We start from the raw sequence: 115,343 nt of genomic DNA, 5'->3' as shown, positions 1-115,343 counted from the left end.
GTGCTCGAAGGCATCTACCAGACTTCGGTGCAGCTGTTGCTCGCGCGTTTTCGCGAGATGCAGCAGGTCGCCGGGAGCCCGCAGGAGTGGTTGCGGGCGATGGTCGGGCGCTTCTTCGACTATCACCTGGCGGTCGGGCCGATCATTCGCCTGATGCAGGAGGAAGCCTTGCGTGCGCAGTCACCGCTGGCGGTCCATCGCCAGCGAGCGCACCAGGAGATGCTGCGACTGCTGGTCGAGCGTCTGGAGCCCGAGCTCGCACCGCGCGATCCGCTGGTTTACCAGGCGCTGATCTGGGCGCTCGAGGCGGCCTCCCTCGACCTGCTCGGGCGCAACGCCAGCCGCGTGGAGATCGAGCAGGCCAAGACCGTCCTGGGGGATCTGCTGATCGCGTCGCTGTGCCCATGCTGAGCGGGAACAGTCCCAAGGTTGGGCACTAACGCAGCGCGACTCATGCTCTGATGCACGTTACCTACAACAAGATCGAGGTACCGTGCATGACCGCCAACAGCCTGTCCCTGCAACCGCCGCTCGCTGCCGGTTTCGCCCGCCTGGGCTTCGGCGCCTTGCCCCTGGAACGCCTCAAGGAGCGTTACGGCAATGCGCAGCAGGGCTCACGCTACATCGAACTCGACGGCTTCAACATCCATTACCGGGACGAGGGCAGTCGTGGCAAACCGGCGCTGGTGATGATCCATGGCGTGGTCGCCTCGCTGCATACCTGGGATGCCTGGGTGCAGGCATTCGCGCCCGACTACCGCATCATCCGCTTCGACGTGCCGGGCTTCGGCCTGACCGGCCCCGCGCGTGATGGCCGCTACTCGGCCGAGCGCATGATCCACGTGCTGGGCCTGTTGCTCGATTACCTGCAGGTGGAGAAGGCCGATATCGCCGGCAACTCCCTGGGCGGCTACATCGCCTGGAACTTCGCCCTGGCCCAGCCGCAGCGTGTGGGCAAGCTGGTGCTCATCGATCCGGCCGGCTACCCCATGCGCAAGGTGCCCTGGATGATTGCCGCCGCGGCGTTGCCTGGCGCCACCCTGGCCATGCCGATGTGGATGCCGCGCGCGCTGATCGCCCAGGGCATCAAGGAGGTCTATGGCGAGCCGGGGCGTATCAAGCCCGGTGTGGTCGATCGCTACTACGACCTGTCACGCAGGCCGGGCAATCGCCGCGGCATGATGGATATCTTCCGTGTGCTGCTGAAGGTCAACAAGGAGGAGTTGCACGCGACGCCCGAGCGGGTCGCGCAGATCCAGGCCCCGACCTTGCTGATGTGGGGCGAACGCGACCGCTGGATTTCGCCCCGTCACGTGCCGCTGTGGCAGCGTGATCTGCCGGGGATCGAGGTCAAGGTCTATGCCGGCGTCGGGCATATCCCCATGGAGGAAATCCCCGAGCAGAGCGCCGCCGATGCCATGAGGTTCCTCAAGGGCTGAGCGCGCACTGGGCATGAAAAAGCCCGGCCAGAGCCGGGCTTTTTCATGCTTCGCCTGGCTGCGGCAGCGCCTCAGGCGGCGCTGGCCTGGACCTGCGGGCTGCCGTCGAACTCTTCGCGGGTGGCGTGCAGTAGGTTGAGATTGTCATGCTCCCAGGGGTGGAAACCGTCCTTGAAGAAGTCCAGATAGGTGCCGATCAACGGGCGGAAAACACCTTCCTTGCCCCACATCCAGCGGATGCCGTCGCGCCATACGCGCCAGTTCCACAGCAGGCCGTCGACCTTGAGCATGTGCGCCAGGCCACGGGTGGTATCGAGCACGAAGAAGAAGGTGCCCATGAGCATTGCCCGGCGCAGCAGCTTGCGACTGCCACACACCTGGTTGTAGACGTCGAAGGCGACTGCCTTGTGCTCGGTCTCCTCCAGCGCATGCCAGCGCCAGAGGCGGGCCAGGGTCGGATGCGCGTCGGCCATCTGCACGTCGTTTCTCAGCAGGCCGTCGGCCATGATCGCGGTGATGTGTTCCAGTGCGGCGGTCGCCGCCAGTTGCCGCTGCGGCGAGAACTTCTTCTGCGTATAGCGGATGCGCGCGCGGGCACGCTTCTCGATGCGCTCGACGTTGTAACCCAGGTCACGCAGGCGCTGGCTGTACTCGAGATGCTCGCGGCTGTGATGGCCTTCCTGGCCGATGAAGCCGCGAATCTGCTCCTTGAGCACCGGGTCGTCGATGCGGTCGCGGAAGTGGCGCACCGAATCGATGAAGAAGCGTTCGCCGTCGGGAAACAACACCGACATGGCATCGAACAGGTGGGTCTTGAAGGCGTCGCCGCCGTTCCAGTGGCGCGGCAGCGGGTTGGGCAGATCGAAGTCCATGTGTCTGGGGCGAATCTGCAATCCTTCCGGTGTGGTGCTGGCCATGAGGGCTCCATTGCGCTGTTTGACTGGCGTCCACTATGAGCGCCATGCGCGGCTCGTCACAGGTTCGTAACAGCCAAGGTGACAGTCATATCTGGCCAGCTCGTTTTTCCAGCAGAAAGTTAGGGGGGCAGTGCGACCGCGAACAGCGATGTGCTGGGTTAAGGTCTGCGTTCAGGACGGTCATTTACGGCCAGTCGCCGGAACAACCCCTCAATGAAGCACGCCCTCAACCTCACCGCCGAACTGGTGCCCGTGGCCTACGCCGAGGCATTGCTGGCGCTGGCCGAAGAACTGGGCCAGGCACGCGGCGAGCTGTTCGCCGCCGCACGGGTCCGCCCCGAAGTACTGGGCAGCCCCAATGGCCGCCTGTCCTTCCTCGATTTCCACCTGCTCACCCAGGCCGCACTGGAGCGCTGTGGAGAACCGGCGCTCGGCCTGGTGCTGGGGCAGCGGCTCAACGTTTCCACCCATGGCATCCTCGGCTATGCCGTGCTGTCCAGCGCGGATCTGGGCAAGGCGCTGCAGTTCGCCTTGAAGTATTACCGCGTGCTGGGCCTGGCCTTCGACCTGGAACTGGTGGAGCAGGGCGATGCCATGGAGCTGCGTGCGGTCGAGTCGTTCCCCATGGGGCCGCAGTCGCGTTTCGCCGCCGAGGGGCTGCTGACCAGCATCCACACCATCGCGCGTTTTCTCCTGGGCGAAGCGCTGCAGGGCCTCGCGGTCGGCTTCGCCCATGCCGCGCCGGACTATGCCGGGCGTTATGCCGAGGTGTTCGGCGTCGCTGCGCAGTTCGAGCAGCCCTGCCACTGGCTGCGTCTGCCGCGGCACTACCTGCAGCGCCCGATGGCGCTGGCCAACCCGGCCACGGTGCAGATGTGCGAGCAGCAGTGCGAGGCGCTGCTGGCCAGCCTCGATGTGCAGGATGGCCTGCTCACGCGCGTGCGCCGGTTGTTGCTCGCCCGCCCTGGCGACTTTCCCGATCTGGACAGCGCGGCAAGCGCCCTGCACACCAGCGGTCGCAGCCTGCGCCGGCACCTGGCACAGATGGGCACCAGTTATCAGCAGGTGCTGGATGATGTGCGCCGGCGCCTGGCTGTGCAGTACCTGACCACCACGCACCTGCCGCTGTATGAAATCGCGCAGCTGCTGGGCTTCAGCGACCCGTCCAACTTCCGTCGTGCATTCCGCAAGTGGACCGGTAAACTGCCCGTCGACTACCGCAACGAGGCCCCCTGATGAGCACCGCCGAACGCCCAGCCCTGATCCGCGAAACCTTTCCCGTCGGCCCGCTGCAGTGCAACTGCACCATCATCGGTGACCCGCTGACGAAGAAGGCCATCGTGGTCGATCCGGGTGGCAACCCCGATCTGATCATGGCGCGCCTGGATGCCCACGGGCTCAAGGTCGTGAGCATCATCCACACCCATGCCCACCTCGATCACTTCCTCGCGTCCGGGCAGATGAAGGAGAAGACCGGAGCGACGCTGCACCTGCACAAGGAGGATCAGTTCCTCTGGGACAACCTGGAGATGCAGTGCAGCATGTTCGGCGTGCCCTACACGCCGGTGCCGGCGCCGGACCGCTGGCTGGATGACGACGAGGAGCTGGCCTGCGGCTGTGGCGTGGCCCTGCATACACCCGGGCACACGCCCGGCTCGATGAGCTTCTGGTTCGAGGAGGCCAAGCTGCTGATCGCGGGGGACACGCTGTTCCGCCGGGGCATCGGGCGTACCGACCTGTGGGGAGGTGACTACGCCACCATCGAGCGCTCGATCAAACAGCGCCTGTACCGCCTGGATGAAGAGGCCACGGTGGTGACCGGCCATGGTCCCGACACGCGACTGGGTGACGAGATGCGCGAGAACCCCTTTATTCGCGCCTGACGGGGCACTAATCGAGCGAATGCCGATCAAAAGGCCATCATCCCCCGTTCATGGAGATGCCTTCATGTTCCGCTCGACGCTGATTGCCCTGTGTTCCTCCGCGCTGCTGCTGGGCGGCTGCGCTTCGCAGAATCCCTATGACCAGAGCGCCCCCAGCCCCAACCGGGCCGCCACCTATGGCGGTATCGGGGCGCTTGCGGGCGCCGCGGCCGGCGCCTTGATCAACCACGACAACCGCGGCAAGGGTGCGCTGATCGGCGCCGCCGTCGCCGGTGCCGCTGCGGCGGGCTACGGCTACTACGCCGACAAGCAGGAAGAAGAGCTGCGCCGCAGCATGCAGGGCACTGGTGTGGAGGTGCAGCGCCAGGGCGACGTGATCCAGCTGGTCATGCCCGGCAACATCACCTTTGCCACCGACTCGGCACAGATATCCAGCAGCTTCTATCAGCCGCTGAACAACCTGGCCAACTCGTTTCGCCAGTACAACCAGAACAGTATCGAGATCGTCGGCCACACCGACAGCACGGGTTCGCACGCCTACAACATGGACCTGTCGCAGCGCCGGGCGCAGAGCGTCGCGGACTACCTGCTGGCGCAGGGCGTCGATCCGGGTCGCCTGAGCACGCGGGGCATGGGGCCGGACCAACCGCTGGCAAGCAATGCCACGGCCGAGGGCCGGGCACAGAACCGGCGTGTCGAAGTGACCCTGCGGCCGCTGCCGGGCGTGCAGTGACACCCGCGCAACGAGTGGCCGGATTGGCCCTGTGTCGCAGTCCTGCCATGCGCCGGCTGCTAAGCTAGGGTTGAACTTCGCGGCCCTCGAGGCGCTCGAAGACTGCGGCATGTCTGCCCGATACCAGAAGAAATCTCAAAGGAAACCTTATGAAAACTAGGCGTAATCTGATCGCAGCCACTGCGCTCATGGCCATGTTGGCTGGCTGCACCACCAACCCCTACACCGGTGAGCAGCAGGCTGGTAAAGCCGGTATCTATGGCGGTGTCGGCGCGGTGACCGGCGCGGTGATCGGTGCGGCGACCTCGAGCAAGAAGGATCGTGCCAAGGGCGCGCTGATCGGCGCAGCCGTCGGTGGCGCGGCGGGCGGTGGCTACGGCTACTACGTCGACACCCAGGAGGCCAAGCTGCGCCAGACCCTGCAGGGGACCGGCGTGCAGGTCCAGCGCAATGGCGACGACCTGAAGCTGATCATGCCGGGCAACATCACCTTCGCCAGCAATTCCGCCGACATCTCCAGCGGCTTCTACCCGACGCTCAACTCGCTGGTGCTGGTGTTCAAGGAGTTCGACAAGAACGGTGTGAACATCGTCGGTCACACCGACAGCACCGGTTCGCAGGAGCTCAACCAGAGCCTGTCGCAGCGTCGCGCGCAGAGCGTGGCCAACTACCTGACGGCCAACGGTGTACCCGGCCAGCGCATCTCCGCGTACGGCGCGGGCCCGAGCCAGCCGATCGCGAGCAACGCCAGCGAGGCAGGGCGCGCGCAGAACCGCCGTGTCGAGATCAACCTGCGCCCGCTCTGAGGCGTCGCCAGGCTGAGGAAAGCCCCCGCTCCGGGGGCTTTTTTGTGTCCGCCGCGCGGGCCACCCGCCGCCGGGCTGGCGCTTGTCGTCGCGTTTTCTGACCGCCTGTCGTATCTCCCCTGGCAAAAGGCCAGTCATTCAAAACCTGACTAGAATGCTTTTTGTGGTTCTGTAAAGCCCGCGGGCAGCTCAGCTGCCGGTGTTGGTTCTGGATGACCGAAGGAGTGTGAATGGACGACAGAGCTGTCAAGCGGCCGCCACGGCCCTGGACACCGTTGCTGGTGGCGCTCGGTCTCATGCTGGGGCTGAGTGGTCTGATCTTCTGGCAGTGGAATACCCTGCAGGAGCGCGAGCGGGAGGAGAGCCAGAGGCGCTTCCAGCAGGAAGCCCAGGACATCGGCCAGCGTGTGCTGGCGCGCATGCAGGCCTACGAGATGGTGTTGCGGGGCATCGCAGGCCTGATGATCGGCAGTGACCAGGTCACGCTCGCGGAGTGGGAGCGAGCCGTGGACCAGCTGCAACTGCAGGACCGCTATCCCGGTATCCAGGCTGTCGCCTGGTCACGCTACCTGACGCCCGAGCAACTGCCCGACTTCGCCGCGGAGGTGAAGGGCGACGGGCGCCTCGACTACCAGATCTTCCCCAGCGGTGATCGCGAGCACTACCTGCCGATCGACTACGTCAGCCCGCTGGATTGGCGCAACAGGCGCGTGCTCGGCTACGACATGCTCAGCGAGACGGTTCGCCGCACCGCCATCGCACGCAGTGTCGATACCGGCGAGGCGAGTCTGAGCGGGCCGCTGGTGCTGCGCCAGGAGGTGGATGTCAACGTCCAGTCCGGCGTGCTGCTCTACCTGCCCGTGTATCGTCCGGGGGTGCCGGTCAACTCCGCCGAGCAACGCCAGGCCGCCTTGCTGGGGCTCGTCCACGGCGCATTTCGCAGCCAGGACCTCATCGAGGGGATTCTCGGACGGCAGACGCGGCTGTTCGACATCCAGCTCAAGGACCCCGGCGCCAGCGACCTGCAACTGCTCAGCCAGGAGGTCGGTGGCAATGACTGGTCACCGCTGTTCAGCTATCAGCAGGAACTGTCGTTGTATGGCCGCACCTGGCAACTGGAGGTGTTCGGCACGCCGGAGTACGAGCGCGGGCTGATCGATCGAACCGGCACACTGGGGCTCTGGGCGGGGCTTGCCGCGGCCCTGATGCTGTCGCTGCTGGTCGGCGGTTTCCTCTATCAGCGCGAACGCAAGCTGAAGATCAGCGAGATGGCAGGGCAGGCCCTGCAGGAGCGCGAGGAACGCTTCCGCCTGCTGGTCGAGCGCCTGCCGGTCGCCACGCTGCTCTGCGACGCCGAGGGGCGGATCGAGATGGCCAACCGCAGCGCGGCGGAGCTGTTCGACTGCCCGCTGAACGCGCTGCACGGCGAATCGGTCCTGCGCATGCTGGCCAATATCGAATCGCCCAAGGACCTGCAGCAACAGCTGGCCGAGAGCGACGAACGCACGGTGCGCACGCTGCGTGGCGAATCGATTCCGGTCAGCATCAGCCTGAATCCGTTGCACGAGGGCAGCAGCTACCTGATCAACCTGGTCGACCTGCGTGCGCGCAAGGTGGCGGAGGAGCGCTTCCGTCTGGTGGTGGAGGCGTCACCCAACGCCATCCTGCTGGTTGACGGGCTCGGTCGTATCGCCATGGTCAACCGCCAGACCGAGCTGCTGTTCGGCTACGAGCGGCAGATGCTGCTGGGTGAGCCGGTCGAGATGCTGCTGCCGGCGGCGCAACGCGGCAGCCATGTGGCGATGCGCCGTGGCTACCAGGCCATGCCCGAGCAACGGCGCATGGGCGGTAATCGCGAGCTGTTCGGCCTGCATCGCGAGGGGCGGATGATCCCCCTGGAGGTGGGCCTTTCGCCCATTCGCAGCGGGGACGAGAGCCTGGTGCAGGCAGTGATCATCGACATCAGCGAGCGCAAGGCCGCCGAACAGAAGCTGCGCGAGCAGGCCGAGCAGCTGCTGCTGGCCAACCGCTACAAGTCCGAGTTCCTCGCCAACATGTCGCATGAGCTGCGCACGCCGCTCAACAGCATTCTGATCCTCAGCGACCAGTTGCGGCAGAACCTGGCGGGCAACCTGACGGAGAAGCAGAGCAAGCATGCCGACATCGTGCACCGTGCCGGCAGCGACCTGTTGCAGCTGATCAACGATGTGCTCGACCTGGCCAAGGTCGAATCCGGGCGCATGCAGCTCAAGCTCGAGCCGATCAACATGCAGGATGTGCTGGTGGAGCTGGATGCCAGCCTGCGGCCGATGGCCGAACTCAAGGGGCTGCGTCTGCATACGCAGCTCGACGCCGGCGTACCGCGCGTGATCCATACCGACCGCGTGCGTCTGCACCAGATCCTGCGCAACCTGCTGTCCAACGCGTTGAAGTTCACCGACCACGGCGAGGTCACCCTGACTGTCAGCAGCGAGGGACGCCAGGATGACGAGCGCGAGCTGCTGTGCTTCAGCGTGCGGGACAGCGGGATCGGCATCGATCCGGCGCAGCACGAGCAGATCTTCCAGGCCTTCCAGCAGATCGACGGTTCCACCAGCCGCCGTTTCGGCGGTACCGGCCTGGGGCTGGCGATCACCCGCCAGCTGGTCCTGGCGCTGGATGGCGACATCAGCCTGCAGAGCGCACCGGGGCAGGGTTCCACCTTCACCGTCAGGTTGCCGGTGCAGGTCGCGCCGATGAATGTCGAGGCGCCTGTCGAGGGGCCGCAACGCGCCGGCGAGGGGCCGCCGTTGCTGATCGTCGAGGATGACGCCAATTTCGCCGCAGTGATCGCTGAGGAGGCCCATTCCCACGGCTTCTCCAGCGTCCACTGCCGCACCGGCCTGCAGGCGCTGGGGGTGTTGCAGCAGGAGTCGTTCAATGCGGTGATCCTCGACATCCTCCTGCCGGATCTCAGCGGCTGGCAGCTGTTCCGGCGGCTGCGTGCCCAGCCGACGCATCGTCATACACCGGTGCACATCATCTCCTGCGTACCGCAGCCGGCGGGCTGGAACGACGACGGCACGCGCTATCTGGTCAAGCCGATCGGCACCGACGAGCTGGAACAGGTCTTCATCGAACTGCAGCATGGTGCGGCGCAGGAGGCCGCGCTGCTACTGGTCGAGGACGTGGATGTGGAGCGCGAGCACTACCGTGAGCAACTGACCGCGCTGGGGTTCAAGGTCTGCGCGTGCGCCGACGGCGAGCAGGCGCGCCTGGCGTATGCGCAGGGGCAGTTCTGCGCGCTGGTGATCGACCTGGACCTGCCCGACCAGGACGGCTTCGCCCTGCTCGACAGCCTCAACCAGATGCGCTCGCTGCAGGGGACGCGCATCGTCATCAATACCGGGGTGGACGTGACCCAGCAGACCCTGCAGCGCCTGCGTCGCTACAGTGCCGTGGTGGTGCGCAAGCATGGCGACGATACCCAGGCGCTGTGCCAGGCGGTGCAGGGCTTCCTGGGCGACGTGCGGGCGCCGCAGCAGGCCGATCCTCAGGCCGGCAGCCTGCAGGGGCGACGCATCCTGCTGGTCGATGACGACGTGCGTAACGTCTATGCGCTGACCGCGCTGCTCGACGAGGCCGGGTTGCAGGTCAGCTCGGCCACCGATGGGGTCGAGGCCATCGCCAGCTACCAGCGTGAGCCCTTCGACCTGATCCTGATGGACATGGCGATGCCCAACATGGATGGCTATACCGCGACACGCCTGCTCAAGCAGGAACATGGCTGCGTGATCCCGATCATCGCCCTCACCGCGCACGCCATGAAGGGCGATCGCGAGAAGTGCATCACCGCGGGCGCCGACGACTACATGGCCAAGCCGGTCAAGCGCGATGAGCTGCTGGCCATGCTGGAGCACTGGCTGGGCATGTCAGCCGTGCCATCGACCGGCAATGATCTACCCTGATCTCAGGAGCAACTGATGCAAGGGCGAAGGATAGAGGAGTAGTGATGGCCCAGGCGCAGAGCAAGACCGCTGCCATACCCGCCAAACAGACGCTGCTGGTGGTGGACGACCGTATAGAGAACCTCGAGGCCATGCAGGCGCTGCTCGAGGATGGCGAGTGGCAGCTGCGCTGTGCCAAGTCGGGCGAGGAGGCCCTGCGTTATCTGCTCGAGGACGATGTCGGCCTGGTCCTGCTGGATGTGCAGATGCCGGGCATGGACGGCTTCGAGGTCGCCCGCCTGATGCGCGGCAACCCGCGCACCCGGCTGACGCCCATCATCTTCGTCTCGGCCATCGCCCAGACCCATGAAGCGGTGCTGCGCGGGTACAGCACCGGTGCCGTGGACTTCGTCCTCAAACCCTTCGATCCCAGCGTGTTGCGGCACAAGATTCAGAGCCTGCTGGAGCACGAAAGCAACCGTATGGAGCTGCAACACCTGTCGCTGCAGCTCGACCGTGCTCGCGCCTTCAATGCGTCGGTCCTGGCCAATGCCGCCGAAGGCATCCTGGTGGTCGGGGAGGACGGGCGTATCCAGTTCGCCAACCCGGCCATGGCGCAGATGCTCGGCGGCGAGGTGGGGGACCTGGAGGGCGTCGACCTGCTGTCGTTTCTCAAGAATCCTGCCTGCGAGGGTGGCTGGCAGCAGTCCGAGTTCTATCTGCACTTCAAGCGCGAGGCGACCTACCGCGTGCACGAGGCGATGATGCGCACGCTCGATGGCGGTTGCCTGCCGGTGGCGCTGTCCTGTTCGCCACTGCCCAGGCTGCAACGGGCCATGGTGGTCATCGCCCTGGACATGTCGGTGGTGCGCAATCTTCACGCACAGCTGGAATCGCAGGCCGTGACCGACTCCCTGACCGGCCTGCTCAATCGGCGCGGTTTTCACCAGGCCCTGGAGTCGTCGCTGGCGCGCATCGAGCGCAGTGGCCAGCGGCTCGCGGTGCTCTATCTGGATCTGGACGGCTTCAAGCGCATCAACGATTCGCTCGGTCATGATGTCGGCGACCAGTTGCTGCGCCGGGTCGGCGAGCAGCTCAAGGCCTGCCTGCGGCCATACGACAGCCTGGCACGCATCGGTGGCGATGAGTTCACCGCATTGCTGGACAACCTCGGCCACCCGGAAGACGCCGCGCGGGTGGCGGAGAAGCTGATCGAGCTGGTGTCGGTGCGCCACACCCTCGACGGTGTCGATGTCACCCTGGGCGCCAGCGTCGGCATCGCCTGCTTCCCCGAATGCGGGCAGAACGTCGAGGGCCTGCTGCGTTCCGCCGACATGGCGATGTACGAGGCCAAGCGTGCCGGGCGCCAGCAGTACCGCTTCTTCTCGCCGGAGATGAACGGGCGTGCGCGCTCTCGGCTGATGCTCGAGGAAAGCCTGCGCCATGCCATCGAGAACGACGATTTCGTGCTGGTCTACCAGCCGCAGTTCGAACTGGCGAGCGGACGCCTGCGCGGCTTCGAGGCCTTGCTGCGCTGGCAGCATCGGGTCGCCGGAACGGTGGCGCCCAACGTGTTCATCCCCTTGCTGGAGGAAACGCGGCTGATCAATCGCCTGGGCGAGTGGATATTCCGGGAAGGGGCCAGGCAGCTGGCGATCTTCAAGCGCCAGTTCGGCGAGGACATGGTGCTGAGCCTGAACGTCAGCCCGGTGCAGTTCGGCATGCCACAGCTGGTCACCGACCTGCAGCGTGTCCTCGACTCCCATGGCCTCAAGCCCAGCCAGCTGGAGGTCGAGGTGACCGAGAGCGCCCTGATGCAGGACCTGGAGCTGACCCAGGCGCAGCTGCGTCACCTGCGGGAACTGGGGGTGAAGATCGCCATCGACGATTTCGGCACCGGCTATTCTTCGCTGGCCTATTTGCGCCACTTCGAACTGGATACGCTGAAGATCGACCGCCTGTTCATCGCCAACATGCTCGATTCACCGCGCGATGCCGCAGTGGTCAGCACCATCATCGATCTCGGCCGCCATCTGGGCCTGGAGGTGATTGCCGAAGGGGTCGAGACCCAGGCCCAGCGCGAGTGGCTGGTGCAGCATCACTGCAACTTCATGCAGGGCTTTCTGGTGGCGCCGGGGGTGCCGGCCGGCACTGCCTTGCGGGTGCCGGCCCAGCTGGACTGGAGTACGTTGCCGCTGCCGCGCGAGGACTGACCCCGGCGGCGTCGCTCAGGCCTGCTGGTGCAGGCTGGCGAGCTCCGCGTCCTTCTCTTCCCACAGACGGTTGACCCACTGCTGGAAGGCCCGACGGTAGTCCTCGTCCTGGTCGTAGTTGCGGCCGATGAATTCACGCGGGATGTCGACCTGCCGGAAACGCACCTGGACGGCGTCCAGGCGACCGCAGAGCAGGTCCCAGAAGCCCGGCACGCCGTGCGGGTAGTGAATGGTGACGTTGACGATGGCGTGCAGTTGCTCGCCCATGGCGTCCAGCACGAAGGCGATGCCGCCAGCCTTGGGCTTGAGCAGATGCCTGAACGGCGATTGCTGCTGGGCGTGCTTGGCCGGGGTCAGGCGGGTGCCTTCGAGGAAGTTGAACACCGCCACCGGGTTGGTCTTGTAGCGGGCGCACGCCTTGCGAGTGGTGGCCAGGTCCTGGCCGCGTTTCTCCGGGTACTTGGCCAGGTACTCCTTGCTGAAGCGCTTCATGAACGGAAACTCCAGCGCCCACCAGCACAGGCCGATCACAGGGACCCAGATCAGCTCCTGCTTGAGGAAGAACTTCAGCAGCGGCATGCGCCGGTTGAGCAGGTACTGCAGCACGAGGATGTCGACCCAGCTCTGGTGGTTGCTGGTCACCAGGTAGGAGTGCCGGGTATCGAAGTGCTCCAGGCCCTGGACGTTCCATTCGATGGTGCCGACCAGGCGCATCCAGAACTTGTTGACGCCGATCCAGCTTTCCGCGATGCCGTGCATGACGAAGCGCAGCGCGCGCTGGATGGGGGCGAACGGCAGCAGCAGTTTCAGCAGGGCGACGATGAACAGCGGCCAGCACCAGAACAGCGTGTTGAGTGCCAGCAGCAGCCCGGCGATCAGGCCGCGCAGTGGCGCAGGGAGAAAGTGCAGCATCGGGCGAACGCCTCCGTAGGCAGGCTGCACGCCCGGCGGGCAGCCTGAGAATGGGGCTTTCGCTGAGCCCCGTTGCGGTTGAAAGAGCTGCGGCATTGCGTGCGGCGAGCTGGTTCGGCGCCAAGGTTAACGGCTGTGCACTGACCTGCAAGTGCCAGCCATGACCAGAGGGTTTCGCCGGCCTCGGGCTTGCGCCATGCACGCCGGCCGTCGATGCGCCCGGTTCGTTGCGGTACATGGCGCATTCCCGGAGTCAGCTCGGCAGGTCCGCCGCCTGAATCGCCGTCAGCGCGATGGTATAGACGATGTCATCGACCAGCGCACCGCGCGACAGGTCGTTCACCGGCTTGCGCAGGCCCTGCAGCATGGGGCCGACGCTGATGCAGTCGGCGCTGCGCTGCACGGCCTTGTAGGTGGTGTTGCCGGTGTTCAGGTCGGGGAACACGAACACCGTGGCACGCCCGGCGACCGGGCTGTTCGGCGCCTTCTGCCGGCCGACGCTTTCAATGGCGGCGGCATCGTACTGCAACGGGCCGTCGAGTGGCAGCTCCGGGCGTTTCTCGCGAGCCAGGCGGGTCGCTGCGCGGACCTTCTCCACTTCCTCGCCACTGCCGGAGTCGCCGGTGGAGTAGCTGAGCATCGCCACTCTCGGCGCAATGCCGAAGGCCTGCGCGGAGGCGGCGCTCTGCAGGGCGATCTCGGCCAGTTGCTCGGCGTTTGGATCGGGGTTCACCGCGCAGTCGCCATAGACCAGCACCTGGTCCGGCAGCAGCATGAAGAACACCGAGGACACCAAGTTGTAACCAGGAGCGGTCTTGATCAGCTGCAGGGCCGGGCGAATGGTGTTGGCGGTGGTGTGGATGGCGCCGGACACCAGGCCGTCGACCTCATCCAGCGCCAGCATCATGGTGCCCAGCACCACGGTGTCTTCCAGTTGTGCCTCGGCCATCGGCGCATTCAGGCCCTTGCCCTTGCGCAGCTCGACCATCGGCTCGACATAGCGACCACGAATCAGGTCCGGGTCGAGGATTTCCAGCCCGTCCGGCAGCTCGATGCCCTGCGCACGCGCCATGGCCTGCACGTCTTCCGGCTTGGCCAGCAACACGCAGCGGGCGATGCCGCGCGCCTGGCAGATGGCGGCAGCCTGCACGGTACGCGGTTCGCTGCCCTCGGGCAGGACGATCCGCTTGGCAGCGGCCTTGGCCCGCTGCACCAGCTGATAGCGGAATGCCGGTGGCGACATGCGCAGTTCGCGCGGCGTGCCGCAGCGGGTGCGCAGCCAGTCATGGTCGATGTGCCCGGCGACGAAGTCGGAGACCTTCTCCGAGCGCTCGCGGTCATCCAGCGGGATTTCCTTGTTCAGGCGGTTGAGGTGGGTGGCGGTGTCATAGGAACCAGTGCTTACCGTCATCACCGGCAGGCCGCTGGCCAGGGCTCCCTGGCACAGCTCCATGATGCGCGGGTCGGGGGCGAAATCGCTGCACAGCAGCAGGCCGGCCAGCGGCACGCCGTTCATCGCGGCCAGGCAGGCCGAGAGAATGATGTCGTCACGGTCGCCGGGCGTCACTACCAGGGTGCCGGGCTTGAGCAGCTGCACGCTGTTGGCCACGGCGCGGGCGCAGAGCACGATCTTCATCATGCGCCGCTGCTCGTAGTCACCGGCATTGAGGATGCGGGCGCCGAGCAGCTCGGCGACGTCCTTGGTGCGCGGCGCGTTCAGTTCGTCCTGCCAGGGGATGCAGCCGAGCAGGCGGAAGTCGCCGCTCTTGAGCAGCGGCGACAGGTCTTCCAGGCGCTCGGCGAAGGCATCGATGCCGTCCTCGCTGCGTACCTTGTTGAGGATCACCCCGAGTACCTTCGGGTCTTTCGGCCCACCGAACAGCTGGGCCTGGATCTCGACGCGGTCGGACAGTTCGGTGAGGCTCTCGTCCTCCGGGGCGCTGACCAGAATCACGTCGGCGTCCAGGCTCTTGGCCAGGTGGAAGTTGACGCGCGCGGCGTAGCTGGCGTGGCGTGTCGGCACCATGCCTTCGACGATGACCACGTCCTTGCCGGCGGCTGCCTGCTGATAGAGGCTGATGATTTCCTCCAGCAGCTCGTCCAGCTGGCCGTCGCCGAGCATGCGCTCGACATGGCTGAGTGGCAGCGGCTTGGGCGAGTGCAGGCCATGGGTGCGGGCGATCAGTTCACTGGAGCGCTCCGGCCCGAGGTCACCGGCATGCGGCTGGGCGATGGGCTTGAAGAAGCCGACCTTCAGGCCGCTGCGCTCCAGGGCACCGACCAGGCCGAGGCTGATGGACGTGAGACCGACACCGAAACCGGTGGGGGCGATGAAGAATGTGTGCATGAAAAAGCCTCAGTCGAGCAGGGCAAGGGTGTCGAGGGCGATCTGCCGCTCTTCATTGGTGGGCACCACCAGCACGCGCGGGTGGCCTGGCGCATGAATCGCGCCGGCGATGCCGCGTATGCAGCGGGCGTTGGCCTGCTCGTCGAGCTTCAGCCCGAGCAGGCCGAGATGGTCGAGGGTCTTGCGCCGGATCAGCGCCGAGTTCTCGCCGATGCCGCCGGTGAAGACCACACCGTCGAGACGCTGCAGGGCGCAGCTCATGGCGGCCAGCGACTTGGCCAGGCGGTAGCAGAACACCTCGATGGCCAGGGTGGCGCCGGGATGGCCCTGCTCGCGCGCCTGCTCCAGCGTGCGCATGTCGTTGGACAGCCCGGAAAGGCCGAGCAGGCCGCTGTCGTGGTTGAGCATGGCGTCGATCTGTTCCAGGCTCCAGCCCAGGGTTCGCGCCAGGTGGCTGTGCAGGTTGGGGTCGACGTCACCGCTGCGTGTGCCCATCACCAGGCCTTCCAGCGGGGTCAGCCCCATGCTGGTGTCACGGCTGAGGCCGTTCTCCACGGCGCAAGTGGAGCTGCCGTTGCCCAGGTGGGCTACCAGCCAACTGCTGGCCTCGACCGCCAGACCGCTCATCTGCGCGGCCTTCTGGCTGACGTAGCGGTGGCTGGTGCCGTGGAAACCGTAGCGGCGCACGCCATGTTCGGCGTACAGCGCCTGCGGGACGGCGTAGCGGAAGGCGTGTTCGGGCAGGGTCTGGTGGAAGGCGGTGTCGAAGACCGCCACCTGGACCAGGTCCGGGAACAGTTTCATCGCCGCTTCGATGCCCTGCAGATTGGCGGGGTTGTGCAGCGGCGCCAGTGGTGCGATCTGGCGGATGCTGTGCAGGCTGGAGGCGTCCAGGCGGCTGGCGCCGGAGAAGTGCTCACCGCCGTGCACCACGCGGTGGCCAATGCCGTGCAGGGCGCCGGCTGCGGCCTGCTGCACGATCGGTAGCAGATGGGACAGCGCCTGACGGTGGTCCGCGCCTGGCAGCGCCAGGCTGTCCTTGTGTTCACTCAGCCGCCAGTGCAGGACCGCCTCGGGGCTGCCCAGACGCTCGGCCAGGCCGCTGAGGATGAAGGTTTCTTGTGCCTCGTTGACCAGCGCGAACTTGATCGACGAACTGCCGCAGTTGATCACCAGAATGTTGCGTGCCGACATTTAAGCTTCCTTGGAGGGTTCGTGCGACCGATCCTTGGCGCACCAGCCACAGGCGAATGGGCTGCCCAGCCTGGCCTGGCGCTGTTCGGGATCGAGTACCCAGGGCCGATTCTGCCAGGGCGGTCGGTGGCGTACATGCTGAGTATGACCACAAGACAAGACTGCCAGCCAATCGCCATGTTCATCCTGACGAAAATCAACGATCCATGCGGCCCGTTTGTCCGGGGTCGGGTCGCAATCGCGGCCAGCCTTGGTTAGACTTGACCGTTCATTTCTCTTTCGCAAAAGGTCTCCACATGCTGATCGCCGCCAACAAGGCCGTCTCCATCGACTATACCCTGACCAACGATGCCGGCGAGGTGATCGACAGCTCCGCTGGCGGCGCGCCGCTGGTGTACCTGCATGGCGCCGGCAACATCATCGTCGGCCTGGAGAAGGCCCTGGTGGGCAAGCAGGCGGGTGACGAAGTCGAAGTCTCCGTCGAGCCGGAAGAAGCCTACGGCGAATACAGCGCCGAGCTGGTCGCGACCCTGAGCCGCGCCATGTTCGAAGGCGTCGACACCCTGGAAGTGGGCATGCAGTTCCATGCGTCCGGCCCGGACGGCAGCATGCAGATCGTCACCATCCGTGATATCGACGGCGACGACGTGACCGTCGACGGCAACCACCCGCTGGCTGGCCAGCGCCTGAACTTCAAGGTCAAGGTCGTCGATGTGCGTGAAGCCAGTGCCGAAGAAGTGGCCCACGGTCACATCCATGGCGAAGGTGGTCACCACCACTGAGTTGCCTGTCGGGCGACTTGCGGTCGTTCCCCTTGGCGGAACCACTGCTAAGCTGAAGTTTGCGATAAAGGCGCCTCAGGGCGCCTTTTTCATGCATGCCCGTTGGTCTTCGGGCCAGCCGTTTCAGGGCCTCGCGCCCGCTGCACTGAATTCGCTGAGGAAGTTCGTCATGAGTGCCTTTCACGATCTCAATCTACGCGCGCTGGACGGCCAGGAACTGCCGCTGGCGCCCTACAAGGGCCAGGTGGTACTGGTGGTCAACGTCGCCTCCAAGTGCGGCCTGACCCCTCAGTACGCCGGGCTGGAGAAGCTCTACCAGCAGTACAAGGGCAATGGCTTCACCGTGCTCGGTGTGCCCTGCAACCAGTTCGCCGGCCAGGAACCTGGCAGCGAGGAGGAAATCCGTGAGTTCTGCAGCCTCAACTACGGGGTGAGCTTTCCGCTGGGCAGCAAGCTGGAGGTCAACGGCCCAGGGCGCCATCCGTTGTATCGCCTGCTCGCCGGTGAGGGCGCCGAGTTTCCGGGCGACATCACCTGGAACTTCGAGAAGTTCCTGGTTGGCCAGGACGGTCGTGTGCTGGCGCGTTTCTCCCCACGCACCACGCCGGACGACCCGGCGCTCATCCAGGCCGTCGAGAAAGCGCTCGGCCTCTGAGCCATGGGCCTGCCTGCTCGAACGAGCCGGCAGGCGTGGCGAATCGGCCAAAACCACGGCCATTTCCTCATGCACCCTTGTTCATGCGGTCGTCCGCTTGCTTAATCGGACGACTTGCCGAGGAGTGCAACCATGACCAGCTTTCCCAACGAGCAATTGCCTGCCATGGCGTCGCCGGCCGAGTTGCGCGCGCTGATCGAAGGGCGCCGTGCCGTGCGCCGCTTCACGCCCGAACCGGTGGCGGACGATGTGATCCGCGACTGCCTGGAGCTGGCCGTGCTGGCGCCGAATTCCTGCAACCTGCAGCCCTGGAGCTTCCAGGTCATTCGCGACCCGGCCCTGCTGGCCCGCCTGCACCCGGTCTGCATGGGCCAGAATGCTGCTCGGGCGCCACTGATCATCGCCGTGCTGGCCCGTCCGGACACCTGGCGTCAGGCGTGCCGCAACGTCATCGACTACTGGCCGGAAGCCGAGGTGCCGGCCCGAATCCGCAGTTTCTACAGCAAGACCGCGCCGTTTCAGTACAACCAGGGGCCGCTGGGACTGCTCGGGCTGTTCAAGCGCCAGCTGGTACGTCTGCTGGGGCTGCGCAAGGCCCTGATGCGAACGCCCAACAGCCGGGCGGACATGCGCCTGTGGGCCGTGAAGTCCACTGCGCTGGCGGCCGAGAACCTGATGCTGGCTTTCCACAGCCACGGTTACGCGACCTGCCCGATGGAAGGCTTCGATGAAGTGCGCCTGCGCCGCGTGCTGGAGATTCCGCGCCAGGCCATACCGATCATGCTCCTGGCCGTTGGCCGCCAGGGCGAGAAGGGCGTGTACAACCCGCGCTTGCGCTTCCCGCTGGAGCAACAGGTCACCTGGCTGTAGCCGCGCTTGACCTGGATCAAATCGCCTGATCTTGAATACGGCGTAATCGTCCTTATCTAGTCTTCATCTCGGCGGGTATCGGTTTTCGGGGATGTTGTCCCGGCCCGCTCTTCTGGAGGAAGGACATTTATGCGTATCGATCGTTTGACCAGCAAGCTGCAACTTGCACTCTCCGACGCCCAATCCCTGGCCGTGGGCATGGACCACGCGGCTATCGAACCGTTGCACCTGATGCAGGCCCTGCTCGAGCAGCAGGGCGGTTCGATCAAGCCCCTGCTGATGCAGGTGGGCTTCGACATCAACAGCCTGCGCCAGGGCCTGACCCGCGAGCTGGACCAGCTCGGCAAGCTGCAGAACCCCACCGGCGACATCAATCTGTCGCAGGACCTGGCACGCCTGCTCAACCAGGCCGACCGCCTGGCCCAGCAGAAGGGCGACCAGTTCATTTCCAGCGAGCTGGTGCTGCTCGCCGCCATGGACGAGAACACCAGGCTGGGCAAGCTGCTGCTCGGCCAGGGCGTATCGAAGAAGGCCCTGGAAAATGCCATCGCCAACCTGCGTGGCGGCCAGGCCGTCAACGACCCCAATGTCGAGGAGTCGCGCCAGGCGCTGGACAAGTACACCGTCGACCTGACCAAGCGTGCCGAGGACGGCAAGCTCGACCCGGTGATCGGGCGTGACGACGAGATCCGCCGCACCATCCAGGTCCTGCAACGGCGTACCAAGAACAACCCGGTGCTGATCGGTGAACCCGGTGTCGGCAAGACCGCCATCGCCGAGGGGCTGGCGCAGCGCATCATCAACGGTGAGGTGCCCGATGGCCTGAAGGACAAGCGCCTGCTGTCGCTGGACATGGGCTCGCTGATCGCCGGCGCCAAGTTCCGTGGCGAGTTCGAGGAGCGCCTCAAGGCGGTGCTCAACGAGCTGGCCAAGCAGGAAGGCCGGGTGATCCTGTTCATCGACGAACTGCATACCATGGTTGGCGCCGGCAAGGCCGAAGGCGCGATGGATGCCGGCAACATGCTCAAGCCGGCGCTGGCGCGGGGCGAGTTGCATTGCGTTGGCGCCACCACGCTGGACGAATACCGCCAGTTCATCGAGAAGGACGCCGCGCTGGAGCGCCGCTTCCAGAAGGTGCTGGTGGACGAGCCGAGCGAGGAGGACACCATTGCCATCCTCCGTGGCCTGAAAGAGCGCTATGAGGTGCACCACGGGGTGACCATCACCGATGGCGCGATCATCGCCGCGGCCAAGCTCAGCCATCGCTACATCACCGACCGTCAGCTGCCGGACAAGGCCATCGACCTGATCGACGAGGCCGCCAGCCGCATTCGCATGGAGATCGACTCCAAGCCCGAGGAGCTGGATCGCCTGGATCGCCGCCTGATCCAGCTGAAGATCGAGCGTGAGGCGCTGAAGAAGGAAGACGACGAGGCGACCAAGAAACGCTTGATCAAGCTCGAAGACGACATCGCCAAGCTGGAGAAGGAGTACGCCGACCTCGACGAGATCTGGAAGTCGGAAAAGGCCGAGGTGCAGGGTTCGGCGCAGATCCAGCAGAAGATCGAACAGGCCAAGACCGAGCTGGAGGCCGCACGGCGCAAGGGTGACCTCAACCGCATGGCCGAGCTGCAGTACGGCGTGATCCCCGATCTGGAACGCAGCCTGCAGATGGTCGACCAGCACGGCAAGAGCGAGAACCAGCTGCTGCGCAACAAGGTCACCGACGAGGAAATCGCCGAGGTCGTTTCCAAGTGGACCGGCATCCCGGTGAGCAAGATGCTCGAGGGTGAGCGCGAGAAGCTGCTGAAGATGGAAGGCCTGCTGCACCAGCGGGTGATCGGCCAGGACGAAGCGGTAGTCGCCGTGGCCAATGCCGTGCGCCGTTCACGCGCGGGGCTGGCGGACCCGAACCGACCGAGCGGCTCGTTCCTCTTCCTCGGCCCGACCGGGGTGGGTAAGACCGAGCTGTGCAAGGCGCTGGCCGAGTTTCTCTTCGACACCGAGGAGGCGCTGGTGCGCATCGACATGTCCGAGTTCATGGAGAAGCACAGCGTGGCGCGCCTGATCGGTGCGCCGCCCGGTTACGTCGGCTACGAGGAGGGCGGTTACCTGACCGAGGCGGTACGCCGCAAACCCTACTCGGTGGTGCTGATGGACGAAGTCGAGAAGGCGCACCCGGATGTGTTCAACGTGCTGCTGCAGGTGCTCGAGGATGGCCGGCTGACCGACAGCCACGGGCGTACCGTGGACTTCAAGAACACCGTGATCGTGATGACCTCCAACCTGGGCTCGGCGCAGATCCAGGAACTGGTCGGCGACAGGGAAGCGCAGCGCGCGGCGGTGATGGACGCGGTGAGCAGCCACTTCCGCCCCGAGTTCATCAACCGGATCGACGAGGTGGTGGTATTCGAGCCGCTGGGCCGCGAGCAGATCGCCGGCATCGCCGAGATTCAGCTGCAGCGCCTGCGTGGCCGCCTGGCCGAGCGTGAGCTGAGCCTGGAACTGACGCCGGAGGCGCTCGACAAGCTGATCGCCGTCGGTTACGACCCGGTGTATGGCGCGCGCCCGCTCAAGCGTGCGATCCAGCGCTGGATCGAGAACCCGCTGGCGCAGCGCATCCTGGCAGGCGACTTCGCTCCGGGTGTGCAGGTCAAGGCCAAGGTGGAGGGCGACGAGATCGTCTTCGCCTGATCGGTCGCAGCGGCAAACGACAAGGCCCGCCAATTGGCGGGCCTTTGTTTTTTGTAGCCGGATGAAATCCGCAAAATGGCAGTCAGGTTGCCCCGGATTGCATCCGGGCTACAGGGTCGGCCCCGGACTGTATCCGGCTGTGTGCTAATCCGTAGGAGCGGCTTCAGCCGCGAAGCTCTGAAGCCGCTGCTGCGTAACGTATCAGCAGCAATCGCCCCAGTGTTTCTTCTTCGAGGTGTGGCCGATACCGGGGTTGAAGCTGTTGGTCGGGTCGAGTTCGCGATAGAAGCCCGCCAGCGCCGGCTTGGCCACGTACAGGTGGCCGACGTTGTGCTCGGCCGGATATTCGGCGCGGCGCTCGTCGAGCAGCGCCCACATACGGTGTTCCATCGCGATCGGGTCGTTGCCTTTCTTGACGATGTAGTCCTGGTGGAACACGTGGCAGAAGAAGTGCCCGTAGTAGAGCTTGTGGATGATCTGCTCCTCCATCTCGTCCGGCAGTGTCTCGACCCAGTCGCGATCGTTGCGGCGCAGGGCGATGTCCAGGGCGAGGATGTCCTCGACGCTGCTGCGGTGCGCCTCGCGGTAGCGGATCGCGGCACCGGCGACGGCGAAGCGATGCAGGAACGCCTTGCGGCCTTCCTCGGCGTCGCATTCGAAGTAGGCGCCGCTGTCGCTGCCAGCGAAGAACTCGGCGAGGAAGGCGCGGGTCTGCTCCAGGGTGTCGTTGGATACCCGCACCAGCAGGTGATGCTCGAAGCGGTCGCGGTACTCGCGCATGCGCGCGGGCAGGTGGCTGGGCAGCAGGTTCATCAGCGCCTGGATCACTTTATCGGTCACGCCACGCAGGCCGAAGCGCTCGAAGAACCCGTCGACCCGGCTCTTCATGGCGAAGGCCGCCGGCACCCTGGAAGTGCCGAACTTGTCGATCACCAGAAAGGTGTCCTTGCCGTACTTCTCGCCGATGTCGAAGGCGGTGCGGTGGATGTATTCCCCCGCGATCGGCAGGCGCGGCAGCCTGGCCAGCAGGTGGCGGCGCACCTCGGTCAGGTCGTGCGGGTCGTTGCTGCCGATGTAGAACACCGTGCTCGGTTCCTTCGGGAAGGTGTCCAGGCGCACCGCGAACAGGCACAGCTTGCCGGCCGAACCGGAGGCCTCGAACAGGCGTGACGGGTCGGCATTGAAGCGCGCCGGGGTGTCGGCGTCGACATCGCGCACGTGCTCGCCATAGCGTGCGTCGGAGGCCTTGGCGGTGGCCTCGTTGTGCACCTGTTGCGGGCTGTAGTCGCCCTGCTGCAGGCGGGTGAGGATTTCCTCGGGGCTGTCGCCCAGCTCGATCCCCAGGTGATTGACCAGTTCCAGCGAGCCGTCGTCCTTCACCTGCGCATACAGCGCCAGTTCGGTGTAGGCCGGGCCACGGCGTACCAGGGCGCCGCCGGAGTTGTTGCAGATGCCGCCGAGCACCGAAGCGCCGATGCACGAGGAGCCGATCACCGAGTGCGGTTCGCGATTCAGCGGTGCCAACGCCTGTTCCAGGCGGTCGAGGGTGGCACCAGGCAGGCACACCACCTGCTGGCCATCGTTGATCAGTTGCACGCCGCTGACGCGCAGGGTGCTGATCAGCACGATCTCACGGTCGTAGTCGTCGCCGTCGGGGGTGGAACCGCCGGTCAGGCCGGTGTTGGCGGCCTGCATGATGACGATGCGATCAGCCGCGACCGCCGCCTGGAGAATGCGCCATTGCTCCAGCAGGGAGCCCGGGCGCACCACCGCCAGGACGTTGCCCTCGCCGGTACGGTGGCCCTTGCGGAAGCGTCGTGTGCCTTGCTCGTCGGTCAGCACATGGCTGGCACCGACGATCTGGCGCATCTGCGCCAGCAGGTCTTCACGGCTCGGGGTGTTGGCGGCAGCGGTCATCGACTCAGCGCTCCTTTACCAGCAGGTCCGAGGAGATCTCGGCGATGGACTTGGCTCCCGTCAGCACCATGGCCACGCGCATCTCCTTCTCGATCAGGTCGAGCAGGTTGCTCACGCCGGCGCCACCGGCGGCAGCCAGGGCGTAGATGAAGGCGCGACCGAGCAGCACGGTATCGGCGCCGAGGGCGAGCATGCGCACCACGTCCAGGCCGGTACGGATGCCGGAGTCGGCGAGAATCTTCAGGTCACCCTTGACCGCGTCGGCGATGGCCGGCAGGGCACGGGCGCTGGACAGCACGCCGTCGAGCTGACGACCGCCGTGGTTGGAGACGATGATGCCGTCGGCACCGAAGCTGACGGCGTCGCGGGCGTCTTCCGGGTCGAGGATGCCCTTGATGACCATCGGGCCATCCCAGAAGTCGCGGATCCACTCCAGGTCCTTCCAGGAGATCGACGGGTCGAAGTTGGCGCCCAGCCAGCCGATGTAATCGGCCAGACCCGTGGGGTTGCCACGGTAGGCGGAGATGTTGCCCAGGTCATGCGGCTTGCCCAGCAGACCGACGTCCCAGGCCCACTGCGGGTGAGTCATGGCCTGCAGCACGCGACGCATGGCTGCGTTCGGGCCGCTCATGCCGGAGTGGGCGTCGCGGTAGCGGGCGCCGGGCACGGGCATGTCCACGGTGAACACCAGGGTCGAGCAGCCAGCGGCCTTGGCCCGCTCCAGGGCGTTCTTCATGAAGCCGCGGTCCTTCAGAACGTAGAGCTGGAACCACATGGGCCGGTCGATCGCCGGCGCCACTTCCTCGATCGGGCACACCGACACGGTGGACAGGGTGAAGGGCAGGCCCTTGGCCGCCGCCGCCTTGGCCGCCTGCACTTCGCCGCGGCGGGCGAACATGCCGGTGAGGCCGACTGGCGCCAGACCGACCGGCATCGACATCTTCTCGCCGAACAGCTCGGTGGACAGGTCCAGTTCGGACATGTTCTTCAGCACCCGCTGCCGCAGCTCGATGTCCGACAGGTCGGCGACGTTGCGGCGCAAGGTGTGCTCGGCATAGGCACCGCCATCGACGTAGTGGAACAGGAAGGGCGGCAGCTTGCGCTGAGCGGCGGCGCGATAGTCGGTAGAGGCAGAAATGATCATGGGCTCATCCTGTTGCTGAAAAAGGGGAAGCGTAGCCTGACGGCAAGAGCCCCGGCATGGCCGGGGCGCAGTGGAACCTTGTGCTCAGCGGGCGACCAGCGGGTCGCTGATGCCCAGTACGTAGATCGCGACCAGCGCGATGATGCCGGTGAACAGCACGTAGTACAGCGTCGGCCAGATGGTCTTGCGCAGGGTACTGCCTTCGCGACCCAGCAGGCCAACGGTGGCCGATGCGGCGACCACGTTGTGGATCGCCACCATGTTGCCGGCGGCGGCGCCCACGGCCTGCACCGCGACGATCAGGGCGCTGGAAATGCCCAGGCTGCTGGCCACGCCGAACTGGAACTGGCTGAACATCATGTTGCTGACGGTGTTGGAACCGGCGATGAACGCGCCCAGGGCGCCGATGCTTGGGGCCAGCAGCGGGTAGATGCCGCCGACGCTGTCAGCGACCCAGCGCGCCATCAGGATCGGCATGCTGGCCAGTTCGGCACCGTTGACGCCGGAGTTGATCAGGATGCGCACCATCGGCACGGTGAACAGCAGCACGAAGCCGGCGCTGAGCAGCACGCTGGAGGATTCCTTGACGGCCTTGCCCAGGTCACGCGCTTTCATGCCGTGCAGGAAGAAGGTGGCCAGTACCACGGCGACCAGAATGCCGCCTGGCAGGTACAGCGGCTGGAAGCTGGCGCTGACGCCGGCTTCGCCGAGCAGGTCGGGGAAGTTCACCACCACGGCTTTCAGGGCGTTGCCCACCTGCGGGAACACGCGGCTGATCACCAGCAGGGCACCGACCAGCACGTAGGGCAGCCAGGCGCGCAGTGCGCTCATCGGCTTGGCGGTCAGCTCGTCCAGTTTCATCTCGACGCTGCCCAGCCATTCGCTCGGCCACTTGTCCGCCGGGGCGAAGTCCCAGGTCTGCTTCGGTACCAGGAAGCCGACGCGTGCGGCGCTGGTGACGATGGCCAGGCCGATCAGGCCGCCCAGCAGGGAGGGGAATTCCGGGCCGAGGAACACGCCGGTGAAGACGTAGGGGATGACGAAGGCGAAACCGGCGAAGATGGCGAACGGCAGGACTGCCAGGCCGGCTTTCCAGCTTTTCTCGGCACCGAAGAAACGGGTCAGCATCATCGCCATGATGGTGGGCATCAGGACGCCGACGGTGGCGTGGATGATCGCCACTTCACTGGTGATCAGTTGCAGGAACTGCGCCCAGGAGGAACCTTGCTCCACCAGGTGGGCGCCGATGGTCGCGGTATCCAGGCCGGTGTTGACGCCGACGATGATGGGCGTGCCGACCGCGCCGAAGGATACCGGCGTGCTCTGAACCAGCATGCCCATCAGCACTGCGGCCATGGCCGGGAAGCCGATGGCCACCAGCAGCGGGGCGGCGATGGCGGCTGGGGTACCGAAACCCGAGGCGCCCTCGATGAAGCAGCCGAACAGCCAGGCGATGATGATGGCCTGGATGCGACGGTCAGGGCTGATGGTGGTGAAACCGGCACGAATGGCGGTGATGCCGCCGGAATGCTTGAGGGTGTTCAGCAGCAGGATCGCGCCGAAGATGATCCACAGCAGGCCGAGGGTGATCAGCAGGCCTTGCAGGGTGGAGGCCAGCACGCGGTTGAGGCTCATGTCCCAGGCGAACAGGCCGACGGCGGCGGTGACCAGATAGACCAGCGGCATGGCGCGCTTGGCCGGCCAGCGCAGGCCGATCAGCAGGATGGCGGCGAGCAGGATCGGCGAGAACGCCAGCAGGGCGAGAATTCCGTTGGACATGGGGCTTACTCCGCGGCAAGGCGCACGCGGCGCAGTAGCAGGGGGGATGCGGTATTCGGCAGACGTGCAGCGCTATGGGGCTTCATGGCGTGACCTCGACGACTCGTTCTTGTTATTGAATCGGGTTAATTGGTAAGACCAATTTACAAAACAGCCGGCTCAGGTTAAAAGTCGATCAATGCGCTGTCAAATCGCAGGGCTAAGACTTTGGTCGTAGAATGCTGTCTTGTTCGTCGCGGGGCGGCGCTATAGGCTTGCGCCATGCTGCATATGGCCTGGTCAAACCAATGGAGAAGCGCGCAATGGAAGTAGGTCTGGTGCGACAGCGTCGTCTCTCGGACGACATCGTCGCGCAACTGGAAACCATGATTCTCGAAGGCACCCTGCGTGCCGGCGAGCGGCTGCCTGCCGAGCGCGCACTGGCTGAGCAGTTCGGCGTGTCACGTCCGTCCCTGCGCGAGGCGATTCAGAAACTGGTGGCCAAGGGGTTGCTGGTCAGCCGTCAGGGCGGCGGCAACTATGTGGCCGAATCACTGGGCTCGACCTTCAGCGACCCGCTGTTGCACCTGCTGGAGAACAAGGAGGATGCCCAGCGCGACCTGCTGGAGTTCCGCCATACGCTGGAAGGTTCCTGTGCCTACTACGCGGCCCGGCGAGCCACCGATATCGACCGGCAACGGCTGAGCGAGGCGTTCGAGGCCTTGCAGGACTGCTACTCGCGCGCTGGCAAGGTCACGCGGGCCGAGGAGGGCGCGGCCGATGCGCGCTTCCATCTGGCGATTGCCGAAGCCAGCCACAATGCCGTGCTGCTGCACACCATCCGCGGGCTGTTCGATCTGCTCAAGCGCAACGTGGTGACCAACATTGGTGGCATGTATGCCCAGCGCGAAGAAACCCGCGACATGCTGATCAGTCAGCACCGGGCGCTGTTCGAGGCGATCATCGAAGGGCGTGCGGAGGACGCGCGCGACCTGTCCAACCGGCACATCGACTATGTGCAGGAAGTGCTGGCGGAAGTTCAGCTGGAGGCTCGGCGCGTGGCGCGAGCGCAGCGTCGGCAGGGACTATAGGCGGCTACAAGCTACAAGCTACAAGCTACAAGCTACAAGCTGGAGCCAGAGTCGCTGTGAAAGCGCTCATGGCTCGCAGCCGCTGTCAGTCGTCCTTGCCCTTGCTGCGCATGGCGCGCTGGACTTCACGGTTGGCGTCGCGCTCTTTCTCGACGTGACGCTTGTCGAAGTCCTTCTTGCCCTTGGCCAGGGCGATCTCGCATTTGACCAGGTGCTGTTTCCAGTACAGCGACAGGGCGACGCAGGTGTAGCCCTTCTGCTGCACGGCACCGAACAGCTTGTCCAGCTCGCGCTTGTTCAGCAGCAGCTTGCGCGTGCGGATCGGGTCGGCGATGACGTGGGTGCTGGCGGTTTTCAACGGGGTGATATGCGCCCCCATCAGCCAGGCTTCGTCGTCCTTGAGCAGTACGTAGCTGTCCACCAGCTGGGCCTTGCCGGCGCGCAGGCTCTTCACTTCCCAGCCAGCCAGGGCGACGCCCGCCTCGAACTTCTGTTCGACGAAATAATCGTGCAGCGCCTTTTTGTTCAGCGCGATGGTGCCTTGTGGATGTTTCTTTTGCTTAGCCATAGGGCGCGCATTATAGGGAGTCGCCCGCGCCTGCGCCATGGGGCTTTACCGAGCCAAGCTTGAGCCTGTCCGGCTAATCTTCGACAATGCGCGATCTTTTTCCCGTAGTGATGGGGTGTTGGCCGTAATGGCGAGCGACAACGTTTCGATTCATGGCGCCTGGGCCAGTCGTTGGGTATTCATTCTGGCGGCTACCGGCTCGGCAGTAGGCCTCGGCAATATCTGGAAGTTCCCCTACATGACAGGGGTCTATGGCGGCGGTGCATTCGTCGTCATGTACCTGTTCTGCATCGCCCTGGTGGGCGTGCCGATCATGCTGGCGGAAACCCTGATCGGCCGGCGTGGCCGGCAGAGCCCAGTCAATTCGATGAAGAGCCTCGCCATCGAGGCGGGCGCGTCGAAAGGCTGGTCGCTGGCGGCGCTGGGCGGCATGGTCGCAGCCCTGCTGATCCTGTCCTTCTATAGCGTGGTGGCCGGCTGGTCGCTGGACTACATCCTCAGCATGGGGCGTGGCGACTTCACCGGCATCACCGCCGAAGGCGCCGGTGCGGCGTTCGGCGGGCTGACTGCGGACCCCTGGCGGCTGACCCTGTGGCACAGCCTGTTCATGCTGATCACCGCGTTCGTCATCGCCAAGGGCGTGGTCGCAGGGCTGGAGCGCAGCCTGCGCATCATGATGCCGCTGCTGTTCGTGCTGCTCCTGGTGCTGCTGGGCTACAGCTTTACCACCGGGCACTTCCGTGAAGGCTTCGACTTCCTCTTCCATTTCGACGCCAGCAAGGTGCAGGGTGGCATTCTCGCCGCCATGGGACATGCCTTCTTCACCCTGAGCGTCGGGGTTGGCTCGATCATGGTGTACGGCGCCTACATGCCGAAGAAGGCATCGATCGGCGCCACGGTGCTGACCGTCGGCCTGCTCGATACCCTGGTCGCGCTGACCGCCGGTCTGGCCCTGTTTCCCATCGTCTTCGCCGCCGGCCTGGAGCCGGGCGGTGGTCCGGGGCTGATGTTTGTCACCCTGCCGATCGCCTTTGGCAACATCGCCTTCGGCCAGGTGATGGGACTGATCTTCTTCGTCCTGGTGGCCGTGGCGGCGTGGAGTTCGTCGATCTCCATGCTCGAGCCGGCAGTCGCCTACTTCGTCGAGAAGAGCGGACGCAGCCGTGCCCTGGTCACAGCGGTGCTGGCGCTGCTGTGCTGGCTGGTCGGCATGGGCACCGTGCTGTCGTTCAACGTCTGGGCCGAGGCCAAATTCTTCGTCTTCGCCGAGGATGGCTTCCACCTGCTGCAGTGGGGCGCCGAGGGCGGCAAGACCTTCTTCGATAGCATCGACTACCTGACCAGCCGCATCCTGCTGCCGCTGGGTGGCCTGGCGTTCGCCCTGTTCGCCGGTTGGGTGCTCAGCCGTGATTCGGTGCGTGACGAGTTGGCGATCAAGAGCCCGTTGCTGTTCAATCTCGCCCTCTGGCTGATTCGCGTCGTGGCGCCGATCGGCGTTCTGATCGTTTTCATCGCGGAGCTGAGCAAGTAAATGACTACTCGAATCCAGCGCTCGGCGTTGCTGCCTTATCCGGCGCAGGCGCTGTTTGACCTCGTCAACGATGTCGCCAGCTACCCGCAGTTCCTGCCGTGGTGCCGCGCCAGTGAAGTGCTAGAGGTCAGCGAGACGCACATGCTGGCCAGTCTCGAGGTGGCCAAGGGCAGCATCAGCCAGCGTTTCGTCACGCGCAATGTGCTGCAGCCCGGGCAGCGCATCGAGATGAACCTGCAGGAAGGACCGTTCACCAGCCTGAACGGTGTCTGGGAGTTCAAGGCGCTGGGCGACAAGGCCTGCAAGATCAGCCTCGATCTGACCTTCGACTACGCCGGGCCGCTGGTGCGCGCTACCCTCGGGCCCCTGTTCAACCAGGCGACCAACACCATGGTTGATGCCTTCTGTCAGCGAGCCAAGCAACTCTATGGATAAGCCGAGCATTGCGATCGAAGTGGTCTACGCGCTGGCCGAACGGCAGAAGCTGCTGCGCCTGTCGGTGCCGGTCGGCACCACGGTGCGTGAGGCGGCGCTGCGCTCCGGCATGCAGCAGTTCTTTCCCGAGCTGGATCTGCAGCAGGCGCCGCTGGGCATCTTCGGCAAGACGGTCAGCAAGCCGGAGGAACGCGAGCTGGTCGAGGGGGAGCGCGTGGAGATCTACCGCCCGCTGATCGCCGACCCGAAAGAGGTGCGCAAGCAGCGGGCGGCCAAGGCCAAGGCCCGGGAAGAGGGCGACGAGTCGGCCTGAGGTACAGCGTTTGCTGCACGTGGCGAGCGGACATGAAAAAGCCCGGAGCGAGTCCGGGCTTTTTCATGTCTGGGTGTTACTGCGGTTCGGTGTCCAGCGGCTCCGGCGTTGGTACCGGTACGGTTTCCACCTGGTCGACTTCGCGCTGGATCTGCTCGAGCAGCGAGCCTGGTGCTGGCGGCGTGTCGTCCTGCGGCTTGGCCTGCGGCTGCGTACTGGTGGTATCGCTGTCCTGGCCAAGGATGGCCTGGTCGCGGCTTACGCCGGGCATGAAGTCGCCGGCCAGGCCGACCAGCTGGTCGCTGCCGTCGAAGACCAGGCTGACGCGTTCCTGCAGGCGCTGACCGCCACCTGGCTGGATGCTGTAGAGATAATCCCAGCGATCGGCATGGAAGGTGTCGGTGATCAGCGGGTTGCCCATGATAAACCGCACTTGGCGTCGGGTCATTCCGGGACGCAGCTGGTCTATCATGTCCTGTGTCACGACATTGCCCTGTTGAATGTCGATCTTGTAAACCCCGGGGAATGAACAACCGGCGAGTGCGAAGAGCCCGGTCAGCGACAGGCTGGTCAGCAAGAGCTTGGTTTTTTGCATCGGAGGGTGACTTCCACTATCTTGGGCAACTTGAACCCCGGATCATACCCGTATTGAAGGGTGCTGCGAAACAGCATCCATGAGAAAGCAGACCATGGTTGAAAATAACGAACTGCGCAAAGCTGGACTGAAGGTGACTCTGCCACGGGTCAAGATCCTGCAGATGCTCGACAACGCCGAGCACCGTCACATGAGTGCGGAAGATGTCTACAAGGCACTGATGGAGGCAGGCGAGGACGTCGGCCTGGCGACCGTCTACCGCGTACTGACCCAGTTCGAGGCGGCGGGCCTGGTGGTTCGCCACAACTTCGACGGTGGCCATGCGGTATTCGAACTGGCCGACAGCGGCCATCACGACCATATGGTCTGTGTGGATTCCGGTGAGGTGATCGAGTTCTTCGATGCCGAGATCGAGAAGCGCCAGAAGGAAATCGTGCGTGAGCATGGCTTCGAACTGGTCGATCACAACTTGGTGTTGTACGTACGCAAGAAGAGCTGATGCTTCTGCTGCGATGAAAAAGGCGACCCTCGGGTCGCCTTTTTATTTATTGGGCTCGGGAGTCGTGCCCGATTGCAGGCCGTGACGCCGGGCCTGCTACACCCGGCTGCGGCGATGGTTGTCTCAGGCGGCCTGCGCGCTGGTGACCATCTTGCGCGCGTGCGCAAGGGATTCTTCGGTCAGGTCGACGCCGCCGAGCATGCGCGCGATTTCCTCGACGCGGCCGTTCTCGTCCAGTCTGCTCACGGCCGTGGACGTGGCCTCTTCGCCGCGGCGCTTGTGGACGAACAGGTGCTGATGGCCCTGTGCAGCCACCTGCGGCAGGTGGGTCACGCAGAGGACCTGGCCGCGCTCGCCCAGGCGGCGCAGCAGTTGCCCGACGACCTCGGCGGTCGGGCCGCCAATGCCGACATCCACTTCGTCGAAGACCAGCGTCGGGACGCGCGAGGTCTGTGCGGTGATCACCTGGATTGCCAGGCTGATACGTGACAGCTCGCCGCCCGAGGCCACCTTGGCCAGGCCGCGCAACGGTTGGCCGGGGTTGGCGCTGACCAGGAATTCCACGGTTTCCAGGCCATTGGCCTGCGGCTCTTCGCTGTTCATGCTCTGCAGCTGGATGCTGAAACGCCCGCCGGGCATGCCCAGTGCCTGCATCTCCTGCTCGACGGCTGCGGCCAGGCGCTCGGCGGCGCTGCCGCGCAGTGCGCTGAGTTCGGCGGCCTTCTCCTGGTAATGGCGGGCGTAGGCGGCCAGTTCCTCGGCCAAGCGCTCGCTGGCCTGGTCGTCGGCATTGAGGCTCTCCAGTTCCTCGAACAGTCGTTGCTGGAGGGCGGCCAGCTCGGTGGGCTGGATGCGGTGCTTGCGGGCCAGGGTGTAGATGGTGTCCAGGCGTTCTTCGAGGTACTGCTGGCGCTGCGGGTCGGCATCGAAGTGATCGACGAAGCGGTTCAGTTCGCCCACGGCCTCCTCGACCTGGATCTGCGCGCTGGCCAGCAGGTTGCTCGCTTCGCCCAGCGCGCCGCCCTGGCCGCCAAAGGCGCCAAGCCGGTTGAGGCTGGCGGTCAGCGCCGACAGCACGTTGCCGGCATCGCTTTCGCTGCACAGCTCGAGTACCTGGCGACAGGCACCGAGCAGCGCTTCGGCATTGCTCAGAGCCTTGTGTTCGCGCTCCAGCTCGTCCAGTTCGTTCTCGCCCAGGGCCAGGTTTTCCAGTTCTTCCAGCTGGTAGCTGAGCAGCTGGTGGCGGGCGCGCTGCTCGTCACCCTGGCTGGAAATGCGCTGCAGGTCGTTGCGCGTCTGCTTCCAGCGCTGTGCGGCCAGCTGCACCTGGCGCGCCAACTCCTGGCTGCCGGCGTACTCGTCGAGCAGGCGGCGGTGGGTGTCGCTCTTGAGCAGCGACTGGTGTTCATGTTGGCTGTGGATGTCGATGATCAGCTCGCCGAGCGCCTTGAGGTCGGCTTGCGGGCAGGGGCTGCCGTTGATGTAGCCGCGCGAGCGCCCCTCGGCGGTGATCACCCGGCGCAGGATGCACGGGCCGTCGCTGTCCAGGTCGCGCTCGGCGAGCCAGCTGCGGGCTTCGGGGATCTCCGCCAGGTCGAAGCTGGCGAGGATGTCGGCCTTGTCCGCGCCGGGGCGCACCACGCCGCTGTCGGCACGGTCGCCCAGGCACAGGCCGAGGGCATCGAGCATGATCGACTTGCCGGCACCGGTCTCGCCGCTGATGGCACTCATGCCGGCATCCAGCTCGAGGTCCAGGTGGTCGACGATGGCGTAGTTGTGTATGGACAGGTGCACCAGCATGGCGAACGCTCCCGAATTTGATGTCTGGTTATTTATACAGTGTTTTTTCTTTCCCTGACAATCCTCCTCTATCGCCCCTTGAAAGCTGTGGATTTGACTCCATATAGGCGGGCAGGTGCGCGGGCCGGACTCGCGCCGATTCATTCGAGAGGAGATAGGCATGGCTGACGAACAGAACCTGGATACGCAGAACCCCGAGGCTCAGGCGGCCGAGAATGTCGCGCCGAGCGATGACCTGGCGGCTCGCGTGCAGGCACTGGAAGAGCAGCTGGCTGCAGCGCAGGACCAGTCGCTGCGCATGGCGGCCGAGCTGCAGAATGTGCGTCGTCGCGCCGAGCAGGACGTGGAGAAGGCGCACAAGTTCGCCCTGGAAAAATTCGCCAACGACCTGCTGCCGGTCGTCGACAGCCTGGAACGTGGTCTGGAGCTGTCCAGCCCGGACGACGAAGCGATCAAGGGCGTGCGCGAGGGCATGCAACTGACCCTCAAACTGTTCATCGACACCCTGGCGCGTCATCAGCTGGAAACGCTGGACCCGCATGGCGCTCCGTTCAACCCGGAGCATCACCAGGCCATGGCGATGGAAGAGAGTGTCAACGTCGAGCCGAACTCGGTGCTCAAGGTGTTCCAGAAGGGCTACCTGCTCAATGGCCGCCTGCTGCGCCCGGCCATGGTCGTGGTGAGCAAGGCGCCGACCACGCCGCCGCCGTCCATCGACGAGCAGGCTTGAAATTTTCGGGGGCGACCCCATTTCTGAGTCAAGCGTTTTAGTGCTACCGGCGCCTGCGAAGCGAGGCGACGGAAAAATCAAAGTTTCGGGAGAATTTTCATGGGCAAAATCATCGGTATCGACCTGGGGACCACCAACTCCTGCGTCTCCATTCTGGAAAACGGCAACGTCAAGGTGCTGGAGAACGCCGAAGGCGCTCGCACCACGCCGTCCATCATCGCTTACGCCAACGACGGCGAAACCCTGGTTGGCCAGTCGGCCAAGCGCCAGGCCGTGACCAACCCGCACAACACCCTGTATGCGGTGAAGCGTCTGATCGGTCGTCGTTTCGACGAGGATGTCGTGCAGAAAGACATCCAGATGGTTCCGTACAAGATCGTCAAGGCTGACAACAACGACGCCTGGGTCGAGGTCAACGGCCAGAAGATGGCCCCGCCGCAGATCAGCGCCGAAGTGCTGAAGAAGATGAAGAAGACCGCTGAGGACTACCTCGGCGAGCCGGTCACCGAAGCGGTGATCACCGTTCCGGCCTACTTCAACGACAGCCAGCGTCAGGCCACCAAGGATGCCGGTCGCATCGCCGGTCTGGACGTCAAGCGCATCATCAACGAGCCGACCGCGGCTGCGCTGGCCTATGGCATGGACAAGGCCAAGGGCGACCACACCGTGATCGTCTATGACCTGGGTGGCGGTACCTTCGACGTGTCGGTGATCGAGATCGCCGAAGTCGACGGTGAGCACCAGTTCGAAGTGCTGGCCACCAACGGCGACACCTTCCTCGGTGGTGAGGACTTCGACATTCGTCTGATCGACTACCTCGTCGACGAGTTCAAGAAAGAAACCGGCATGAACCTCAAGGGTGACCCGCTGGCGATGCAGCGCCTGAAGGAAGCTGCCGAGAAGGCCAAGATCGAGCTGTCCTCGAGCCAGCAGACCGACGTCAACCTGCCGTACATCACTGCGGATGCCAGCGGTCCGAAGCACCTGAACGTGAAGATCTCCCGCTCCAAGCTGGAGTCGCTGGTCGAGGACCTGGTGCAGCGCACCATCGAGCCGTGCCGCACCGCGCTGAAGGATGCCGGCATCGACGTCAGCAAGATCGACGACGTGATCCTGGTCGGTGGTCAGACTCGCATGCCGCTGGTGCAGAAGACCGTTGCCGAGTTCTTCGGCAAGGAGCCGCGCAAGGACGTCAACCCGGACGAAGCCGTGGCCATGGGCGCTGCCATTCAGGGCGCGGTACTGGCCGGTGACGTCAAGGACGTGCTGCTGCTGGACGTTTCCCCGCTGACCCTGGGTATCGAAACCATGGGTGGCGTGATGACCGCGCTGATCGAGAAGAACACCACCATCCCGACCAAGAAGTCGCAGGTGTTCTCCACCGCCGACGACAACCAGAGCGCCGTGACCATTCACGTGCTGCAGGGCGAGCGCAAGCAGGCGGCGCAGAACAAGTCCCTCGGCAAGTTCGACCTGGCCGAGATTCCGCCGGCTCCGCGTGGCGTGCCGCAGATCGAAGTGACCTTCGATATCGATGCCAACGGCATCCTGCACGTGTCCGCCAAGGACAAGGCCACTGGCAAGCAGCAGTCCATCGTGATCAAGGCCAACTCCGGTCTGTCCGAGGAAGAGATCGAGCAGATGGTGCGTGACGCCGAGGCCAACGCCGAGGAAGACCGCAAGTTCGAAGAGCTGGCCACTGCGCGCAACCAGGGCGACCAGCTGGTGCACGCCACCCGCAAGATGCTCACCGAGGCGGGCGACAAGGCGACTGCCGACGAGAAGGCCGCCATCGAGAAAGCCATCGGTGAACTGGAAGTCGCACTGAAGGGTGACGACAAGGAAGCCATCGAGGCCAAGATGAACGCCCTGTCCGAGGCCACCACGCCGCTGGCGCAGAAGATGTACGCCGAGCAGCCGCAAGCCGGTGCCGCCCAGGCGGACGCCGGTGACGCCAAGGATGCCGGTGACGACGTGGTCGACGCTGAGTTCGAAGAGGTCAAGGAGAACAAGTAAGGGATGCGCGCACGCCTTTCGCCCCTCCGGGAGCGAAGGGCGTGTCGCCCTCTGCTTTTCGCTCCGCCGTCGCATCTGGCGGTCAGGATACGCCGCGCGGGAGCCTTCTCCCGCGTCGGCGTATCTGGAGCTCACGAATCTGAGAGTGCAGCACAACTATGGCAAAACGAGACTATTACGAGGTTCTGGGGGTCGAGCGCGGCGCCAGTGAGGCCGAGCTGAAGAAGGCCTATCGGCGTCTGGCGATGAAGTTCCACCCGGACCGCAACCCGGACGACAAGGAGGCGGAGGAGAAGTTCAAGGAGGCCAACGAGGCCTACGAGGTGCTCTCCGACGCCAGTAAGCGCTCGGCCTATGACCAGTACGGGCATGCCGGGGTCGATCCGCAGATGGGCGGTGGCGCCGGCGCCGGTTTCGGTGGCGCCAACTTCTCCGACATCTTCGGCGACGTGTTCAGCGATTTCTTCGGCGGTGGCGGTCGCGGCGGTTCGCGCGGCGGCGCCCAGCGTGGCAGTGACCTGCGCTACACCCTGGAGCTGGACCTGGAAGAAGCCGTGCGCGGCACCACCGTGACCATTCGCGTGCCGACCCTGGTGGGTTGCAAGACCTGCGATGGCTCCGGCGCCAAGAAGGGCACCAGCCCGGTGACCTGTACCACCTGCGGTGGTATCGGCCAGGTGCGCATGCAGCAGGGCTTCTTCTCGGTGCAGCAGACCTGCCCGCGTTGCCACGGCAGCGGCAAGATGATCACCGACCCCTGTGGCAGCTGCCATGGTCAGGGGCGCGTGGAAGAGAGCAAGACGCTGTCGGTCAAGGTGCCGCCAGGTGTCGATACCGGTGATCGCATCCGCCTGTCCGGCGAAGGCGAGGCCGGCGCGCATGGCGGCCCGGCCGGTGACCTCTATGTGGTGGTCAACGTCCGTGAACATGCGATCTTCCAGCGCGATGGCAAACATCTGTACTGCGAAGTGCCGATCAGCTTCGCCGACGCGGCGCTGGGTGGCGAGCTGGAAGTGCCGACCCTAGACGGCCGGGTCAAGCTGAAGATTCCGGAAGGCACCCAGACCGGCAAGCTGTTCCGCCTGCGCGGCAAGGGCGTGGCCCCGGTGCGCGGTGGTGCGGCCGGTGACCTGATGTGCCGTGTCGCGGTGGAGACGCCGGTCAACCTGACCAAGCGTCAGCGCGAGCTGCTCGAGGAGTTCCGCAAGTCGCTGCAGGGCGATGATTCCCACTCGCCCAAGGCCAGTGGCTGGTTCGAAGGCGTCAAGCGCTTCTTCGGCGACGTTTAATTGAGCGGCAAGCCACAGGCGACAGGCTGCAAGAGACTCTTGCACTTGGCCTGTGGCTTGAAGCCAGCAGCTTGGAGCTGATGTTATGCAACGTATTGCAGTGATGGGCGCCGCCGGGCGCATGGGCAAGACCCTGATCGAAGCCGTGAGCCAGGCCGAGGGCGCGAAGCTCAGCGCGGCCATCGACCGTGCCGACAGCAGCCTGATCGGTGCCGACGCAGGCGAGCTGGTCGGGCTGGGCAAGATCGGTGTGACGCTGGCCGGTGAGCTGGCGGCGGTGGTCGATGATTTCGACGTGCTGATCGACTTCACCCATCCCTCGGTGACGCTGAAGAACCTGGAAGTCTGCCGTCAGGCCGGCAAGGCCATGGTCATCGGCACCACCGGCTTCACCCCGGAGGAGAAACAGCTGCTGAGCGAGGCGGCCAAGCAGATTCCCATCGTCTTCGCCGCCAACTTCAGCGTTGGTGTCAACCTGTGCCTGAAGCTGCTCGACACCGCCGCGCGCGTGCTGGGTGACGATGTGGACATCGAGATCATCGAAGCCCATCACCGCCACAAGGTCGATGCCCCGTCGGGCACGGCGCTGCGCATGGGCGAGGTGGTCGCGGATGCCCTGGGGCGTGATCTGCAGAAGGTCGCCGTGTATGGCCGTGAAGGGCAGACCGGGGCGCGTGAGCGCGAGACCATCGGTTTCGCCACCGTGCGTGCCGGCGATGTGGTCGGTGATCACACCGTGCTGTTCGCTGCCGAGGGCGAGCGCGTGGAGATCACCCACAAGGCCTCCAGCCGCATGACCTTCGCCAAGGGCGCGGTGCGTTCGGCGCTCTGGCTGCAGTCGCGTTCGCCAGCGCTGTACGACATGCAGGACGTGCTGGGGCTGCGTTGAGAAATGTGTGACGGAAGCGTCCTGGCGGGTGGACCGAAAAAGGGTTTTCCTGTAAGCTTCCTGTTTTAGTGTGTCCACTAAAAGTTACGCAGAATGGCTCAAATAAAAAAGCGGGATGACCTTCACACGTCATCCCGCTTTTTTACAACCTGCGTTTGCTTCAAGCCTTGATCGTGACGGAGGTCTTCTTGACTAAGCCAGCCCCCAAACCTGCCATTTTAGCCCTTGCTGACGGCAGTATTTTTCGCGGCGAATCTATCGGGGCCGATGGCCAGACCATCGGAGAGGTGGTGTTCAACACCGCCATGACCGGCTATCAGGAAATCCTTACCGATCCATCCTACGCCCAGCAGATCGTTACCCTGACCTACCCGCACATCGGCAACACCGGCACCACGCCGGAAGATGCCGAGTCCAACCGTGTATGGGCCGCCGGCCTGATCATTCGCGACCTTCCGCTGATCTCCAGCAACTGGCGCGACAAGCAGCCGCTGGACGAGTACCTGAAAGAGAACGGTACGGTCGCCATCGCCGGTATCGATACCCGTCGCCTGACCCGCATCCTGCGCGAGAAAGGCTCGCAGAACGGCTGCATTCTGGTTGGCGCTGAGGCCACCGAAGAGAAGGCGCTGGAGCTGGCACGCAGCTTCCCGGGCCTCAAGGGCATGGACCTGGCCAAGGAAGTCACCTGCGACAAGCCCTACGAGTGGCGCTCCAGCGTGTGGAGCCTGGAGAGCGACAGCCATCCGCAGATCGCCGCTGCCGACCTGCCGTATCACGTGGTCGCCTACGACTACGGGGTCAAGCTGAACATCCTGCGCATGCTGGTCGCGCGCGGCTGCCGCCTCACCGTGGTGCCGGCCCAGACACCGGCCAGCGAAGTGCTGGCGCTGAATCCCGATGGCGTGTTCCTGTCCAACGGCCCAGGCGACCCCGAGCCCTGCGACTACGCGATCAAGGCGATCAAGGACGTGCTGGAAACCGACATTCCGGTATTCGGCATCTGCCTCGGCCACCAGTTGCTGGCGCTGGCCTCCGGCGCCAAGACCCTGAAGATGGGCCACGGCCACCACGGTGCCAACCACCCGGTACAGGACCTCGACAGCGGCGTGGTGATGATCACCAGCCAGAACCACGGTTTCGCCGTGGACGAAAGCAGCCTGCCGGGCAACGTGCGCCCGATCCACAAGTCGCTGTTCGACGGCACCCTGCAGGGCATCGAGCGTACCGACAAGGACGCCTTCAGCTTCCAGGGTCACCCCGAGGCGAGCCCGGGCCCGCACGACGTGGCCCCGCTGTTCGACCGCTTCATCGAAGCCATGGCCAAGCGCCGCTAAGCCCCGCCGACTGACCTAAGGATTCGAGTAACGATCATGCCAAAACGTACAGACATCAAAAGCATCCTGATCCTCGGTGCCGGCCCCATCGTCATCGGCCAGGCCTGCGAGTTCGACTACTCCGGCGCCCAGGCGTGCAAGGCGCTGAAGGAAGAAGGTTTCCGCGTCATTCTGGTGAACTCCAACCCGGCCACCATCATGACCGACCCGGCCATGGCCGACGCCACCTACATCGAGCCGATCAAGTGGGCCACCGTGGCCAAGATCATCGAGAAGGAGCGTCCGGACGCACTGCTGCCGACCATGGGTGGCCAGACCGCGCTGAACTGCGCGCTGGATCTGGAGCGCCACGGCGTGCTGGAAAAGTTCGGTGTCGAGATGATCGGTGCCAACGCCGACACCATCGACAAGGCCGAAGACCGTTCGCGCTTCGACAAGGCGATGAAGGACATCGGCCTGGCCTGCCCGCGCTCGGGTATCGCCCACAGCATGGAAGAAGCCTACGGCGTGCTGGAGATGGTGGGTTTCCCCTGCATCATCCGTCCGAGCTTCACCATGGGCGGCACCGGCGGCGGCATCGCCTACAACCGTGAAGAATTCGAGGAAATCTGCGCCCGTGGTCTGGACCTGTCGCCGACCAACGAGCTGCTGATCGACGAATCGCTGATCGGCTGGAAGGAATACGAGATGGAGGTGGTCCGCGACAAGAAGGACAACTGCATCATCGTCTGCTCCATCGAGAACTTCGATCCGATGGGCGTGCACACCGGCGACTCGATCACCGTCGCGCCGGCGCAGACCCTGACCGACAAGGAATACCAGATCATGCGCAACGCCTCGCTGGCGGTGCTGCGTGAGATCGGCGTGGAAACCGGTGGCTCCAACGTGCAGTTCGGCATCTGCCCGAACACCGGGCGCATGGTCGTGATCGAGATGAACCCGCGCGTATCGCGTTCCTCGGCGCTGGCCTCCAAGGCCACCGGCTTCCCGATCGCCAAGATCGCCGCCAAGCTGGCCGTCGGCTACACCCTGGACGAGCTGCAGAACGACATCACCGGCGGGCGTACCCCTGCCTCGTTCGAGCCGTCGATCGACTACGTGGTGACCAAGGTTCCGCGCTTCGCCTTCGAGAAATTCCCCAAGGCCGACGCCCGCCTGACCACCCAGATGAAATCCGTGGGCGAGGTCATGGCCATCGGCCGCACCTTCCAGGAGTCGGTGCAGAAAGCCCTGCGCGGTCTGGAAGTCGGCGTTGCCGGTTTCGATCCGAAGCTCGACCTGAACGACCCGGAAGCCGAGAGCACCCTGCGTCGTGAGCTGACCGTGCCCAGCGCCGACCGCATCTGGTACGTGGCCGATGCCTTCCGCGCCGGCAAGAGCGTCGCCGAAGTGTTCGACCTGACCCGTATCGACGAGTGGTTCCTGGTGCAGATCGAGGATCTGATCAAGGACGAAGCCACCGTGCAGACCCTGGGTCTGTCGGCCATCGACTACGACCTGATGTTCAAGCTCAAGCGCAAGGGCTTCTCCGATGCGCGTCTGGCCAAGCTGCTCGGCGTTTCCGAGAAGAGCCTGCGTGCCCATCGCCACAAGCTGAAAGTGCTGCCGGTGTACAAGCGCGTGGATACCTGCGCTGCCGAGTTCGCCACCGACACCGCCTACATGTACTCCACCTACGAGGAAGAGTGCGAGGCCAAGCCGAGCGGCCGCGACAAGATCATGATCCTCGGCGGCGGTCCCAACCGTATCGGCCAGGGCATCGAGTTCGACTACTGCTGCGTGCATGCGGCGCTGGCCATGCGTGAAGACGGTTACGAGACCATCATGGTCAACTGCAACCCGGAAACCGTCTCCACCGACTACGACACTTCCGATCGCCTGTACTTCGAGCCGGTGACCCTGGAAGACGTGCTGGAAATCGTCCGTGTCGAGCAGCCCAAGGGCGTCATCGTCCAGTACGGCGGCCAGACTCCGCTGAAGATCTGCCGCGCCCTGGAAGAAGCCGGTGTACCGATCATCGGTACCAGCCCCGAGGCCATCGACCGTGCCGAAGACCGTGAGCGCTTCCAGCAGATGGTGCAGCGCCTGAACCTGCGTCAGCCGGCCAACGCCACCGCGCGCAGCGAAGACGAGGCCCTGGCCCTGTCGAAGAACATCGGCTACCCGATGGTGGTGCGTCCGTCCTATGTACTGGGCGGCCGGGCGATGGAAATCGTCTACCAGGAAGAAGAGCTCAAGCGCTACATGCGCGAAGCGGTGAAGGTCTCCAACGACAGCCCGGTGCTGCTGGATCGCTTCCTCAACTGCGCCATCGAGGTGGACGTGGATGCGGTCAGCGACGGCGAGACTGTGGTCATCGGCGCGATCATGCAGCACATCGAACAGGCCGGCGTGCACTCCGGTGACTCCGCCTGCTCGCTGCCGCCGTACTCGCTGCCGGCACACATCCAGGACGAGATCCGCGAGCAGGTCAAGAAAATGGCCCTGGAACTCGGCGTGGTCGGTCTGATGAACGTGCAGATGGCCGTACAGGGCGAAGACATCTACGTCATCGAGGTGAACCCGCGCGCCTCGCGTACCGTGCCGTTCGTCTCCAAGTGCGTCGGCGAGTCGCTGGCCAAGGTGGCGGCGCGCGTCATGGCAGGCAAGAGCCTGGCCGAAGTGGGCTACACCAAGGAAATCATTCCGCCGTTCTTCAGCGTCAAGGAAGCGGTGTTCCCCTTCGCCAAGTTCCCGGGTGTCGACCCGATCCTCGGCCCGGAGATGAAATCCACCGGTGAGGTGATGGGTGTCGGCGACAGCTTCGGTGAAGCCTTCGCCAAGGCCCAGGTCGGTGCCAGCGAAATCCTGCCGAACACCGGCTGTGCCTTCATCAGCGTGCGCGAGGATGACAAGGCCGAGGCCGTGCAGGTCGCTCGCGACCTGGTCAGCCTGGGCTTTGAAGTCGTCGCCACTGCCGGTACCGCCAAGGTGATCGAGGCCGCCGGCCTGCCGGTACGCCGTGTGAACAAGGTGACCGAAGGTCGTCCGCACGTGGTCGACATGATCAAGAACGACGAGGTCACCCTGATCATCAATACCACCGAGGGGCGTCAGTCCATTGCTGACTCCTACTCGATCCGTCGTAACGCCCTGCAGCACAAGATCTACTGCACCACCACCATCGCGGCGGGTCAGGCGGTCTGTGAGGCGCTCAAGTTCGGTCCGGAGAAGACCGTGCGTCGGCTGCAGGATCTGCATGCAGGAATCAAGGCATGAACAAGTACCCCATGACCGTCCAGGGCGCTCGCGCCCTGGAAGAAGAACTGGCGCACCTGACCAAGGTGCGTCGTCCGGCCCTGAGCCAGGCGATCGCCGAGGCGCGTGAGCTGGGTGACCTCAAGGAAAACGCCGAATACCATGCCGCCCGCGAGGAGCAGGGCATGGTCGAGGCGCGCGTGCGTGATATCGAAGGTCGTTTGCAGAATGCGGTGATCATCGATGTCACCACCATCGAGCACACCGGCAAGGTGATCTTCGGTTCCACCGTGGAAATCGCCAACGTCGAGACCGACGAGAGCGTGACCTATCGGATCGTCGGTGAAGACGAAGCCGACATCAAGCAGGGCAAGATCTCCGTTGCATCTCCCATCGCGCGCGCCCTGGTGGGCAAGAGCGAAGGCGATGTCGTCGGCGTGCAGACCCCCAGTGGCCTGGTCGAGTACGAGATTGTCGAAGTCCGCCACGTATAAGCCGCGCCAGTCGTCACGGGCCTCCGCTGTCAGCTGGCAGCTGGCCCAGACCCTCTGGGTCGGCGGCATCTGGGTGTTGCAGTTCATCGTCCTGCCGGCCATTGAACAGGCCGGCCTGGCGCCTTTGCTGGTGCAGGAGATCGCGGCGCGCCTGATGCCGCTGCTGGTGGGCCTGGCGGCAGTGGGCGTTGCCCTGCAGGCACTGGCGCTGCTGCGTGTCGAAGGGCTGGCCAGCTTGCTGCGGGATGTGCGCGGGCAGCTGCTGCTGACCGTCGCGGCGATGGCGCTGAGTCATTTCGCCGCGCTGCACTACTGGCCTGGGGCCGAGTACTGGCTACGCTTCAGCTATCTGGTCATGGCATTCTGCGGGTTGCTGCTGGTGCTGCAACCCGTGCCGGGGAAAGAGCGGCCATAAGCCGCAAGCGACAAGCCTCGAGTAAAAGCAGCGCGAAGCGCCTGGCGTACTTGAGTGGCAGGACGTTTATCCTGATTTGCTTGCAGCTTGCAGCTTGCAGCTTGCAGCTTGCAGCTTGCAGCTTGCAGCTTGCAGCTTGCAGCTTGCAGCTGGTTCAGCCCTGGTAGCGAATGACGTTGGACAGGTTGCGATTCGGCTTGGGGTTCTTGCGATAGAGCAGGGCGACCTTGCCGATCGACTGGACCAGTTCAGCGCGGCCGCTTTCGCACAGGGCCGCGATGGCGGCCTGGCGGTCCTCGCGTTCGGCGAGGCGCAGCTGTACCTTGATCAGCTCGTGATCGTTCAGGGCACGGTCCAGCTCTGCCAGCACGCCCTCGGTCAAACCATTGTCGGCCACGATCAATACAGGTTTCAGGTGGTGGCCGATAGATTTGAATTGTTTCTTCTGCTCTTGAGTGAGCGGCATAATCGTTAGTACCTAATTCGGTCTGGAAAACGGCGCCTATCTTACCCGAGCCCGCGCAGTTATTCATGACCCGTTGAGTCCGAGGTTTCAGTGGCACGTTCCAAGACCAGCCAGCGTTGGCTGAAAGAACATTTCGACGATCCTTACGTGAAGATGGCGCAGAAGGACGGCTATCGTTCGCGCGCCAGCTACAAGCTGCTGGAAATCCAGGAGAAGGATCGCATCCTGCGTCCCGGCATGACCGTGGTCGACCTCGGCGCCGCGCCGGGTGGCTGGTCGCAGGTCACCAGCCGGGTGATCGGTGACAAGGGGCGTCTGATCGCCTCCGACATCCTGGAGATGGACAGCATTCCGGATGTGACCTTCATCCAGGGCGACTTCACCGATGATGCCGTGTTCGAGCAGATCCTCGCCGCCATCGGGGAAAACCCGGTTGACCTTGTTATTTCCGATATGGCCCCCAATATGAGTGGGGTGAGGACGGCGGATCAGGCGCGCGCGATGTATCTGTGCGAGCTGGCGCTGGACCTGGCCGGGCGCGTGCTGCGTCCGGGCGGGGACTTCCTGATCAAGATTTTCCAAGGTGAGGGGTTCGATACCTATCACCGGCAGGTGCGCGACACCTTCGACAAGGTGCAGATGCGCAAGCCGTTGTCGTCGCGCGATCGCTCTCGTGAGCAGTACCTGCTGGCGCGGGGCTTTCGCGGGTTGTGAGTTGCAACGACGGCCTGACCTGCTGGTCTCAGGTAGTACAACCCTCATAAAGGGTTACAGACGGTGCCTGCGGGATGTGGGCGTTTGGTGTAAGTTAGGCCGGTATATCATTGGTCGTCATGGGAAGCGCGCTTCGCCACGAGGCCTGCTTCAGAGGGTAGCTAATTGAACGACATGGCAAAGAATCTCATCCTGTGGCTGATCATCGCGGCGGTGCTGGTCACCGTGATGAACAATTTCTCCAGCCCGAGCGAGCCGCAGACCCTGAGCTACTCGCAGTTCATCGAGCAGGTCAAGGAAGGGCGCGTCGAGCGCGTGACCGTCGACGGCTACGTGATCACCGGCAAGCGCACCGACGGCGAAGGCTTCAAGACCATTCGCCCGGCGATCCAGGACGGCGGCCTGATCGGTGACCTGATCGACAACAACGTGGTCATCGAGGGCAAGCAGCCTGAGCAGCAGAGCATCTGGACCCAGCTGCTGGTAGCGAGCTTCCCGATCCTGGTGATCATCGCCGTGTTCATGTTCTTCATGCGCCAGATGCAGGGCGGTGCGGGCGGCAAGGGCGGGCCGATGAGCTTCGGCAAGTCCAAGGCGCGCCTGCTCTCCGAGGACCAGGTCAAGACCACCTTCGCCGATGTCGCCGGTTGCGACGAGGCCAAGGAAGAAGTCAGCGAGCTGGTGGAGTTCCTGCGTGACCCGGGCAAGTTCCAGCGTCTCGGTGGGCGCATCCCGCGTGGCGTGCTGATGGTCGGTTCCCCCGGTACCGGTAAGACGCTGCTGGCCAAGGCCGTGGCGGGCGAGGCCAAGGTGCCGTTCTTCACCATCTCCGGTTCCGATTTCGTGGAAATGTTCGTCGGTGTCGGCGCTTCCCGTGTCCGCGACATGTTCGACCAGGCCAAGAAGCACGCGCCGTGCATCATCTTCATCGACGAGATCGACGCCGTGGGTCGCCACCGTGGCGCCGGCATGGGCGGCGGTCATGACGAGCGCGAGCAGACGCTCAACCAGCTGCTGGTGGAGATGGATGGCTTCGAGATGAACGATGGCATCATCGTCATCGCGGCCACCAACCGCCCCGACGTGCTCGACCCGGCGCTGCTGCGTCCCGGCCGCTTCGACCGCCAGGTGGTGGTGGGCCTGCCCGACATCCGTGGTCGCGAACAGATTCTGAAAGTGCACATGCGCAAGGTGCCGATGGGCGACGACGTCAATGCGGCAGTCATCGCGCGGGGTACCCCGGGCTTCTCCGGTGCCGATCTGGCCAACCTGGTCAACGAGGCGTCCCTGTTCGCTGCCCGTGCAGGCAAGCGTCTGGTGGAAATGAAGGAGTTCGAGCTGGCCAAGGACAAGATCATGATGGGCGCCGAGCGCAAGACCATGGTCATGTCCGACAAGGAGAAGCTCAACACGGCCTACCACGAGGCGGGTCACGCCATCGTCGGTCGTCTGGTGCCCGAGCATGATCCGGTCTACAAGGTGTCCATCATTCCGCGCGGTCGTGCCCTGGGCGTGACCATGTTCCTGCCGGAAGAGGATCGTTACAGCCTGAGCAAGCGCGCCCTGATCAGCCAGATCTGCTCGCTGTTCGGCGGCCGTATCGCCGAGGAGATGACCCTGGGTTTCGATGGCGTCACCACCGGTGCTTCCAACGACATCATGCGCGCCACTCAGCTGGCCAAGAACATGGTCACCAAGTGGGGGCTGTCCGAGAAGCTGGGTCCGCTGATGTACGCCGAGGAAGAAGGCGAAGTGTTCCTGGGACGCAGCATGGGCAGCCAGCACAGCAACGTGTCCGGTGAAACCGCCAAGCTAATCGACGAGGAAGTGCGTCGCATCATCGACGAGTGCTACGACACGGCCAAGCGCCTGCTGGTGGAAAACCGCGACAAGCTCGACGCCATGGCCGAAGCGCTGATGAAGTACGAAACCATCGACTCCGAGCAGATCGACGACATCATGAATGGCCGCGAGCCCCGCGAGCCACGTGGTTGGGATGGTGGTGGCGACTCCGGTGCGCCGCAGGCCAAGGTCGATGAGCCCAGTCGTCCCGAGAAGCCAATCGGCGGTCCTGCTGCCGAGCACTAAGGTCGCCTATGTCCTTTGCGCAACACCCGAGCCGGCTGCCCTGTGGCAGCCGGCTTCTTGATTTGTCCCGTCCGCACGTGATGGGCATCCTCAATGTCACCCCTGATTCCTTCTCCGATGGCGGTCGCTTCACGGCGCGCGATGCTGCGTTGCGGCATGCCGAGGCGATGGTCAATGCCGGTGCCACGCTGATCGATGTCGGTGGTGAATCCACCCGTCCTGGCGCCCGGGCCGTGTCGCCGACCGAGGAGCTGGAGCGAGTCGCGCCGGTGGTCGAGGCCATCGCGCGTGAGCTGGACGTCATCATCTCGGTCGACACCTCGACGCCCGCGGTCATGCGCGAGAGTGCGAGGCTGGGGGCGGGGTTGATCAATGATGTGCGCTCGCTGCAGCGCGATGGTGCGCTGGACGCCGCCGCCGACAGTGGCCTGCCGGTGTGCCTGATGCACATGCGCGGCGAGCCGGGCAACATGCAGGACAACCCGCAGTACCCGGATATCGTCGCCGAAGTGCGGGACTTTCTCGTCGAGCGCATGGCGGCATGCGCGGCTGCCGGTATCCCCGCTGAGCGGATCGTGCTCGATCCGGGCTTCGGTTTTGCCAAGACGCTGGAGCATAATCTGGCCTTGTTCAGGCACATGGGCGAGCTCTCCGCGCTGGGCCGGCCGCTGCTGGTGGGCGTCTCGCGCAAGAGCATGATCGGCAAGGTGCTTGGCCATGAGGTTGGCGGGCGGCTCTACGGCAGCCTGGCGCTGGCTGCCCTGGCGCTGACCAAGGGCGCACATATTCTGCGTGTGCACGATGTCGCCGAAACGGTGGACGTGGTGCGCATGGTCGCTGCGGTTGAAGCAGCGCAATAACAAGGAAAGACTGATGGCTAGAAAATATTTCGGCACCGATGGCATCCGTGGCCATGTCGGGCAGTTTCCGATAACCCCTGATTTCATGCTCAAGCTCGGCTGGGCTGCAGGCATGGCATTTCGCAAGCAGGGCAAATGCCGCATCCTGATCGGCAAGGACACGCGTATCTCCGGCTACATGTTCGAGTCCGCCCTCGAGGCAGGTCTGGCGGCTGCCGGTGCCGACGTACAGCTGCTCGGTCCGATGCCGACGCCGGCCATCGCTTACCTCACGCGGACCTTCCAGGCTGATGCCGGTATCGTCATCAGCGCCTCGCACAATCCGCATGACGACAATGGCATCAAGTTCTTCTCCAGCGAAGGCACCAAGCTGCCGGACGATGTCGAGATGATGATCGAGGAGTTGCTCGATCAGCCGATGACCGTGGTCGAGTCTGCCGGCATCGGCAAGGCTTCGCGGATCAACGACGCCTCGGGTCGCTACATCGAGTTCTGCAAGGGCAGCGTGCCCAGTGGTACCAGCTTCAAGGGCCTGAAGATCGTCATCGATTGCGCCCATGGCGCTGCCTACAAGGTGGCGCCCAGCGTGTTCCGCGAGCTGGGTGCCGAAGTGCGGGTCATCTCGGCGCAGCCCGATGGCCTCAACATCAACGATGGCTGCGGCTCCACCCATATCGCGGCGTTGCAGGCCGAGGTCGTGGCACAGCAGGCCGATCTCGGCATCGCCTTCGACGGTGATGCCGACCGCGTGCTGATGGTCGATCAGTACGGTGCGGTCGTCGACGGCGACGAACTGCTGTTCATCATCGCGCGCGACATGCAGGAGCGTGGGCGTCTGCGCGGTGGCGTGGTCGGTACGCTGATGAGCAATCTGGGCCTCGAGCTGGCGCTTGAGCAGCTGAACATTCCTTTCGTGCGCGCCAAGGTGGGGGATCGCTACGTGATCGCCGAGCTGCTGGAGCGCAACTGGCTGCTGGGTGGCGAGAACTCGGGACACCTGGTCTGCTTCCAGCACACCACCACGGGTGATGCCATCATCGCCGCTCTGCAGGTTCTCATGGCGCTGAAACGACGCCAGCAGACCCTGGTCGAGGCGCGCAGCGACCTGAAGAAGTGCCCGCAGGTGCTGGTCAACGTGCGTCTGTCGGGGGCTGTCGATCCGCTGGAGCACCCGTCGGTGAAGGATGCGTGTGCCCGTGTGACCGAGCAGATGGCCGGTCGCGGTCGCGTGTTGCTGCGCAAGTCCGGTACCGAGCCGCTGGTGCGGGTGATGGTCGAGGGCGACGAGGAAAGCAGCGTCCGTGGCTATGCTGATGAATTAGCTAAGATTGTTGCCGAAGTCTGTGCTTGATTGAGCTTGCTACCGAGGGTGCTCTTGGGTAACATCTGCGCCCTCTTTGATCGACGAGGTAAAACATGCGTCGCCCCTTGGTCGCCGGTAACTGGAAAATGCACGGTACCCGCGCCAGCGTCGCAGAGCTGATCGAAGGGCTGTGCCGGCAGGAGTTGCCTGTCGGGATTGATGTCGCGGTGTTTCCCTCCAGTCTGCATATCGCCCAGGTCGTTCACGGTCTGGCGGATGGTGCAGTGAAGGTCGGAGCGCAGGATTGCGCGGCGCAGGTGGAGCAGGGTGCCCTGACCGGTGAGTTGGCGACGAGCCAGCTGGTCGATGGCGGTTGCGAGCTTGTGCTGGTCGGTCACTCCGAGCGTCGTCTGATTCTGGGCGAGAGCGATGAGGTGGTGGTCGGCAAGTTTGCGGCCGTTCAGAAAGCGGGCTTGATTCCCGTGCTCTGCCTCGGTGAGACCCGTGAGCAGCGTGAGGCGAATGCAACGCTGGGTGTGGTGGGAGGTCAGTTGGCCGCAGTGATCGATGCCCTGGGTGTCGAGTCTCTGAAGCAGGCTGTTGTGGCTTATGAGCCTGTATGGGCCATCGGCACCGGTTTGACCGCTACGCCTGAGCAGGCTCAGGAAGTGCACGCAGCGATCCGCGCGCAGGTTGCGCAGCTGGATGCTGAGGTGGCAAACGGGCTGAGAATTCTTTATGGCGGTAGTGTCAAGGCCGCCAGTGCAGCCGAGTTGTTCGGCATGCAGGATATCGATGGGGGGCTCGTGGGTGGAGCCTCTCTGAATGCGGATGAATTCGGTGCGATCTGTCGCGCTGCAGGAAACTGAAGAATGCTGGAAACAGTCATTGTTGTTCTGCACCTGCTGGGTGCGATCGGGATTGTGGTGCTGGTGTTGTTGCAGCAGGGTAAAGGTGCTGACGCCGGTGCGTCGTTCGGTTCGGGTGCTTCGGCAACTGTATTCGGAAGCCAAGGTTCCTCTACCTTTCTGAGTAAGTTTACTGGTATACTCGCCGCAGCTTTTTTCATTACCAGCTTGGGTTTAGCGTACTTTGCTAAAGAAAAAGCTGATGCACTGACACAGGTTGGTCTTCCTGATCCAGCGGTTCTGGAAGTTCAGCAAAAGCCGGCGGTCGAAGACGTGCCGGTGCTCGAGGAGCAAGCCCCAGCATCCGAAGCTTCGGATGTGCCGGAGGCTCCAGAGCAGTAACCGTTTTGCCGAGGTGGTGGAATTGGTAGACACGCTACCTTGAGGTGGTAGTGGCCATAGGCTGTAGGGGTTCGAGTCCCCTCCTCGGTACCATACTCAAGAAAGCCCGCTGTTAGCGGGCTTTCTTGTTGCTGGAGTGTTGGTTGACCCTCGCCAGGGGGTGGCCGTATAATTCCGGCCCAGCTTTGACGCGGGGTGGAGCAGTCTGGTAGCTCGTCGGGCTCATAACCCGAAGGTCGTTGGTTCAAATCCAGCCCCCGCAACCAGTTTCAGCAGGCCCCTTTTCAGGGGCTTTTTGTTAGCTGAAAGACAGTGTCCGCAGCGATTTTTGCGGATTGAAGGGATGGGCGTTTCGCCCATTTTTTATTTGCACAGCATGCACGAGGGCCGTTAAGTGTCGAGCAAGCTAGAACAGTTGCAGGCCTTGTTGGCCCCGGTAATCGAGGCGCTCGGTTATCAATGTTGGGGCATCGAGTTCCTGTCGCAGGGGCGTCATTCGCTGCTGCGTGTCTATATCGATAAGGCAGATGGCATCCTGATCGACGATTGCGAGATCGTCAGCCGTCAGCTAAGTGGTGTGCTCGACGTCGAGGACCCGATTTCCTCGGAGTACACGCTGGAAGTTTCTTCTCCTGGCATGGATCGCCCGTTGTTCACCCTTGAACAGTTCGCGACACATGTCGGTGAGCAGGTGAAGATCAAGCTGCGCTCGCCTTTCGACGGGCGGCGCAACTTCCAGGGCCTTCTCCGTGGTGTGGAGGAGCAGGACGTGGTGGTGCAGGTGGATGACCACGAGTACCTGTTGCCGATCGACTTGATCGACAAGGCCAATATCATCCCCCGATTTGATTGAGACGCGCTGTCTGTGTCGTTGCCGTGCTCCGCGATGGTTCGCAGCACGGGGCGCAGATGACGCGAAGGTAGCGCGGCCGTGCACGAATGTAGCGCCACTGGCGTGAACGTGACGCAGATTGCGCAGAACCAATGGATTGCGAGAGGCGAGGCGTACGATGAGCAAAGAAGTACTGCTGGTTGTTGAGTCGGTATCCAATGAAAAGGGTGTACCGGCCGGCGTGATTTTCGAGGCGCTGGAGCTGGCTCTGGCGACCGCCACCAAGAAACGTTTCGAAGACGAAGTCGATCTGCGTGTGTCGATCAACCGACACAATGGCAGCTACGAGACTTTCCGTCGCTGGACGGTGGTCGACGAGTCCGAGTTCGAGGACCCGGCCTACCAGTTGACCGACGACATGCCGCAGGCGGTCGAGGCCAATGCCAAGATCGGTGACGTGCTCGAAGAGAAGGTCGATTCCATCGAGTTCGGTCGTATCGCCGCGCAAACCGCCAAGCAGGTCATCGTGCAGAAAGTGCGCGAAGCCGAACGTGCGCAAGTGGTCGATGCCTATCGCGAGCGTCTGGGCGAGATCATCTCCGGTACCGTGAAGAAGGTCACCCGCGACAACGTCATCGTCGACCTCGGCAACAATGCCGAGGCGCTGCTGGCTCGTGAAGACATCATCCCGCGCGAAACCTTCCGCGTCGGTGTGCGTCTGCGTGCCCTGCTCAAGGAAATCCGTACCGAGAACCGCGGCCCGCAGCTGATCCTGTCGCGCACCGCGCCGGAAATGCTGATCGAGCTGTTCCGTATCGAAGTGCCGGAGATCGCCGAAGGGCTGATCGACGTCAAGGCCGCCTCCCGTGATCCGGGTTCGCGCGCCAAGATCGCCGTGCGCTCCAAGGACAAGCGTATCGACCCGCAGGGCGCCTGCATCGGCATGCGCGGTTCGCGCGTGCAGGCCGTGTCCGGCGAGCTGGGCGGCGAGCGCGTGGATATCGTGCTGTGGGATGACAATCCTGCGCAGTTCGTGATCAACGCCATGTCGCCGGCCGAAGTGGCAGCGATCATCGTCGATGAAGATGCCCATGCCATGGACATCGCCGTTGGCGAGGACAACCTGGCTCAGGCCATCGGTCGTGGTGGCCAGAACGTGCGCCTGGCCAGTCAGCTGACCGGCTGGACGCTGAACGTGATGACCGAGGCGGACATCCAGGCCAAGCAGCAGGCGGAAACCGGCGACATCATGCAGTCCTTCATCGACGAGCTGGAAGTCGACGAAGAACTGGCTCAAGTCCTGGTCGAAGAGGGTTTCACCAGTCTCGAAGAGATTGCCTACGTACCCATGGAAGAAATGCTCAGCATCGATGGCTTTGACGAGGACATCGTCAACGAGCTGCGTGCACGGGCCAAGGATCGTCTGCTGACCAAGGCGATCGCCAACGAGGAGAAGTTGGCCGATGCCCATCCGGCAGATGATTTGCTGGAACTGGAAGGCATGGACAAGGCGCTGGCTCTGGAGCTTGCGCTGCGCGGCGTGATTACCCGTGAAGACCTGGCCGAGCAGTCGATTGACGACCTGCTCGACATCGACGGCATCGACGAAGAGCGTGCCGGCAAGCTGATCATGGCCGCTCGAGCCCACTGGTTCGAATAAGCGGTTGCGGCCTGAGGAGAAAGATGCATGACGCAAGTCACGGTGAAAGAACTGGCCACAGTGGTCGACACTCCGGTAGAGCGCCTGCTGCAGCAGATGCGTGAAGCCGGCCTGTCCCACAGCAGCGCCGAACAAGTAGTGACCGACAGTGAGAAGCAGGCCCTGCTGGCCCATCTCAAGGGCAGTCACGGCGACAAGGTCGAAGAGCCGCGCAAGATTACCTTGCAGCGCAAGACCACCAGCACCCTCAAGGTTGCTGGCAGCAAGACCATCAGTGTTGAAGTGCGCAAGAAGAAGACCTTCGTCAAGCGCAGCCCGGAAGAGCTCGAAGCCGAGAAGCAGCGTGAGCTGGAAGCTCAGCAGGCTGCTGCCGAGGCCGAGCGTCTGAAGGCCGAGGAAGAAGCCAAGCGCAAGGCCGAAGAAGAGGCCAAGCGCCAGGCAGCCACTGCTGTCAGCGAAGCCGCTTCGGCACCTGCTGCTGCAGCCGCGCCGGCAGCTGTCAGCGAGCCGGCCGTAGCCGCTCCGGTTGCCGAGGTCGAGCGCAAGAAAGAAGAAGTCCGTCGTCCTGAAAAGGCGCGTGATGAAGACGAGCGCCGCGATCGCAAGCACACGCAGCATCGCCCGACCGTCAAGGAAAAGGCTCCGGCTCCGCGCAGCGCCCCGCGCAGCGTCGACGAGGAAAGCGATGGCTTCCGTCGTGGCGGCCGTGGCAAGGCCAAGATGAAGAAGCGCAACCAGCACGGCTTCCAGGCTCCGGCCGGCCCGGTGGTGCGCGAGGTGTCGATCGGCGAGACCATCACCGTGGGCGAACTGGCCCAGCAGATGTCGGTGAAGGCTGCTGAAGTCATCAAGTTCATGTTCAAGATGGGTTCGCCTGCCACCATCAACCAGGTGCTGGATCAGGAAACTGCCCAGCTGGTCGCCGAAGAGCTGGGCCACAAGGTCAAGCTGGTCAGTGACAACGCCCTGGAAGATTCCCTGGCCGAATCGCTGAAGTTCGAAGGCGAGGCGCTGTCCCGTGCGCCGGTCGTGACCGTCATGGGTCACGTCGACCACGGCAAGACCTCCCTGCTCGACTACATCCGTCGTGCCAAGGTAGCGTCCGGCGAAGCCGGTGGCATCACCCAGCACATCGGTGCCTACCACGTGGAAACCGAGCGTGGCATGGTCACCTTCCTCGACACCCCCGGTCACGCCGCGTTCACCCAGATGCGTGCCCGTGGTGCCAAGGCCACCGACATCGTCATCCTCGTCGTCGCTGCTGACGACGGCGTGATGCCGCAGACCCAGGAAGCCGTGCAGCACGCGAAAGCCGCTGGCGTGCCGATCGTGGTCGCGGTGAACAAGATGGACAAGCCGGAAGCCAACCCGGACAACATCAAGAACGGCCTGGCCGCGCTGGATGTGATCCCGGAAGAGTGGGGCGGCGACGCACCTTACGTACCGGTTTCCGCCAAGGCCGGTACCGGTATCGACGAGCTGCTCGAAGCCGTACTGCTGCAGGCTGAAGTACTCGAGCTGAAAGCCACTCCGACCGCTCCGGGTCGTGGTGTGGTGGTCGAGTCGCGTCTGGACAAGGGCCGTGGCCCGGTGGCTACCGTGCTGGTTCAGGACGGTACCCTGCGCCAGGGCGACATGGTCCTGGTCGGCGTCAACTACGGCCGCGTGCGTGCCATGCTCGACGAGAACGGCAAGCCGATCAAGGAAGCCGGTCCGTCGATTCCGGTCGAGATCCTCGGCCTGGACGGCACCCCGGATGCCGGTGACGAGATGATGGTGGTGGCCGACGAGAAGAAGGCCCGCGAAGTTGCATTGTTCCGTCAGGGCAAGTTCCGCGAGGTCAAGCTGGCTCGTGCCCACGCCGGCAAGCTGGAAAACATCTTCGAGAGCATGGGCCAGGAAGAGAAGAAGACCCTCAACATCGTCCTCAAGGCCGATGTGCGTGGTTCTCTGGAAGCTCTGCAAGGTTCGCTCAGCACCCTCGGCAACGACGAAGTGCAAGTGCGTGTGGTCGGTGGCGGCGTCGGTGGTATCACCGAATCCGATGCCAACCTGGCGCTGGCTTCCAATGCCGTGCTGTTCGGCTTCAACGTCCGTGCTGACGCCGGTGCGCGCAAGATCGTCGAGTCCGAAGGCCTCGACATGCGCTACTACAACGTCATCTACGACATCATCGAGGACGTCAAGAAGGCGCTCACCGGTATGCTCGGCAGCGATGTTCGCGAGAACATCCTGGGCACCGCGGAAGTGCGTGACGTGTTCCGTTCGCCGAAGTTCGGCGCCGTCGCGGGCTGCATGGTCATCGAAGGTACCGTGTTCCGTAACCGTCCGATCCGCGTACTGCGCGAGGACGTGGTGATCTTCGAAGGCGAGCTGGAATCGCTGCGTCGCTTCAAGGACGACGTCGCCGAAGTGCGTAATGGCATGGAGTGCGGTATCGGCGTGAAGAGCTACAACGACGTCAAGGTCGGCGACAAGATCGAAGTGTTCGAGAAGGTCCAGGTCGCGCGCAGTCTGTAAGCGCAACCCCTTGATCATGCAACGCCCGGCCCCGCTCATGCGCGGCCGGGCGTTTGCCGCTTTTACGTCCGGTGCCGGCGAGGCGCCAGGACGAAGGAAAGGTAAGTAAGAAATGGCGAAAGATTACAGCCGTACCCAACGTATCGGCGACCAGATGCAGCGTGAGCTGGCCTTGTTGATCCAGCGTGAGATCAAGGACCCGCGTCTGGGCCTGGTCACCATCACCGCCGTGGACGTCAGTCGCGACCTGTCCCATTCCAAAGTGTTCATCACCGTGATGGGCAAGGACGACGATGCCGAGCAGATCAAGCTCAACCTGGAGATCCTCTCCGAGGCAGCCGGCTATCTGCGCATGTTGCTGGGCAAGTCGATGAAGGTGCGCACCGTCCCGCAACTGCACTTCCAGTACGACGCCAGCATCCGTCGCGGTGCCGAGCTGTCGGCGCTGATCGAACGTGCCGTGGCGGAAGACCGCAAGCACCAGGACGGCGGCGAGGAATAAGCGTGGCCCAGGTCAAACGTATTCGTCGCAAGGTCGACGGCATCATCCTGCTGGACAAGCCACGCGGCTTCACCTCCAACGCGGCCCTGCAGAAGGTGCGCTGGTTGCTCAATGCCGAGAAGGCCGGGCACACCGGTAGCCTCGACCCGCTGGCCACCGGCGTGCTGCCGCTGTGCTTCGGCGAGGCGACCAAGTTCTCCCAGTACCTGCTCGATGCTGACAAGGGCTACGAGACGGTCGCCCAGCTTGGCGTCACCACCACCACCGGCGATGCCGAAGGTGAGGTGATCGCGCGCCTCCCGGTGACCGTTGGTCGCAGCGAAATCGAGGCACTGCTGCCGCGTTTTCGCGGAGAAATCAAACAGATACCTCCGATGTACTCGGCCCTGAAGAAGGACGGCCAGCCGCTTTACAAGCTGGCGCGCGCAGGTGAAGTAGTGGAGCGCGAGGCGCGTTCTGTTACTATTGCGCGCCTGGAATTGCTGGCCCTCGAGGGTGAGCAGGCGCGTTTGTCGGTGGACTGCAGCAAGGGCACCTATATTCGGACCCTGGTCGAGGATCTTGGCCAACTGCTCGGTTGCGGCGCACACGTCGCCGAACTGCGGCGCACCAAGGCCGGCCCGTTCGACCTGTCACGCACCGTGACCCTGGAAGAGCTGGAAGCGGCGCATGCCGAAGGCGGCAATGCAGCGCTCGATCGCTTCCTGCAGCCGGTCGACAGCGGCCTGCAGGACTGGCCGCTGCTGCAGTTCTCCGAGCACAGTGCGTTCTACTGGTTGCAAGGGCAGCCGGTGCGGGCGCCGGAAGCGCCGAAGTTCGGCATGGTCCGCGTGCAGGACCACAACGGTCGCTTCATCGGCATCGGTGAGGTGAGCGACGACGGGCGCATCGCGCCGCGTCGACTGATTTACACCGGTGCGTAGCACGGGTGCAGGCTCGGTCCTCAAGGGCCGGGTTGAGAGATAGCGGTGCATGGCACCGAATGGTTCGGCCGCGAGGTCGAAGCCGGGGTGATAGCGAAGTTGTCATCCGGTACTGCGAGGGTGGCTGTCAGTAGGCACGGTCATACCTCTTTTTAAAACACGGGGAGCGATTCCCGGCCTATTGAGACTGCTTCGGCAGTTTCCAGATGAGAGGAAGCCAACATGGCACTCAGCGTTGAAGAAAAAGCCCAGATCGTTAACGACTACAAGCAAGCTGAAGGCGATACCGGTAGCCCGGAAGTGCAGGTAGCCCTGCTGACCGCCAACATCAACAAGCTGCAAGGTCACTTCAAGGCCAACGGCAAGGATCACCACAGCCGTCGTGGTCTGATCCGTATGGTTAACCAGCGTCGTAAGCTGCTGGACTACCTGAAGGCCAAGGACACCAGTCGTTACAGCGCCCTGATCGGTCGCCTGGGCCTGCGTCGTTAATAGACGCGAGCTGCACAAGTTGGAAGCTGGGAGTTCGGAGCGGCAAGTCGGGGCATGATCCCCGACCTGCGGCTCCGGGCTTCCAGCTTTTGGCTTTTCGAAGGATGCATCGGGTCCGACTCCCGTGCCGCTTTCAGATTTCCCCCAAGGCAACAGAGAGAAGGAAAACACCGTGAACCCGGTAATCAAGCAATTCAAGTTCGGTCAGTCGACCGTAACCCTCGAGACTGGCCGTATTGCCCGTCAAGCCAGCGGTGCCGTGCTGGTGACCGTCGACAACGACGTGACCGTGCTGGTGACCGTCGTGGGTGCCAAGAGCGCCGACCCGAGCAAAGGCTTCTTCCCGCTGTCCGTGCACTACCAGGAGAAGACCTACGCAGCCGGCAAGATTCCTGGCGGCTTCTTCAAGCGTGAAGGCCGTCCGAGCGAGAAGGAAACCCTGACCTCGCGCCTGATCGACCGTCCGATCCGTCCGCTGTTCCCCGAAGGCTTCATGAACGAAGTGCAGGTCGTCTGCACCGTCGTTTCCACCAGCAAGAAGACCGATCCGGACGTTGCCGCCATGATCGGTACCTCCGCTGCCCTGGCCGTTTCCGGCATTCCGTTCAACGGCCCGATCGGTGCCGCGCGCGTAGCCTTCCACCCGGATACCGGCTACCTGCTGAACCCCAACTACGAGCAGCTCAAGGCGTCCAGCCTGGACATGGTCGTGGCCGGTACCGAAACCGCCGTACTGATGGTCGAGTCGGAAGCCCAGGAGCTGACCGAAGACCAGATGCTCGGTGCCGTACTGTTCGCCCACCAGGAATTCCAGGCCGTGATCCAGGCCGTCAAGGAATTCGCTGCCGAAGCAGGCAAGCCGACCTGGAACTGGCAGGCTCCGGCCGCCAACACTCCGCTGCTGGACGCCATCCGCAGCCAGTTCGGCGCCGCCATCAGCCAGGCCTACACCATCACCATCAAGCAGGACCGCTACAACCGTCTGGGCGAGCTGCGTGATGAAGTCGTCGCGGCCCTGGCCGGCGAAGGCGAAGGTCAGTTCCCGGCTGACGAAGTCAAAGCCGCTTTCGGCGAGATCGAGTACCGCACCGTTCGCCAGAACATCGTCGATGGCAAGCCGCGTATCGACGGTCGCGACACCCGCACCGTGCGTCCGCTGAAGATCGAAGTCGGCGTGCTGGACAAGACCCACGGTTCGGCGCTGTTCACCCGTGGTGAAACTCAGGCGCTGGTCGTCGCCACCCTGGGCACCGCCCGCGACGCACAGCTGCTGGATACCCTGGAAGGCGAGAAGAAAGACCCCTTCATGCTGCACTACAACTTCCCGCCGTTCTCGGTCGGTGAGTGTGGTCGCATGGGTGGCGCTGGCCGCCGCGAAATCGGTCATGGCCGCCTGGCCCGTCGTGGCGTCGCTGCCATGCTGCCGAAGGACGACGAGTTCCCGTACACCATCCGTGTGGTATCGGAAATCACCGAGTCCAACGGTTCGTCCTCCATGGCTTCGGTCTGCGGCGCTTCCCTGGCGCTGATGGACGCCGGTGTGCCGATGAAGGCGCCGGTTGCCGGTATCGCCATGGGCCTGGTACTGGAAGGCGAGAAGTTCGCCGTTCTGACCGACATCCTCGGTGACGAAGACCACCTGGGCGACATGGACTTCAAGGTAGCCGGTACCGCCAAGGGCGTCACCGCGCTGCAGATGGACATCAAGATCCAGGGCATCACCGAAGAGATCATGGAGCAGGCGCTGGAGCAGGCGCTGGAAGCCCGTCTGAACATCCTCGGCCAGATGAACCAGGTCATCGCCCAGTCGCGCACCGAGCTGTCGGCCAACGCCCCGACCATGCTGGCGATGAAGATCGACCAGGACAAGATCCGCGACGTGATCGGCAAGGGTGGCGCCACCATCCGTGGTATCTGCGAAGAGACCAAGGCTTCGATCGACATCGAAGACGACGGCTCGATCAAGATCTTCGGCGAAACCAAGGAAGCGGCCGAGGCTGCCAAGCAGCGTGTTCTGGCCATCACCGCGGAAGCCGAGATCGGCAAGATCTACGTCGGCAAGGTCGAGCGCATCGTCGACTTCGGTGCCTTCGTCAACATCCTGCCGGGCAAGGACGGTCTGGTGCACATCTCCATGCTGAGCGATCAGCGCGTGGAGAAGGTCACCGACGTACTGAAGGAAGGCCAGGAAGTGAAGGTACTGGTTCTGGACGTGGACAACCGCGGCCGTATCAAGCTGTCGATCAAGGACGTAGCGGCCGCCGAGGCCTCCGGCGTCTAAGCGATCCTTCGCTGGCTTGAACAGAAGGGCTCCTGCGGGGGCCCTTTTTTATTGCCTGCGATTCCTCGCGGCCACCCGGCGGGACGTCGCCAGGGGACTGCAGCAAGCGCTCCCGGCAATTTCCTGCGCCTGGCGTCCGGGCTTTTAGCGGGCCTCGCCGGCAGCCTGTACCAGCGTTACGCGGGTCGGCTGCGTGGCTGTGCGCGTGTTCGCCGTTGCCTTGCCAGAGATCATGCAAATTGCCCGAGGGTTTTTTCCGGACTCGGCGAAATGCAATTCGCGTCGTATCGACAGGTTTAATTAACTTGTTGTTATTAAAGGATTTTTTGTTTTCTGAAAAGCTGGCACAGCGCTTGCGATAGTACTGGTGAACCTGCAGCCAGGAGTTGGTTTGCAGATTGTCTGGAATGTACAGGAGTCAACCATGAAACAGCCAATCACCCGTTTTGCCGCCGCCACCCTGACCGCCGCTGCGCTGAGCCTGCCGCTCGCCTCGGCAGCCTTCGCTCAGCCGACCATGCTGGCGGCCAATGACACCGTGGACAAAGCTGAGCAGGCGGTATCCGACACCTGGATCACCAGCAAGGTCAAATCCACCTTCGTTGCCGACAAGGACCTGAGCGCGCTGGACATCAAGGTCGAGACCAACCAGGGCGTGGTTTCCCTTTCCGGTGTAGTGGCCACCGATGCCGAACGTGATCTGGCCATCGCCAAGACCAAGGAAATCGAGGGTGTGCGTGATGTATCCGCCGATGCCCTGAAGACCGCCGACTGATACCCGAGCCGGCCGGGTCCACACCCGGCCCCCTCTTGAGTTCTGGGAGAACCACCATGAATAGCGACATCATCAAAGGCAAATGGAAGCAGCTCAACGGTCGCATCAAGGAGCGTTGGGGCAACCTGACCGATGACGACGTGGACGTCGCCGAGGGCCACAGCGAATACCTGGCCGGCAAGCTGCAGGAGCGTTACGGCTGGACCAAGGAAAAGGCCCAGCAGGAGCTGCGCGATTTCAGCGACAAGCTCTAGGCAGGGATAGCCGTGGGCAAGGATGCCGGGTCGCACGGATAGCGACGGGCACGGATGTCGAAAGGCCTCGCCGGTGAATCTGGCGGGGCCTTTCCGTATCCGGGATTCACCAGCTCGTCCGGCGGGGCGGCGGTATCAATCTCCGCGCTTGCTGCGGATATCGGTCAGGCGACCGCCCTCGAAACGCAGGAAGTGGTACATGCCGTTCCTGGGGCCGTAGATCCACTCTTCCACGTTCACCTCGTTGCGAAAGCCGTAGGCATCGGTGACTTCCTTGTAGCCGAGAAAGTCCCGGCTGACGGGCTCGCCGCACTTGTGCTGGACCTCGCTGGTCGGCGCATCCTTGCTCACCAGCGCGCTGCCGCAACGGTAGGTGGAAGACGCCTGCGCCAGGACGGGCAGCAGCAGTAGCCAGAGCAGATGGTTGCGTTTGGGCACGGTGAACTCCTTTTCAGTGCTCTCGGCGGCGTTCGATTTCCACCAGGCGGTTGCCCTCGAAACGCAGGATGCTGAGCATGCCGTTAGTAGGGCCGTACACCCACTCCTCGATCCGGTACTCGCGCCGGTCGTAGCTGCCCAGCGTATAGCCTATGGGGTCACGGTACACCGGCGTCCCGCACTTGCGCTCCACCTCGAAGGCGCGATCTCCCAGGCTGACCAGCTGGCTGCCGCAGCGCATCGTTTCCGCATGTACGAGAGGGCTGCCGAGGCTCGCCAGCAGCGTTGCCAGTACCAGCAGTCGAGGGTGTTTCATCATTCGCTATCCAGGTGCAGGGGCGTCAGTACACGTCCATTGGACTCGGGTTCTCCCAGATTGACATCGATCAGGTAGACCCGTTCGTCGTCCAGTTTCCCTTGCTCGACCAGATAGGCCTTGATCGCCGCCGCCCGTTGCTGCGCCAGCTGGCGCAGCAGCAGCTTGCTCTGGGCCCAGGAGTCCAGCACGGCCTGGCGCATATTCTGGGTGCGTTGTTGCGCATCCAGCTCGGCCCACTCGGCGGGTGGCTGCTGTTTCAGGCGGGTGCGGTAGATGCCTTCGAGCAGCGCCGCCTGTTCGTCCTCGCCCACCTCGAGCTCATCCGCACTCGCCGGGACCTTGTCACCGCGGCGTTGCAGCACCTTGTACCAGGTGTCCTGGAATTCGCGTTGCAAGCGCTGTTCGGCCAGGAGCGGGCCATCCGCTTTCGCCGCGCTCTGGCCTTCGACTTCCAGGCGCAGCGCCGGACGTTCCTGCAGGGCCTTGGCGAGGGTATCCAGTGCCTGGCGGGCGTCCGCGTCCAGGTCGGCGGAGCCGGCGTCGAAGGGCACCGTGCTCAGGTCGGTATCGCCGCCGCCACTGACCAGCCCGGCAACGAACTTGAACGGCGCCTGGGCGGCGCGCAGCACCAGGTTGCGCAGGGTCTGCCAGACGATGGGCATGACGCTGAACTGCGGGTTGTTGAGGTCGCCCTGGACCGGCAGCTCGATGGTGATGCGGCCTTGGGTGTCCTTGAGCAGCGCGACTGCCAGGCGAATCGGCAGGTCCACGGCATCCGGGCTGTCGACCTTTTCGCCCAGCTGCAGGTTTTCCACCAGCACCTTGTTCTCGGCATTGAGTTGGCCCTGCTCGATGCGGTAGTGCAGGTCGAGGTTGAGGCGGCCCTTGCGGATGCGATAGCCGGCGAACTTGCCGGAGTAGGGGGTGATGGTGGTCAGTTCGACGTTCTTGAAGCTGGTGGCGATATCCAGGCTGTTGAGTGGATCGAACGGCGTCAGCTTGCCCTTGATGCTCATCGGCGCGTAGCGATCGACCTTACCCTTGATATCGACGCTGGCGGCCTGCGGTTTCTGGTTGTCGAGCACGCCGATGCGGCCATTCATCTGCTGGATGGCGGTGGCGAAGCTCGGGGTCAGGCTGAAGTCGGCGAAGTTGGCCGAGCCGTCGTTGATGGCCACGCCACCGATATGGATCGCCAGCGGCTTGCCATCCTCGACCTTGTCCCCGGCCGCCGCCGGTTGCGGCACGATCAGCTCACTCACGTTGGTGCTCAGGTTCTCGTTGATCACGAAGCGCGCGTAGGGCTGGTCCAGTTCGACCCGCTCGATGGCCAGGCTTTCGCCATGACGGTAGTCGAGGCCATTGACCCGTACCTGCTTCCAGCGCACGAAGTCGCGCTCGCGCAGGGTGTCGAGGGTGTGCAGCTGGTCGATCCTGGCGTTGCCGGTCACGCTGAGGGCCAGCGGCTCGGTGCTCTTGAGCTGCACGTCGAGGTCGCTGCCGAGCATCCCGCTGCGCAGTTCCAGGCGGATGAAGGGGCTCAGGTAGGCTTGGGCGAGGCGCAGGTCGATGTCTTCCGTGGTGACCTTGAGGCGAGCGCTGGTGGGGCTCAGTTGCACATCACCCGAGGCCTGCAGCTTGCCTTGCTTGCCCAGGCCGGTATCGAGGCGGAGGTCGAAGGGCTTGTCGCCCAGGCTGTCGAAGTTCTTCAGGTCGAGGTTCAGCGGCCCGACTTCGACGGCGACGTCCTGCTCGGGAACGCGATCCGCCAGATGAGCCTTGTAGTCACGCAGTTGCACATCCTGCAGCAGCACCTGCCAGGGCTTGCTCTCGTCGCTGCCCTCGGGCTCCGCCTGTTCGGCGGCTGCTGGTTGCGCGGATGCCGGTTTGGCGAACAGCTTCTGCCAGTCCAGTTGGCCGTCGGCTTCGCGCGCCGCCCAGGCTTCCAGGCCCTGGCTGCGCACCTGGCCGATCACCACCTGCTGCTTGGCCAGGTCCAGCGTGCTGTCGTCGACATCCAGGCGCTGCAGCCTGACCAGCGGTTTGCCGGCGGGGTCGTCGATGGCGAAAGGGGCCAGCTGCAGCTTGAGCTTGCTCAGCTGCAACTCGGTGCCGTCGGAGAGGTCGAGGTGGTAGTCAGCGCTGACATCGACCTGGCCGTCCTTGAGCACCAGCGGCACGGCGTCACGGACGTAGGGCCAGAAGGTGCTCAGGTGGCCGTCGCTGACGCTCAGGCTGCCGCTGGAAGTGATCGGCGTCAGGCTGATCTGCCCGCGCCAGTCGATCTGCGCACCGTTCGGGCCGCTGGCAGCGAGCGTCATCTGCGCGTTGTCACCGGCCAGCGTGCTGAGGTTATGCAGCTCGAGGTCGAGCTTGTCGTAGGCGAACTCTACTGGTTCGCTGGGGCGCAGGTCCTGGAAGCGCAGAGCATTCTCGCGCAGGCGGATGCCATCGATGCGCAGCGGGAACGGTTCGCTGCTGGCGGACTCCGGCTGCGGCTCGCTTGCCGGCAGCTTGAACAGTTGGGTCAGGTTCAGCGTGCCGTCCTTCGCGAACAGGACCTCGGTGCGCGCGCCATCGAGTTGCACCTCGCTCAGGTGCAGCGCCCTCGTCCACAGGCTGTCACTCTGCAGGTTGGCGTAAAGGCGCCGGAAGCTCAGCTGTTCCTCGCCGCTGTCGCCGATACGCAGCCCCCAGAGGCTGAGTTCGAGGCTGAACGGGTTGAGCTGCACGCGCTCCAGCGTGGCGGGCACGCTGGCATAGTTGGCCAATTGCTGGTTGACGACGCGCAGGGCGATGCCCGGCACGATCAGGAAGCCGATCAGGCTGTAGAGGAATACGGTGATCAAGAGTGCGCTCAGCGCGCGCTTCAGTCCTTTGGGCATGGCTTGGCGACATCTATCCAGACGGGGAGACGACTTGGAGTATGGCACGGCGGTTCAGTTCCGGTCGTGCTTGCGTCCTGCTCGGCGATCAGAGATGCAGGATCAGCGTTTTCAGCGGTGGCTTGCCGTCATGCGAGGGGAAATCGCCCGCCGGTGCGATCACCTGGCACTCGCGCACCGGGCGGCCGAGTTTCTCGGCGCAGCGCAGCACCTGCTGGCGCCAATCGTCCATTTCCACCTTCGCCAGGTTGTTGCAGCACACCAGGGTGCCACCGTCAGCGGTGGCCAGCAGCGCCGGCTTGAGCAGGCTCTGGTAGTCGCGCAGCAGGTCGACGGTGCCGAAGGCGCTCTTGGCCCAGGCCGGTGGGTCGAGAAACACCAGGTCGAACTGGCGCGGTTGCAGGCGCGGATAGCTCGGCAGTTTCTGTCCGCGACGACTGGTGATCGGCAGGCCGGCGAACTGGCGAATCGCCGGGAAGTAGTCGGACTGGATGAAGTGCATGCCTGGCAACCCGGGGTTGAGGGCACCGTTCTCGCGGCCCACGGCGAGGTTGCCCTGGGCGAAGTCGAGGTTGGTCACGTCCTGGGCGCCGCCGGCTGCCGCGCTCAGGCCGACCCCGCAGGTGTAGGCGAACAGGTTGAGTACGGACTTGCCGGCACTGTTGGCCTTGATCCAGCCGCGTGCGTTGCGCAGGTCGAGGAATAGCAGTGGGTCCTGCCCCGCGTGACGGCCGCGGACCCGGTAGTTGAGCCCCCATTCCTGGCCGAGCAGATCTTCCAGCGCCGCCTCCGTGGGCTGGAACAGCGTGGGGTCGCGGTCGATGCGCGAGTTGCCTCTGCTGCGGTCGTTGTAGACCAGCAGCAGGGGCAGGCCCAGGTGACGCTCGACGATGTCGGCGAGGCGCTGCAGGTCATCTGCCGGCAACGGCTGGTGGAAGCTCTGCACCAGCAGCTGTGGGCCGTAGCGGTCGACGGTCAGGCCCGGAGCCCCTTCCTGGCTGCCATGGAACAGGCGGTAACAGGTGGTGCCCTGGGCGTGCAGTTCGGGCAGAAGGTGTTCGCGGGCGGCGAGGGCGGCGCGCAGCGCCTGGTCAAGAGCGGACATGCGCGGCATCTCGGGACGGTGAAAGGGCGGCAGTCTAGCAAGAAATCCGCCTGGCTTCCGCGCGGGGTCGTGCCGCTGCGGCTCAGGGGCGTTACGTCAGGCGCCGTCGGGCACGTTGCGCCGCGCTGTTGCTCACCGCCCAGCGCAGTAGCGTGGCGGTACGCCTCACGCTGGCGCGAATCAGCGGGCGACGCCAGTCGGGCTGCCGCTCGCCAAGCAGGTCGCTGGCCCAGTCCGGCAACAGGTCGACGCCGGCCTGCATCATCAGCTTGCCGAAGGGCTTGGCGAGCATGCTGGGTACCGGGGCGGCGTACAGCAGCCGCACCACTTCCCGGGTGCGTTCATCGCAGAGCAGTTGCGGGCGCATGCGTTCGAGGTAGTCGGCGATCGCCTGGCGGGACGTGGGAACGTCCTGCGCCCCCAGGCGTTCGGCGGTCAATGCCACTTCGCGGTAGTAACGGTCCTGCTCGGCCAGCGGCAGCTGCGGGTCGACGTAGCGCAGATAACCCTCCAGAAACTGACTGACCTCGGAGACATGCACCCAGGTCAGCAACTGCGGGTCGCTGGCGGCATAGGGGCGGCCATCCGGCGCGTTGCCGACCACTTGCAGATGAATGGTGCGGACCTTTTCGATCAGCTGCTCGGCATCCTGGCGGCCGCCGTAGGTGGTGCCCGCAATGAACAGGCTGGTGCGGCGCAGGCGCCCGATCATGTCCTGGCGGAAGGTGGAGTGGTCCCAGACGCCAGCCAGGGCCAGCGGGTGCAGCATCTGCAGGAGCAGGGCGGAGACGCCGCCGACCATCATCGAAGTGAAGTCGGCGTGCACCTCCCAGACCATCGACTGCGGGCCGAACAGGCCGACGTCGCCGCGTGGCTGGTCGAGGTCGAGCACCCCCAGGGCGGCGCCGGTGAGGCTGTGTACCTGTTTTTCGATCTGGCGACGTAGGCTATCCATGGCGCGCATTCTCGGCGCTTGGCCGGCCCACGGCAAGATCAGCCCGGCCCTTTCGGGCCGGGCTGGGGGTCAACGGTTCAGCCGTTGTTCGGTGAGGCTGTCGACGACGCTGGGGTCGGCCAGGGTGGAGGTGTCACCCATGTTCTCCAGCTCGTTGCAGGCGATCTTGCGCAGGATGCGGCGCATGATCTTGCCCGAGCGGGTCTTGGGCAGGCCTGGCGCCCATTGGATCAGCTCCGGCTTGGCGAAGCTGCCGATCTCCTTGCCGACCAGGGTCAGCAGGTCCTTCTTCAAGTCCTCGGACGGCTCCTGGCCACTCATCAGGGTGACGTAGGCATAGATGCCCTGGCCCTTCACGTCGTGCGGGTAACCGACCACGGCGGCCTCGGCGACGGCGTCGTGCAGCACCAGGGCGCTTTCCACCTCGGCGGTGCCGATGCGATGGCCGGAGACGTTGATCACGTCATCGACACGACCGGTGATCCAGTAGTAGCCGTCCTCGTCACGGCGCGCACCGTCGCCGGTGAAGTAGTAGCCGGGGTAGGGCTTGAAGTAGGTGTCGATCATGCGCTGATGATCGCCGTAGACACTGCGGATCTGGCTCGGCCAGCTGGCCCTGATGGCCAGCACGCCCGCGCCGGGGCCGTCGATTTCCTTGCCTTGCTCGTCGAGCAGCACCGGCTGCACGCCGAAGAACGGACGGGTCGCCGATCCCGGCTTGAGGTCGGTGGCGCCCGGCAGCGGCGTGATCAGGATCGAGCCGGTCTCGGTCTGCCACCAGGTGTCGACGATGGGGCAACGGGTGTCGCCGACCACGTGGAAGTACCATTCCCAGGCTTCCGGGTTGATCGGTTCACCGACGCTGCCAAGCAGGCGCAGGCTTTCCCGTGAGGTGGCCTTCACCGGGGCTTCGCCTTCGCGCATCAGCGCGCGCAGGGCGGTGGGCGCGGTGTAGAAGGTGTTGACCCGGTGCTTGTCGATCACCTGCCAGAAACGCGAGGCGTCCGGGTAGTTGGGCACGCCTTCGAAGATCAGCGTGGTGGCGGCGTTGGCCAGCGGGCCGTAGACGATATAGCTGTGCCCGGTCACCCAGCCGACATCGGCGGTGCACCAGTAGATGTCGCCTTCGTGGTAGTCGAACACGTACTTGTGGGTCATCGCCGCGCCGAGCAGGTAGCCGCCGGTGGTGTGCAGCACGCCCTTGGGTTTGCCGGTGGACCCCGAGGTGTAGAGGATGAACAGCGGGTCTTCGGCATCCATCGGCTCGGCCGGGCAGTCCGCACTGACTTCCTTGAGCGCCTGGTGATACCAGATGTCGCGGCCTTCCACCCAGGCCACGTCGCCCTGGGTACGCTCGACCACCACCACGGTGGAGACGTTCGGGCAGCTCTGCAGGGCCTTGTCGACGTTGTTCTTCAGCGGCACGTACTTGCCGCCGCGCACGCCTTCGTCGGCGGTGATCACGGTACGGCAGTCGGCATCGAGGATACGGTCACGCAACGCGTCGGGGGAGAAGCCGCCGAACACCACCGAATGCACGGCGCCGATGCGCGTGCAGGCGAGCATGGCGTAGGCCGCCTCGGGAATCATCGGCATGTAGATGCACACCCGGTCGCCTTTCTTCACGCCACGGCTCTTCAACACGTTGGCCAGGCGGCTGACCTGCTGGTGCAGCTCGTTGTAGGTGATGTGCGCGGATTCGCTGGGGTTGTCGCCCTCCCAGATGATGGCGACCTGTTCGCCACGTTGCTCCAGGTGGCGGTCGATGCAGTTGTAGGCGACGTTGAGCTGGCCACCCTTGAACCACTCGGCGCGGCCCTGTTTCAGGTCGCTGTCGTGGACCTTGTCCCAGGGTTTGAACCAGTCCAGGAAGGCCTTGGCCTGCTCGGCCCAGAAGGTGTCGGGCTGCTCGACGGACTGCCGGTACAGGCGCAGGTAGGCGTCGTTGTCCAGGTGTGCACGCTGGCGCACCGCGTCGGCCACGGGGTGACGGGTGATTTCGAACATGGCGGGGTCCTTGTAATTGTTTGTCCGCAACAGGCACAAGGGTGCACCCAAGCGGGCGCCGGCTTCAAGGGGCGATGTTCATGGCGCAGCGCTTGCGCGGTGGAGCCCGGCCCGGCAGGCGTGCCGGGCCGGGTTGGCGGAGGGTCAGCCGCGATGACGCTCGCGGAAATGGGCGATCAGGCCCTGGGTCGAGGCGTCCGAGGCGTTGTTGTCGAGTTGGCCGGTCAGGCGCTGGTAGACGTCCTTGCCCATTTCCTTGCCCAGCTCCACGCCCCACTGGTCGAAGGCGTTGATGCCCCAGATCGCGCTCTGCACGAACACCTTGTGCTCGTACAGGGCGACCAGCGCGCCGAGCTCGAACGGCGCGATGCGGTTCATCACCAGAATGTTGCTCGGGCGGTTGCCGGGGATGACCTTGTGCGGCGCCAGGCGCTGTACCTCGTCTTCCGCCAGGCCCTTGCCGCGCAGTTCGGCCTCGGCCTCTTCGCGGGTCTTGCCCTGCATCAGCGCCTGGGCCTGCGACAGGCAGTTGGCGAACAGCCACTGATGGTGGTCGGACAGCGGGTTGTAGCTGTTGACCGGAACGATGAAGTCCGCCGGTACCAGCAGGCGGCCCTGGTGCAGCAACTGGTGGTAGGCGTGCTGGCCGTTGCAGCCGACCCCGCCCCAGATGACGGGCCCGGTGCTGATGTCCAGGGCGCTGCCGTCCTGGCGCACGCTCTTGCCGTTGGACTCCATGTCGAGCTGCTGCAGGTGCTTGGTGAAATTACGCAGGTAGTGGTCGTAGGGCAGGATCGCGTGGCTCTGTGCGCCCCAGAAGTTGCTGTACCAGATGCCCAGCAGGGCCATCAGCACTGGCATGTTCTCGGCCAGGGGCGCCTGGGTGAAGTGCTGATCCATGGCGTAGGCCCCGGCCAGCAGCTCCTTGAAGTTGGACACGCCGATGGCCAGGGCGATGGGCAGGCCGATGGCCGACCACAGCGAGTAGCGCCCGCCGACCCAGTCCCACATGGGGAAGATGTTCTCCTCGCCGATACCGAACTCGATGGCGGCCTCACGGTTGCTGGTCACGGCGATGAAGTGGCGGTGCAGCTCTTCTTCCGGGCCGCCCATGGCCAGGTACCAGTCACGGGCCGCCAGGGTGTTCTTCAGGGTCTCCAGGGTGCCGAAGGACTTGCTGGACACGATGAACAGGGTGGTTTCCGGGTCGAGGCGGGCGGTCAGCTCGCGGAACTCGCTGCCATCGATATTGGCCAGGTAGTGGCAGCGTACGCCGCGCTGGGTGAACGGGCGCAGCGCCTCGGAGACCAGTTGCGGACCGAGGAACGAGCCGCCGATGCCGATGTTGACCACTTCCTTGATCGGCTTCTCGCTGTAGCCGCGCCACAGGCCGCTGTGAATGCGGCTGACCAGCTCGGTGACCTGGTTCAGCACCCGATGCACCTCGGGGATGATGTCAGTGCCGTCCACCACCAGGCGGTGGCCGACCGGGCTGCGCAGCGCCGTATGCAGGGCAGCGCGTCCCTCGGAGGCGTTGACGTGCTCGCCACCGAACATCGCCGTGATGGCTTCGTGCAGGCCGGCCTGCTCGGCCAGTTGCATCAGCAGTTCGAGGCTGTGTTCGTCGATCAGGTTCTTCGAGTAGTCCAGCAGCAGGCCACAGGCATCCAGCGAGAAGCGCTGGAAGCGCCTTGTATCGGCAGTGAAGGCCTCGCGCATGCTGAAGCCGGCCATCTCGGCACGGTGCTGCTGCAGGGCCTGCCAGGCGGGCAGAGTGGTGACGTCGTGGGGCTGCTGGTAGTAGGCCATCGGGGCTCCTGATCCGCAAAAGCAAAAGGCCCGGACGTGATCCGGGCCTTTCAGAGTGTAACCGGCTGCCTTCGCAGGCAGCTACTGCGCAGGCAGTTCCACCAGCAGATTGTCGATCAGGCGGGTGCTGCCCAGGTGCGCGGCGGTGAGCACCACCAGATGGCGGTCGTCGACCTGCGCAGGGCGCAGGGTCAGCGCGTTGCGGATCTCCAGGTAGTCGGGGGCGAAGCCCGCCTCGCGTTGCCGGGCCTGGGCCTCGTCGATCAGCCGCATATAGTCGCGGGCGCCGCGTTGCAACTGCTCGGCGACCGCCTGCAGGCCGCGATACAGGGCGGGAGCGACATTGCGCTGCTCGGCGCTGAGGTAACCGTTGCGCGAGGACAGGGCCAGGCCGTCGTCGGCACGGCGAGTCGGCGCGCCGATGATCTGGATCGGCATGTTCAGGTCCTGCACCAGCGCGCGGATCACCGCCAGTTGCTGGTAGTCCTTCTCGCCGAACACGGCCAGGTCCGGCTGGACCATGTTGAACAGCTTGGTCACCACGGTGGCGACCCCCTCGAAGTGGCCCGGACGGCTGGCGCCGCAGAGACCTTCGGAAACCCCGGGCACGCTGACCCGCGTCTGGTCGCCCATGCCGTGCGGATAGACCTCCGTCACGTCAGGGTGAAACAGCAGGTGGCAGCCGGCGGCCAGCAGCTTCTCCTGATCGGCGGGCAGGGTGCGCGGGTAGGTGTCCAGGTCTTCGCCCGCACCGAACTGTAGCGGGTTGACGAAGATGCTGGCCACCACGAAGTCGGCGCGCTGGGCTGCGGTTTCCACCAGCGAGACATGGCCGGCGTGCAGGTTGCCCATGGTCGGCACGAAACCGATCTGCTTGCCATCGGCACGTGCCTGGGCGATGACCGCGCGCAGCTCTCGCAGCGTCTTGACCGTGTTCATGCGGAGAAACCATGTTCGGCAGCAGGGAAGCTGCCGTCCTTGACCGCCTGCACGTAGGCGCCGAATGCGCCCTGAATGCTGCTCTGGCCCTCCATGAAGTTACGTACGAACTTGGGGGCGCGACCCGACAGCGACAGCCCGAGCATGTCGTGCAGGACCAGCACCTGGCCGTCGGTCGCCGCGCCGGCACCGATGCCGATCACCGGAATCTTCACGGCCTGGGCGATTTCCGCAGCCAGCTCGCTGGGCACGCACTCGAGCAGCAGCATGGCGGCACCCGCCTGCTCCAGCGCCATGGCGTCGGCGCGCATCTGCCGCGCTTGCGCTTCCTGGCGGCCCTGGACCTTGTAGCCGCCAAGGATGTTCACTGCCTGCGGGGTCAGGCCCAGGTGGGCACAGACCGGCACGCCACGCTCGGCCAGCAGGCGAATCGGCTCGGCCAGCCAGCCGGCGCCCTCCAGCTTGACCATGTGCGCGCCGGCTTGCATCAGCCTGGCGCTGTTGAGCAGGGTCTGTTCAGTGGTGGCGTAGGCCATGAACGGCAGATCGGTGACGATCAGTGCGCCCTGGTTGCCGCGTTTGACGCAGGCGGTGTGATAGGCCATTTCCTCGACGCTGACCGGCAGGGTGCTGTCGTGGCCCTGCAGAACCATGCCCAGGGAGTCGCCGACCAGCAGCACGTCCACGCCAGCCTGGCAGGCCGCGTGGGCAAAGGTGGCGTCATAGCAGGTCAGCATGGCGATCTTCTCGCCGTTCTGCTTGAAGCTTTGCAGTGTGGTCAGGGTAACGTCAGGCATTTCAAGGGTCCTCGCTCAGGCTCGGTATACCGCTTCTATCTGGCTGCAATCCGGCCTGGATTGGCATCAAAGGTGCGCCCGGCGCGGGGCGACGGGACGCCTATAGTCCTGATGGGGGGGCATGAAGTCAATTGCAGGTGTTACCGCCCTGTTACTGGCGTTACTGCCAATCCGAGCGGCAGAGGGTTGGGCCAGAGGCGGTGCGGGCTTGCGGCGGGTAACAGGGCGTGCGCCGGGAAGGGGCGGCGCGCGCCATTGTGCGCTACTCCGGCAGGCGTTCCAGGCCGGCGAAGGGGCAGGCATCGAGCAGCGCGGCGAGGCTGCGTCCGTCCGGCAACTGCAACTCGGCGGCGAGTTCGGCCAGCGGGTAGAGCACGAACGGGCGGGCATGCATGTGGTAGTGCGGAACGGTGAGGCGCTCGTCATCGATCAGGCGGTCGCCGAACAGCAGCACATCCAGGTCCAGGGTGCGCGGCCCCCAGCGCTCTTCCTTGCGCACGCGGCCCTGTTCCAGCTCGATGCGCTGCAGGCCATCGAGCAGTGCCCAGGGCTGCAGCTCGGTATCCAGCGCCGCCACCGCGTTGACGTAGCGCGGCTGGTCGGCCGGGCCGAGCGGGTCGCTGACATAGAACGAAGAGCGCGCCGCCAGCCTGCTGTGCGGCAACTGGGCGATGGCGTTCAGCGCCGCGCGCAGTTGTTGCAGCGGTTCGGCCAGGTTGCTGCCCAGGCCGATGTAGACCCGCTCCATCACTCGCCGCTGCCTTCGTTACCGCGCTTGCGCCGGTTGTTGTTGCGGCGGCGTTTGCGCGGCGCGGCGCTGGCGGTGCTTTCGCCCTTGCCTGCAAGGTCGCGGATCATCTGCCGGCGCTCGCTGTCGTTGGCGTCCTGATAGTCCGTCCACCACTCGCCCAGGCCGCCGGTGTTCTCGCCGGCCAGTTCGCGCAGCAGGAGGAAATCGTAACCGGCACGGAAGCGCGGGTTCTCCAGCAGCAGGTCGGCACGCTTGCCGCTGCGGCGCGGCAGGCGCTCCTGCATGTCCCAGATCTCGCGAATCGGGATGGTGAAGCGCTTGGGCACGGCGATGCGCTGGCACTGCTCGGCGATCAGCGTGTGAGCGGCTTCCTGCATCGCCGGAATCGGCGGCATGCCTTTGTCCTGCAGGTGCAGGACACGGGCTGGCAGCGCCGGCCAGAGCAGGGCGGCGAAGAGGAATGCCGGGGTGACCGACTTGCCGTCATGGATGCGCTCGTCGGTGTTGATCAGCGCCTGGCGGATCAGCTTCTCGGTGTATTCGGGGTTGCGCTTGAGCGCCTCGCCACTGGCCGGGAAGAGCTGGGCGAACAGGTCATGCTCCAGCAGCAGGTCGAAGGTGTATTCGGCGTAGCCGGCGAGGAACAGCTTGAGGACCTCGTCGAACAGGCGGGCGGCTGGAATGTCGCGCAGCATCGGCGCCAGCCGGCGGATCGGCGCGGCGCTGTGCTTCTCGATGTCGAAGTCGAGCTTGGCGGCGAAGCGCACCGCACGCAGCATGCGCACCGGGTCTTCCAGGTAGCGTTGTTCGGGATCGCCGATCAGGCGCACCAGGTGGTTGCGTACATCGTGCATGCCACGGGCGTAGTCGAGGATGTGCTCCTGGGTCGGGTCGTAGTACAGCGCGTTGATGGTGAAGTCACGGCGCTGGGCGTCGTCTTCCAGGGTGCCGTAGACGTTGTCGCGCAGGATGCGACCGCTCTCGTGGCGCGCGGCGAGGTTGCTGTTTTCCTCTTCCTCACCTTGTGGGTGATTGGCGCGGAAGGTCGCGACCTCGATGATCTCGCGGCCGAAGTGCACGTGTACCAGCTTGAAGCGACGGCCGATCACCCGGGCGTTGCGGAACTCCGCACGCACCTGTTCGGGTGTGGCGCTGGTCGCTACGTCGAAATCCTTGGGGTCGATATCCAGCAGCAGGTCGCGCACGCAACCACCGACCAGGTAGGCCTGGTAGCCGGCTCGCTGCAGGCGCTCGACCACGCTGATGGCGTGCCGACTGATCTCGTTGCGCTTGAGTGGATGTTGGCTACTGCTCAGCACTTCGGGCGTGCTGCGTGGGCGTGGAGCACGGCGCAGAGGTGAGCGGAAAGACTTGAACAGCTTTTTCAGCATGGGAGGCACTGTTTGGATAAGTGACCGGCCAGCCCCGCATGCTGTTGAAGAACGACCTGCTCAGGCTTGGTGGCGTTAAAGGCAGCCTGCCTCGGCAAGGTTTTCAACGGTATGCGAAACGATGACCGCATGATTGCTGCGGATTCTAGCATCGTGTCGGAAGAAGGTGTGTAGAAGGGCGGCAGGCGGGGATCCGGGAACCGGAAGCTACTGGGGGAGCCGAAGCTCCCCCCCAAGTTGGTGCGTGCTCTGTTTTTATTGTTATTGAGGGCCTGTTGTTTTTGTTGTCGACCCTTCCCGGTTCGCCGTGGCTTACCGGGTGCTCCCTAGAATGGGGAGCCAATAGCAAACGGATTTCTTTGGACGCTGATGTTGCCTTGATCAACCAGTTCTGGCGCTGTCTCGAGACAGTTTTGTTGTTCTCGGTCTGGTCGCTGGGGCGAACCCCTTGCGGCAACTCCTCTCCAAAAGAATCAGTTAGCTGCGCCTCCGTACCTTATTGTTTTTGTTGTTCTGGAGTCGTTACGTCTTGTTCTTATTGTGTAGGGCATTGCTTGTTATTGTTGTTGTGCCAGAGATAAAGCAGATGCCGTGCCAGTTTTTGAGAATCCTTTAAAATCAATGGCTTGAGGCAAATGAGGCGGTCCGGTGGGGGACAAAAAAGCCGGGTTTTCGTTACCGATAGACCCGGCCTTTGTTACGAGATATTGAAACGGTAACAACCTGTGGAACCTGTGTGCGGGGTGGTTGTCACCGTCGTCGCGCTGTCAAGGGCTGCTGGTCACGCCGGATTTGCGCCGTGGGATGCCCAGGCGTTGACGACGTTCCCACAGGCATTTGCGGCTGATACCCAGCTTGCGGGCCAGCTCGGTTTCGGTCATGTGGTCCTGGTGTTCGAGAACGAAGTGCTGGAAATAGTCTTCCAGCGACAGGTCCTCGGTCGGTTCATGGCTGCCGCTACTGCTCTGGCTGCTGCCAGGCAGGCCGAAGTCGTCGTCTTCCAGGTCGTCCAGCTCGATGTCGATGCCCAGCAGGTCGGCGGATATTTCCGCACCCTCGCAGAGGATCACCGCACGCTCGATGGCGTTTTCCAGTTCGCGCACGTTGCCGGGCCAGGGGTAGTGGCGAATCGCCTGCTCGGCGTCGTGGGCAAAGCGCAACGGCTCGCGCCCCATGCGGCTGTACTGACGAACCAGGAAGGCCTGGGCGATCTCGAGCACATCGTTGCCGCGTTCGCGCAGCGCCGGCAGTTTGAGGGCGATGACGTGCAGGCGGTAATAGAGGTCTTCGCGGAACTGGCCGGTCTTGGCCAGGGTCTTCAGGTCGCGGTGGGTCGCCGCAATCAGACGCACGTCGACCTTCTGCGATTGCACCGAGCCGACCCGGCGAATCTCGCCTTCCTGGAGGACGCGCAGCAGTCGTGCCTGGGCTTCCAGTGGCAGCTCGCCGATCTCGTCGAGGAACAGCGTGCCGCCGTCCGCCGCTTCGACCAGGCCGGCACGCCCGGCGCTGGCGCCGGTGAAGGCGCCTTTCTCGTGGCCGAACAGCTCGGACTCGATCAGGGTCTCCGGGATGGCCGCGCAGTTCACCGAGATCAGGGGAGCCTTGGCACGCCTGGACAGGTTGTGCAGGGCGCGTGCGACCAGTTCCTTGCCGGTGCCGGACTCGCCCTGGACCAGTACATTGGAATCGGTGGGCGCGACCTTGCGAATCTTGCTGTAGAGGTCCTGCATGGCGGCGCAGGAGCCGATGATGCCGATCTCGCCGTTGGCGCTTTCCGCGGTTTTCTCCGCGCCACCACCCCGCACGCTACTTGCGGCAGCGGCTGCCGGGGCGTTGCGGGCTTCCTGGCGGTCCCGCAGGATGCGGGCGACGGCCTGCAGCATCTCGTCGTGGTCGAAGGGCTTGGCGATGTAGTCGACCGCACCCATCTTCATCGAGTCCACCGCCGAGCGCAGGCTGGCGTAGCTGGTCATGATCAGCACCGGGGTGCCTTCGGCCAGTTTGATCAGTTCGGTACCCGGTGCACCGGGCAGGCGCAGGTCGCTGACGATCAGGTCGAAGCCGGGAATGCTGTAGCGTTCCTGGGCTTCCTGTACCGAGCCCGCTTCGCTGACCTGGTACTGGTTACGTTCGAGCAGACGGCGCAAGGCAGAGCGGATAATGGTTTCGTCTTCGACGATAAGAATATGTGGCATCAATTCGTTCTCTCGGCGGTCACGGAGGTGCGGTCGGCACCTGCTGTCGCTGTTTACATCGCTACGGACGTCGCCTCGACATGCCTTGGCAGGGTGACCCGGATTCGGGTGCCCAGTTGGCGCTCGGGGTCGGCCGGGCTGTCGATTGTTATCTGTCCATAATGCTCTTCCACGATCGAATAGACCAGCGCGAGGCCCAGGCCGGTCCCTTCGCCGGGGTCCTTGGTGGTGAAAAACGGTTCGAACAGGCGGTCGATGATGGCTTTGGGAATGCCGCTGCCTTCATCCTCGACGATCAGGTCGACGGTATGCTCGCTGACTTCGCTGCGCACGCGGATCGCGCCGCCGGGAGGGGAGGCGTCACGGGCGTTGGACAGCAGGTTGATCAGCACCTGGGCCAGGCGTTGCGGGTCACCCTCGGCCCAGTGCTCCGGGTCGCAGAGGTTGTAGAACTGGATGTCGAAGTTGCGCTTGTTCAGTGATAGCAGGCCGATGGCGTCCTGGGCCACGTCGGCCAGGCACACGGGTTCGTCGCTGCGCTGATGGCTGCCGGAGTGGGCGAAGCTCATCAACGACTGGACGATGCGCGACACGCGCTTGGTCTGTTCGAGAATCTGCCCGCTGATCTCCGTCAGTTCGCCGTCGTTCTCGCGCTCCTCGCGCAGGTTCTGCGCCAGGCAGGCGATACCGGTGATCGGATTGCCGATCTCGTGGGCGACACCGGCCGCCAGACGGCCGATGGAGGCCAGGCGCTCGGAGTGCACCAGCTTGTCTTCCAGCAACTGGGTTTCGGTCTGGTCCTCGACCAGCAACACCAGGCCACTGTTGCCCGGTGCCAGCGGCTCGTCGATGGCGGCCTTGTGCAGGTTCAGCCAGCGGATCTGCCCGTCCAGGGCCAGGTGCTGCTTGTGCAGGTGCTGGTCGGGGCGTTCGATGAAGTCCTGCAGCAGGCTCTGCCAGGGCTCGGCCAAGGCGCTGAGGCGCGAGCCGACGATGCGCTGGGCGGGAATCTCGGTGAGCTCCTCCATGGCGCGGTTCCACATCAGGATTTCCTGATCCTTGGCCAGCGAGCAGACGCCCATGGGCAGTTCCTGCAAGGTCTGCCGGTGGTAGCGGCGCAGGGCGTCGAGTTCGGCGGCCAGGCCGGTAAGGCGCGACTGGTAATCCTCCAGGCGGCTCTCGATGAAGTGGATATCCTCGGTGACGTAGCCTTCGCTGCCGGACTTGTAGGGCAGGAAGGTTTCGACGATGTCCTGTGCGACGCTGGGGCCCATCAGGCCGGACAGGTTGGCTTCGATGCGGTCGCGCAGGCGGCGCAAGGCATAGGGGCGGCCTTCGTCGAAGGGCAGGTGCAGGTCGCGCAGCGCTTGTTCCACCTCACGCTGGGCCGTCTTGGCGCCCAGCGGCTTGGCCAACTGCGCGGCGAATTCCTGCGGAGTCGCGGCGACCAGTTCGCGTCGTTGCGGGCGGCGCACGTTGTCTACCGCGCAGGCCTCTGCGGCGCTCTTCTCCTCGGGGCTGGCTTCGGTGAACAGCGACACCAGGGTGAACACCAGCACGTTGGCGGCCAGCGAGGCGATGGCCGCCAGGTGCCAGCTGGCATCGTCGAGCACGTAGATGACGTTGAACAGCGGCAGGTAGAAGCCGTCCAGGTTGCCCAGCAGCGGCAGCAGCATGGTCAGGGCCCAGACGCAGATACCGGCCAGCAAGCCGGCGAGGAAGCCGCGGCGGTTGGCGGTCTGCCAGTACAGCACCGAGAGCACGCCCGGGAGGAACTGCAGGGTGGCGACGAAGGCGACGATGCCGAGGTTGGCCAGGTCCTGCTGCGCGCCGAGCAGCAGATAGAAGCCATAGCCGGCCATGATGATGAAGGCGATCAGCGCGCGGCGTGTCCACTTCAGCCAGCGATAGATGTTGCCCTCGGCCGGTGGCTGGTACAGCGGCAGCACCAGGTGGTTGAGCGCCATGCCCGACAGGGCCAGGGTGGAGACGATGATCAGTCCGCTGGAGGCCGACAGGCCGCCGACGTAGGCGAGCAGGGCCAGCGCCTCGCTGTTCACCGCGATGCCCAGGCCGAGGGTGAAGTATTCCGGGTTGGTGGTCGCCCCCAGCTTGAGGCCGGCCCAGAGTATCAGCGGCACCGCCAGGCTCATCAGCAGCAGGAACAGCGGCAGACCCCAGCTGGCGCTGACCATCGCGCGCGGGTTGAGGTTCTCGGTGAAGGTCATGTGGTACATGTGCGGCATGACGATGGCCGAGGCGAAGAACACCAGCAGCAGGGTGCGCCAGGGACCTTCCTGCAGCGGCGTGTGCAGCGTGGACAGCGCCGCCTGGTTCTGCACCAGCCACAGTTCCAGTTCGTGGGGACCACCGAACACCTGGTAGAGCGCGTACCAGCCGATCACTCCCAGCGCCACCAGCTTGACCAGCGATTCGAAGGCGATGGCGAACACCAGGCCCTCGTGCTTTTCTCGGGTGGCGATATGCCGGGCACCGAACAGGATGGTGAAGAGGATGATCAGGCCGCAGTAGCTCAGCGCCACCTTTTCCTGCAGCGGCTCGCGACTGAGGATGCCGATGGAGTCGGCCACCGCCTGGATCTGCAGGGCCAGCAGTGGCAGCAGGCCGATCAGCATGAACAGGGTGGTCAGCACGCCGGCCCAGGTGCTGCGGAAGCGGAAGGCGAACAGGTCGGCCAGCGATGACAGCTGGTAGGTGCGGGTGATGCGCAGGATCGGGTAGAGCAGCACCGGGGCTAGCAGGAAGGCACCGGAGACGCCCAGGTAGCTGGCGAGGAAGCCGTAGCCGTACTGATAGGCCAGCCCGACCGTGCCGTAGAAGGCCCAGGCGCTGGCATAGACGCCCAGGGACAGGGTGTAGGTCAGCGGGTGGCGGATGATCCAGCGTGGGATCAGGCCGTGTTCGCTGACCCAGGCAACTCCGAACAGCACCAGCAGATAGCCGGCGCTGATCAGGATCAGTTCGCTCAGGCTAAAGCTCGTCAGCATCGCGTTGGCTCTGGAGAATGAAGGTCACGACGATCAGGATCAGCCACAGCAGGTAGGGGCGGTACCAGGCACCATTGGGGTCGATCCACCAGTCCATGATGGCCGGTGAGAACAGGTAGATCCCTACAACCAGGATCAGAACCAGTCGGTAGATATACATGTGGCATCTCGTCGAAAGATGCCGCGATGGTAAAGGAAGCGGCGCGTTTCAGGCCACCTGCTTGAGGGCTGGCCGCTGTGGGGCAGGCGTGGCGCGGGTTGCGCTCGTCAGCGCAGTTGCGCTTCGGCCAGGGTGCGGCTGCGCGGGATGCGCGTGGCATCCCAGTGGGCGATGCCCCATTCCAGCAGCTGCCGGGGGGCGGCGTCCCGCAGGTCGGCGGGGGCTGGCTGGCCGAGCGCGCGCAGGGCGCGTAGCAGCAGTGGCCCGGCCTGGTCGGCGGGCAGTGGTGGTGAGCGATAGCTCTTGCCCAGCTTGTGGCCGTCCGGCTGGATGATCAGCGGCACGTGCAGGTAGCGCGGTTGCGGCAGCCCCAGCAGTTCCTGCAGGTAGAGCTGGCGCGGTGTCGAGTCGAGCAGGTCGGCGCCGCGTACCACATCGGTGATGCCTTGCCAGGCGTCGTCCAGCACCACCGCGAGCTGATAGGCGAACAGGCCGTCGCGGCGACGAATGACGAAGTCACCGACTTCGCGGCCCAGGTGCTGATGGAATTCGCCTTGCACGCGGTCGGTGAAGTGGTAGTCCAGCTCCGGTACGCGTATGCGGATGGCCGCATTCTGTTCGGCATGGCAGGCATTGCGGCAGAAGCCGGGATAGATCCCGGCATAGCCTTCCAGCTGCTTGCGCGAGCAGACGCAGGCGTAGGCCAGGCCCTGGCTGAGCAGGCGCTCGGTCACCGCCGCGTACTGCGCGTGTCGCTCGCTCTGGCGCTCCAGCTCGCCATCCCATTCGAAGCCATAGGTTTCCAGGGTGCGCAGGATCGCGTCCTGGGCGCCCGGGACTTCACGGGGCGGGTCGAGGTCCTCCATGCGCAGCAGCCAGCGGCCGCCAACGGCGCGCGCATCGAGGTAGGAGGCGAGGGCGGCGACCAGCGAACCGAAATGCAGGTAGCCACTGGGCGTGGGGGCAAAGCGCCCGACGTAGGAGCTGTTCATCGAGGCGAGGCTGGGTCGAAGGGGTTGTCTTCTCCCCTCTCCCATTCATGGGCAAGGGGCCGGGGGAGAGGGCATGCGCTGAATCATCCTCTCCCCAGAAATGCAACGGGGCGCCTGAGCGCCCCGTCGTCGGATCAGGAACCGATCTGCTTTTCCTTGATTTCCGCCAGCGTCTTGCAATCGATGCACAGGGTCGCGGTGGGGCGGGCTTCCAGTCGGCGAATGCCAATCTCGACGCCGCAGGAGTCACACCAGCCGTAATCGTTGTCTTCGATCAGCTGCAGGGTCTCGTCGATCTTTTTGATCAGTTTGCGCTCGCGATCACGGGCACGCAGCTCCAGGCTGAACTCTTCTTCCTGGCTGGCGCGATCCGCCGGATCGGGGAAGTTGGCCGCTTCGTCCTGCATGTGGTGCACGGTGCGGTCGACTTCCTGCATCAGCTCCAGCTTCCACTTATTGAGGATGCTGGTGAAGTGAGCGCGCATCGGCTCGCTCATGTATTCCTCGCCCTTCTTCTCTTGATAGGGCTCGAAACCACGAATCAGCTGGCTGGTGCTTTTGGCTTTTTCTTTTGTGGGCATGGATGACGCCTCTCACTCTTTCGAATCCATCGCGCAGGTTATTCCATTGCCAGACGGTTTTCCGGCCCTGCGACTGCAAGCCGGCGAACTTACCAGATCGAATCGGGGCGCGCTACTCCCGGTTGTCTCTGCCCCTCCGGGGTGTGAATGAAATCTGCATGGGCCTGATCGGCAAGTGTAGCGGTGCCCGGCGTCCTTGCCGCTTGCCCGAGCAGCCCTGCTAGAATCCGCCGCTCGCAACCGTGAAGGCAGGCCCATGGCTCAGCTCTACAGTGGGCGCAGTCGCGCCATCGAACCCTTTCATGTGATGGCCCTGCTGGCGCGGGCCAACGAGCTGCAGGCAGCCGGTCACGACGTCATCCACCTGGAGATCGGCGAGCCGGATTTCACCACCGCCGAGCCGATCATCCGCGCGGGCCAGGCCGCCCTGGTAGCCGGGCATACCCGTTACACCGCCGCGCGGGGCTTGCCGCAGCTGCGCGAGGCGATCGCCGCGTTCTACGCCGAGCGCTATCGGCTGAACGTCGACCCGCAGCGCATCCTGATCACGCCGGGCGGTTCCGGCGCCCTGCTGCTGGCCGCCAGCCTGCTGGTCGATCCCGGCAAGCACTGGCTGTTGGCCGACCCCGGCTATCCGTGCAACCGCCACTTCCTGCGTCTGGTCGAAGGGGCTGCGCAACTGGTGCCGGTTGGCCCGGACGTGCGCTACCAGCTGACTCCGCAGCTGGTCGAGCGGCACTGGGACTCCGACAGCGTCGGCGCCCTGGTCGCCTCGCCGGCCAACCCCACCGGCACCCTGCTGCACAAGGACGAGCTGTCGGCCCTGGCGGCGAGCATCAAGCAGCGCGGCGGCCATCTGGTGGTGGACGAGATCTACCACGGGCTGACCTACGGTTGCGATGCGAGCAGCGTGCTGGAGGTGGATGACGAGGCCTTCGTGCTCAATAGTTTCTCCAAATATTTCGGCATGACCGGCTGGCGCCTGGGCTGGCTGGTCGCGCCCGAGGCGGCGGTGCCAGAGCTGGAGAAGCTGGCGCAGAACCTCTACATCAGTGCGCCGAGCATGGCTCAGCACGCTGCGCTGGCCTGTTTCGAGGCTGATACCCTGGCCATCCTCGAAGAACGCCGCCACGAGTTCCAGCGCCGCCGCGACTACTTGCTGCCGGCGCTGCGCGAGCTGGGCTTCGGCATCGCCGCCACGCCTGAAGGCGCCTTCTATTTATATGCGGACATCAGCGCCTTCGGTGGCGATGCCTTCGCCTTCTGCCGCCACTTCATCGAAACCGAGCACGTGGCGTTCACCCCGGGGTTGGATTTCGGCCGTTATCAGGCCGGGCATCATGTGCGTTTCGCCTACACGCAGAACGTCGAGCGCCTGCAGCAGGCGGTCGAACGCATCGCCCGTGGCCTGAAGAGCTGGAATCCCGATGCGCTTTGATCCGCCCCTGGAAGAAGGGCGCCTGCTGCGCCGCTACAAGCGCTTTCTGGCCGATATCGAGACGGCCGGCGGCGAGGCGCTGACCATCCACTGCGCCAATACCGGGTCGATGCTCAACTGCATGAGCGAAGGCTGCCGGGTGTGGTTCAGCCGCAGCAACGATCCCAAGCGCAAGCTGCCGGGGAGCTGGGAAATCAGCGAGACGCCGCAAGGCCGCCTGGCCTGCATCAATACGGCGCGGGCCAATGCACTGGTGGAGGAGGCGCTGCGCGCCGGGCTGATCAGCGAGCTGAACGGTTTCACCGCGCTCAAGCGCGAGGTGCCCTACGGGGTGGAGAACAGCCGCGCCGACTTTCGCCTGGATTTCCCCCAGGGGCCGACCTTCGTCGAGGTCAAGAGCGTCACCCTGGGCTTCGACGGCAGCGATGTTGCGGCCTTTCCCGATGCGGTGACGCAGCGCGGCGCCAAGCACCTGCGTGAACTGGCAGCGCTGGCACGTGCCGGCGTGCGCACGGTGCAGCTGTATTGCGTGAATCTCTCCGGTATCGCCGCCGTGCGCGCCGCCGAGGAAATCGACCCGGTCTACGCGGCGGGGCTGCGCGAGGCCAAGACGGCCGGGGTCGAAGTGCTGGCCTACGGCGCCGAGCTCAGCCCCGAGGGCATCGCGCTGGTTCGTCGTCTGGACGTGCTGGCCTAGGGCACGATCCAGATTCCGTCGGCGTCTTCCTGGCATTCCAGCGCTTGCAGCGCCTGTCCCTCGCAGGGGCCGGCCACGCATTCGCCGCTCTCGATCAGGAACAGCGCGCCATGGGTGGCGCAGCGGATCAGGCTGCCGCTGTCATCGAGAAATCCGTCCTTCTGCCATTCCAGGGCAACGCCGCGATGCGGGCAGCGGTTGAGGTAGGCGTGCACCTGGCCGTCGCGGCGTATGGCGAACAGGTTCAGTTGCTCGATCAGAAAGCCCCGGCTCTGACCTTCGGCCAGTTCCTGTGGGCTGCATAAGCGGATCATCGTGTTCTCTCGTGTGTGCCCTTCTGCCATGGGTAGAAGGTGGCGCGTGGCGCCGTCAGCGAGGCCGATTATCCCGCAGGAAGGAGGAGGGCGCATCCATGCGCCAAGTGGAACTCAGAATTGCCAGGAGGCCGATACGCGGAACGTGCGGCCCGGCTCGCTGTAGTAGTCGACCGGCTGAGGCGTGCTGCGGCCGGCGGCACTGGGCACGTTGAGCGCATTCCAGTACTTCCTGTCGAACAGGTTGAACAGGCCGGCCTGCAGCTTGACGCCGTCCAGGGCCGCGGGCTGCCAGTAGCCCGTCAGGTTGACCACCGCATAGCCCGGGGCCTTGAAGTCACTGTCATTCTCGACCTTGTCGCGACGGCGCGCGGCGGTCAGCATCAGGTCCGCGCCATGGCGCTGGCGGGTGTAGCTCAGGCCTAGGGTGCCGCTCAGCGGCGCGACCGAGTTCAGGTGCTGCCTGGTTTCGCGGTCCTTGCCCACGGCCCAGGCGATCGAGGACCAGAGCTGCCAGGACGGCATGAACTGCCAGTGCGCGCTGCCTTCGGCGCCGTAGATGCGCACTTTGTCGCGGTTGGCCATGACTTCGAAGAAGGTGGGGAATTCGCCCGCCTGGAAACCATAGTCCTCTTCGTCGGCGCTGATGCTATCGATGAAGTTCTTGTAGTGGTTGTCGAACAGGCTGACCGAGCCCCCCAGCCGGCTGTCGCCGAGGCGGGCGCCGACTTCGTAGCCGGTGCTTTCCTCGGGCTTGAGGTTGGGGTTGCCTACTCGTGCGTAGCCCATGCCGGCGTTGGTGAAGGTGCTGTACAGCTCGTTGACGTCCGGCGCCTTGAAGCCCTGTGCCCATTGCGCATAGAGGGTCGCCAGCTCGTGCGCCTGCCAGGTCAGGAGCAGGCTGCCGGACCACTTGGCGTCCTTGTTCTCGCTGAGCATCACGCTGTCGCCGGCGAGCACGTAGCCGCTGGTGGAACTGCTCGGCTTGTACGCGTAGTGGTCATAGCGCACGCCCGGCGTCAGGGTCAGGGTGTCGCTGAGGGCAATCTCATCCTTCAGGTAGAGGCCCTGCAGCGTACCGGGCGTCTTCGGCATTTCGGCCTGGTTGGTGTGCAGGTTGACGCAGGAGAAGTAGATGCCGGCTGGCGTGCTGTCCGGTTGCGGCGGGAAGGGAGGCACCAGCACGCTGGGGCAGGCATCGTAGCCGCTGCTGTACTGCTCGGCTTCCAGGCGGCTCCACTCCATGCCCAGGGTCAGGTCGTGGCGGCCCAGTTGTTTGCCCAGGCTGCTGCTGATGCCGTACTGGCTCTTCTCGATCTCGTTGGCGCGGCCGAAGGGGCCGGCCAGCGTTCCGGCGCGGGTGGCGTCGACTTCGTCCTCGCGATAGAGCTTTTGCCAGTAGACCACCGTGTCGGCCCAGTCCAGCAGGTTGTCGCTGCCTGTGGCGCGGTACTGATGGTCGAACGAGAGTCGCTTGCGCTCGTTGGTCTCGCGGGTGTCGTAGTGCCGCGGGTAGTTGACCGTGCCCTGGTTGATGCGGCTGTCCATGTCCTCGACGCGTTCGAACAGCTCGGCCGTCATACCGATGCGGTGGCCTGCGGCGAGCTTCTGCTGGATCTTCAGCAGCAGGCTCTGCTGTTCGCTATCGCTGGGGTTGGCGGTGGTGCGCTGCGTGCCGAGCAGGTTGTCGTTGCCCTGGCTGTCGAGCTCGTGGCCCTGGCGGCCGCCGGCCTGGAGCAGCCAGGCCGTGTCGTTGATCCGGCCGGCCAGGGCCGCATTCAACCCCCAGCTCTGGTCGGCACTGTCGTAGTCGCTCTTCACCAGGCCGGCGAAGTTGTCGTCGTTACCCAGCAGGTCATCCGGACTCAGGGTCCGTAGTTGCAGGGCGCCGCCGAGGGCCCCCGAGCCGAGCTGGCTGGAGTTGGCACCGCGAACCACGTCGATCGATGACAGGCTCTGGAAGTCGATGCTGTCCAGGCCGCCGTTGACTTCGCGCACCGCGTCATTCAGCCAGGGCATGCGGATGCCGTCGATGGTGGTCAGCACGCGATCGCGATCCAGGCCGCGGATGTTGATGCTGTTGTTGCTGCGGTTGTAGTTCACCCCCGGTTCGGCGCGTCGCGACAAGTCATCGAAACTGCGTATCTGACGACGTTCGAGGGTCTCGGCGTCGGTCCGGGTGGTGGTCGGCAACGGCTGCTCGACCACGCTGGCGGTGACTTCGACATCGGGGAGCTCGGCCGGTGTATCGGCCAGGGCGAGGGAGGGGCACAGCATCAGTAACGCCAGCCATGGGCGGCGGGCATAGGGCGGGTGAAGGGGCATGGCAATGGCTCCGTGCGTGCTGGGCAGTTCTGCGACTGCCTGGTTGGCGACGGCGCAAGACGTTAACCAGATTATTTATCTGATGCAAATAATTCTCATATAGATTATCGTTTGTAGATTGCCGTCGCTGTGCAGAAACAGCGGGCACGTCTTGCCGTGAGAGGAGTTGTCCCGATGAATAGTGTGAATCCCGCCGCCTTGCCGGCCATCGATCTGTACCGGGCCTGGCAGGCCCTGCGTCTCGAACAGCCCCGTCTGCGGGCCCGTGATGCGGCTGCCGTACTGGGTGTCAGTGAGGCTGAACTGACCGCCAGCCGCCTCGGCGTGGATGCCGTGCGCCTGCGCTGTGACTGGTCCGAGTTGCTGCCTGCGCTGGGGACGCTGGGTTACATCATGGCGCTGACCCGCAACGAGCACTGCGTGCACGAGCGCAAGGGGCATTACCGCGAGGTTTCCGTCAGCGCCAATGCGGCGATGGGGCTGGTGGTCTCCGCCGACATCGACCTGCGCCTGTTCATGGCGCAGTGGGCCAGCGTGTTCGCCGTCGCCGAGAACGGCGAGCGTGGCGTGCAGCGCAGCATCCAGATCTTCGACCGCCAGGGAGTTGCGGTTCACAAGGTCCACCTGACCGAGAGGAGCGACGACGCGGCCTGGGCGCCGCTGGTCGAGCGCTTCCGGGCCGAGGTGCAGAGTGCCGAGCTGGAGCTGCTGCCGCCGGCCGAGCGCAAGGCGCCGCGTGCCGACGATCAGGTCGATGTGGGGGCACTGCGTGCCGACTGGGCCGCGCTGAAGGACACGCATCACTTCTTCGCCATGCTCAAGCGCCATGACCTGGCCCGTACTCAGGCCCTGCGCCTGGCCGGCCATGAGTGGGCCGAGCCGCTGGCCACCGCCGAACTGCCCAGGCTGATCGAGGCGGCAGCAGCGCGTGAGGTGCCGATCATGGTGTTCGTCGGTAACCGTCACTGCATCCAGATTCACACGGGGCCGGTGCACAATCTGCGTTGGCTGGATAACTGGTTCAACGTGCTCGATGCCGAGTTCAACTTGCACCTGAGAACCCCTGGCGTGGTCGAGCTCTGGCGCGTGCGCAAACCCAGCGTGGATGGCGTGATCACCAGCCTGGAGGCCTATGACGAAGAGGGTGAACTGGTGGTCCAGCTGTTCGGGGCCCGCAAGCCGGGCATGGCTGAGCGTGACGACTGGCGCGAGCTGGCCGAGTCCATCGCGGCACTGGAGGTCTGACATGCGCTTGAGTGGAACCTTGGCGCTGTGCAGCGCCCTGCTGTTTGCTCCCCTGGCCGGTGCGGGCGAGCTGCCGCAACGCTGGGTCAGCTCCGGTGGCTCGCTCAGCGAGTGGGTAGTGCGCCTGGGGGGCGAGAGCAAGCTGGTCGGCGTGGATACCACCAGCCTGCATCCACAATCGCTGCAGCAGTTGCCGAGCGTCGGTTATCAGCGGGCCTTGTCGGCTGAGGGGGTGCTGTCGCTGCACCCGGACGTGCTGATCGGTAGCGAAGAAATGGGGCCGCCTCCGGTGCTCGCGCAGATCAAGGCAGCCGGCATTCGTATCGAGAGCCTGTCGGCCAGGCCCGATCTGGATGCGCTCGAAAGCAATGTGCTGCGCCTGGGTGAACTGCTCGGCAGGCCGCAGCAGGCGCATGAAGAGATCGCGGCCTATCGCGAGGCTCTGCAGCATCAGGCGGCCTGGGTCGCCAAGGCGCGCGAGCAGCAGCCGGCACCGCGCGTGCTGATGTTGCTCGGTCATGCTGGCAGCAACCTCATGGCGGCCGGCAAGGACAGCCTGGCGGTGTGGTTGATCGAGCGGGCTGGTGGCGAGAGTCGCACCGAGCACAGCGGCTATAAGCCGATCTCCAGCGAGGCCTTGCTGGCGATGGACCCACAGGTGCTGATCGTTGCCGACCGCAGTCTGCAGGGGGAGGAGGCGCGTCAGGCGGTGCTGCGGCAGAATCCGCTGCTGGCGCAGACCAGCGCCGTGCGTGACGGCCGTGTGCTGAGCCTCGATCCGACGCTGCTGGTGGGCGGGCTCGGTCCGCGCCTGCCCGAGGGGCTGGTCGAGTTGTCGGCGGCGTTCTATCCTTCCGAGCCAGCTCTGACGGCCGAACTCGACCGATGAATCCTGTTTTTCGTCCCCGCCCATTGCTGCTGGCGATGGGCGTCCTCCTGCTGTTTTCGTTCTGGCTGTCGCTGGCCCTGGGGCCCGTCAGCCTGCCGCTGGGCGATACCCTGCTGGCCGCGCTGCGCTTGCTGGGCCTGCCCATCGACGGGGAGGGCCTGCAGCAGGCCGAGCTGATCCTCGGTCAGATACGCCTGCCGCGCAGCCTGCTGGGGCTGTGCGTGGGTATCGTGCTGGCGCTGTCCGGTGTGGCCATGCAGGGGCTGTTCCGCAACCCGCTGGCTGACCCCGGCCTGGTCGGGGTCGCCGGTGGCGCCGCGTTGGGTGCGGCTGTCGCCATCGTCGGCGGCAGCATGATCGGCGGTCTGCCGTCAGCCATCGCCCCTTATCTGCTGTCGCTCTGCGCGTTCAGCGGCGGTCTGATCGTGACCGCCGTGGTGTATCGCTTCGGGCGTCGCGACGGGCAGACCCACGTCGCCACCATGCTCCTGGCCGGGGTCGCGCTGACCGCGATGTCCGGCGCCGGTGTCGGCCTGTTCACCTACCTGGCCGATGACGCCACCCTGCGCAGCCTGACCTTCTGGAATCTGGGCAGCCTCAACGGCGCCAGCTATCCACGGCTGTGGCCGTTGCTGCTGGTGACCCTGGCCATCGCCTTGTGGCTGCCGCGCCGCGCCGCGGCGCTCAACGCGCTGCTGCTGGGCGAGTCCGAAGCGCGCCATCTGGGATTCGATGTCGAGCGGATCAAGCTGGAGCTGGTGCTGTGCACGGCGCTGGGCGTCGGCGCTGCGGTGGCGGCGGCCGGCCTGATCGGTTTCATCGGCCTGGTGGTCCCGCACCTGATGCGTCTGCTGGTCGGCCCCGATCACCGGGTGCTGCTGCCGGCATCGCTGCTGGCCGGCGCCAGTCTGCTGCTGCTGGCCGATCTGCTGGCGCGCCTGCTGCTGGCGCCGGCGGAATTGCCGATCGGCATCGTCACGGCGTTGATCGGGGCGCCGTTCTTCCTTTATCTGCTGGTGCGGGGGCGAACCTGATGTTGCGCGCAGAACAGCTGAGCGTGCGCCGGGGCGGCAAAACCGTCCTGGGGGATATCGACCTGACGTTGCAGCCTGGCGACGTGCTGGGCGTGCTCGGCCCCAATGGTGCCGGCAAGAGCACCCTGCTGGGGGCCCTGTGCGGGGAATTCGAGGCGAGCGCCGGGCGGGTGACCCTGGATGCGCGCACCCTGAGTGACTGGGATGGGCGTCAGCGGGCCCGGCGGCTGGCGGTGTTGCCGCAGAGTTCGACGCTGAGCTTCGCCTTCCCGGTGGAAGAGGTGGTCGGCATGGGGCGTCTGCCGCATGCCAGCGGGCGTGTGCGTGACGCCGAGATCGTCGCCATGGCGCTGCGCGCGGCCGATGCCGAGCACCTGCGTGGGCGCAGTTACCTGGCGCTGTCCGGTGGCGAGCGCCAGCGTGTGCACCTGGCGCGCGTGCTGGCGCAGCTCTGGCCGGGCGGAGAGGGGCAGGTGTTGCTGCTCGACGAGCCGACCTCGGCGCTCGATCCGCTGCACCAGCACACCACGTTGCAGGCGGTACGTGACTTCGCCAGCCAGGGTGCCGCGGTGCTGGTGATCCTGCATGACCTGAACCTGGCGGCGCGATACTGCGACCGTATCCTCCTGCTCCAGGCGGGACGCCCCCACGCCTTCGGCAGCCCCGACGAGGTGCTGCGGGCCGAGCCCCTGCGTGCGGTGTTCGGTCTGGACGTGCTGATACAGCGACACCCGGAGCGCGGCCATCCACTGATCGTGGCGCGTTGACTCGATGCAGGAGCTTGCCATGCGAATACTGTTGCTGTGTTGCCTGTCCCTGCTGGTCGCCTGCCAGTCCCGAGGCGTACTGCCACCGCCGGCTCCTATCGCCAGCGAGGGGCGCGACCACGGCGACCTGGGGGTGATACTCGACCTGCGCAGCGGTGAGCGCATCACGCCGCAGCGACTGGTCGAGCGCCTGGCGCGGGCGTCGCGGGTCGTGGTCGGCGAGCAGCACGACAACCCGGATCACCACGCCCTGCAACTGTGGCTGTCACGTGAGCTGGCGGCCCAGCGTCCGCAGGGCAGTGTGCTGCTGGAAATGCTCAACCCGAGCCAGCAGACCAGGGTCGATCAGGTCCGGGCCGAGACGCGTGCGGGGCGCCCTCCGCTCGACGCCATCCGGGCCCTGGCCTGGCAGCCCGGATGGGACTGGGCGATGTACGGTGCGCTGGTTCGCTACCAGCTGCGCCAGCCCTATCCATTGCTGGCGGCCAATCTGGACCGGGAAGAGATCATGCGCATCTACCAGCAGCGTCCGGCGCTGCAGGGGCAGGCCTCTACCGCTGCGGCGGTGCAGCAGCGGCTGCAACGCGATATCCGCGAGTCGCACTGCGGCCTGCTCCCGGAAAGCCAGGTGCCGGCGATGCTGGCCGTGCAGCAGCAACGTGATCGGCGCATGGCCGAGGCATTGCTGGCTGCGCCGCGACCGAGCCTGCTGCTGGCAGGTGCCTTTCATGCGCGCAAGGACCTTGGGGTGCCGTTGCACCTGGCAGACCTTGGAGCGGGGCAGGGCAATGCCGTGCTGATGCTGGCCGAAGTCGGACGTCAGGTGGATGCATCGATGGCGGACTACGTCTGGTTCACCGCGGCGCAGCCGGAGCAGGAGCACTGCGCCAAACTGCGACCCTAGCCGCCTTTCCCGGGATGGCGGCGGGGTATCCTCGGCGCTTTGCCGATCTGGAGCCTGCGCCATGCCCGCCGCTGTTCGCGACCTGCTGCACCGTTACTTCAATGCACTCAATGACCGCGATGTCCGTGCCTGTCTGGCGCTGGTCAGCGATGACCTGATCCTGGAGCCCAACCAGGGGTTCGCCGAGCATGGCCGCGCAGCGTTCGCGGACTACCTCGAGCGGCACATGCAGTGTTACCGCGAAACCCTCGAACAACTGGTGATCCTGACCGATCCGCAGGGCGCCCATGCGGCCTGCGAGTACCACGTCGCCGGGGAGTACCTGGCAACCGACGATGGGCTGCCGGAGGCGTGCGGGCAACGCTACGCGCTGCGGGTAGGGGCGTTCTTCGAGATTCGCGAGGGGCTGATCAGCCGTATCAGCCTGCATTTCAATCTGCCGGACTGGCTGGCGCAGGTCGACGACTGAAGCGGCCGCAGCGTGTTTCGTGCGGGCAAAAAAAGACCCGGCAAAGAGCCGGGTCAATAACCGTGATTAGCCTGATGAGGAGATAATCTGAAGAGTCCGACTGAATGGTCTCTTTAGCTTATCGACTGATCTCGCGACCAGATGGGGTAATAATAACAATTATCATTTATCGGTCAACACCTTTTTGAGAATTTTTCTCATGAAACGCTGGTGGTGGAGAAACCTGCCGCGCAGGCAAAAAAAGACCCGGCAAAGAGCCGGGTCAATAACCGTGATTAGCCTGATGAGGAGATAATCTGAAGAGTCCGACTGAATGGTCTCTTTAGCTTATCGGCTGATCTCGCGACCAGTTGAGGTAATAATAACAATTCTCATTTTCATGTCAATGCCTTTTGAGAATTTTTCTCAAAAACGGACGACGGCCGCGATGAGCCTGCCCATGAACGCAAAACCCCGGCATCTGGCCGGGGTTTTCTGTCGGGAGGCGATGATCAGGATTCGCCAGGCTGGCGCAGCTGGGTGATTTCCTTGTTCAGCAGGTCGATGCGGCGCGCCATGCTCTCGATCAGGCTATGGGCGATGCGCGGGTTGCTCTGCATCAGGCTGAGGAACTGCTCCTTGGGGATCACCATCACCGTGCAGGGTTCGCTGGCGATGACCGTGGCGCTGCGTTTCTCGCGGGTGAACACCGCCATGGCTCCGAATATCTCGTCCTTCTGCACATCGCCGACCCGCTGGCCGTCGACATAGGCTTCGGCGTGGCCTTCGATGATGATGAACACGTGGTCGGCTTCATCGCCCTGATGGATCAGTTCCTCGCCAGCGGCGAAGTGCTGGAAGCCGGTGGCCGGACGGATTTCCGGCTGCTTGAGGCGCGCCAAGGCGTCGGACAGCAGCGCCGTGTGACCGATCAGGTAGTGGATGAACTGTTCCTGGCGTTGCTCGTCGGCGTGAATGTGCTGGAACACTTCGCTGCGCGAGAAGGGAATCAGGCTGATGGGCTCCTCGCTGCTGTAGCGGCAGCTGGGCAGGTCGATCCCCTGGCGCAGGCCGACCAGATCACCTTCCTGCAGGTAGAACAGCGGGCGCTCGTCGACCACCGCGTGGAGCAGGCCGCTCTCGATGATGAACAGCTGGTTGCCCGGCAGCACCCGCGCCAGATCGTCGACTCGCTCCAGGCGAAGCGCTTCGCCTGCGGGTTGCAGCCCTTCCAGCAAGTGAGTGGGGATACTCTGCAGGCGATTGATCAACTGATCGGCGTAGGCCGGTTGCTCCCCGAGTAAATACATAACCGTAATTCCTTGAACTGGCTGGGCTGGCTGACCACACGAAGGTCCCTGAAACAATAGGCTGCGGCGGCGTTCGAGTAAATCACCTTGCGCTCGTGTTGTGAGCTAGCTCTTGTTGCAGGTCTGGGCTTCGTCCAGCTTGCCATTCAGTTCTGCCTTGTGCGCAGGCGGAAGTTCATTCCAGTGCACGTCGAGCAGGGCGCCCTCGATGGCGTAGAGCAGCACCTTGGAGGCACGAAACCCACGGGCCCGAACGGCCCGGTAGGCCCCGACGGCACCGTAGCGACGCAGGTCGTTGGCGCTGTGGATGCCCACAGCGTGAAGCCATTGCGCCGAGGTCTTGCCCAGGTTCTTCAGGTGTTGCAGTTCGTCGTTCATCAGGCCTCCATGCGTGCGGCTGAAAATCACGTTGGCATGCCTGCTACTCAGTGTAGCGGCCAATTGCCTTGGTGTTTTTTGCGTCGCTACATCTGCGCAGTCACTTCGTGCGATAGCGCAAGCGTGTGCCGAAGTTCACCGACATGAGGATCTCGTCCGCAGTCAGTTCGACGGGAAAGTAGGCGCCGGAAATCTGCGCGTGCGCCAGGCTCGCGCCTTCTATCCTGGCGTTGCGCAGGTCCAGGCCGCGCAGGTCGGCGCCACGGAAGTAGGCGTCGGTGAAGTTGATGCTTTCGGTGTCCAGGTTGCGCAGGTCCAGGCCACGAAAGTCGCCGCCGGACAGGTCGACTTCGACGCCCTTGGGCTTCTGCGCATTGAAGCCTTGCACGTCGTCGTTATGCAGGAGGTGGTAGAGCGGATGATCGAGCTGGCGTGGCTGACTCATGGCAGATACCGGTGGTGGTGTCACCGGCAGTATAGAAGCCCTGCCAGGCTTTGCCCGGCAGGGTGTGGCCAACCTCTGATGGGGTCAGATGCCGGGCAGGCGCTGGCGAATCTGCTCGACCAGGCCGTCGAGGCTGGCGCTGTCGTGCGTGTCGACGCGCTTGCTGTGGCTCAGCTCTTCGCTGCTGAGCGCTTCGCGACCGGCCTGCTGGGCCTTGATGACGTCCAGGGTCGCATCGGAAGGGTCCGTGCCCTCGCTTTGCCGTTGCTCCAGCCAGCCGGCGATCACTGCCTCGGGCGCATGGCAGTCGAGAATCAGGAACGGCGCGCCAAGCTCCTCGGCGACTTCGCTAGCTGCCTCGCGCTGAGCCGCCTTGAGGTAGGTGGCATCGATCACCACCGGGAAGCCGGCCTGCAGGATCTGGCGGGCCAACTGGTGCAGGCGGGTGTAGGTCGCCTGGCTGGCGTCCTCGCTGTAGATGCCGGCAGCCAGCTTGTCCTTGGCTGCGGCGTTCTGCTCGCCGAACAGGCGCTTGCGCTCGACGTCGGAACGCAGGCGAATGGTGCCCAGCGCTTCGACCAGGCGCATGGCCACGTGGCTCTTGCCAACGGCCGACACGCCGTGGGTGATGGCCAGGAATGGCGAGGGGATGGCGCTGTAGCTCTCGGCCAGGGCAGCATAGCCGCGGTACTGGCGGAGAATGACGGCGCGCTGCACCGGGTCCTGCTCCTGGCCCAGGCGGAACAGGGCGACCTTGCCGCGCACCATGGCGCGATAGGCCTTGTAGAAATTCAGCAGGTGCAGGGCAGCGTAGTCACCCGTGTGTTCCAGCCAGCCACTGATGAAGCGGCGTGCCAGGCACTTGAGACCACGGTCCTCGAGGTCCATCGCCAGGAAGCCGATGTCCGCGGTGACGTCGGTCATGCGGAAGGGTTCGTTGAATTCGATGCAGTCGAACAGCACCACGCGGCCATCGATCTGTGCCGCGTTGCCCAGGTGGATGTCGCCATGGCACTCACGGATGAAACCCTGTGCCTTGCGCTCCGCCAGCAGCGGTTGCAGGCGGTCGTAGCTCGACTGCGCCCAGGCCTCGAGTGCGTCGAGCTGCTGCAGGTCGTTCGCATCGCTGAGCATCGGGCGAATCTGCTCGAAGTTCTGCTGTACCGGTGCCATCACCGCCTCGGCGCTGCCCAGTGGGTGATCCTGAGGCACGACGGGGGCGTCCATGTGGAATCTGGCGATCTGCTCGGCAAGGGCGTCGATGTGGGCGTCGCCCAGCTCGCCGCGTGCCTGGATGGCGCTGAGCAGTTGCTCCTGGGGGAACTGGCGCATCTTCAGCGCGTATTCGATGGCCGGTGTGCTGCCGTCGAGGCTGGGAGCGTCTTCGCTGCCACCGATGGCCACGACTTCCAGGTACAGGTCCTGGGTCAGGCGCTGGTTGAGGCGCAGCTCTTCTTCACAGAAATGTCGACGTGCGTCGAGCGCTGTGAAGTCGAGAAAACCGAAGTTGACCGGCTTTTTGATCTTGTAGGCATGCTTGCCAGTGAGCAAAACCCAGGAAATGTGGGTCTCAATCACCTGAAACCCTTCCACGGGATGCGGATACAGGGCCGGGTTCTGCAATGCGGCAATCAGGGCTTGGCTCACGTTCGATCCTTGTTCTAGACGCTGTTCGAGCTGGGCATTATGGCCGCTGTGAGCTGCTCTGCAAACTGTCCGGGCGACGCTGCTGGCCCCTATCTAAAGTGCGTATAATTCCGCCATGACTCGAAAACGCTCTCCCCGCTCAAAGAAAAAGTCCCGCTCATCCGCTCTGCGTCCCTGGTTTGCCTGGGGCGTCAAGCTCGGCTTGGTCGGTCTGGTCATCCTGGCCGGTTTTGCCGTCTATCTCGATGCCGTCGTGCAGGAGAAGTTCTCCGGCAAGCGCTGGACGGTGCCGGCGAAGGTCTATGCCCGACCGCTGGAGCTGTTCGTCGGGCAGAAACTGGCCAAGAACGACTTCCTGCGCGAGCTCGATGCGTTGGGCTATCGCCGTGAAAGCGTGGTCAACGGTCCGGGGGCGGTGTCGGTCGCCGGCAACAACATCGAACTGCACAGTCGTGGTTTTCAGTTCTACGAAGGCGCCGAGCCGTCGCAACGAGTCCGGGTGCGCTTTTCCGGGGACTATGTCGCCGGCCTGAACAAGGGCGACGGTGGCGATCTGGCCGTGGCGCGGCTCGAACCGCTGCTGATCGGTGGTCTGTACCCGGCGCATCAGGAGGATCGCATCCTGATCAAGCTGGATCAGGTTCCGGCCTATCTGATCGACGCGCTGGTGGCGGTGGAAGACCGCGACTACTTCGATCACTTCGGTGTCTCCCCCAAGGGGATCGCCCGTGCGCTGTGGATCAACGCCACCTCCGGGCGCCTGGTGCAGGGCGGTAGTACCCTGACCCAGCAGCTGGTGAAGAACTTCTACCTGAACAACGAGCGTACCCTGGCGCGCAAGGCCACCGAAGCCATGATGGCGGTGCTGCTCGAGCTGCACTACGACAAGCGCGAGATCCTCGAAGCCTACATGAACGAGGTGTTTCTCGGTCAGGATGGCCAGCGCGCCGTACACGGTTTCGGCCTGGCCAGTCAGTACTTCTTCAGCCAGCCGATTTCCGAGCTGAAGCTGGAGCAGGTGGCGTTGCTGGTGGGCATGGTCAAGGGGCCGACCTACTACAACCCCCGGCGCAACCCCGAGCGTGCGATGACCCGGCGCAACCTGGTGCTCGACCTGCTGGCCGAGCAGGGCACGATCACCGCCGAGGAAGCCGCCGCCGTCAAACAGAAGCCGCTGGGCGTCACCACCCGTGGCAGCATGGCCGACAGCTCGTTCCCGGCCTTCCTCGACCTGGTCAAGCGCCAGCTGCGCGAGGATTACCGCGAGCAGGACCTGACCGAAGAAGGGCTGCGCATCTTCACCAGCTTCGACCCGATCCTGCAGCTCAAGGCCGAAGAGGCCCTGGCCGAAACGCTGAAGCGCCTGGCCGGGCGCAAGGGGGTCGACCAGGTGCAGGCCGGCATGGTGGTGACCAACCCCGAGACGGGGGAGGTGCAGGCGCTGATCGGCAGCCGCCAGCCACGCTTCGCCGGGTTCAACCGGGCAATGGATGCCGTGCGCCCCATCGGCTCGCTGATCAAGCCCGCCATCTACCTGTCCGCGCTGGAGCGTCCCAGCCAGTACACGCTGACCAGCTGGCTGGAGGACGAGCCGTTCTCCATCAAGGGCCAGGATGGTCAGGTCTGGACGCCGCAGAACTACGACCGCAAGGCACACGGCACGATCTACCTGTACCAGGGGCTGGCGCATTCCTACAACCTGTCCACGGCCAAGCTCGGCCTGGAGATCGGCGTGCCGAACGTGCTCAAGACCCTGGAGCGACTGGGTGTCGAGCGCAAGTGGCCGGCTTATCCTTCGATGCTCCTCGGGGCCGGAGCGTTGACGCCGATGGAAGTCGCGGGGATGTATCAGACCCTGGCCAACGGTGGCTTCAACACCCCGTTGCGCGGTATCCGCAGCGTGCTCACCGCCGAAGGCGAGCCACTCGGGCGTTACCCGTTCAAGATCCAGCAGCGCTTCGATCCTGGGGCCATCTACCTGGTGCAGAACGCCATGCAGCGCACCATGCGCGAGGGCACGGGGCGCTCGGTGTACAGCCAGCTGCCCCGCTCGTTGAACCTGGCCGGCAAGACCGGTACCAGCAACGACTCGCGTGACAGCTGGTTCGCCGGCTTCAGTCAGGACCTGCTCTCTGTCGTCTGGCTGGGGCGCGATGACAACGGTCCCACCCCGCTGACCGGTGCAACCGGTGCGCTGCAGGTCTGGACGGGATTCATGCGCAAGGCCGATCCGTTGCCGCTGGACATGCCCATGCCGGATAACGTCACCCTGGCCTGGGTGGATCGCCAGACCGGTCTCGGCTCGGCGTCGGGCTGCCCGGATGCGGTGCAGATGCCTTATATTCGCGGCAGCGAACCCAGTCCTGGCTCCGCCTGCGGTATTCAGGCGCCCGTGGAGTCGGTGATGGACTGGGTGCGGGGCTGGTTGGATTGACGGCCGGGGCGCGTTCCCCGGCGTGAGCTGAAGAGGATTGGATGTGAACAAGAAGTGGCTTGTGGCCTTGCTGGCAACGACGACCCTGGCAGGCTGTAGTACGGTGCCGCGTGGCTCGATTCCCGTCGTCGATGCGGGCACGCCGCTGTCGGCTGGTCGTGTCTCCGATAACGCCGCCTCCGCGCCTGCCGGTGCGCAGTCGCAGCCGTTCGAAGAGGATTCCGGCGTGGTGGTGATGGTGCCTCAGGGCGCCGCTTCCGCGCCGTTGCAGACCGGGCCGCAGGGCGCTCCCGCCAACGGTGGGCTGACCTTCGACGAGCCGCCGGTGAGCATGGGGCAGGGCGGCTTCGACTCGTCCTCCGTGCCGAGTGCGCCCAGCGGCATTCCCAGCGGTGGTGGCCTGGCGGCCGACGAGCAGCTGGATGGGCCGGTCCTGGCGCTGCTGACCACCGCGCAGCAGCAGCAGGGCGGTGGTGATCTCAATGGCGCCGCCTCAAGTCTCGAGCGCGCCCAGCGTATCGCGCCGCGTGAGCCGCAGGTGCTCTACCGCCTGGCCGAGGTGCGCCTGGCGCAGGGCGATGCGGCTCAGGCCGAACAGTTCGCCCGTCGCGGCCTGACCTATGCCAGTGGCCGTCCTGCCCTGCAGGCCAGTTTGTGGAACCTGATTGCCCAGGCGCGTGAGCGGCAGGGCGACTCCGCTGGCGCGGCGCAGGCCCGTGAGCGCGCGCGGGTGAGCCTCTGATGGATGCACGAGTGAATGAGCTGGCCGAGCATCTGCTGCTCATCGAGCGTGAGTTGCGCGTACTGGGCTGGTGGCAGGAGCAGGCGCCCAGCGCAGAAGCGCTGGCCAGCCAGGAGCCGTTCTGTGTCGACACCCTGACCTTCGAGCAGTGGTTGCAGTGGATCTTCCTGCCGCGGATGAAGCAGTTGCTGGAGGCGGGTGCGGCCTTGCCATCGGTGTCGGGTATCCAGCCGATGGCCGAGATGGTGTACCGCGAGCAGTCGGGTGTCGCCCGTCGCTTGCTGGAGCTGCTTGGCGAGTTCGATCGCCTGTTGACGCGCACGTCCTGAGGACGCGCGCGTCCGGCGTCACTTGCAGGTTTCGGTGATGGACTTCTTCAGTTCGCTGATGCGTTCCTGACGTTCGTCCTCGTCGATACGGCGCAGCTCGCCTTCCACCTCGACCCGCACGCGCGGATTGTTTTCCAGCTGGGCCAGGCTGGTGCGGGCCTCTTCACAGTACTTCTTGCGCTCCGCTTCCCGCTTCGCCACGTCCTGCTTGACCTTCTTGTCGATGGCCGCCTGCTCGGGGTCGGCTTGCTCGACGGCCGGTGCCGGCACGCTGGGCGCCGGGGCCGGTGGCGGTGCAGAGGTATTGATGGTGGTGGACTGCTGGCCCTGAGGCGGTTGTGCGCCGAAGTGGGTCACGCCGTTGTCGTCCACCCACTTGTAGACCTGGCTGGCCATGGCGGTTGCGCTCAGGGCGAGCATCAGACTGCCCGTTAGAATCATGTGGCGCATGCTGTTTCCTTTGTCGAGAGCTGCGGTACTGCTGGTTACTATAACCAAAAGCCAGGGATCTTCATCCTGCGCTGCGTCACAGCCGCACTTCGAATAATAGGTCAAGCATCTCTTGACTTGCCTGCGTCGAACCCGAACAATCCAGCCTTCCCCGTAGTGGAGTCCGCCGCAAGCGTCCTCCAGCTCGGGGGAAAGAGGCGCTACCCGCGCCGAACCGTGACACCCGCAACGCGTTACCTCGCGCTGGGAGGGCCAGCCCCGCAAGACCATGGGCTGCTCCGTTACTCGTCAAGCTGATGTTCCGAATCCACGATCACCGTCGTGCGTGTCCGCTGACAGTAAGAACCTACTTAGGGCTACCCGTTGGCGGGTGGCATACTGGCGTTCAAGAGGTGAACAACGTGGAGCTTTTATCCGGCGCTGAAATGGTCGTCCGCTTCCTGCGTGACGAAGGCGTTAAGCACATCTATGGGTACCCTGGCGGTGCTCTCCTGCATATCTACGATGCCCTGTTCAAAGAACCGGAAGTGACCCATATCCTGGTGCGTCACGAACAGGCTGCGACCCACATGGCTGACGGCTATGCCCGTGCGACCGGCAAGGCCGGCGTGGTGCTGGTGACTTCCGGCCCGGGCGCGACCAATGCGATTACCGGCATTGCCACTGCCTATATGGACTCCATCCCGATGGTGGTGATCTCCGGCCAGGTGCCGAGCGCCATGGTCGGCACCGATGCCTTCCAGGAAACCGACATGGTCGGTATTTCCCGTCCGATCGTGAAGCACAGCTTCATCATCAAGCACCCGTCGGAAATCCCCGAGGTGCTGAAGAAGGCTTTCTATCTCGCCGAGTCCGGCCGTCCGGGACCGGTGGTGGTGGACATCCCCAAAGACATGGGCGATCCCACCCAGAAGTTCGAATACGTGTACCCGAAGAAGGTCAAGCTGCGTTCGTACAGCCCGGCCGTTCGCGGTCACTCCGGGCAGATCCGCAAGGCGGCCGAGATGCTGCTGGCGGCCAAGCGCCCGGTGATGTACTCCGGTGGTGGCGTGATCATGGGGGGCGCCTCCGCGCCGCTGACCGAACTGGCACAGATGCTCAACCTGCCGGTGACCAATACCCTGATGGGCCTGGGCGGCTACCCGGGCACCGACCGCCAGTTCCTCGGCATGCTCGGCATGCACGGCAGCTACACCGCCAACCTGGCCATGCACCACGCCGACGTGATCCTCGCCGTGGGTGCACGCTTCGATGACCGCGTGATCAACGGCGCGGCCAAGTTCTGCCCGAACGCCAAGATCATCCACATCGATATCGACCCGGCTTCGATCTCCAAGACCATCAAGGCCGACATCCCGATCGTGGGCCCGGTGGACAGCGTGCTGACCGAGATGGTCGCCATCCTCAAGGAAATCGGTGAGACCCCGAACAAGGACACCGTGGCCAGCTGGTGGAAGCAGATCGACGAGTGGCGCGGTAGCGGCCGTCTGTTCCCCTACAACGAGGGTGATGGCTCGATCATCAAGCCGCAGAGCGTGATCGAAACCCTGTGCGAAGTGACCCGTGGCGATGCCTACGTCACCTCCGATGTTGGTCAGCACCAGATGTTCGCGGCGCAGTACTACCGCTTCAACAAGCCCAATCGCTGGATCAACTCCGGTGGCCTGGGCACCATGGGCTTCGGTTTCCCTGCCGCCATGGGCATCAAGCTGAACTTCCCGGACGCCGACGTGGCGTGCGTGACCGGCGAAGGCAGTATCCAGATGAACATTCAGGAGCTGTCGACCTGCCTGCAGTACGACCTGCCGGTGAAGATCGTCAATCTGAACAACGGTGCGCTGGGCATGGTTCGCCAATGGCAGGACATGCAGTACAACAGCCGTTATTCGCACTCCTACATGGAGTCGCTGCCCGACTTCGTCAAGCTGGCCGAGGCCTATGGCCACGTCGGCATGCGCATCACCCAGCTCAAGGACCTCAAGTCCGGTCTGGAAGAAGCCTTCGCCATGAAGGATCGCCTGGTGTTCCTCGACATTGCCGTGGACGACAGCGAGCACGTCTATCCGATGCAGATCAGAGACGGTGCGATGCGTGACATGTGGCTGAGCAAGACGGAGCGGACCTAAGATGCGACATATCATTTCCCTGTTGCTGGAAAACGAACCGGGCGCACTGTCCCGCGTGGTCGGTCTGTTCTCGCAGCGCAACTACAACATCGAAAGCCTTACCGTGGCGCCCACCGAGGATCCGACGCTGTCGCGCCTGACCCTGACCACGGTGGGGCATGACGAGGTCATCGAGCAGATCACCAAGAACCTCAACAAGCTGGTCGAGGTGGTGAAGCTGGTCAATCTGTCGGAAAGCGCCCATATCGAGCGCGAACTGATGCTGGTCAAGATCAAGGCCACCGGCGCCCAGCGCGCCGAGGTCAAGCGCACCACCGACATCTTCCGCGGCCAGATCGTGGATGTGACCAGCAGCGTCTACACCGTGCAGCTGACCGGCACCAGCGACAAGCTGGACAGCTTCATCCAGGCCATCGGCACCGCGTCGATCCTGGAGACGGTACGCAGTGGTGTCACGGGTATCTCGCGTGGCGACAAGGTACTGAGTATCTGAAGTAGCCTGAGTGTCCTGCTGAGCAGAAGCCCCGCCTCGTGCGGGGCTTTTTCATGGTCAGAGGTATGCTTGCCAGCGACATGCCCGGCAAGGTGTCTGCCCGAATTCAGCGCTGGCGGTTCCAGAACGCGGCGATCAACGGGTCCTTGAGGCGCTTCTCCAGGGCGAACAGGCCGATGTCATACGCGGCCAGCGGCGGCTGGATGTCGTAGATGCGGATGCGTGCGGTCAGCGGGCTGTTGTCGAGCACGATCTGCGGCACCACGCCGATGCCGAAGCCCAGGCTGACCATGCTGACGATGGCCTCGTTGCCGCTCACCTGGGCATAGATACGCGGCTTGATGTTATGGCTTTTCAGCCAGCGATCCGTGCGCGTACGGGCCAGCCCTTCCTCCGAGAGAATCATCGGCACGTCCTTCCAGCTGTCCGCCGTGGGCTGCCTGAGTTGCTCGTCGCTCAGCAACTGCGGTGATTGCGGGCCGATGAAGCGCAGTTCCGAGCGGGTGATCGACTGGAAGTCGACCCCCGCCGGCAGGTTGTTCGGGCGCGCGCCGATGGCGAGGTCCTCGAGCCCTTGTTGCACCCGTTCCACGGCTTTCGCCGGATCGCCGGTGTGCAGCTTCATCTCGATGCGAGGGTAGTCCTGACGGAAGCTGCTGAGAATGTCGTAGAGGAAGCTGTAGCTCGCAGTGACCGAGCAGTACAGGGACAGCTCGCCGTGCAGGCTCTGCTGGTCCTGCATGAAGGTCTGGCGGATGGCCTGCCAGCCATTCATGACATCGCTGGCGTACTCGCGAAACTGTTGCCCCTCGCGTGTCAGGCGTACGGAGCGGTTGTCGCGCACGAACAGCGTCGCGCCCAGTTCTTCCTCCAGCTGCTTGATGCTGCGGCTTAGCGCGGACGGGCTGACGTGCTGTTCACGGCTGGTCTTGCCGAAGTGCAGGTTGTCGGCCAGGGAAAGAAAGAGCCTGAGGGAGTGACTGTCCATGTGTGTTTCAGATATCGGCACGTTGTGTTGCAAATATATCATTTTACGCAACGGGATAGATCACATAAGGTTTCTCTGTCGCGGTGCTTGCACCCCATCCCTTTCGATTCAGAAGAGCCAAGAACATGAAAGTTTATTACGACAAAGATTGCGACCTCTCCATCATCCAGGGCAAGAAAGTCGCCATCATCGGTTACGGCTCCCAGGGCCACGCTCAGGCCTGCAACCTGAAGGACTCCGGTGTCGACGTCACCATCGGTCTGCGCAAAGGCTCCGCGACTGTGGCCAAGGCCGAAGCCCACGGCCTGAAAGTGACCGACGTCGCCAGCGCCGTTGCCGCTGCCGATCTGGTCATGATCCTGACCCCGGACGAGTTCCAGGGCCAGCTGTACAAGAACGAGATCGAGCCGAACATCAAGCAGGGCGCTACCCTGGCCTTCTCCCACGGCTTTGCCATCCACTACAACCAGGTCGTACCGCGTGCCGACCTCGACGTGATCATGATCGCGCCGAAGGCTCCGGGTCACACTGTACGCACCGAGTTCGTCAAGGGCGGCGGCATCCCTGATCTGATCGCCGTTTACCAGGACGCTTCCGGCAACGCCAAGAATGTTGCCCTGTCCTACGCTTCGGGCGTTGGTGGCGGCCGTACCGGCATCATCGAAACCACCTTCAAGGACGAGACCGAAACCGACCTGTTCGGTGAGCAGGCCGTTCTCTGTGGCGGCACCGTCGAACTGGTCAAGGCCGGTTTCGAAACCCTGGTCGAAGCCGGTTATGCGCCGGAAATGGCCTATTTCGAGTGCCTGCACGAACTGAAGCTGATCGTTGACCTCATGTACGAAGGCGGCATCGCCAACATGAACTACTCGATCTCCAACAACGCCGAGTACGGCGAGTACGTCACCGGTCCGGAAGTGATCAACGCCGAGTCCCGCCAGGCCATGCGCAACGCCCTGAAGCGCATCCAGGACGGCGAGTACGCCAAGATGTTCATCAGCGAAGGTGCCACTGGCTACCCGTCGATGACTGCCAAGCGTCGTAACAACGCTGCGCACGGCATCGAAGTGATCGGTGAGCAACTGCGCGGCATGATGCCGTGGATCGCTGCCAACAAGATCGTCGACAAGACCAAGAACTAAGGTCTGCGATGTGCGAAAGAACGCGGCTTTATGCCGCGTTTTTTCGTTCTGCGGCGAGGCTTCTGGTATAAAGCCTGCTCGCTTGGTGGCGAACTGAGTCCAGTCGCCCCGGTTGAAATTCGTCAAACCCGTTGCAAGGTGCTGTTCATGAGTGAAGGTCCCGAGGATCAAAAGCCGGCCGGCGACAATCTGGAAAGCCTGCTGCCGATCGACGAGCACATAGAGGAAGGGCAGGACGCCGAAGGGCGCAAAGTTCGTCACCGCGGCATCTACCTGCTGCCCAATCTGTTCACCACGGCAAACCTGTTCGCCGGTTTCTACTCCATCATCAACGCGATGAACGGCAACTTCTACGTCGCTGCCGCCACGGTGTTCGTCGCCATGGTGCTCGACAGCCTGGATGGCCGAGTCGCACGACTGACCAACACGCAGAGCGCCTTCGGCGCCGAGTACGACTCGCTCTCGGACATGGTCGCCTTCGGCGTCGCTCCCGCACTGCTGGCGTTCGAGTGGGCCCTGGGCAGCATGGGCAAGGTCGGCTGGATGGTCGCCTTCATCTATGTCGCCGGTGCGGCGCTGCGCCTGGCGCGCTTCAACACGCAGATCGGCAGCGTCGACAAGCGCTACTTCATCGGCCTGGCCAGTCCGGCTGCGGCGGGTGTGGTTGCCGGCACCGTCTGGGCCTTCAGCGATTTCGGTATCAAGGGCTCGAACATGTCCTTCGCCGTCGCGTTGCTGGTGGCTGCCGCCGGCTGCCTGATGGTCAGCAACATCAAGTACTACAGCTTCAAGGATCTCGACCTGAAAGGGCGTGTGCCGTTCGTGGCCATCCTGGCGGTGGTTTTGGTGTTCGCCGTGGTGTTCAGCGACCCGCCGCGTATCCTGCTGCTGATCTTCCTCGCCTATGCGGTGTCCGGGCCGATCCAGTACCTGTTGCAGTTGCGTCGTCGCAAATCCGTCTGACGGTGTAATTTCTCCTCTACTCCGTGGTCTACAGTTCGTTTCTCGAACTGTAGTCGCGGGGTTGCCATGCTCATCCGAGTTCCTTCTTCCTCTCGGGCTCTCGAGTCCGAAGTCACGCCCGAGTCCGTTTACCTGTCCCGTCGCAAGCTGATGCAGGGCTCGCTGGCGCTGGCGGCCATGGCTGCGATGCCGGGCTGGGCAAGCGCCGAGCCGCAGGGCGTCTATGCCGATGTCGAGCCGGCGAAGGCGCCCGGCTGGTTCGATGAGAAACTGTCGGCCACGCGCTGGCAGGCGATGACCGTCGAAGGGGAGAGCATCACGCCCTTCAGGGACGCGACCCACTACAACAACTTCTACGAGTTCGGGACCGGCAAGGGCGATCCTGCCGCCAGGGCAGGCTCGCTGCAGGTCGAGCCCTGGAGCGTGACGGTCGATGGCGAGGTGGGCAAGCCGGGGCGTTATGCCATAGAAGACCTGGTCAAGCCTCATGCATTCGAAGAGCGCATCTACCGGCTGCGCTGTGTCGAGGCCTGGTCCATGGTCATTCCCTGGCTGGGTTTCCCTCTGGCCGATCTGCTCAAGCAGGTCGAGCCGACCTCCTCGGCGCGTTACGTGCGTTTCGAAACGCTGGTGGACCATGAGCACATGCCGGGGCAGCGCTCGGGCTTTTCCCTGATCGACTGGCCTTATGTAGAAGGCTTGCGCATGGACGAGGCCATGCAGCCGCTGGCCTTCATGGCCGTCGGCATGTATGGGCGGGTGCTGCCCCATCAGAACGGTGCGCCGCTGCGTCTGGTGGTGCCCTGGAAATATGGCTTCAAGAGCATCAAGTCGATCGTGCGCATCAGCCTGGTGGCCGAGGCGCCCGCGACTACCTGGGAGGGCATCGCGCCGAACGAGTACGGCTTCTATGCCAACGTCAATCCGCAGGTCGATCACCCGCGCTGGTCGCAGGCCACCGAGCGCAGGCTGCCCAGTGGGCTGTTCAGTCCGAACGTGATCGATACCCGGATGTTCAACGGCTATGACGAAGTGGCCGGGCTGTATGCCGGGATGGACCTGGCGAGGTACTACTGATGCGTTATCGATTCTGGCGTGTCGGCGTGTTCCTGGCCGCCTCGGCACCGCCGCTGTACTGGTTGTATCTGGCGCTGTTCGGCCAGCTTGGGCCTGATCCCGGCAAGACCCTGGTGGACAACCTGGGGCTAGGTGCTCTGATTCTGCTGCTGATCACACTGGCCATGACCCCCCTGCAGCAGCTCAGCCGCTGGGGGGGATGGATCGCCGTGCGCCGCCAGCTCGGGTTGTGGTGCTTCACTTATGTCACCCTGCATCTTTTGGGGTACGTCTTGTTCATTGCCGGGTTGCGTCTGGATCTGGTACTGCGCGATCTCTACGAGCGCCCGTACATCATTGTCGGTGCGCTGGCGTTTCTTGGCTTGCTGGCACTGGCCGTGACCTCCAACCGTTTCAGCATCAGAAAGTTGGGGCGCAGGTGGAAGGCGCTGCATCGTCTGGTCTACGGCATTCTGCTGTTGGCACTGTTGCATATGCTCTGGGTCGTCCGGGCGGACCTGGGAGAGTGGCTGGCCTATGCCCTCATCGGTGGGGCGCTGCTGGCGATGCGCTTCAGTGTCGTGGCGAAGGCATTGCAGCGTGCAGGGACCAGCCTGCGTGAAAATCCGAAGAAAGTTGCAATTTAAGCTTGACGCGCGTTCTGTGGGTTGTAGAATGCGCGCCACTTCAGCGATGAAGCTCTTCGAAAACTTCTTGTTAATCAATAAGTTAAGTTTAAAAGAGGGGTTGCAAAGCTGGATCTGGCGTGTAGAATGCGCGCCGGTCGACAGGGTGGTGGTTGAGCCCTGTTGGTGATTCGGTCAAGTGGATCGAAAGCGGTAGAAAAGAGGTGGTTGACAGCGGTTTTGAACGCTGTAGAATGCGCCTCCCGCTGGAGAGAAGAAGCTCTGATCGAAAGCGCAAGTGGTTGAGTAGAAAGAAAAAATTCTTCGAAAAACAGCTTGACAGAAACAAAGGCTGCTGTAGAATGCGCGGCCTCGGTTGAGACGAAAGACTTAACCAACTGTTCTTTAACAACTGAATCAAGCAATTCGTGTGGGTGCTTGTGAGGTAAGACTGGTAGTCAACTGATTATCAGCATCACAAGTAACACTCGTGAATTCGAGAGTTTATTTGCGATTGCTGAGCCAAGTTTAGGGTTTTCTCAAAACCCAAGTAGTATTGAACTGAAGAGTTTGATCATGGCTCAGATTGAACGCTGGCGGCAGGCCTAACACATGCAAGTCGAGCGGATGAAGGGAGCTTGCTCCTGGATTCAGCGGCGGACGGGTGAGTAATGCCTAGGAATCTGCCTGGTAGTGGGGGATAACGTTCCGAAAGGAACGCTAATACCGCATACGTCCTACGGGAGAAAGCAGGGGACCTTAGGGCCTTGCGCTATCAGATGAGCCTAGGTCGGATTAGCTAGTTGGTGAGGTAATGGCTCACCAAGGCGACGATCCGTAACTGGTCTGAGAGGATGATCAGTCACACTGGAACTGAGACACGGTCCAGACTCCTACGGGAGGCAGCAGTGGGGAATATTGGACAATGGGCGAAAGCCTGATCCAGCCATGCCGCGTGTGTGAAGAAGGTCTTCGGATTGTAAAGCACTTTAAGTTGGGAGGAAGGGCTGTAGGCTAATATCCTGCGGTTTTGACGTTACCAACAGAATAAGCACCGGCTAACTTCGTGCCAGCAGCCGCGGTAATACGAAGGGTGCAAGCGTTAATCGGAATTACTGGGCGTAAAGCGCGCGTAGGTGGTTCGTTAAGTTGGATGTGAAAGCCCCGGGCTCAACCTGGGAACTGCATCCAAAACTGGCGAGCTAGAGTACGGTAGAGGGTAGTGGAATTTCCTGTGTAGCGGTGAAATGCGTAGATATAGGAAGGAACACCAGTGGCGAAGGCGACTACCTGGACTGATACTGACACTGAGGTGCGAAAGCGTGGGGAGCAAACAGGATTAGATACCCTGGTAGTCCACGCCGTAAACGATGTCAACTAGCCGTTGGAATCCTTGAGATTTTAGTGGCGCAGCTAACGCATTAAGTTGACCGCCTGGGGAGTACGGCCGCAAGGTTAAAACTCAAATGAATTGACGGGGGCCCGCACAAGCGGTGGAGCATGTGGTTTAATTCGAAGCAACGCGAAGAACCTTACCTGGCCTTGACATGCTGAGAACTTTCCAGAGATGGATTGGTGCCTTCGGGAACTCAGACACAGGTGCTGCATGGCTGTCGTCAGCTCGTGTCGTGAGATGTTGGGTTAAGTCCCGTAACGAGCGCAACCCTTGTCCTTAGTTACCAGCACGTTATGGTGGGCACTCTAAGGAGACTGCCGGTGACAAACCGGAGGAAGGTGGGGATGACGTCAAGTCATCATGGCCCTTACGGCCAGGGCTACACACGTGCTACAATGGTCGGTACAAAGGGTTGCCAAGCCGCGAGGTGGAGCTAATCCCATAAAACCGATCGTAGTCCGGATCGCAGTCTGCAACTCGACTGCGTGAAGTCGGAATCGCTAGTAATCGTGAATCAGAATGTCACGGTGAATACGTTCCCGGGCCTTGTACACACCGCCCGTCACACCATGGGAGTGGGTTGCTCCAGAAGTAGCTAGTCTAACCTTCGGGGGGACGGTTACCACGGAGTGATTCATGACTGGGGTGAAGTCGTAACAAGGTAGCCGTAGGGGAACCTGCGGCTGGATCACCTCCTTAATCGAAGACTTCAGCTTTCTCATAAGCTCCCACACGAATTGCTTGATTCACTGTAGAAGACGATGCTGTAACGCGGCGACCCTGTTATAGGTCTGTAGCTCAGTTGGTTAGAGCGCACCCCTGATAAGGGTGAGGTCGGCAGTTCAAATCTGCCCAGACCTACCAATTCAGGTGCAGATGCTTACGGGGCCATAGCTCAGCTGGGAGAGCGCCTGCTTTGCACGCAGGAGGTCAGCGGTTCGATCCCGCTTGGCTCCACCATTACAGCATGATCGTTAGAGAGTTCAGAAATGAGCGCTTCAGGTGATGACCTGTTGAGTGCTGATTTCTGGTCTTTTGACCGGTACAAATCGTTCTTTAAAAATTTGGATATGTGATAGAAGTGACTAACGATGTGTTTCACTGCACATTGTTAATCAAGGCAAAATTTGTAGTTCTCAAGACGCAAATTTTCGGCGATGTCGTCTTCACGATTGAGACAGTAACCAGATTGCTTGGGGTTATATGGTCAAGTGAAGAAGCGCATACGGTGGATGCCTTGGCAGTCAGAGGCGATGAAAGACGTGGTAGCCTGCGAAAAGCTTTGGGGAGTCGGCAAACAGACTGTGATCCAGAGATCTCTGAATGGGGGAACCCACCCGGCATAAGCCGGGTATCTTGTACTGAATCCATAGGTGCAAGAGGCGAACCAGGGGAACTGAAACATCTAAGTACCCTGAGGAAAAGAAATCAACCGAGATTCCCTAAGTAGTGGCGAGCGAACGGGGACTAGCCCTTAAGTTGATTTGAGTGTAGTGGAAGGCTCTGGAAAGTGCCGCCGTAGTGGGTGATAGCCCCGTACACGAAACGCTCTTATCAATGAAATCGAGTAGGACGGGGCACGAGAAACCTTGTCTGAACATGGGGGGACCATCCTCCAAGGCTAAATACTACTGACTGACCGATAGTGAACCAGTACCGTGAGGGAAAGGCGAAAAGAACCCCGGAGAGGGGAGTGAAATAGAACCTGAAACCGTATGCGTACAAGCAGTGGGAGCCTACTTTGTTGGGTGACTGCGTACCTTTTGTATAATGGGTCAGCGACTTATATTCAGTGGCGAGCTTAACCGAATAGGGGAGGCGTAGCGAAAGCGAGTCTTAATAGGGCGCTTTAGTCGCTGGGTATAGACCCGAAACCGGGCGATCTATCCATGGGCAGGTTGAAGGTTAGGTAACACTGACTGGAGGACCGAACCGACTACCGTTGAAAAGTTAGCGGATGACCTGTGGATCGGAGTGAAAGGCTAATCAAGCTCGGAGATAGCTGGTTCTCCTCGAAAGCTATTTAGGTAGCGCCTCGTGTATCACTGCTGGGGGTAGAGCACTGTTTCGGCTAGGGGGTCATCCCGACTTACCAAACCGATGCAAACTCCGAATACCAGCAAGTGTCAGCACGGGAGACACACGGCGGGTGCTAACGTCCGTCGTGAAAAGGGAAACAACCCAGACCGTCAGCTAAGGTCCCAAAGTTATGGTTAAGTGGGAAACGATGTGGGAAGGCTTAGACAGCTAGGAGGTTGGCTTAGAAGCAGCCATCCTTTAAAGAAAGCGTAATAGCTCACTAGTCGAGTCGGCCTGCGCGGAAGATGTAACGGGGCTCAAACCATACACCGAAGCTACGGGTTCATCCTTTGGATGAGCGGTAGAGGAGCGTTCTGTAAGCCTGTGAAGGTGAGTTGAGAAGCTTGCTGGAGGTATCAGAAGTGCGAATGCTGACATGAGTAACGACAATGCGAGTGAAAAACTCGCACGCCGAAAGACCAAGGTTTCCTGCGCAACGTTAATCGACGCAGGGTTAGTCGGCCCCTAAGGCGAGGCAGAAATGCGTAGTCGATGGGAAACGGGTTAATATTCCCGTACTTCTAGTTACTGCGATGGAGGGACGGAGAAGGCTAGGCCAGCACGGCGTTGGTTGTCCGTGTTTAAGGTTGTAGGCTGGTTTCTTAGGTAAATCCGGGAGATCAAGGCCGAGAACTGATGACGAGCGTTCTTTTAGAATGCGAAGTGGTTGATGCCATGCTTCCAGGAAAAGCTTCTAAGCTTCAGGTAACTAGGAACCGTACCCCAAACCGACACAGGTGGTTAGGTAGAGAATACCAAGGCGCTTGAGAGAACTCGGGTGAAGGAACTAGGCAAAATGGCACCGTAACTTCGGGAGAAGGTGCGCCGGTGAGGGTGAAGTATTTACTACGTAAGCCCATGCCGGTCGAAGATACCAGGCCGCTGCGACTGTTTATTAAAAACACAGCACTCTGCAAACACGAAAGTGGACGTATAGGGTGTGACGCCTGCCCGGTGCCGGAAGGTTAATTGATGGGGTTAGCGCAAGCGAAGCTCTTGATCGAAGCCCCGGTAAACGGCGGCCGTAACTATAACGGTCCTAAGGTAGCGAAATTCCTTGTCGGGTAAGTTCCGACCTGCACGAATGGCGTAACGATGGCGGCGCTGTCTCCACCCGAGACTCAGTGAAATTGAAATCGCTGTGAAGATGCAGTGTATCCGCGGCTAGACGGAAAGACCCCGTGAACCTTTACTATAGCTTTGCACTGGACTTTGAGCTTGCTTGTGTAGGATAGGTGGGAGGCTTTGAAGTGGGGACGCCAGTTCTCATGGAGCCATCCTTGAAATACCACCCTGGCAACCTTGAGGTTCTAACTCTGGTCCGTTATCCGGATCGAGGACAGTGTATGGTGGGTAGTTTGACTGGGGCGGTCTCCTCCCAAAGAGTAACGGAGGAGTACGAAGGTGCGCTCAGACCGGTCGGAAATCGGTCGTAGAGTATAAAGGCAAAAGCGCGCTTGACTGCGAGACAGACACGTCGAGCAGGTACGAAAGTAGGTCTTAGTGATCCGGTGGTTCTGTATGGAAGGGCCATCGCTCAACGGATAAAAGGTACTCCGGGGATAACAGGCTGATACCGCCCAAGAGTTCATATCGACGGCGGTGTTTGGCACCTCGATGTCGGCTCATCACATCCTGGGGCTGAAGCCGGTCCCAAGGGTATGGCTGTTCGCCATTTAAAGTGGTACGCGAGCTGGGTTTAGAACGTCGTGAGACAGTTCGGTCCCTATCTGCCGTGGACGTTTGAGATTTGAGAGGGGCTGACCTTAGTACGAGAGGACCGGGTTGGACGAACCTCTGGTGTTCCGGTTGTCACGCCAGTGGCATTGCCGGGTAGCTATGTTCGGAAAAGATAACCGCTGAAAGCATCTAAGCGGGAAACTTGCCTCAAGATGAGATCTCACTGGGAACTTGATTCCCCTAAAGGGCCGTCGAAGACTACGACGTTGATAGGCAGGGTGTGTAAGCGCTGTGAGGCGTTGAGCTAACCTGTACTAATTGCCCGTGAGGCTTGACCATATAACACCCAAACAATCTGCTCTGACAGCAGAGGGTGTCGATGGTGAAGTCGACAGAAAGCCGAAAATTTGCGAGAGCTACAAGCCTCTATCACGTATCCAAGGGATCGCGCCTTACCGCGAGATCCCAACCGAATTGCTTGACGACCATAGAGCGTTGGAACCACCTGATCCCATCCCGAACTCAGTAGTGAAACGACGCATCGCCGATGGTAGTGTGGTGCTTCACCATGTGAGAGTAGGTCATCGTCAAGCTCCTATACGAAACCCCAGATCTCTAACGAGGTCTGGGGTTTCTTCTTTGTGCGGCAGAAAGTCGGGTGTGGGCAGCGTCGCCTGGCGGGGTAACCTGCAGGACGTGATCGCCGGCAAGCCGGCTCCTACGGTACGCGGCCTGGCGAAGTTCCCGTAGGAGCCCGCTTGCGGGCGATGCGGTAGTCGCCGGCAAGCCGGCTCCTACAGGGGCGGAAAGTTACAACCTTGCCGGATACGGACGGTCTCATGGCAAATGGCTCGGTTAGAATGCGCGCATGCATTCAGGGGACCTTCATGTCTGCTCCGTTATCCTCCTTGCCTGTGCATGAGCTGGTTGCCTGCCATGAGTGCGACCTGCTCATGCGCAAGCCACAGCTTGCCGATGGCGAGAGCGCTCAATGCCCGCGCTGCGGCTACGAGCTGTTCAGTCACCGCCATCAGGTAGTGCGCCGCAGCCTGGCTCTGGTGATGGCGGCGTTGCTGCTGTACATCCCGGCGAATTTCCTGCCGATCATGCAGCTCAATCTGCTGGGCCAGACCTCTCAGGATACCGTCTGGAGCGGTGTGCTCGGGCTGTACGACAGTGGCATGCAGGCGATCGCCGTGGTGGTGTTTCTTTGCAGCATGGCGGTGCCGCTGCTCAAGCTGCTGTGCCAGTTGCTGGTGTTGCTGAGCATTCGCCTGGACTTCGGGCGCAGCTATGGTCTGCTGCTGTATCGGATTTACCACCACCTGCGCGAGTGGGGCATGCTCGAGGTCTACCTGATGGGCATCCTGGTGGCGATGGTCAAGCTGATGGACCTGGCAGATCTCAGCCTGGGCCTGGGCCTGTTCTGCTTCACTGCGCTCCTGTTGATACAGATCTGGCTGGAGGTGACGATGTCGCCACAGCAGATCTGGCAGGCGCTGTCCGGGGAAGACGTTCATGCGTGCGATTGATGCCGGCCTGCTGGTCTGTCACGAGTGTCACCAGCTCAATCCGATCGAGCCCGAAGTCGAGCACCAGCACTGCAGCCGCTGTGGTGGTTTGGTGCATGCGCGCAGGCCCAACAGCCTGGTACGGACCTGGGCACTGCTGCTGACCTCGGCGTTGCTGTACATCCCGGCCAACGTGCTGCCGATCATGACGATCAACAGCCTGGGCAAGGGCGCACCGGCGACGATCATGGAAGGGGTGGTCGAGCTGCTCCAGCACGGCATGCTGCCGATCGCTGCAGTGGTCTTCATCGCCAGCATCCTGGTGCCGACCTTCAAGCTGGTCGGTATCGCCTTGCTGCTGTATTCGGTGCAACGGCACCAGCCGATGTCGGCCCGGCAGCGTATTCTGATGTATCGCTTCATCGAGTGGATCGGGCGCTGGTCGATGCTCGACATCTTCGTCATCGCCATCCTCGTGGCCCTGGTCAACTTCGGCAGCCTGGCCAGTATCGAGGCCGGTGCCGGCGCGGCTGCCTTCGCCAGTGTGGTGATCCTCACCATGCTGGCTGCACTTACTTTCGATCCCCGCCTCATCTGGGACAACACGGAAACCAACCATGACTGATCTTCCTATGGCCAAGACGCGTCCTGCTTCCAACTGGTCGGCCATCTGGGTCCTGCCCCTCATCGCCCTGCTGATCGGTGGTTGGCTGGCCTGGCGCGCCTACAGCGAGGCCGGCATTCAGGTCGAGCTGATCTTTGCCAGCGGGGAAGGGATCCAGGCCGGCAAGACCGAGTTGATGTACAAGGGCATGGCCGTGGGCAAGGTGGTCTCGATCAGCCTCGATCAGACCGGCAAGAATCGTGGCGTGGTGGCGCAGCTCGAGGTCAACAAGGATCTGGAGCAGTACCTGCGCAAGGGCACGAGCTTCTGGCTGGTCAAACCCAATGTCAGCCTGGCCGGGATCAGCGGCCTGGAGACGCTGGTGTCCGGCAACTACATCACCTTCAACCCGGGTGACGGCGAGGCAAGCCGTACCTTCACCGCGCTGACGCAAGAACCGCCGATGAGCGACGACGTGCCGGGCTTGCACCTGACCCTGAAGGCCGATCGGCTGGGGTCGCTCAACCGTGACAGCCCGGTGTTCTACAAGCAGATTCAGGTCGGCCGGGTGAAGAGCTACACCCTGGGGGACGATGAGAGCACCGTCGAGGTCAAGGTCTTCATCGAGCCCGAGTACGCCAGCCTGGTGCGCAAGCACACGCGTTTCTGGAACGCCAGCGGCATCAGCATCGATGCCGACCTGTCCGGCTTCAAGCTGCGCAGCGAGTCGCTTGCCAGCATCGTCGCCGGTGGCATCGCCTTCGCCACGCCGGAACATCGCAAGGACAGTCCGCCGACCGATCCGTCGCTGCCTTTCCGCCTGTACGAGAGCTACGACGCCGCACAGGCCGGCATCAAGGTGGTGGTCAAGCTCACCGACTTCGATGGTCTGCAGGAAGGCAGAACGCCGGTCATGTACAAGGGAATCGAGGTCGGCACCCTGAAGACCATGAAGATCGACCGCGACCTCGCCAGCGCCACTGCCGAACTGACCATCAACCCCTTGGCCGAGGACTATCTGGTCGAAGGTTCCGAGTTCTGGGTGGTCAAGCCTTCCATCTCGCTGGCGGGCATCACCGGGCTGGAGGCACTGGTCAAGGGCAACTACATCGCGGTAAGGCCGGGTGAGAAGGGCAGCCCGCCCGCTCGCAACTTCGTCGCGCGGAGCAAGGCGCCGCCCCTGGACCTCGGCGCACCGGGGCTGCATCTGGTGCTGTTCAGCGATCAGCTGGGCTCCATCGAGGTTGGCAGCCCGGTGCTCTATCGCCAGATCAAGGTGGGCTCGGTACAGAGTTATCAGCTGTCCAGGGACAATAGCCAGGTGGTGCTCGGCGTGCATGTCGAGCCGGACTACGTGCATCTGGTCAACACCTCGACACGCTTCTGGAACGCCAGTGGCATCACCCTCAAGGGCGGGCTCTCCGGGGTGGAGGTGAAGAGCGAATCCCTGCAGACGCTGTTGGCCGGCGGTATCGCCTTCGAGACCCCGAACCCCGAGGCCCCTGCTTCGGGGCGCCAGGTGCAGCGCTTTGCGTTGCACGCGGACCGGAACAGTGCCCTGCAGCCCGGCACGCAGATTCGCATCCGGGTGAACGATGGCGATGGCCTGCAGCCGGGGACCCTGATCCGCTACAAGGGGCTGGAAGTCGGCAAGGTGGAAAGCCTGGCCCTGACCGATGACCTGCAGGCGGTGATGCTCGATGTGCGTCTCACCCAGGCGGCAGGGCAGATCGCCCGCGAAGGCTCGTGCTTCTGGGTGGTCAAGCCCGAACTGAGTCTGACCCGCGCCGCCAACCTCGGCACGCTGGTCAGCGGCCAGTACCTGGAGGTGCTGCCGGCGTTGCAGGGCGGTGCCCAGCGCCTGCAGTTCACGGCACTGGATGGCCCGCCCAACCAGGCGGTACGTGAGCAGGGCCTGCGTCTGGTGCTGAGTGCGCCACGACGCGGTTCGATCAAGCCGGGGGTGGTGGTCAGCTACCGTGAGGTACCGGTGGGCAAGGTGGTGGATTTCGAGCTGGGGCCGACCTCGGATCGGGTGCTGATTCACGTGCTGATCGAGCCGCGCTACGCGCCGTTGGTGCGTTCGGGCAGCCGCTTCTGGAACGCCAGCGGCATCGGTGTGGATGCGGGGCTGTTCAAGGGCGTGAAGGTACGTACCGAGTCGCTGGAGGCGCTGATCGAAGGCGGTATCGCCTTCGC

The 115,343-nt window shown here is 63.8% G+C and carries 96 protein-coding genes, 4 tRNA genes and 3 rRNA genes (2 of these 103 only partly in view); 67 read left to right on the top strand and 36 right to left on the bottom strand.

The genetic code is table 11. The annotated features are described in order from the left end of the window. Positions 1–411, top strand: partial view of a TetR/AcrR family transcriptional regulator gene (locus FIV02_RS19495; protein WP_152489548.1) — the 3' portion only. 255 nt of this gene lie to the left of the window's left edge; 411 of the gene's 666 nt are visible here — the last part of the coding sequence; its start codon lies beyond the left edge, outside the window; the stop codon is at positions 409–411. An 86-nt stretch (positions 412–497) separates the two neighbouring features. Continuing rightward, the gene (locus tag FIV02_RS19490) at positions 498–1,439 is read left to right on the top strand and encodes an alpha/beta fold hydrolase (protein WP_047592289.1); all 942 of its coding nucleotides are present in this window, start codon (positions 498–500) and stop codon (positions 1,437–1,439) included. Positions 1,440–1,510: 71 nt separating this feature from the next. Here the strand turns inward: FIV02_RS19490 and FIV02_RS19485 are convergent, their stop codons facing one another. After that, entirely contained in the window at positions 1,511–2,356 is an 846-nt protein-coding gene (locus tag FIV02_RS19485) for a metal-dependent hydrolase (protein WP_152489547.1), read from the bottom strand. Positions 2,357–2,569: 213 nt separating this feature from the next. Between FIV02_RS19485 and FIV02_RS19480 the strand changes: the two genes are divergently transcribed. From FIV02_RS19480 to FIV02_RS19455, 6 genes are all read left to right on the top strand, one after another. Further along, a complete protein-coding gene (locus tag FIV02_RS19480) occupies positions 2,570–3,592 on the top strand; it encodes an AraC family transcriptional regulator (protein ID WP_152489546.1) in 1,023 nt (340 codons plus the stop codon). After that, positions 3,592–4,239 (top strand): MBL fold metallo-hydrolase, encoded by a 648-nt coding sequence (locus FIV02_RS19475; protein WP_152489545.1) that lies wholly within the window; start codon positions 3,592–3,594, stop codon positions 4,237–4,239. The genes FIV02_RS19480 and FIV02_RS19475 overlap by 1 nt, the downstream gene beginning before the upstream one ends. A gap of 64 nt (positions 4,240–4,303) precedes the next feature. Continuing rightward, positions 4,304–4,972 carry an OmpA family protein gene (locus tag FIV02_RS19470; RefSeq protein ID WP_152489544.1) on the top strand — a complete coding sequence of 223 codons (669 nt, stop codon included), beginning with the start codon at positions 4,304–4,306 and terminating at the stop codon, positions 4,970–4,972. Between the two features lie 149 nt (positions 4,973–5,121). Then, on the top strand, positions 5,122–5,778 hold the full coding sequence (locus tag FIV02_RS19465) for an OmpA family protein (protein ID WP_037050901.1): 657 nt from the start codon (positions 5,122–5,124) through the stop codon (positions 5,776–5,778). Between the two features lie 230 nt (positions 5,779–6,008). Continuing rightward, on the top strand, positions 6,009–9,725 hold the full coding sequence (locus FIV02_RS19460; protein ID WP_152489543.1) for a response regulator: 3,717 nt from the start codon (positions 6,009–6,011) through the stop codon (positions 9,723–9,725). A gap of 44 nt (positions 9,726–9,769) precedes the next feature. Further along, complete coding sequence (locus FIV02_RS19455; RefSeq protein WP_047592237.1) at positions 9,770–11,917, top strand: bifunctional diguanylate cyclase/phosphodiesterase; 2,148 nt, start codon at positions 9,770–9,772, stop codon at positions 11,915–11,917. A gap of 15 nt (positions 11,918–11,932) precedes the next feature. Here FIV02_RS19455 and FIV02_RS19450 read toward each other — a convergent pair whose 3' ends face one another. The 4 genes from FIV02_RS19450 to FIV02_RS25375 all read right to left on the bottom strand — a co-directional run bounded on the left by FIV02_RS19450 (position 11,933) and on the right by FIV02_RS25375 (position 16,529). Next, a complete protein-coding gene (locus tag FIV02_RS19450; protein WP_152489542.1) occupies positions 11,933–12,829 on the bottom strand; it encodes an acyltransferase in 897 nt (298 codons plus the stop codon). A gap of 253 nt (positions 12,830–13,082) precedes the next feature. Then, the gene (gene pta / locus FIV02_RS19445) at positions 13,083–15,176 is read right to left on the bottom strand and encodes a phosphate acetyltransferase (protein ID WP_152489541.1); all 2,094 of its coding nucleotides are present in this window, start codon (positions 15,174–15,176) and stop codon (positions 13,083–13,085) included. A 9-nt stretch (positions 15,177–15,185) separates the two neighbouring features. After that, the gene (locus FIV02_RS19440) at positions 15,186–16,370 is read right to left on the bottom strand and encodes an acetate kinase (protein WP_152489540.1); all 1,185 of its coding nucleotides are present in this window, start codon (positions 16,368–16,370) and stop codon (positions 15,186–15,188) included. Beyond that, the gene (locus FIV02_RS25375) at positions 16,371–16,529 is read right to left on the bottom strand and encodes a DUF3565 domain-containing protein (RefSeq protein ID WP_371923288.1); all 159 of its coding nucleotides are present in this window, start codon (positions 16,527–16,529) and stop codon (positions 16,371–16,373) included. It lies immediately after the preceding gene. 137 nt (positions 16,530–16,666) lie between these two features. Between FIV02_RS25375 and FIV02_RS19430 the strand changes: the two genes are divergently transcribed. The 4 genes from FIV02_RS19430 (at position 16,667) to clpB (ending at position 21,371) form a co-directional block, all read left to right on the top strand. After that, positions 16,667–17,152, top strand: a complete 486-nt coding sequence (locus FIV02_RS19430; RefSeq protein ID WP_037050891.1) for a peptidylprolyl isomerase — start codon at positions 16,667–16,669, stop codon at positions 17,150–17,152. Between the two features lie 169 nt (positions 17,153–17,321). After that, positions 17,322–17,807 carry a glutathione peroxidase gene (locus tag FIV02_RS19425; protein WP_037050890.1) on the top strand — a complete coding sequence of 162 codons (486 nt, stop codon included), beginning with the start codon at positions 17,322–17,324 and terminating at the stop codon, positions 17,805–17,807. 132 nt (positions 17,808–17,939) lie between these two features. Further along, positions 17,940–18,677 carry a nitroreductase family protein gene (locus FIV02_RS19420; protein ID WP_152489538.1) on the top strand — a complete coding sequence of 246 codons (738 nt, stop codon included), beginning with the start codon at positions 17,940–17,942 and terminating at the stop codon, positions 18,675–18,677. Positions 18,678–18,806: 129 nt separating this feature from the next. Beyond that, the gene (gene clpB, locus FIV02_RS19415) at positions 18,807–21,371 is read left to right on the top strand and encodes an ATP-dependent chaperone ClpB (RefSeq protein WP_152489537.1); all 2,565 of its coding nucleotides are present in this window, start codon (positions 18,807–18,809) and stop codon (positions 21,369–21,371) included. 201 nt (positions 21,372–21,572) lie between these two features. Here the strand turns inward: clpB and dld are convergent, their stop codons facing one another. From dld to FIV02_RS19400, 3 genes are all read right to left on the bottom strand, one after another. After that, positions 21,573–23,288, bottom strand: coding sequence for a D-lactate dehydrogenase (gene dld / locus FIV02_RS19410; RefSeq protein ID WP_152489536.1), 1,716 nt, complete (start codon positions 23,286–23,288; stop codon positions 21,573–21,575). Between the two features lie 4 nt (positions 23,289–23,292). Further along, positions 23,293–24,432, bottom strand: coding sequence for an FMN-dependent L-lactate dehydrogenase LldD (gene lldD / locus FIV02_RS19405; protein ID WP_037050879.1), 1,140 nt, complete (start codon positions 24,430–24,432; stop codon positions 23,293–23,295). An 84-nt stretch (positions 24,433–24,516) separates the two neighbouring features. Next, positions 24,517–26,211, bottom strand: a complete 1,695-nt coding sequence (locus FIV02_RS19400; protein ID WP_037050877.1) for an L-lactate permease — start codon at positions 26,209–26,211, stop codon at positions 24,517–24,519. A 302-nt stretch (positions 26,212–26,513) separates the two neighbouring features. Here FIV02_RS19400 and FIV02_RS19395 point away from each other — a divergent pair, with 302 nt between their 5' ends. After that, positions 26,514–27,281 (top strand): FCD domain-containing protein, encoded by a 768-nt coding sequence (locus FIV02_RS19395; RefSeq protein WP_037050875.1) that lies wholly within the window; start codon positions 26,514–26,516, stop codon positions 27,279–27,281. A gap of 85 nt (positions 27,282–27,366) precedes the next feature. Here FIV02_RS19395 and smpB read toward each other — a convergent pair whose 3' ends face one another. Beyond that, entirely contained in the window at positions 27,367–27,849 is a 483-nt protein-coding gene (gene smpB, locus FIV02_RS19390) for an SsrA-binding protein SmpB (protein WP_037050873.1), read from the bottom strand. 127 nt (positions 27,850–27,976) lie between these two features. On the opposite strand from smpB, the gene FIV02_RS19385 reads away from it, so the two are divergent. From FIV02_RS19385 to FIV02_RS19375, 3 genes are read left to right on the top strand one after another with little or no spacing between them, the layout of a single operon-like run. Beyond that, positions 27,977–29,380 (top strand): sodium-dependent transporter, encoded by a 1,404-nt coding sequence (locus FIV02_RS19385; protein WP_037050868.1) that lies wholly within the window; start codon positions 27,977–27,979, stop codon positions 29,378–29,380. After that, a complete protein-coding gene (locus FIV02_RS19380; protein ID WP_037050863.1) occupies positions 29,381–29,815 on the top strand; it encodes a type II toxin-antitoxin system RatA family toxin in 435 nt (144 codons plus the stop codon). Continuing rightward, the gene (locus FIV02_RS19375; RefSeq protein ID WP_152489535.1) at positions 29,808–30,128 is read left to right on the top strand and encodes an RnfH family protein; all 321 of its coding nucleotides are present in this window, start codon (positions 29,808–29,810) and stop codon (positions 30,126–30,128) included. The genes FIV02_RS19380 and FIV02_RS19375 overlap by 8 nt, the downstream gene beginning before the upstream one ends. Before the next feature lie 76 nt (positions 30,129–30,204). Here FIV02_RS19375 and FIV02_RS19370 read toward each other — a convergent pair whose 3' ends face one another. Further along, complete coding sequence (locus FIV02_RS19370; RefSeq protein ID WP_037050859.1) at positions 30,205–30,723, bottom strand: outer membrane protein assembly factor BamE; 519 nt, start codon at positions 30,721–30,723, stop codon at positions 30,205–30,207. Between the two features lie 94 nt (positions 30,724–30,817). Here FIV02_RS19370 and fur point away from each other — a divergent pair, with 94 nt between their 5' ends. After that, complete coding sequence (fur, locus tag FIV02_RS19365; RefSeq protein ID WP_037001567.1) at positions 30,818–31,222, top strand: ferric iron uptake transcriptional regulator; 405 nt, start codon at positions 30,818–30,820, stop codon at positions 31,220–31,222. Between the two features lie 123 nt (positions 31,223–31,345). On the opposite strand, the gene recN is transcribed toward fur, so the two are convergent. Beyond that, a complete protein-coding gene (gene recN / locus FIV02_RS19360; RefSeq protein ID WP_150606480.1) occupies positions 31,346–33,022 on the bottom strand; it encodes a DNA repair protein RecN in 1,677 nt (558 codons plus the stop codon). A gap of 160 nt (positions 33,023–33,182) precedes the next feature. Here recN and grpE point away from each other — a divergent pair, with 160 nt between their 5' ends. From grpE to FIV02_RS19315, 8 genes are all read left to right on the top strand, one after another. Further along, on the top strand, positions 33,183–33,752 hold the full coding sequence (grpE, locus tag FIV02_RS19355) for a nucleotide exchange factor GrpE (protein ID WP_037050856.1): 570 nt from the start codon (positions 33,183–33,185) through the stop codon (positions 33,750–33,752). A gap of 99 nt (positions 33,753–33,851) precedes the next feature. Further along, positions 33,852–35,768: a molecular chaperone DnaK gene (gene dnaK, locus FIV02_RS19350; protein ID WP_047592267.1), complete on the top strand. Its 1,917-nt coding sequence runs from the start codon at positions 33,852–33,854 to the stop codon at positions 35,766–35,768. 158 nt (positions 35,769–35,926) lie between these two features. Next, entirely contained in the window at positions 35,927–37,057 is a 1,131-nt protein-coding gene (gene dnaJ / locus FIV02_RS19345; RefSeq protein ID WP_037050852.1) for a molecular chaperone DnaJ, read from the top strand. 85 nt (positions 37,058–37,142) lie between these two features. Continuing rightward, a complete protein-coding gene (dapB, locus tag FIV02_RS19340) occupies positions 37,143–37,946 on the top strand; it encodes a 4-hydroxy-tetrahydrodipicolinate reductase (RefSeq protein ID WP_134675650.1) in 804 nt (267 codons plus the stop codon). Between the two features lie 188 nt (positions 37,947–38,134). Continuing rightward, complete coding sequence (gene carA, locus FIV02_RS19330) at positions 38,135–39,283, top strand: glutamine-hydrolyzing carbamoyl-phosphate synthase small subunit (protein WP_152489534.1); 1,149 nt, start codon at positions 38,135–38,137, stop codon at positions 39,281–39,283. A gap of 36 nt (positions 39,284–39,319) precedes the next feature. Continuing rightward, a complete protein-coding gene (carB, locus tag FIV02_RS19325; protein WP_037050844.1) occupies positions 39,320–42,541 on the top strand; it encodes a carbamoyl-phosphate synthase large subunit in 3,222 nt (1,073 codons plus the stop codon). Continuing rightward, positions 42,538–43,014, top strand: a complete 477-nt coding sequence (greA, locus tag FIV02_RS19320) for a transcription elongation factor GreA (RefSeq protein ID WP_037050841.1) — start codon at positions 42,538–42,540, stop codon at positions 43,012–43,014. The genes carB and greA overlap by 4 nt, the downstream gene beginning before the upstream one ends. After that, positions 42,992–43,429: a DUF4149 domain-containing protein gene (locus FIV02_RS19315; protein WP_152489533.1), complete on the top strand. Its 438-nt coding sequence runs from the start codon at positions 42,992–42,994 to the stop codon at positions 43,427–43,429. The genes greA and FIV02_RS19315 overlap by 23 nt, the downstream gene beginning before the upstream one ends. A gap of 154 nt (positions 43,430–43,583) precedes the next feature. On the opposite strand, the gene yhbY is transcribed toward FIV02_RS19315, so the two are convergent. Continuing rightward, positions 43,584–43,895, bottom strand: a complete 312-nt coding sequence (gene yhbY, locus FIV02_RS19310) for a ribosome assembly RNA-binding protein YhbY (protein ID WP_152489532.1) — start codon at positions 43,893–43,895, stop codon at positions 43,584–43,586. A gap of 90 nt (positions 43,896–43,985) precedes the next feature. Here yhbY and rlmE point away from each other — a divergent pair, with 90 nt between their 5' ends. The 17 genes from rlmE (at position 43,986) to FIV02_RS19225 (ending at position 60,349) form a co-directional block, all read left to right on the top strand. Further along, the gene (gene rlmE / locus FIV02_RS19305) at positions 43,986–44,609 is read left to right on the top strand and encodes a 23S rRNA (uridine(2552)-2'-O)-methyltransferase RlmE (protein WP_037050834.1); all 624 of its coding nucleotides are present in this window, start codon (positions 43,986–43,988) and stop codon (positions 44,607–44,609) included. Between the two features lie 174 nt (positions 44,610–44,783). Next, positions 44,784–46,697: an ATP-dependent zinc metalloprotease FtsH gene (gene ftsH, locus FIV02_RS19300; protein ID WP_037050830.1), complete on the top strand. Its 1,914-nt coding sequence runs from the start codon at positions 44,784–44,786 to the stop codon at positions 46,695–46,697. A gap of 8 nt (positions 46,698–46,705) precedes the next feature. Next, complete coding sequence (gene folP, locus FIV02_RS19295) at positions 46,706–47,557, top strand: dihydropteroate synthase (RefSeq protein ID WP_152489531.1); 852 nt, start codon at positions 46,706–46,708, stop codon at positions 47,555–47,557. A 13-nt stretch (positions 47,558–47,570) separates the two neighbouring features. Continuing rightward, on the top strand, positions 47,571–48,908 hold the full coding sequence (gene glmM, locus FIV02_RS19290) for a phosphoglucosamine mutase (RefSeq protein ID WP_037050825.1): 1,338 nt from the start codon (positions 47,571–47,573) through the stop codon (positions 48,906–48,908). A gap of 65 nt (positions 48,909–48,973) precedes the next feature. Continuing rightward, positions 48,974–49,729: a triose-phosphate isomerase gene (gene tpiA / locus FIV02_RS19285; RefSeq protein WP_152489530.1), complete on the top strand. Its 756-nt coding sequence runs from the start codon at positions 48,974–48,976 to the stop codon at positions 49,727–49,729. A 3-nt stretch (positions 49,730–49,732) separates the two neighbouring features. After that, positions 49,733–50,110, top strand: a complete 378-nt coding sequence (gene secG / locus FIV02_RS19280; protein WP_047592286.1) for a preprotein translocase subunit SecG — start codon at positions 49,733–49,735, stop codon at positions 50,108–50,110. Between the two features lie 7 nt (positions 50,111–50,117). Continuing rightward, positions 50,118–50,203: transfer RNA gene (locus FIV02_RS19275), tRNA-Leu, on the top strand. A 96-nt stretch (positions 50,204–50,299) separates the two neighbouring features. Beyond that, positions 50,300–50,376, top strand: a tRNA-Met gene (locus FIV02_RS19270). 128 nt (positions 50,377–50,504) lie between these two features. Then, positions 50,505–50,963, top strand: a complete 459-nt coding sequence (rimP, locus tag FIV02_RS19265) for a ribosome maturation factor RimP (RefSeq protein WP_037050820.1) — start codon at positions 50,505–50,507, stop codon at positions 50,961–50,963. Positions 50,964–51,120: 157 nt separating this feature from the next. Continuing rightward, complete coding sequence (nusA, locus tag FIV02_RS19260) at positions 51,121–52,602, top strand: transcription termination factor NusA (RefSeq protein ID WP_037050815.1); 1,482 nt, start codon at positions 51,121–51,123, stop codon at positions 52,600–52,602. Between the two features lie 27 nt (positions 52,603–52,629). Continuing rightward, on the top strand, positions 52,630–55,122 hold the full coding sequence (infB, locus tag FIV02_RS19255) for a translation initiation factor IF-2 (RefSeq protein ID WP_152489529.1): 2,493 nt from the start codon (positions 52,630–52,632) through the stop codon (positions 55,120–55,122). Between the two features lie 112 nt (positions 55,123–55,234). Beyond that, a complete protein-coding gene (rbfA, locus tag FIV02_RS19250) occupies positions 55,235–55,624 on the top strand; it encodes a 30S ribosome-binding factor RbfA (RefSeq protein WP_152489528.1) in 390 nt (129 codons plus the stop codon). Between the two features lie 2 nt (positions 55,625–55,626). Then, on the top strand, positions 55,627–56,547 hold the full coding sequence (truB, locus tag FIV02_RS19245) for a tRNA pseudouridine(55) synthase TruB (RefSeq protein WP_037050805.1): 921 nt from the start codon (positions 55,627–55,629) through the stop codon (positions 56,545–56,547). Positions 56,548–56,769: 222 nt separating this feature from the next. Then, positions 56,770–57,039: a 30S ribosomal protein S15 gene (rpsO, locus tag FIV02_RS19240; RefSeq protein WP_047590392.1), complete on the top strand. Its 270-nt coding sequence runs from the start codon at positions 56,770–56,772 to the stop codon at positions 57,037–57,039. A 172-nt stretch (positions 57,040–57,211) separates the two neighbouring features. Beyond that, entirely contained in the window at positions 57,212–59,320 is a 2,109-nt protein-coding gene (gene pnp, locus FIV02_RS19235; protein ID WP_037050803.1) for a polyribonucleotide nucleotidyltransferase, read from the top strand. Between the two features lie 424 nt (positions 59,321–59,744). Next, positions 59,745–60,095, top strand: a complete 351-nt coding sequence (locus FIV02_RS19230) for a BON domain-containing protein (RefSeq protein WP_037050801.1) — start codon at positions 59,745–59,747, stop codon at positions 60,093–60,095. 56 nt (positions 60,096–60,151) lie between these two features. Continuing rightward, positions 60,152–60,349 carry a CsbD family protein gene (locus tag FIV02_RS19225; protein ID WP_047588204.1) on the top strand — a complete coding sequence of 66 codons (198 nt, stop codon included), beginning with the start codon at positions 60,152–60,154 and terminating at the stop codon, positions 60,347–60,349. Between the two features lie 135 nt (positions 60,350–60,484). Here FIV02_RS19225 and FIV02_RS19220 read toward each other — a convergent pair whose 3' ends face one another. From FIV02_RS19220 to dksA, 16 genes are all read right to left on the bottom strand, one after another. Continuing rightward, complete coding sequence (locus FIV02_RS19220; protein ID WP_152489527.1) at positions 60,485–60,787, bottom strand: DUF2845 domain-containing protein; 303 nt, start codon at positions 60,785–60,787, stop codon at positions 60,485–60,487. Positions 60,788–60,800: 13 nt separating this feature from the next. Next, complete coding sequence (locus FIV02_RS19215; protein ID WP_152489526.1) at positions 60,801–61,103, bottom strand: DUF2845 domain-containing protein; 303 nt, start codon at positions 61,101–61,103, stop codon at positions 60,801–60,803. After that, entirely contained in the window at positions 61,103–63,991 is a 2,889-nt protein-coding gene (locus FIV02_RS19210; RefSeq protein ID WP_152489525.1) for a DUF748 domain-containing protein, read from the bottom strand. The genes FIV02_RS19215 and FIV02_RS19210 overlap by 1 nt, the downstream gene beginning before the upstream one ends. An 88-nt stretch (positions 63,992–64,079) precedes the next feature. After that, positions 64,080–65,096, bottom strand: coding sequence for a class I SAM-dependent rRNA methyltransferase (locus tag FIV02_RS19205; protein WP_152489524.1), 1,017 nt, complete (start codon positions 65,094–65,096; stop codon positions 64,080–64,082). A 91-nt stretch (positions 65,097–65,187) separates the two neighbouring features. Next, the gene (locus tag FIV02_RS19200; protein ID WP_037050786.1) at positions 65,188–66,051 is read right to left on the bottom strand and encodes an oxygenase MpaB family protein; all 864 of its coding nucleotides are present in this window, start codon (positions 66,049–66,051) and stop codon (positions 65,188–65,190) included. A gap of 69 nt (positions 66,052–66,120) precedes the next feature. Further along, a complete protein-coding gene (gene acs / locus FIV02_RS19195; protein WP_152489523.1) occupies positions 66,121–68,058 on the bottom strand; it encodes an acetate--CoA ligase in 1,938 nt (645 codons plus the stop codon). Positions 68,059–68,202: 144 nt separating this feature from the next. Further along, positions 68,203–69,867: a glucose-6-phosphate isomerase gene (gene pgi / locus FIV02_RS19190; protein ID WP_152489522.1), complete on the bottom strand. Its 1,665-nt coding sequence runs from the start codon at positions 69,865–69,867 to the stop codon at positions 68,203–68,205. An 81-nt stretch (positions 69,868–69,948) separates the two neighbouring features. Further along, positions 69,949–70,806 (bottom strand): pantoate--beta-alanine ligase, encoded by an 858-nt coding sequence (panC, locus tag FIV02_RS19185; RefSeq protein WP_152489521.1) that lies wholly within the window; start codon positions 70,804–70,806, stop codon positions 69,949–69,951. Continuing rightward, positions 70,803–71,603 (bottom strand): 3-methyl-2-oxobutanoate hydroxymethyltransferase, encoded by an 801-nt coding sequence (gene panB / locus FIV02_RS19180; protein ID WP_152489520.1) that lies wholly within the window; start codon positions 71,601–71,603, stop codon positions 70,803–70,805. The genes panC and panB overlap by 4 nt, the downstream gene beginning before the upstream one ends. A 262-nt stretch (positions 71,604–71,865) precedes the next feature. Next, on the bottom strand, positions 71,866–72,351 hold the full coding sequence (folK, locus tag FIV02_RS19175; protein WP_172979179.1) for a 2-amino-4-hydroxy-6-hydroxymethyldihydropteridine diphosphokinase: 486 nt from the start codon (positions 72,349–72,351) through the stop codon (positions 71,866–71,868). Next, the gene (locus FIV02_RS19170) at positions 72,351–73,745 is read right to left on the bottom strand and encodes a polynucleotide adenylyltransferase PcnB (protein ID WP_152489518.1); all 1,395 of its coding nucleotides are present in this window, start codon (positions 73,743–73,745) and stop codon (positions 72,351–72,353) included. The genes folK and FIV02_RS19170 overlap by 1 nt, the downstream gene beginning before the upstream one ends. A gap of 767 nt (positions 73,746–74,512) precedes the next feature. Continuing rightward, entirely contained in the window at positions 74,513–75,943 is a 1,431-nt protein-coding gene (locus tag FIV02_RS19165; protein ID WP_152489517.1) for a sigma-54 dependent transcriptional regulator, read from the bottom strand. Positions 75,944–75,996: 53 nt separating this feature from the next. Continuing rightward, positions 75,997–78,951 (bottom strand): sensor histidine kinase, encoded by a 2,955-nt coding sequence (locus tag FIV02_RS19160; protein WP_152489516.1) that lies wholly within the window; start codon positions 78,949–78,951, stop codon positions 75,997–75,999. Next, on the bottom strand, positions 78,935–79,111 hold the full coding sequence (locus tag FIV02_RS19155) for a hypothetical protein (protein ID WP_003244646.1): 177 nt from the start codon (positions 79,109–79,111) through the stop codon (positions 78,935–78,937). The genes FIV02_RS19160 and FIV02_RS19155 overlap by 17 nt, the downstream gene beginning before the upstream one ends. A 107-nt stretch (positions 79,112–79,218) precedes the next feature. Then, positions 79,219–80,103, bottom strand: a complete 885-nt coding sequence (gluQRS, locus tag FIV02_RS19150; protein WP_152489515.1) for a tRNA glutamyl-Q(34) synthetase GluQRS — start codon at positions 80,101–80,103, stop codon at positions 79,219–79,221. Positions 80,104–80,237: 134 nt separating this feature from the next. Then, positions 80,238–80,684: an RNA polymerase-binding protein DksA gene (dksA, locus tag FIV02_RS19145; protein WP_017675309.1), complete on the bottom strand. Its 447-nt coding sequence runs from the start codon at positions 80,682–80,684 to the stop codon at positions 80,238–80,240. A gap of 256 nt (positions 80,685–80,940) precedes the next feature. Here dksA and FIV02_RS19140 point away from each other — a divergent pair, with 256 nt between their 5' ends. Beyond that, entirely contained in the window at positions 80,941–82,122 is a 1,182-nt protein-coding gene (locus FIV02_RS19140; protein WP_152489514.1) for a pyridoxal phosphate-dependent aminotransferase, read from the top strand. Next, on the top strand, positions 82,112–82,819 hold the full coding sequence (sfsA, locus tag FIV02_RS19135) for a DNA/RNA nuclease SfsA (protein WP_152489513.1): 708 nt from the start codon (positions 82,112–82,114) through the stop codon (positions 82,817–82,819). The genes FIV02_RS19140 and sfsA overlap by 11 nt, the downstream gene beginning before the upstream one ends. Here the strand turns inward: sfsA and FIV02_RS19130 are convergent. Together FIV02_RS19130 and FIV02_RS19125 are read right to left on the bottom strand one after the other, a co-directional pair. Then, positions 82,816–83,133, bottom strand: a complete 318-nt coding sequence (locus FIV02_RS19130; protein WP_152489512.1) for a Rieske (2Fe-2S) protein — start codon at positions 83,131–83,133, stop codon at positions 82,816–82,818. The two genes, sfsA and FIV02_RS19130, sit on opposite strands and share 4 nt — an antisense overlap. 114 nt (positions 83,134–83,247) lie before the next feature. Continuing rightward, a complete protein-coding gene (locus FIV02_RS19125) occupies positions 83,248–85,458 on the bottom strand; it encodes a TonB-dependent hemoglobin/transferrin/lactoferrin family receptor (RefSeq protein WP_152489511.1) in 2,211 nt (736 codons plus the stop codon). 174 nt (positions 85,459–85,632) lie between these two features. On the opposite strand from FIV02_RS19125, the gene FIV02_RS19120 reads away from it, so the two are divergent. The 6 genes from FIV02_RS19120 to FIV02_RS19095 all read left to right on the top strand — a co-directional run bounded on the left by FIV02_RS19120 (position 85,633) and on the right by FIV02_RS19095 (position 90,766). Further along, complete coding sequence (locus tag FIV02_RS19120) at positions 85,633–86,703, top strand: hemin-degrading factor (RefSeq protein ID WP_152489510.1); 1,071 nt, start codon at positions 85,633–85,635, stop codon at positions 86,701–86,703. 1 nt (position 86,704) lies between these two features. Next, positions 86,705–87,592: a hemin ABC transporter substrate-binding protein gene (locus FIV02_RS19115; protein ID WP_152489509.1), complete on the top strand. Its 888-nt coding sequence runs from the start codon at positions 86,705–86,707 to the stop codon at positions 87,590–87,592. Positions 87,593–87,642: 50 nt separating this feature from the next. Next, a complete protein-coding gene (locus FIV02_RS19110; protein WP_172979228.1) occupies positions 87,643–88,626 on the top strand; it encodes an iron ABC transporter permease in 984 nt (327 codons plus the stop codon). After that, the gene (locus FIV02_RS19105; protein ID WP_152489507.1) at positions 88,626–89,393 is read left to right on the top strand and encodes a heme ABC transporter ATP-binding protein; all 768 of its coding nucleotides are present in this window, start codon (positions 88,626–88,628) and stop codon (positions 89,391–89,393) included. Before FIV02_RS19110 ends, FIV02_RS19105 begins: the two co-directional genes overlap by 1 nt. A gap of 19 nt (positions 89,394–89,412) precedes the next feature. Further along, the gene (locus FIV02_RS19100; RefSeq protein ID WP_152489506.1) at positions 89,413–90,297 is read left to right on the top strand and encodes a ChaN family lipoprotein; all 885 of its coding nucleotides are present in this window, start codon (positions 89,413–89,415) and stop codon (positions 90,295–90,297) included. A 61-nt stretch (positions 90,298–90,358) separates the two neighbouring features. Then, complete coding sequence (locus tag FIV02_RS19095) at positions 90,359–90,766, top strand: nuclear transport factor 2 family protein (protein ID WP_037050742.1); 408 nt, start codon at positions 90,359–90,361, stop codon at positions 90,764–90,766. Between the two features lie 491 nt (positions 90,767–91,257). Here FIV02_RS19095 and FIV02_RS19090 read toward each other — a convergent pair whose 3' ends face one another. The 4 genes from FIV02_RS19090 to FIV02_RS19075 all read right to left on the bottom strand — a co-directional run bounded on the left by FIV02_RS19090 (position 91,258) and on the right by FIV02_RS19075 (position 94,525). Continuing rightward, positions 91,258–92,055 (bottom strand): Crp/Fnr family transcriptional regulator, encoded by a 798-nt coding sequence (locus tag FIV02_RS19090; RefSeq protein WP_047585437.1) that lies wholly within the window; start codon positions 92,053–92,055, stop codon positions 91,258–91,260. Between the two features lie 105 nt (positions 92,056–92,160). Beyond that, a complete protein-coding gene (locus FIV02_RS19085; RefSeq protein WP_037057288.1) occupies positions 92,161–92,433 on the bottom strand; it encodes a TfoX/Sxy family protein in 273 nt (90 codons plus the stop codon). Between the two features lie 100 nt (positions 92,434–92,533). Continuing rightward, positions 92,534–92,878 carry a pentapeptide repeat-containing protein gene (locus FIV02_RS19080; RefSeq protein WP_037057286.1) on the bottom strand — a complete coding sequence of 115 codons (345 nt, stop codon included), beginning with the start codon at positions 92,876–92,878 and terminating at the stop codon, positions 92,534–92,536. An 84-nt stretch (positions 92,879–92,962) separates the two neighbouring features. Then, positions 92,963–94,525 (bottom strand): bifunctional aminoglycoside phosphotransferase/ATP-binding protein, encoded by a 1,563-nt coding sequence (locus FIV02_RS19075; RefSeq protein ID WP_152489505.1) that lies wholly within the window; start codon positions 94,523–94,525, stop codon positions 92,963–92,965. A 115-nt stretch (positions 94,526–94,640) separates the two neighbouring features. Here FIV02_RS19075 and mrcB point away from each other — a divergent pair, with 115 nt between their 5' ends. The 3 genes from mrcB to FIV02_RS19060 are packed head-to-tail and all read left to right on the top strand — an operon-like array spanning position 94,641 to position 98,030. After that, positions 94,641–96,959 (top strand): penicillin-binding protein 1B, encoded by a 2,319-nt coding sequence (mrcB, locus tag FIV02_RS19070; protein WP_152489504.1) that lies wholly within the window; start codon positions 94,641–94,643, stop codon positions 96,957–96,959. 43 nt (positions 96,960–97,002) lie between these two features. Continuing rightward, complete coding sequence (locus FIV02_RS19065) at positions 97,003–97,701, top strand: tetratricopeptide repeat protein (RefSeq protein ID WP_167494320.1); 699 nt, start codon at positions 97,003–97,005, stop codon at positions 97,699–97,701. Continuing rightward, positions 97,701–98,030 (top strand): YqcC family protein, encoded by a 330-nt coding sequence (locus FIV02_RS19060; protein WP_152489503.1) that lies wholly within the window; start codon positions 97,701–97,703, stop codon positions 98,028–98,030. Before FIV02_RS19065 ends, FIV02_RS19060 begins: the two co-directional genes overlap by 1 nt. Positions 98,031–98,048: 18 nt before the next feature. Here the strand turns inward: FIV02_RS19060 and FIV02_RS19055 are convergent, their stop codons facing one another. After that, positions 98,049–98,480 (bottom strand): DUF4124 domain-containing protein, encoded by a 432-nt coding sequence (locus FIV02_RS19055; protein ID WP_037057279.1) that lies wholly within the window; start codon positions 98,478–98,480, stop codon positions 98,049–98,051. A gap of 401 nt (positions 98,481–98,881) precedes the next feature. Between FIV02_RS19055 and FIV02_RS19050 the strand changes: the two genes are divergently transcribed. Together FIV02_RS19050 and ilvN are read left to right on the top strand one after the other, a co-directional pair. Further along, complete coding sequence (locus FIV02_RS19050; protein WP_037057293.1) at positions 98,882–100,606, top strand: acetolactate synthase 3 large subunit; 1,725 nt, start codon at positions 98,882–98,884, stop codon at positions 100,604–100,606. A 1-nt stretch (position 100,607) separates the two neighbouring features. After that, positions 100,608–101,099: an acetolactate synthase small subunit gene (gene ilvN / locus FIV02_RS19045; RefSeq protein ID WP_037057275.1), complete on the top strand. Its 492-nt coding sequence runs from the start codon at positions 100,608–100,610 to the stop codon at positions 101,097–101,099. A gap of 106 nt (positions 101,100–101,205) precedes the next feature. Here the strand turns inward: ilvN and ilvY are convergent, their stop codons facing one another. Beyond that, positions 101,206–102,087 (bottom strand): HTH-type transcriptional activator IlvY, encoded by an 882-nt coding sequence (gene ilvY, locus FIV02_RS19040; protein ID WP_134675623.1) that lies wholly within the window; start codon positions 102,085–102,087, stop codon positions 101,206–101,208. A 125-nt stretch (positions 102,088–102,212) separates the two neighbouring features. Between ilvY and ilvC the strand changes: the two genes are divergently transcribed. The 12 genes from ilvC to FIV02_RS18975 form a co-directional block, all read left to right on the top strand. After that, positions 102,213–103,229: a ketol-acid reductoisomerase gene (ilvC, locus tag FIV02_RS19035; RefSeq protein ID WP_037057270.1), complete on the top strand. Its 1,017-nt coding sequence runs from the start codon at positions 102,213–102,215 to the stop codon at positions 103,227–103,229. 147 nt (positions 103,230–103,376) lie between these two features. Then, positions 103,377–104,192, top strand: a complete 816-nt coding sequence (pssA, locus tag FIV02_RS19030) for a CDP-diacylglycerol--serine O-phosphatidyltransferase (protein ID WP_037057267.1) — start codon at positions 103,377–103,379, stop codon at positions 104,190–104,192. 66 nt (positions 104,193–104,258) lie between these two features. Further along, the gene (msrP, locus tag FIV02_RS19025; RefSeq protein ID WP_152489502.1) at positions 104,259–105,269 is read left to right on the top strand and encodes a protein-methionine-sulfoxide reductase catalytic subunit MsrP; all 1,011 of its coding nucleotides are present in this window, start codon (positions 104,259–104,261) and stop codon (positions 105,267–105,269) included. Continuing rightward, the gene (gene msrQ / locus FIV02_RS19020) at positions 105,269–105,895 is read left to right on the top strand and encodes a protein-methionine-sulfoxide reductase heme-binding subunit MsrQ (RefSeq protein WP_152489501.1); all 627 of its coding nucleotides are present in this window, start codon (positions 105,269–105,271) and stop codon (positions 105,893–105,895) included. Before msrP ends, msrQ begins: the two co-directional genes overlap by 1 nt. 537 nt (positions 105,896–106,432) lie before the next feature. Continuing rightward, a 16S ribosomal RNA gene (locus tag FIV02_RS19010) occupies positions 106,433–107,969 on the top strand. Between the two features lie 88 nt (positions 107,970–108,057). Next, a tRNA-Ile gene (locus tag FIV02_RS19005) sits at positions 108,058–108,134 on the top strand. 20 nt (positions 108,135–108,154) lie between these two features. Continuing rightward, positions 108,155–108,230, top strand: a tRNA-Ala gene (locus tag FIV02_RS19000). Positions 108,231–108,475: 245 nt separating this feature from the next. Next, positions 108,476–111,368: ribosomal RNA gene (locus FIV02_RS18995) — 23S ribosomal RNA — on the top strand. Between the two features lie 138 nt (positions 111,369–111,506). Further along, positions 111,507–111,622: ribosomal RNA gene (gene rrf, locus FIV02_RS18990) — 5S ribosomal RNA — on the top strand. Together the 16S, 23S and 5S rRNA genes with 2 tRNA genes alongside form the textbook arrangement of a ribosomal RNA operon. A gap of 294 nt (positions 111,623–111,916) precedes the next feature. Beyond that, positions 111,917–112,561, top strand: a complete 645-nt coding sequence (locus tag FIV02_RS18985) for a paraquat-inducible protein A (RefSeq protein ID WP_047586646.1) — start codon at positions 111,917–111,919, stop codon at positions 112,559–112,561. Next, entirely contained in the window at positions 112,548–113,165 is a 618-nt protein-coding gene (locus FIV02_RS18980; RefSeq protein ID WP_037055940.1) for a paraquat-inducible protein A, read from the top strand. The genes FIV02_RS18985 and FIV02_RS18980 overlap by 14 nt, the downstream gene beginning before the upstream one ends. Next, on the top strand, positions 113,158–115,343 hold the 5' portion of the coding sequence (locus tag FIV02_RS18975) for a PqiB family protein (RefSeq protein WP_152489500.1). 115 nt of this gene lie beyond the right edge of the window; only the first 2,186 of its 2,301 coding nucleotides appear in the window; its start codon is at positions 113,158–113,160; its stop codon lies off the right edge, out of view. The genes FIV02_RS18980 and FIV02_RS18975 overlap by 8 nt, the downstream gene beginning before the upstream one ends.

The sequence above is a fragment of the Pseudomonas sp. THAF187a genome, assembly GCF_009363395.1.
Lineage (GTDB): Bacteria > Pseudomonadota > Gammaproteobacteria > Pseudomonadales > Pseudomonadaceae > Aquipseudomonas > Aquipseudomonas khazarica.
Note: the sequence above shows the minus strand (reverse complement) of the source record. Positions and strands in the feature narration are given on the sequence as shown.

Coding starts and splice junctions, on each gene's coding strand:
- FIV02_RS19490 (WP_047592289.1), top strand. CDS start 498: ATGACCGCCAACAGCCTGTCCCTGCAACCGCCGCTCGCTGCCGGTTTC.
- FIV02_RS19485 (WP_152489547.1), bottom strand. CDS start 2,356: ATGGCCAGCACCACACCGGAAGGATTGCAGATTCGCCCCAGACACATG.
- FIV02_RS19480 (WP_152489546.1), top strand. CDS start 2,570: ATGAAGCACGCCCTCAACCTCACCGCCGAACTGGTGCCCGTGGCCTAC.
- FIV02_RS19475 (WP_152489545.1), top strand. CDS start 3,592: ATGAGCACCGCCGAACGCCCAGCCCTGATCCGCGAAACCTTTCCCGTC.
- FIV02_RS19470 (WP_152489544.1), top strand. CDS start 4,304: ATGTTCCGCTCGACGCTGATTGCCCTGTGTTCCTCCGCGCTGCTGCTG.
- FIV02_RS19465 (WP_037050901.1), top strand. CDS start 5,122: ATGAAAACTAGGCGTAATCTGATCGCAGCCACTGCGCTCATGGCCATG.
- FIV02_RS19460 (WP_152489543.1), top strand. CDS start 6,009: ATGGACGACAGAGCTGTCAAGCGGCCGCCACGGCCCTGGACACCGTTG.
- FIV02_RS19455 (WP_047592237.1), top strand. CDS start 9,770: ATGGCCCAGGCGCAGAGCAAGACCGCTGCCATACCCGCCAAACAGACG.
- FIV02_RS19450 (WP_152489542.1), bottom strand. CDS start 12,829: ATGCTGCACTTTCTCCCTGCGCCACTGCGCGGCCTGATCGCCGGGCTG.
- pta (WP_152489541.1), bottom strand. CDS start 15,176: ATGCACACATTCTTCATCGCCCCCACCGGTTTCGGTGTCGGTCTCACG.
- FIV02_RS19440 (WP_152489540.1), bottom strand. CDS start 16,370: ATGTCGGCACGCAACATTCTGGTGATCAACTGCGGCAGTTCGTCGATC.
- FIV02_RS19430 (WP_037050891.1), top strand. CDS start 16,667: ATGCTGATCGCCGCCAACAAGGCCGTCTCCATCGACTATACCCTGACC.
- FIV02_RS19425 (WP_037050890.1), top strand. CDS start 17,322: ATGAGTGCCTTTCACGATCTCAATCTACGCGCGCTGGACGGCCAGGAA.
- FIV02_RS19420 (WP_152489538.1), top strand. CDS start 17,940: ATGACCAGCTTTCCCAACGAGCAATTGCCTGCCATGGCGTCGCCGGCC.
- clpB (WP_152489537.1), top strand. CDS start 18,807: ATGCGTATCGATCGTTTGACCAGCAAGCTGCAACTTGCACTCTCCGAC.
- dld (WP_152489536.1), bottom strand. CDS start 23,288: ATGACCGCTGCCGCCAACACCCCGAGCCGTGAAGACCTGCTGGCGCAG.
- lldD (WP_037050879.1), bottom strand. CDS start 24,432: ATGATCATTTCTGCCTCTACCGACTATCGCGCCGCCGCTCAGCGCAAG.
- FIV02_RS19400 (WP_037050877.1), bottom strand. CDS start 26,211: ATGTCCAACGGAATTCTCGCCCTGCTGGCGTTCTCGCCGATCCTGCTC.
- FIV02_RS19395 (WP_037050875.1), top strand. CDS start 26,514: ATGGAAGTAGGTCTGGTGCGACAGCGTCGTCTCTCGGACGACATCGTC.
- smpB (WP_037050873.1), bottom strand. CDS start 27,849: ATGGCTAAGCAAAAGAAACATCCACAAGGCACCATCGCGCTGAACAAA.
- FIV02_RS19385 (WP_037050868.1), top strand. CDS start 27,977: ATGGCGAGCGACAACGTTTCGATTCATGGCGCCTGGGCCAGTCGTTGG.
- FIV02_RS19380 (WP_037050863.1), top strand. CDS start 29,381: ATGACTACTCGAATCCAGCGCTCGGCGTTGCTGCCTTATCCGGCGCAG.
- FIV02_RS19375 (WP_152489535.1), top strand. CDS start 29,808: ATGGATAAGCCGAGCATTGCGATCGAAGTGGTCTACGCGCTGGCCGAA.
- FIV02_RS19370 (WP_037050859.1), bottom strand. CDS start 30,723: ATGCAAAAAACCAAGCTCTTGCTGACCAGCCTGTCGCTGACCGGGCTC.
- fur (WP_037001567.1), top strand. CDS start 30,818: ATGGTTGAAAATAACGAACTGCGCAAAGCTGGACTGAAGGTGACTCTG.
- recN (WP_150606480.1), bottom strand. CDS start 33,022: ATGCTGGTGCACCTGTCCATACACAACTACGCCATCGTCGACCACCTG.
- grpE (WP_037050856.1), top strand. CDS start 33,183: ATGGCTGACGAACAGAACCTGGATACGCAGAACCCCGAGGCTCAGGCG.
- dnaK (WP_047592267.1), top strand. CDS start 33,852: ATGGGCAAAATCATCGGTATCGACCTGGGGACCACCAACTCCTGCGTC.
- dnaJ (WP_037050852.1), top strand. CDS start 35,927: ATGGCAAAACGAGACTATTACGAGGTTCTGGGGGTCGAGCGCGGCGCC.
- dapB (WP_134675650.1), top strand. CDS start 37,143: ATGCAACGTATTGCAGTGATGGGCGCCGCCGGGCGCATGGGCAAGACC.
- carB (WP_037050844.1), top strand. CDS start 39,320: ATGCCAAAACGTACAGACATCAAAAGCATCCTGATCCTCGGTGCCGGC.
- greA (WP_037050841.1), top strand. CDS start 42,538: ATGAACAAGTACCCCATGACCGTCCAGGGCGCTCGCGCCCTGGAAGAA.
- yhbY (WP_152489532.1), bottom strand. CDS start 43,895: ATGCCGCTCACTCAAGAGCAGAAGAAACAATTCAAATCTATCGGCCAC.
- ftsH (WP_037050830.1), top strand. CDS start 44,784: ATGGCAAAGAATCTCATCCTGTGGCTGATCATCGCGGCGGTGCTGGTC.
- folP (WP_152489531.1), top strand. CDS start 46,706: ATGTCCTTTGCGCAACACCCGAGCCGGCTGCCCTGTGGCAGCCGGCTT.
- glmM (WP_037050825.1), top strand. CDS start 47,571: ATGGCTAGAAAATATTTCGGCACCGATGGCATCCGTGGCCATGTCGGG.
- tpiA (WP_152489530.1), top strand. CDS start 48,974: ATGCGTCGCCCCTTGGTCGCCGGTAACTGGAAAATGCACGGTACCCGC.
- secG (WP_047592286.1), top strand. CDS start 49,733: ATGCTGGAAACAGTCATTGTTGTTCTGCACCTGCTGGGTGCGATCGGG.
- nusA (WP_037050815.1), top strand. CDS start 51,121: ATGAGCAAAGAAGTACTGCTGGTTGTTGAGTCGGTATCCAATGAAAAG.
- infB (WP_152489529.1), top strand. CDS start 52,630: ATGACGCAAGTCACGGTGAAAGAACTGGCCACAGTGGTCGACACTCCG.
- rbfA (WP_152489528.1), top strand. CDS start 55,235: ATGGCGAAAGATTACAGCCGTACCCAACGTATCGGCGACCAGATGCAG.
- rpsO (WP_047590392.1), top strand. CDS start 56,770: ATGGCACTCAGCGTTGAAGAAAAAGCCCAGATCGTTAACGACTACAAG.
- FIV02_RS19230 (WP_037050801.1), top strand. CDS start 59,745: ATGAAACAGCCAATCACCCGTTTTGCCGCCGCCACCCTGACCGCCGCT.
- FIV02_RS19225 (WP_047588204.1), top strand. CDS start 60,152: ATGAATAGCGACATCATCAAAGGCAAATGGAAGCAGCTCAACGGTCGC.
- FIV02_RS19215 (WP_152489526.1), bottom strand. CDS start 61,103: ATGAAACACCCTCGACTGCTGGTACTGGCAACGCTGCTGGCGAGCCTC.
- FIV02_RS19210 (WP_152489525.1), bottom strand. CDS start 63,991: ATGCCCAAAGGACTGAAGCGCGCGCTGAGCGCACTCTTGATCACCGTA.
- FIV02_RS19205 (WP_152489524.1), bottom strand. CDS start 65,096: ATGTCCGCTCTTGACCAGGCGCTGCGCGCCGCCCTCGCCGCCCGCGAA.
- FIV02_RS19200 (WP_037050786.1), bottom strand. CDS start 66,051: ATGGATAGCCTACGTCGCCAGATCGAAAAACAGGTACACAGCCTCACC.
- acs (WP_152489523.1), bottom strand. CDS start 68,058: ATGTTCGAAATCACCCGTCACCCCGTGGCCGACGCGGTGCGCCAGCGT.
- pgi (WP_152489522.1), bottom strand. CDS start 69,867: ATGGCCTACTACCAGCAGCCCCACGACGTCACCACTCTGCCCGCCTGG.
- panC (WP_152489521.1), bottom strand. CDS start 70,806: ATGAACACGGTCAAGACGCTGCGAGAGCTGCGCGCGGTCATCGCCCAG.
- panB (WP_152489520.1), bottom strand. CDS start 71,603: ATGCCTGACGTTACCCTGACCACACTGCAAAGCTTCAAGCAGAACGGC.
- folK (WP_172979179.1), bottom strand. CDS start 72,351: ATGGAGCGGGTCTACATCGGCCTGGGCAGCAACCTGGCCGAACCGCTG.
- FIV02_RS19170 (WP_152489518.1), bottom strand. CDS start 73,745: ATGCTGAAAAAGCTGTTCAAGTCTTTCCGCTCACCTCTGCGCCGTGCT.
- FIV02_RS19165 (WP_152489517.1), bottom strand. CDS start 75,943: ATGCCACATATTCTTATCGTCGAAGACGAAACCATTATCCGCTCTGCC.
- FIV02_RS19160 (WP_152489516.1), bottom strand. CDS start 78,951: ATGCTGACGAGCTTTAGCCTGAGCGAACTGATCCTGATCAGCGCCGGC.
- FIV02_RS19155 (WP_003244646.1), bottom strand. CDS start 79,111: ATGTATATCTACCGACTGGTTCTGATCCTGGTTGTAGGGATCTACCTG.
- gluQRS (WP_152489515.1), bottom strand. CDS start 80,103: ATGAACAGCTCCTACGTCGGGCGCTTTGCCCCCACGCCCAGTGGCTAC.
- dksA (WP_017675309.1), bottom strand. CDS start 80,684: ATGCCCACAAAAGAAAAAGCCAAAAGCACCAGCCAGCTGATTCGTGGT.
- FIV02_RS19140 (WP_152489514.1), top strand. CDS start 80,941: ATGGCTCAGCTCTACAGTGGGCGCAGTCGCGCCATCGAACCCTTTCAT.
- sfsA (WP_152489513.1), top strand. CDS start 82,112: ATGCGCTTTGATCCGCCCCTGGAAGAAGGGCGCCTGCTGCGCCGCTAC.
- FIV02_RS19130 (WP_152489512.1), bottom strand. CDS start 83,133: ATGATCCGCTTATGCAGCCCACAGGAACTGGCCGAAGGTCAGAGCCGG.
- FIV02_RS19125 (WP_152489511.1), bottom strand. CDS start 85,458: ATGCCCCTTCACCCGCCCTATGCCCGCCGCCCATGGCTGGCGTTACTG.
- FIV02_RS19120 (WP_152489510.1), top strand. CDS start 85,633: ATGAATAGTGTGAATCCCGCCGCCTTGCCGGCCATCGATCTGTACCGG.
- FIV02_RS19115 (WP_152489509.1), top strand. CDS start 86,705: ATGCGCTTGAGTGGAACCTTGGCGCTGTGCAGCGCCCTGCTGTTTGCT.
- FIV02_RS19105 (WP_152489507.1), top strand. CDS start 88,626: ATGTTGCGCGCAGAACAGCTGAGCGTGCGCCGGGGCGGCAAAACCGTC.
- FIV02_RS19100 (WP_152489506.1), top strand. CDS start 89,413: ATGCGAATACTGTTGCTGTGTTGCCTGTCCCTGCTGGTCGCCTGCCAG.
- FIV02_RS19095 (WP_037050742.1), top strand. CDS start 90,359: ATGCCCGCCGCTGTTCGCGACCTGCTGCACCGTTACTTCAATGCACTC.
- FIV02_RS19090 (WP_047585437.1), bottom strand. CDS start 92,055: ATGTATTTACTCGGGGAGCAACCGGCCTACGCCGATCAGTTGATCAAT.
- FIV02_RS19085 (WP_037057288.1), bottom strand. CDS start 92,433: ATGAACGACGAACTGCAACACCTGAAGAACCTGGGCAAGACCTCGGCG.
- FIV02_RS19080 (WP_037057286.1), bottom strand. CDS start 92,878: ATGAGTCAGCCACGCCAGCTCGATCATCCGCTCTACCACCTCCTGCAT.
- mrcB (WP_152489504.1), top strand. CDS start 94,641: ATGACTCGAAAACGCTCTCCCCGCTCAAAGAAAAAGTCCCGCTCATCC.
- FIV02_RS19060 (WP_152489503.1), top strand. CDS start 97,701: ATGGATGCACGAGTGAATGAGCTGGCCGAGCATCTGCTGCTCATCGAG.
- FIV02_RS19055 (WP_037057279.1), bottom strand. CDS start 98,480: ATGCGCCACATGATTCTAACGGGCAGTCTGATGCTCGCCCTGAGCGCA.
- ilvN (WP_037057275.1), top strand. CDS start 100,608: ATGCGACATATCATTTCCCTGTTGCTGGAAAACGAACCGGGCGCACTG.
- ilvY (WP_134675623.1), bottom strand. CDS start 102,087: ATGGACAGTCACTCCCTCAGGCTCTTTCTTTCCCTGGCCGACAACCTG.
- ilvC (WP_037057270.1), top strand. CDS start 102,213: ATGAAAGTTTATTACGACAAAGATTGCGACCTCTCCATCATCCAGGGC.
- pssA (WP_037057267.1), top strand. CDS start 103,377: ATGAGTGAAGGTCCCGAGGATCAAAAGCCGGCCGGCGACAATCTGGAA.
- msrP (WP_152489502.1), top strand. CDS start 104,259: ATGCTCATCCGAGTTCCTTCTTCCTCTCGGGCTCTCGAGTCCGAAGTC.
- msrQ (WP_152489501.1), top strand. CDS start 105,269: ATGCGTTATCGATTCTGGCGTGTCGGCGTGTTCCTGGCCGCCTCGGCA.
- FIV02_RS18985 (WP_047586646.1), top strand. CDS start 111,917: ATGTCTGCTCCGTTATCCTCCTTGCCTGTGCATGAGCTGGTTGCCTGC.
- FIV02_RS18980 (WP_037055940.1), top strand. CDS start 112,548: ATGCGTGCGATTGATGCCGGCCTGCTGGTCTGTCACGAGTGTCACCAG.